Source organism: Sneathiella chungangensis, assembly GCF_009882935.1.
GTDB lineage: Bacteria > Pseudomonadota > Alphaproteobacteria > Sneathiellales > Sneathiellaceae > Sneathiella > Sneathiella chungangensis.
Map to the genome: position 1 here is coordinate 1 of NZ_WTVA01000002.1, position 115,343 is coordinate 115,343.

Sequence of the window (115,343 nt, forward strand, 5' to 3'; positions counted from 1 at the left end):
ACCGCGGGGTGGAGCAGCCCGGTAGCTCGTCAGGCTCATAACCTGAAGGTCGCAGGTTCAAATCCTGCCCCCGCAACCAATAATCCATGAATATATTCCGTAAAAGATAGCCACCGAAAGAGGAATACTTCGATGGCTAGTCGCCTGTCCAATTCAGCGGTTAATCTAATTCATCGATGACAATGCACCAGTAGATGCCGCCGTTTAGATAGTCCGCCATATCGCAATCAAACTGGTCGCGTTCTCTGGATATCACTGTCGATATCTGTCGGTCGGCGAGTAGACGGCTCCAGACGGAAAGCCCATCCTGCGTCGAGGTGGACTGAAAGTCCTGGATTGCGGGAGGGTCGTAGAACATGAGGAGCTTTACTTCGGGAAACCTGGCCAGGAATTCGATTTTTTCGGTTCGCTCGAAGAGTAGCTTGCTTTCCCGAATTGCGCCGAGACCGCTGGCCAGAATGCAGCCGATAAATGACAAGAGAGCAATGCCGACAAGTATGCGGCTAACCATCTGCATCCGACCTCTACCTTCCAGAAAAATAGCCGCGACGGATAAGAATAAGACGCCCGGCCAGGCGAAGGGGACGTATCGAGCCCACCAGGATTCTGGAAAAAACATGGAGATCGCGATCATGGCGATGCCAAATAGCGCTAAACTATCTCCCGTGCGATGCCATTTGTATTTGGATTTGTCGCGGCTGGCCAGCTTGACTATTCCATACGAGGCGATCGAAACAATAAGTGCAAGACTGAAAAACGGACCAAAGCCGCCCCGCCTCGTGTCGAACCGCATAAATTTAAATTCCGAGACATGAAAAGTCCCCGGAACTTTTATTTCAATTGGGGCGTCGATGGGCCATTCACTATGATCCGTCCGGGCAAAAATGCCATATATGAACTTCATCGGCGCAGATAGCGGTATTACATTTGACGGTTCATTGCCTTTCATAATTTGTTCGACGGGCGGATAAAGAAGGTCCCCGTGATCTGCGATATTCGTCACATAGGGTTTGTAACCAACGGCAACAACACTGAAAATGAAGGCAAAGCCATATAGGATTCCCTTGTGTTTTATCCAGACGAAAACCTCTGTGAATGGGCTGTTATTGGAACTTCTATACGCAATTTCAGCAATAAAGCCGCCGAAGACGAGCAGAGGTGCGTAATAAAGCGCAGCCGTCTTGGTGTTGACCATCAAAATTATGCAAGCCACGATGCCGAGGCGGGTCAACCAGTTGGGTGAGACGGTGTCTGACAACAGGAAAAGAACGAGGGCCGCTCCAAAAAGATAGAGCGGAGCATCAACGTAATGGGTTAGGAGTTGTCCGATCACCACCGGATTCCCGGCGATTATACCGGCAAACAACAGAGCTAAAACCTGATTACGGTACGGTAGAAGAGATTCGAACCTTTCAATGAAAAAACTGTAAGCAAGAAGAAAGACAGCTGCCGTCAGCCCGGCAATCAGGGATTGGCCCGACATCAGTAGTCCGGTGGCGCCGACGATATAGGATTGAAGAACCCAGTATCCGTTGGGATAGGAGTCCACCCAAATATTGGAATGGGAAGAGAGAAACGGGTTCCAGCCCGCCGCAATTTCCCAAATTGCACTCAAATGATACGCATAGCCGTCGAATCCGGGGTCGTAAAAGGACCTGGTCGCGAAACTCCAGACCAGGAGAATGGCAAAAAAAGACAATATGCTTGACAGGCCGATGATTACATCAGTGCGTTTGCCCATGAGGGCAACAATTCCAAGCGAAAGGACCACCGATGCCGAAATAAAAACCGCACCGGGATGCCATGTTTGAGTTGAAAGGCGGCTAAGTATGAGAAGAATTGCCAGAAATAAGAAGATCGATGACGCGCCAATACGTGCAAATCTCGTCATAAATACTTTTCCCCTAAATCCTCTAAATTATAATTCAGGATCTTTTGTTTCTCATACTCATATAAAGGTCGCGTCATTTGCGGACGCACCATAGAACATTTCCATCGAAAAAGCCAAAATGCTCGCATTCTTCTTTATTGATTTCCTGTACTATCGTCGTATTGACCCCTCTATCCTCCAGAAGCCGGGTCCAAGTCTTGTCAGAAGAGGAAATCAATGTCGATTGATGGTCTGCAATAGTGCGTGGATCTTCAATGAGAGCGAGTTCCACGACGCGGAAGGATTTCATTTGTTCAATTACGGCGGTTCGTTGGTATGTATGCCAGCTCTGTCGAAGAGCGCCGAGGGCGCCGGCCGCGATATTGACTACAAAACATATCACCACGAGGCCAAATAAGATGCGTGAAAGGGAGATGATTTTTCCATTTTCCGCCATGCGCATCGCGGAATAGGCGATGAGAAAGACACTCAGCCAAATGAACGGGATATAACGGGCCCACCAGGATTCTGGAAAAAATGCCGATGCACCGACCAGGACGAAGCCAAACAATGCGAAAGCATCTTCTTCCTTGCGCCAGATGCCGGCACCATTTTTCCGGCGAGCTAATTTCCCTATGGCATAGGCGGCCAAGGCCAGAATAAGCGATAAACTAAATAACGGACCAAATCCGCCACGCCGCGTATCGAAATCGAGATCCTTGAACTCAAACAGCTTTACTGATCCGGGTATCTTTAATTCAACAGGCGCCGTCACCGGTACGGGCCAGACACTATCTTCCGTTCGCGAGAGAATTCCATACACAAATTTCATGGGGACGGAAAGCGGCTCAAGATTGACGGGGATATTCGTATCCATAATCTTGTCTACGGAAGGATAAAGAAACTGTCCGTGATCGCTGACATTTGTGACATAGGGCTTAAAGCCGATCAGCAGAATACCGATAAAAAATGCGAGGCCGTAGGGGATGCCTTTTGATCTGATTAATACAAAAAGATTTTGAAAACGGGAAATTCTGGTGTCGCTAAATATCCACTCTATTGCCAGCGCCCCGAGCACAAACAACGGGACGTAATAGAGAGACGCCGTCTTCGTGTTGACCATCAGAATAATGCAGCTCATAGCGGCCCAGCGGGTCAGCCGGTTGCCGCTAAATGCGTCGGAGAGCAGAAATAAAATGAGGGCGGTACCAAGAAGATAGATTACGCCGTCCACATAGTGAGTCATGATCTGGGTGAGAACGACGGGATTGGCCACGACAATAGCGGAGAAAAGCGCGGCTTGGAGTAATTGCGAAAGCGAGGATCGATATGTCGAGCGATCCAGAAAAAAGCCGAAAGCCAGTAAATACACAGCGGCGATAAGACCGACTGTAAGGGCCCGTCCTGACAAAAGAATTTCCGTCATTGCGACAATATAGGATTGCAGCGCCCAATAACCGTTCGGGTAGGAATCAACCCAGATATTGTCGTGCGAGGAAAGGAATGGGTTCCATCCCTCCACAAACGCCCAAATCGCCGGAAGATGATATGAATGGCCATCGTGGCCGGCGTCATACAGGATCTGTGTCGCAAATGCCCATATTGCTATGACAGCAAGAAAGCCGGCAATACTCAGTATTGCCGGTAATGTTGCTTTTTTTGTCCCGGCCAAACGCATTATTAAAATGGTGATTAAGACCGAAAACAACAAAAGAAAGGCAGGGGGGGCCAGGTTGAAGTATGGCGGCCGACCTGCTGCGAGCAATATCGTCAGAAATAGAAAAATCGCTGCCGCCCCCATGTTGGCGGACCGGCCAATGGGAATATTGTTTGAGGTTCGTTCCATGGGCGGAAATTCTCACATTAAGTACGCAGCGACGCAACCACAAACGGCCGGATCTTAGATAGCGGGCTGACCTCTCGCCAAATAATCCGGACCGCCCAAACGGTTATATTTTTTTATTCAGCCGTTGTTCCGGATTTCTTGGTCGCCTCTTTTGGAACACACCATATAACGCCGCCAAGAAAATATCCGTCCAGCAAACATTTTTCATGATTGAAATTGGGTTGCTCGATCGTATTTACACCCCGCCGCTGTAAAATCGAGGCCCAGACGGCCACTGCGTCGGATTGGCTTTTTGACTGATAATCTTGGAACACTCGTATATCTTTTACCAAGGTAAGTTCGACGACCGAATACTCCTCCATTACGTCAATTGGAAGAGTGCGGTTGTAACTGTGATAATGCTGGCGAAGCGCGCCAAGGCCACCTGATAAAACGCATCCAATCAACGAGAGAACAGCAATGACAGACAATGTCCTTACGATTACAACGGATTTTTTAGCGCCTTTCAAATAAAAGGCAGGAAGGACAAAGAATATACAGCTAAGCCATGCAAACGGGATATACCGGGCCCACCAAGATTCAGGAAAGAACATTGACGACACTAGCAGTACTCCGCCAAGCCCCGCAATCGCGTCACCTTCCCTGCTCCAAGAATATAATTCGGTATTTCGAGCTACAATGCGGCACGCAGCATAGGAAATTAGCGACAGTATCAACGCAAGGCTGAAAAACGGACCAAATCCGCCACGGCGAATGTCAAAGTACGGGGCGATAAATTCCTTAATTTGAAATGTACCGGGGAACTTTAGATGAATTTCTTCTTCGGTTGGTACACCCCAAAGATTGTCTTCCGTTTTCGCAAAAACACCATAAAGAAACTTCATCGGCGCCGGCATCGGTCCCTTAACGTTCATCGGTGTATTCCCGTCCATAATCTCGTCACTCTGCGGATAGAGCAAAGCCCCGTGATCCAGGATATTCGTTACATATGGCTTGTAACCGATCGCGACGATAGCGAAAATGCCGGCGGCCGCATACAAAATGCCTTTAGATTTGAACCAGTCGATCACGCGCGGGAATAACCGTAAATTCGCTTTGTTTAAAATCAGCTCCATCACAAAACCGCCAAAAATGATCAACGGTCCGAAATAGAGTGCACTGGTTTTGATGTTTAAAAAAAGGATGATGCCGCCGCAAACTCCCCATTTTGCCAATCGATTAGGCTCAATAGCGTCCGTCAACATAAAAAATACAATGGCAGTTCCGACAATATAGAGTGGGGCATCGACATAATGCGTCTGAATTTGTATAAGGACGACCGGATTTGCGATGACAAGGCCGGCAATTATAAGCGCCGCGACAAAGCGAACTCGCGGGCGTTGAGACGACAGACGTCCGTTGAAAAAGGCGAATGCCTGCAATCCGACAAAAATTGCCAACCCGCCTAGTAAGGCCAGTCCGGCAAAGGGAAGCCCGGTTGTCGCAACGATATAGGACTGCAGGGCCCAGTACCCTGTGGGATAGGAGTCGATCCAGATATTATTATGCGGGGTGAAAAACGGATGCCAGCCAGCGGCTAAATCCCATATCGCGGGGAGATGATAGACGTAGCCGTCGTGACCGACCGGATATAAGGACTGGGTGCCGAAAGCCCAGATCGCGAGAACCGCAAAAAAAGCAAGAAGCGCATATAAGGCAACACGCGTAGACCTCCACCCATCGCTTGCGAAAACCAACAAAAGCGTCACGCCGGCCGAAATAGGAACTATAATCGCCGCCGATAGGACGCCCTGCACGGGAAGCCTGTTGGCAATCAGTAACAAGGCGGCGAAAGTAAAAATCGAGGCGGCAACCGTATTGGCAGTTCGTATCGAAAATTGATCGATCATTGAGTTAAGCTGTCTTTTTTAATAAGGAAACTCAGACTATTCACCGGGATCATGTCAATTTATGAATATATGTAAAGATCAAAGTTAAAATGCGTCGCAGAAATAGCGGCATTCGAAAAATATCTGATCTCCAGTTGGCATTTGGTCAACAAGCAAAATGGCTAAATGAATGCCTTATTTACCGCCTGTCTAGGCGCGCAGAATTACACCTAATTTCCGACAAAATATAACTAGCGCCGCGTCGCCGACATTGGTTTGATATTTTTTGCTGCATGGCAAAGAGTTGCAATAAAAAATTTGCTGACGTAAGTGATACTACGATATTCGTGAAAGAACGCATTTTCTTGGCACTGGTTTTTTTGGCCGTTTAATGGCAGGTTGATCGCTGTTCTTGAATGGATTTTATCGTGTATTATTAACTCACTGCGACGGAAAACAAATGCAGCGTTCCTATTTTGACGACAAAAAGCAAAATACTGTCTTAGTCTTTTTAGTGATTGTCAGTGTTCTGATAATACTTAGCCTGGCCTCAGATGTTTTGCTCTGGGTATTAAATTTAGACAGATTTTCGCTCGGCTTGGTCAGAATTTATTTTGCCTTTACGCTGGACAGTGCGGATTCATGGTGGCCCATTAATGAGGCTGTACAAGTCTACGCGGCGGATCCCGAAGCCGGCATTTATCAGACGGTATTTTTTGAAAAGAAAATCAAGTTTCAATACCCTCCCATGTCTTTGCTGCCGTTTGTTGCGTTTGAGAAAATGGGGTACGGCTTTCATGCGGTGGTCAAGCTGATGATGCTGCTGTCGTTCGTGTCGATTATTGGAATAATTCTAAGCCTTTATCGCACGGTGGTGACCAGCTGTTCGGCCATCGGGGAGGGCGAGTTCATCAAGGGAAGGTCGATGAAAGTGGCGCTTCTGGCGATGCTTATTATCGGCACATTGACCTTTTATCCGGTCGTTAATGGGTACCGGCTTGGCCAAGTTCAGGTTTTTATCAATCTGGCGATTTGCCTGATGTTCATGTGCTGGCTGGAAAACTGGAAATTGCTGGCGGGCATCATGGTCGCGCTTGCGGCAATCGTGAAACCGCAGTATGGACTTATCCTGATCTGGGCCTTGTTCCGAAAGGAGAAGGACTTTTTGATCGGGATGTTGCTTGTGCTGATCCCGACAGGGATTGCCTCGCTGATTGTATTCGGTTTTCAGGAGCATCTCGATTATCTGTCCACACTTTCGGTCATGGGGCAGCATGGCGAGGTCTATCGCTCTAATCAAAGTATGAACGGTCTGCTTAATCGCCTTCTATCTGGGATGAGTACGATTGAATTCCAATTTTATTCTTTTGCCCCCTACAACGTCATTGTCCACGCCGGTACCCTAATATCGACCATATTGCTTCTTTTATTCGGGATGTTCTATCGGCCCGGAAGCAATAAAAGTGTTTCTGCGGGTGAACTGAACCTTAACTCGGCGCTGGATTTGGCGACGATGGTTATCATCGCGACTATTGTGTCACCCATCGCGTGGTCCCATCATTACGCGACCTTTTGGCCAATTCTGATTTTGGGATTTTTGGTTGCGATCAAGATCTTCCAGAAACAACGCAATTGGCTCTCAGTTGTCAACCTAGTGCTGCTGAGCGTAAGCTATCTTTTTGTCTCGAACTATTTCTATTGGGCGTTGGATGACGCGTCGGTAATTGACCCGCCATGGAATCTCCTACAGTCCTATATATATTTCGGGGGTCTGATCCTGCTGATCTCTCTGACGGTCATGCGAAGAACGATCAAGACGGGATTCGCAAATGTTATTTCGAAATAAAGCGTTTATCGACTGTCCCGGGCCTTTGACTTGACGGATTGCCGGTTGATAACCCGCGATCGCTATTGGGCGCCGCTATTGTGCGGCATCCCTTCGCCAGAGGGAAATAACCAGTCCGGCGATAACCAGGAAGGTTCCGATGAAATCGGCAACGGCGAGCGGCTGGGCAATAAATATTGCACCAAGAATAGTTGCCGTGATCGGACTGAGGCCCAGGAACACGGTCACATTCGAGGGCGGGATATGCGCGAGTGCATAGAGCCAGCAAAAATAGCCGACAGCGCTCGCCAGGCCGACGAATAGCAGGACGAGCCAGATGTTGAGCGAGTAACTTGGAAGTGCGCCAAGCTCGCCTTCCATCAGGGCCAAACCAAACAGAAATACGACAGCGCAGCCCATCGCCATGGTGCTGATTTGAAGAGTTGGATAACGGGGCATGTAGGCCGCGTATAATACTGAGCAGAGGGCCCCTACAAAGGCGCTTGAAAAAGCGGCGCCGACCGCAACCCAGCCCATGGTGTCAATTTCCCCTGTAAACGCGGTTGCGCCGACGGCAAAGCCAACCCCGGCGATCGTGAGGACAATCCCTATCAGTTTGCGGAGAGTAAATGTCTCGCGTCCGAAGAGAATGGCGAGGGCCATCGTCTGCAGCGGGAGGCTCGCGAAAATCAGAACAGCAAGGCCGGCGGCAATGTAGATTACCGAAAAATTCAGAAGGGTAATGAGGACGGCGAACTGGAAAGTGCCAAAAAGAAAGATCGCTATAAATTCTTTAGGGGAAACCGGGTTCCATTTTATCCGAAGGGCAAGCGGCAGCAATAGGAGGACACCAATCAGATAACGGATAAAAGCAATCGTCACCGGACCGATCTCGCTGACGATCGAGCCGGTAGCGACCGTCGCCGCCCCGACAATGGCGCCGCTAATCGCAGCGGCGAGAAGTGCTGCCCACTCCCTGCTCATAGCGTGAGATCCCAGGTCTGGCCGATCAAATCCTGTCCGAAACTGTGATGCGGTTCTTCGTTGACGAGTTTAAATCCGGCATCTTCATACAAATGTATCGCGGCATGAAGAATGCTGTTCGTCCATAGGGTTAGCGTCTTGTATTTTTTTTGGCGGGCAAAGGCGATGCATTCATTGACCAGGTTGCGGCCGACACTGAGACCGCGGGCTGACGGCTCGACATAGAGTAGTCTCAATTGCGCAGTCGTCTTGTCTTTTTTCACGAGAAAGACGGAGCCCAGAATGCCGCCATTCCGCTCTGCTATCCAGCAATGTTCAAAGGCGGGATCGAATTTTTCAAGGAACTCGCCCGCGACTTTGGCGACGAGGGCTTCGAAGCTGTCATCAAAGCCATATTCACTTGCGTAAAGAGAGCCGTGCCGGTGAATGACCCATCCAATGTCGCCTGGCCGGTGAGCGCGGATAATGACAGGCGTTGCTTTTTGACGGGCCCCGTCCAAAGTCGATAATATAGCCTGCATGGCGGTGAGGAGTTTCGTCTGTTCGGCTTCCGAGAGTGCGTCAAGAACAGCCGCTACTTCATCACGCGACGCCTTGATATAGGGGGCGAAGACACGCCTCCCTTCTTCCGTAAGGGTTAGGACCCGTTGTCGTCTGTCCGTCACGCTTCGGAGGGTTTCGATAAGGCCGGCTGATTTGAACCGCTTCAATATCCGGCTCAGATAGGCGGGATCAAGGGACAGGCTCTTGGCTAGATCGGCGGCCATCAATTCGTTGGCGGTATGCAGTTCATATAGGATACGCATTTCGGTCAGGGAAAAAGGGCTCTTAAGGAGCCCTTCGTTAAGTGCACCGACATGTTTGGTATAAAAGCGATTGAATTCTCTCACCGCGTCAATTCGGTCCTCGGAAACAGCCATGATCCCCTCCTTTATTGACATATGACAATAAATTAATGGACTAAGTCAAGTAAATTAAGGCGATTTGTCGGGGAGGAGAAATGGCGCAAGGCTGTCACGGAATTGTACGATAAATTCCTGCATCAAAAGCGACCGCGGATGGTACTTCGGATAAAGAATATCGAGGCGAAACGGTAATTGCGGCTCGAACGTTCGGGTGACCAGCCCGCGGCCTATATATTCTGCCGCATCGATGGAGCTGACGATCGCGATCCCCACCTCCTGCTCCGCCAGCAGGCAGGCGGTGGCGAACTGACGAACTTCGACACGGTGATTGAGGACGGCGCCGGAGGTATCGAAGGCGGCCTTGACCGCATGGTAAAAGCGGTTCTGCCGGTCCTGGATGATCATCGGCAGGCCATCGAGATCTTTTGGCGTAATAGTCTTCTGGCTGGCAAGGGGGTGGCGGCTGGAAATCGCGCAGACGGTCCGGATATTGACCGATTCATGATTAACAGCACTATGTCCTTCGAATTCATCTGCGATGCCGATGTCATATTGCTGCGCGGCGATCCATTCGCGTACCCGGGCGGAACTTCGGGTCTGGATGGACATGGTTACGTCCGGGCGATCCGCCAGAAATTCAGCGACGACCCGCGGCAACAAAGAGGTTGCGAACCCGGGAAGGCAGGCGATCCTCAGGTGACCGGCCTTCTGATTTCGGATATCCGCGGCAAGCTGAGCGACATGATCGAGATTGGCAATTGCGCGATCGACTTCCCCATAGAGAAATTCTGCCTCCGACGTCGGATGGAGTCGCCCTTGACGCCGGTCAAAAAGCGGGATGTTCAGTGACTTCTCCAGACTTGCAATCAGACGGCTGACCGCTGGCTGGGATATATTGAGTATATGCGCCGCGGAGGTTACGCCGCCGGCGATCATAACCGCCCGAAAGGCTTCCAATTGTCTCAACCGATTCATGCCATTACCTTCCTCATCTCCCTATTTTATATAACATGATGTTATGGAGTTATTCGGCAAGATTATCATTAACGACGGAAATTGTGGAATCTTGATTTAGATTGCGGCGCTGTCATCAAACCGTAATTGAAGGTCGCACAAATACCTATACTCTGTAGGGAGGGGACGGGTTGCCTCCGACAGAAAGAAATCAGATTCGGGCATCGCCGGCGGCGATGTTTTATAAACAACCTATAGGGAAACATGATGTCTATATTCAAAAAACTAGTTCTACCGGCAGCTTTGGCTGCCTTTATGAGCGGAACCGGTGTCGCCTCGGCGGTCACCGAAATTCAGTGGTGGCACGCGATGGGTGGCACCAACGGGGAGCGCGTTAACAAGATTGCGGAAGACTTCAACGCGACACAATCCGACTTCAAGGTCGTGCCGACCTTCAAGGGTAACTACACGGAAACCATGACGGCGGCTATTGCGGCGTTCCGGGCCAAGAAGCATCCCCATATCGTGCAGGTCTTCGAAGTCGGAACCGCAACGATGATGGCGGCGAAAGGCGCCGTCTATCCGGTTGAGCAAATGATGAATGACGCCGGGGAGCCATTCGATAAATCCGTTTATCTGCCCGCCGTGATCAGTTATTACCAAACCTCTGACGGCCAACTTCTTTCGATGCCGTTCAACAGCTCCACACCTGTTCTTTGGTATAACAAGGACGCGCTGGATAAGGCGGGCGTCGCCAAGGTTCCCGAAACCTGGCCGGAAATGAAGGCAGCGTCGGAGAAACTTGTCGCGGCAGGTTATAAATGCGGCTTTTCTTTCGGCTGGCAGTCCTGGGTGATGGTCGAAAACTTCAGCGCCTGGCACAATATCCCCATGGGAACGGAAGAGAACGGCTTCAAAAGCACCAAGACTGATTTTGAGTTCAATAATGATACCGTCAAGGCCCATATGAAAAACCTGCAAGACTGGCAGAAAGGCAACCTTTTCATCTATGGTGGCCGCCGCGGCGACAGCCTGCCGATGTTTACCAATGGTGAATGCGGCATGTGGATGAATTCCTCCGCCTATTATGGATCCATCAAGAGCCAGGCGAAGTTCAACTTCGGTCAGTCCATGATGCCCTATTATCCGAACGTCATCGACAAGCCGCAGAACTCCATCATCGGCGGTGCGACGCTTTGGGTGCTGCGCGGCAAGCCGGATGAAGAATACAAGGGCGTGGCCAAGTTCATGACCTATCTGTCATCACCGGAAGTGCAGGCCTGGTGGCATCAGGAAACCGGCTACGTTCCGATCACCACGCCGGCATATGAGCTTTCCAAGAAGCAGGGGTTCTACGATTCCAACCCAGGCACGGATACAGCTATCAAGCAGCTCAGCCTGAATACGCCGACACCAAACTCCCGCGGCATTCGGTTTGGCAACTTCGTTCAAATTCGTGATATCATCAATGAAGAGATGGAAGCGATCTGGAGCGGAGCGAAGACGCCTGCGCAGGGAATGGACGACGCAGTCAAGCGTGGAGACGTCCTCCTCCGTAAGTTTGAAGAAGCGAACGGATCGTAACCGTTTGATTTTCTGATTACGGCCGCCGCAGCGCGCTTGCGCTGCGGCGGAACATTCGGAGGGGTTTCAGTTCATGTTGAAGAACGTTCACTTCGGGCCGTCTGTGCTGCCGTTTCTTCTGGTATTGCCGCAGATAGCCGTTACTCTCGTCTTCTTCATTTGGCCGGCCAGCCAGGCGCTCTATCAGTCGGTCCTGCTGGAGGATGCGTTCGGGCTTAAAACCGAATTTGTCTGGTTCAGGAATTTCGAGGAACTTTTCAGCGATCCGCATTACTGGAGCTCATTCGAGATCACGGTCGTCTTCTCCTTTCTGGTCGCCTTTCTGGCTATGTCCTTTGCCCTGGTCCTCGCCCTTCTCGCGGACCGCGTCATAAAAGGTTCCGGCACCTACAGGACGCTTCTTATCTGGCCCTATGCGGTTGCCCCGGTAACAGCGGGCGCGCTCTGGGTTTTCATGTTCAATCCGACACTCGGGATTGTCGCCTATGCGCTTTCGGCGCTGGGGTACGAATGGAATCATCAACTGAATGGCGGCGAGGCGATGGCGCTGGTTGTGATGGCCTCCGCCTGGAAGCAGGTGGCCTATAATTTTCTGTTTTTCCTGGCCGGCTTGCAGTCCATTCCGAAATCCTTGATTGAGGCGGCGGCGATCGACGGGGCGGGGCCCGGCCGCCGGACGATCGATATTATTCTGCCCCTTCTGTCGCCAACAACTTTCTTCCTGCTGGTCATCAATATCGTTTTTGCATTCTTTGAAACTTTCGGCGTCATACATGCCGTCACCGCCGGTGGACCGGCCGGCGCCACCAATATTCTTGTCTACAAGGTGTTCAATGACGGCTTCGTCGGGCTCGATCTCGGCGGATCGGCGGCGCAGTCGGTAATTCTGATGATTATCGTTATCGGCCTTACCGTCGTACAGTTCAAGTATATCGAGAAGAAGGTGTCATACTGATGGTAGAGAACAGACCCCTACTGACATTATTCTCTCATATTATGCTGATCCTTGGCGTTGCCGTTATCGCCCTGCCAATCTGGATCATGTTCGTGGCGGCCAGTCATCCGGATATCCGGATGACGCAGGTCCCGCTACCGATACTGCCAGGCGGGTATTTCTTTGAAAATCTGGATATTGCCCTGAACAGGGGCCTTTCCGGGCAGAGCGGCCAGGGCGTTGCGCATATGATGGTCAACAGTTTGATCATGGCGATGATGATCGCCGTTGGCAAAATTGCGATTTCGCTGTTGTCCGCCTTTGCGATTGTCTATTTCCGCTTTCCTTTCCGGATGTTCTTTTTCTGGATGATTTTTGTCACGCTGATGCTGCCGGTCGAAGTGCGTATCCTGCCGACTTATGAAGTCGTCGCCAATCTTGGCATGCTCGATACCTACTGGGGGCTGTCCATTCCCCTCATTGCGTCGGCCACGGCGACCTTCATGTTCCGGCAGGTTTTCCTGACGATTCCCGACGAAATGCTGGAGGCGGCGCGAATTGACGGTGCGGGCCCGATGCGGTTTTTCTGGGATATCCTGATACCGATGTCGCGCACCAACATTGCCGCGCTGTTCGTGATCCTCTTCATTTACGGCTGGAACCAGTATCTCTGGCCGCTGCTGATTACATCCGAGCCGCAGATGTATACGGTGGTGATGGGGATCAAGCAGATGCTGGAGGCGGCGGAGCAGGCGCCGGAGTGGAATGTTATCATGATGACGGCGCTGCTCGCGATGCTGCCGCCGATTTGTGTTGTTATCTTCATGCAAAGTCTCTTCGTCAAGGGGCTGACGGAAACCGAGAAATAAGCGGGGAATATCGGACGATGGCTAGGGTGGTTCTAGAAGGTCTTCGCAAGACATATCCAAACGGATTTCAGGCGATCCACGGCGTCGATGTGGAAATCGAGGAAGGGGAGTTCCTGGTGCTTGTCGGGCCTTCTGGCTGCGGTAAGTCAACGCTGCTCCGGATGATTGCCGGGCTTGAGTCAATCACGGAGGGTCAGCTCTCTATTGGTGATCGCGTCGTCAATAATCTGGAGCCCTCCGAGCGCAACATTGCCATGGTTTTTCAGAATTACGCCCTGTATCCGCACATGAGTGTCTACAAGAACATGGCTTATGGTCTCAAAATCATGGGACTGCCGAAAGCCGAGATTGAGGAGCGGGTCCGGAAAGCCGCGGCCATACTCGAACTCACCGATGAACAGCTCACCCGCAAACCCCGCCAGTTGAGCGGGGGGCAGCGCCAGCGCGTCGCCATGGGGCGGGCCATCGTCCGCGAGCCGAGCGTGTTTCTTTTCGATGAGCCCCTCTCGAATCTCGATGCGAAACTTCGCGTCCAGATGCGTCTCGAAATAAAAACGCTTCAGGCTAATCTGGGTATTACGAGTATTTACGTGACACATGACCAGGTGGAGGCTATGACGCTCGGCCATCGGCTGATGGTGCTGAACGCGGGAAATGTCGAGCAATTGGGAACACCGATTGAACTTTATCAGCGCCCGGCCTCTCTGTTTGTGGCCGGATTTATCGGCTCGCCCGCCATGAATTTTGCCGATGCCAGGATAGACGCGGCGGGCAAGAATATAACTATCTCCGGTCAGGCGGCGCTGCCGCTTGGGGATGGCGGAATGCTCGAGCATGGCGGCAGGGATGTAATCCTGGGTATCCGTCCTGAGCATCTGGAACTGGTCGCGGACGCACCCGACGCGGTGCCGATGACAGTTTCCGTCGTTGAACAACTCGGCGCCGATACGCTGGTGCACGGTCATTTCGGAGAGAGCAAATCGAACCTGACAGTCCGCCTCGACGGTATTCGCCACATCAAACGTGGTGAGACGTTGCCGATCCGCGTGACCCCTGATCATCTTCATGTCTTCGATCCGAAAACTGAAAAGCGCCTGTAACCGCGTTCCTGACCGGATCGACAGATAGCCGGGACAACGCGTCGTGATTTCGCTATGCTGTTGACGGGTAAGGGGCGGGCTCGGAATCTGCTCCTGTGCGAAACATAAAAAAGGAAAAAGAAGCAATGGCAGGGATAGCACAAAACGGAACCGGAGCGCTGCGCGACTTGAACGGCAAGGTGGCCTGGATAACGGGCGCAGGCACGGGTATCGGCCAGGCGGGAGCGGTCTGCCTCGCGCGCGCCGGAATGGATGTCGTGATTTCAGGGCGGCGGCGTGACAAGCTGGTCGAAACCGAGGCACTGATCAGGGCCGTCGGCAAGGAACCGGTCATCGAGGAGCTTGACGTAGCGGACGCGGATCAGGTGGCTGACGTTGCCGCGCGTATTGAAAAGCGCTTTTCCCAGCTTGATGTCGCGGTATTCAGCGCCGGCATCAATGTTAAGAACCGGAGCTGGGGAGAAGTTGAAACGGACGGATGGGATTCCGTTGTCGACATTGATCTCAATGGTGCATTTTATTGCTGCCGCTCCGTTCTTCCCATGATGCGCCGCCAGAAAGAAGGGCTGATCATCAATGTTGCGTCCTGGGCGGGCGTTCGTGTATCGAAGCTGACCGGTCCCGCGTACACGGCCGCGAAGCATGGGATGGTCGCCATGAGCGAGAGCCTGAATATGGAGGAGGCGATCAACGGCATTCGCGCCTGTGCCCTCTGTCCGGGAGAGGTTGCAACGCCGATCCTTGATAATCGTCCGGTTAAAGTGACGGATGAAGAGAAGGCCGTGATGCTGCAGGGTGAAGACCTTGGCGAAACGATCCTGTTCCTTGCGCAGCTCGATAAGCGTGTCTGCGTCAATCAGTTGGTGATCAGCCCGACGGCCAACCGGATGTATACAACGCCCGGAATATCCTAGGAAGCAACGCCTGCTTTCCTGGAGTCGTTGAGATCGGAAAAGGCATCTAGGGCGCGGCGGCGAGACGTTTTCAGGTCGACAATCGGCGCGGGGTAGGTCTGACCGAGAACAATACCGGCACCCTCGAGGATGTCGGTGGGCGCTTCCCAGGGATTGAACAGCCATTTATTTGGCAGCGCGGCAATTTCCGGAACGTATTTGCGCGTATAGTCGCCGTTTGGATCGAAGCGGGTTCCCTGGGTGACCGGGTTGAAAATACGGAAATAGGGCGCGGCATCGGCGCCGGTTCCACTCACCCACTGCCAGCTCGCGCTGTTGTTCGCAAGATCCGCATCGACGAGGCAATCCCAGAACCATCGCGCGCCTTCGCGCCAATCGATCATCAGGTTTTTCGAGAGGAATGAGCTTACGATCATCCGCACGCGATTGTGCATATAACCGGATTGCCAAAGTTCCCGCATGCCGGCATCAACAAACGGAATTCCGGTGCGCCCCTCCTGCCAGGCTTCAAGCGCCGCAGCATCCGACCGCCAGGGGAAACTATCGAACTTCTGCTGCAGATTGACGTTCGAAAGGCCCGGATTGAAGAAAAGCAGGCTGTAAGAGAATTCCCGCCAGGCAAGCTCTGTTTTAAAGTTGCCGATATCGTCATCAAGCTCAGGCATATGTTCCTTGAAGGAAAGCGCATGCCAGACCTGATGCGGGGATAACTCTCCGAAATGCAGATGTGGAGACAGCCGGGAGCGGTTTTCCGCCGCCGGGAAATTCCGGCGGATCTTGTAGCCATTGAGGCCATTTTCAAGAAAATACCGCACTTGCGCTTGAGCGCCGGCTTCGCCCGGATGCCAATCCGGCTCTCGTTTGAGGGTCCAGTTTGACCTCGGCAGCAAATTTAGTTCCGCGAGATCGACGGTTTCCGGATACTTGTCTGCTGGCGCAAAGCTGATGGATGCCGGTGCCGCTATCGGCTCTCTTGGCAATCGACCATTGAGACGGCCCTGACTGTAAAAGGGCGTAAATACCCGGTAGGGCGAACCGTCACTCTTTAGTATTTCCCATGGTTCCCAGAGGAGAGACCCGTTTTCGGTAATAACGGTAATGCCGTCTTCTTTAAGCATCTCCTTTATTGCCGTATCGCGCTTTATCCGCCAAGGTTCATAGCACCGGTTCCAACTCACCGTTCCGGCTCCGGTTTCAGCGGCTAATTTAGGTAGAATTCTGGTGGCGTCGCCGCGATAGAACCGCAGATTTCCCTTCAAGCTCCGGTTCAGTTCCATGAGGGAATGATGCAGCCACCAACGGCTCGCATCGCCAATTTGTGCGTCCTCGGCGTTAACCTCATCCAGGATATAGATCGGCAGCAGACGGCCGGATTTCAGAGCCGAGGAAAGCGCCGGGTTGTCCGAAAGCCGTAGATCCTGCCGGAACCAGTGAATGGCAATGGAGTTGGAAGCAGAACCCAATGGCGACCGTCCTTTGTATGATGGTTTCAATAATTACCTGATACGACATCGAACCGGCTGTGGATCACCAGATAACGGCGGCACGCAATGATCAGGAGTTTACTCTCGGCTGTTTCGCCCCCGAAATTTCCCAACGAGTGTGATGAAGATGCGGGCCTTGCGAATTCAGTAAATATTTCCTGTGATCCCGGGCCGCTCAGGCTTTTGCGGGCGACGCGAAAAGTCCAAGTTTAGCGGCGATCGAACCGTTCCACATGAATATTATCCCACTGCTTTACTGTTGCCGAGGCATATTCTTCGGCGAGTACGCTTCGGGTAACGTGGTTGGGATCGAAAAGCGCTTCTTCCCGGGTAACCAGAAAGACCCGGTCCTTGCCCTTGATCAGGGATCTGATGCTGTCGGCATCTTCCGGGCGGATGCCGGGAACAGCGGGAAATCCATCTGGATAAAAATCGGAGAATGTCTGCGCCGGATATTCGGCTGGAACACTTTCGATCTTGGCGGCGAGTTGTGTCTCGTCCACATAGAGGCGCGCCGGCAGATACAGGTCGTTCGGCAATAAGAGAATGACGTCATTTTCCCGGGCCTCCCCATCGATGCTCGCCATAATTTGATCCCATGGCTCTTTCTCGGCCGCCCGCAGCGTCGCGAACAGCCCGAGCCCGATCACCACAATATACAGTGCCTTGACGGCGTTTCGAAATGTCGACTTATCAATATATTCTATTGAAATCGACAACAGCAGAAAGTAGGGGATTAAGCCGGGCAACAACGTCCGTTCCAGAAAGATATTTGGGCCCAGAAAAGAAATAAGCGCGGAAATAACCGGAACCGCGAAGCAGCTCAATACGAAGAAACAGGCAAGCGAGACCTTTTTTTGCTGAACTAGTTTGCACAGACCCAATAGAACGAGTGCACCGGAGACCAGGCTCACCAAAATTCCCAGACCGATCCGCGCCGCCCAGACAACTGAATAGCCGCCGAACGCTACATCCATGTATTTGTCGGCATAGCCAAAACCAAAGATCCGGCGCATGATCTGCACAAAACTGGTTAGTGTGGGCTCCGCCACCCAACTCGACTCTTGCCAGTAAAGCAGCTGCTTCAATATCTGAACGATCAGCGGCGCGGAGACCGCGAGGACGATGATCGTGCAGAAAAGTATCTTTAAGAAAAACCGCTTTTCGAATTTTCGTTCCACCGTCCAATGCGCAAATAATGACAGGAACAGCACCGCGGAAAATATACCGCCCAGGTGATGTGACCAGTTGGTAAGAACCGCGCCGAACGTAAAGACGACCCACCCGCGGAGCGTATCGTCTTCACCATCCGAAAGAATTGAAATGAGGCCGAGAACGGTGAGTGAATAGGCGAAGAAGAGCAGGATGTAGGGACGTGCCTCTATCGAATACCAGACGATGACCGGGCTGAAACAAATAAGAATGCTGTTGAAGAGGGTGGCGCCGGCGTCATCAATTTGCAGATAGCGCGCAACTTTCCTTGTCGCGACATAGGTGGTGGCAATGAGGAGGAGGCTAATGAAGATCGATAGCGAACGATGCCATATCCCCGTTTCATCCGCCTCCACGATCCCCCAAAGCCTGACAAGGGAGTAATAGACTGGCGGGTGCGCTTCGATTTCGGGCAACCAGAACCATATATCGTGGAAGGACAGATTTGCGAACCATGCCGTGTATCCTTCATCCAGCCAGTAGGGAAGGGAATGTTCGTTGATAATCTTAATTAACAGGGAAGATAGAATAACGACAGCGAGGGCGAGGAAATGTCGTGCTTGAATGTTTCGGTTTTGCTGCCGCTGCATGCCCGCTATTCCGGATTGGTTGCCCACAAAAATGTCACAGTCGAGAATGCTAGATTAATATGGTTAAAGCAATCCTTATATGCTTCCTGCAAATTATAAAGTATGAAAAATAAACATAAAATTAAGTTTTTTTGGTTAACAAACGAGCAGATGTCGGAACTATCAACATTGAGGATGAAAGTCTTTTGATTGATAAAATAAAGTATGTCGTTGTTGATCTTGATGGCACGTTGGTTCGAACCGATTTGTTCGTTGAATCCCTGCTGCGTTATCTGAAGGGTAACCCATTTAAGATTGTCCGACTGCTCCTCTGGATATTGAAGGGGCGCGCCTATGCCAAGCAAAAGGTAGCGGAAAATATTGATATCGACGCGGCCTACCTCCCCTATGAAGAGTCCCTGATTGCCTATCTCAAGCAACTGAAATCACAGGGAAAAGAAATCATTCTCGCGACGGCGTCACACCGTAACTATGCCGATCGGGTTGCCGAACATCTGGGGATCTTCGATCGGGTGATGGCAACCGAGGAAAATCACAATCTGAAGGGTCGTAACAAGCTGGCGGCCATCAAGGAATTAATCGGCGACGAAGATTTCGCTTATGCGGGCGACAGTGCAGCCGACACGCCAATCTGGCGGGCGGCCGCTGCAAATATCATGGTGAATGCGCCGGCCGCGAACGTGGCGGAAGCCGAAAAAGACGGAAAATTGATATGGCAGGCGAAATCGGAGACCTCTGCCGTCAAGTCGTTTGTAAAGGAAATGCGGCCGCACCAATATGCGAAGAACGTCTTGATATTCGTTCCTCTGGTTACTTCCCATGAATATTCTGACCCTACCCATATTGTCACCACGTTGCTGGCCTTTGTGTGCTTCAGCTTTTGTGCGTCCGGCGTTTATTTCCTGAATGATCTCCTTGATCTGCAGGAAGACCGCCGTCATCGCAGCAAGAAATATCGGCCGATCGCGTCGGGAGCGCTACCGCTTGTGGTCGGTGTCGCCGGGGCAATCGGATTTCCGCTCCTTGCCTTCGCTCTTTCGATCGCGTTTCTGCCGCTCGCTTTCTGTGGCGTGCTGCTGGTTTATTTCGCTATCACCAACGCCTATTCTTTCCTTTTAAAGCGGATCACGACCGTTGACGTGATGACGTTGGCAATCCTTTACACGCTGCGGGTTGTCGCCGGCGCCGCCGCATCGGGCGTGAGCCTGTCATATTGGCTGATCGGGTTTTCGGTGTTCATCTTCGTCAGTCTCGCCTTCATGAAGCGCTATATCGAAGTCGCCGCCCTGTCGGACAAGAGCGGGCAGGTGCGCGGTCGGGGCTATTCCAGAGATGACCGCGAAACAATGTTCAGTCTCGGCATTGCAAATTTTACCGCGGCCGTCATCATTCTTACACTTTATATAAACAGCCCATTTGTTCTGACATCCTATTCCACGCCTGAATTCCTTTGGCTCCTCTGCCTGATTGTCCTGTTTTGGGGAAACCATATCTGGGTTTGTGCCCGGCGGGGCGATATACCGGATGATCCCGTCGTTTTCGCCATCAAGGACAGGGCCAGCCAGCTGGTCGGGGTCAGCTTTGTTATCGTTCTTTTTCTGGCGAAATATATCGAATTCTGACCTGCCGGATGCGCGGCGCGTGAAATATAACTTAGGAGACGATAAAAAATGTCCATGCTCGTTCTCAGCCTGATTTTGCTGACGGTCTTTTCCTCCGCTTGCGCGCAGCTCGTGTTGAAACTTGGCGTAGCGGATCAGAAAATGCAGGCGGCGATGCAGTCGGGCATTTTTGACTCCCTGATGGCCGCGGCGTTGTCGCCCTTCATCTGGCTGGGGTTGATTATTTACGCCCTCAGCGTGGCGCTCTGGCTCTGGGTGCTGTCGAAAGTCGATTTAAGCGTCGCCTATCCTTTCGTCGGAATCGGTTTTGTCGTCACGATGCTTTTCGGGATACTCCTGCTCAACGAGAATGTGACGCCGATGCGCATTATCGGGACCATTCTGATCGTCGGGGGATGCGTTCTCGTTGGTCGGTCAGCTTAGGTCGGCGGCGTTTGGGTCATAACCGCAACGGCGCCCGATTTCATAAATCAGGCGCCGCCGCGGAAAAAAGTGACATTGTCGGTGTTCAGGCTGCGGGCATATGAAAGCCCGGCGTTGACAAGGAAAGCGCTTTTTCCTCATCCGTCATGTCTTCGACGATATTCTCAAATAATGGCGATGACAGATACCGCTCCCCCGTATCGGGAAGCATGCAGAGGATGACCGATCCCGGTGCTGCCTTTTCCGCAATCTTCATCGCGACGCCGAAAGTCGATCCGCCAGAAATTCCGGTGAAAATCCCTTCCTTCTGCGCCAGCTTTTGCGACCAGTCGATGCCTTCCGCGCCGGCGATCGGGATCAGTTCGTCATAAAAGCCGTTGTCCAGGGCTTCCTGCAGAACCAGCGGAATAAAGTCCGGGGTCCAGCCCTGAATAGGATGGGGTTCGAAGGATGTATGGCCCTCGCTTGGTGAGCCGCTGGCATCCCGCTTTTGCGCAACGCCGCTGCCGACGAGCTGGGCATTGGCCGGCTCCGTCAGGATAATCTTTGTCTCCGGGCGCTCTTTTCTCAATACCCTGGAAACGCCGGTCATCGTGCCGCCGGTGCCATACCCGCTCACCCAGTAGTCCAGGCGATGGCCCTTGAAATCAGCAAGTATTTCGCGCGCCGTCGTGTTCTCGTGAATGAGCGCGTTGTCATCCGTCTCAAACTGGCGGGCTAGGAACCAGCCATTGGCGTCCGCGAGCTCCTTCGCTTTTTGATACATGCCGAAACCTTTGGCCGCTCGCGGTGTCAGGACGACCTTCGCGCCAAGAAAACGCATCAGCTTCCGGCGTTCAATCGAAAAGCTGTCGGCCATCGTGACGACGAGAGGATATCCCTTCGCCGCACAGACCATCGCAAGGCCTATTCCTGTGTTCCCGCTGGTGGCTTCAACCACGGTCTGGCCCGGTTTCAGATCGCCGCGTTTTTCCGCCTGTTCGATAATGGAAATTGCCAGCCTGTCTTTCACCGAAGCGGCCGGATTGAAAAATTCCGCTTTTACATACATCTCGACGCCATCTGGCGCGAGTCTGTTGATGCGGATACAGGGGGTATCTCCGATTGTCTCGACGACGGAATCAAAAAGACGGCCCCGACCTTTTGTGCTTCTTGAGTCACCTTGAGGATTTTGTTGCATTTTCCACTCCCAATTTCAGGTCCGTCGTGTGTGACGGTGCGTCCTGATTACATCCAAATATTAGAAAAGCAGCCTAGACGCAGCCATTTTAAAAAGCAAACGCAACAGGGGAAAACTGGGAGAAAATCTATATGTTTTGCAACTGCCATCACGCGCCGCAACATGCTTCTTACCTAATAAACACCCGGTTGTTTTTTCCGACCACTTTTAACCTTGAGTAAAAGTTTTCCCATGAGGCAATTAAAAAATAAATTCTATACTTCATTAATTCTATTGATAATTAAATAAAAAAACTAAATAATAGATTTTTATTTTAAATCTGAAAAACAGATTTTCCTTATTGCAGTTGCGAACAAAAAAACAACAGAGTTCCCGAAATGTTTTATTGACGCTCATCAAGCAGCCTGCATATACTTCCGCTTCCACCGCATGGGTCCGACACGAAATGCGGCGGGGAAAAATAACTAAAAAAAATCGGACAATAGTGGGAGGCTATCCTGTTTGAGTTTTTGCAGTTAGTCGTCGGAGGTGTGTCAATCGGGTGTATTTACGCCCTTGTCGCTCTCGGTTTCGTCTTGATCTACAAAGCGACAGAGGTCGTCAACTTTGCGCAAGGCGAGTTGATGATGCTCGGTGCTTTTCTCGCCTATACCTTTATTTCAATTCTGGGGTGGAACTACTGGGTTGGTGCCGCGGCGGCAATTATTTGCATGTTTTTCGCGGGCAATCTTGTCGATCGGGTTTTCTTGCGGCCCGTCCTCGGCCAGCCACAGTTCTCAATCGTCATGGTAACCATCGGCTTTGGCTATATGGCCCGAAGCGCCGCTGGCATGATGCCTGGCTGGGGGACCGAGACCTATGCGATCTCTACTCCCTTTTCAAGCGAGGGAATGCAGCTGATTCCGGAATCGATGGGCTCCCTGGTTATCTCGCAGACTGACCTTTCGGTGATTATCGCCACGGTCATTTTATGTGCGGTGCTCTATACCTTCTTCACTCATACGCGGCTCGGTATCGCGATGCAGGCGTCCTCGCAGAACCAGCTTGCGGCCTATTATATGGGGATCCCGGTGAAAGCCGTGTTTTCCATGATCTGGGGGATCAGCGCCGCCGTGGCCGCTGCCGCTGGCATCCTGCTCGCGCCCACCACCCTGATCGATACGAGTATGGGCTTTATCGGACTGAAAGCCTTTCCGGCAGCAGTTCTAGGGGGGTTCGGGTCGATCCCCGGGGCTGTCGTCGGCGGATTGATCATCGGCATTATTGAAACGCTTGCGGGCTTCTACCTGCCGCCCGGCTTCAAGAATGTCGCAGCCTATGTCGTGCTTCTCATCGTATTGGTCGTCCGGCCGCAAGGGCTGTTCGGACAGAAAACCGGAAAGCGAGTTTAAGAATGCGGTTTTTGTTCAAAACAGACTACGATCAGGACATCCGGATCGCGAAGCATTCAGGTTACTACTGGTCTTATGGGTTGTTGCTTCTTGTGGTCATTGCGGCGCCTTTCTTTCTCGAAAGTTATTATATCGGTCAGATGACGCAATTATATATCATCGCGATAGCTGGCGTCGGCCTGATGCTGCTCGCGGGATATACGGGACTGGTCAGCCTCGGCCATGCGGCATTTTTTGGCATAGGCGCCTATACAGAGGCGGTTATGACGGGCAACGGTATTCCGCTTCCCTTCATGGACGAACCGATGGTGTTCTCGTTCCTCGTATCGATGCCGATGGCCGCAATTTTCGCGGCTCTGGCGGGCGTCGTGATCGGCATCCCCGTGCTTCGACTGACGGGTATTTATCTTGCCATTGCGACCTTCGCCTTCGCGATCGTGATCGAGGAAGTGCTCTCGCGCTGGGAAAGTGTCACTAACGGCTATACGGGACTTCTCGTGGAATCGCTCTATGTCGGTGACCTGGAGTTATCGGACGGCCCGCCCTTTTATTTTCTCTGCCTCGGGTTATTGATTCTCGTGATCCTGATGTCGATCAATTTGCTGCGGTCACCGACAGGGCGCGCGATGATGGCCATTCGCGACTCGGAAATTTCCGCGCAAAGCATGGGTGTCAACCTCGCTCGGGTAAAAACGACGGCGTTCGCTTTGAGCGCCGGGGTCACCGGACTTGCCGGCGCGTTGTTCGCCCATAAGCTTGGCTTTCTCTCGCCTGAAAGCTTTACAGTATTTCAGTCTCTCGAGTTGCTGGTGCTTGTTGTCGTCGGTGGGATTGGTTCGCTGCACGGAGCGATTTTCGGTGCCATGTTCGTCCTTGCGTTGCCGCAAGGCCTCGCCATTCTCAAGGACTATCTGCCAACGTCGATTGCCGAAACACCGGGTATGGAGCCATTCATCTTCGGGCTTATTCTGGTGCTTGTGATCATTTTCGAGCCCTATGGCATTTATGGCCGGTGGCTGAAGATAAAACATTATTTCCAGATGTTCCCTGTCTACAAGCGAGCAACCTTTAAACGCCAGAAAGCCTATATGAAGTCGGAACGGTTGAAATGAGTTTATTCAAAGCGGAAAATCTGGCGATTAACTTTGGCGGCGTCAAAGCTGTCGACGGGGTGAATTTCGAGATCGAAAAGGGCGAATGTTTTACGATTATTGGTCCTAACGGGGCCGGCAAGACGACCATTTTCAATCTGATCAGCCGGATCTACGATTCGACAGATGGAACTATGACTTTTGATGGTCAGGACATTACGAAGGTGCCGCCTCATGCCATCGCCAGCCTTGGGATTGCGCGGACGTTCCAGAATATTGAACTGTTCGAGCATGCCACGGTCCTGCAAAATCTTCTTGTTGGCCGGCATTGTCATTCCAGGACGGGCCTATTCTCGGAACTTGCGTTTCTGCCATCCGTCCGCCGGGCGGAAGTTGCGCATCGCGAGAAGGTGGAGGAGGTCATCGATTTTCTTGATCTGCAGCATTATCGGGAAAGCCTTATCTCCAACCTTCCCTATGGCGTCCGGAAGGTTGTCGAACTGGGCCGCGCACTCTGTACCGAACCCAAGCTGATCCTGCTGGATGAACCCTCCTCCGGTCTCAATGTTGAGGAGACGCAGGATATGTCCTTCTGGATCGACGATATCAAAAAGGACCTCGGCATTACTGTCCTGATGGTTGAGCATGACATGAAGCTGGTATCCGAAGTGTCCGACCATGTGCTGGTGCTCAATTACGGTCGGATGCTCGCGCACGGATCGCCGCAGGACGTGCAGAACGACCCCGAAGTGGTCAAGGCTTATCTGGGAGAGTAGTGATGAGTGACACGATCCTGAAAGTCCGGAATATCGAGACATATTACGGCCCGATCATGGCCATTCGGGGCATTTCGCTCGACGTTCGCGATGGCCAGATTGCGACTGTTCTGGGGGCCAATGGCGCCGGTAAGACGACCATCCTGAAAACCATCAGCGGCATTATGGATCCGCAAAAGGGGGTTGTCGAATTCGACGGACGGGAAATCCAGAAACGAGACCCCGACTGGGTGATGCGTCAGGGGATCAGCCATGTTCCGGAAGGGCGGGAGGTGTTCCCCTTCCTGTCGGTTAACGATAATCTGCTGATGGGCGCCTATACACGCAGTGACCGTGACGCGATCGCCAAGGATATTGAGCTTGTCCACAGCTATTTCCCGATCCTGAAAGAGCGCGCAGATCAACCGGCCGGCCAGCTTTCCGGCGGCGAACAGCAGATGCTCTCGATCAGTCGCGCGCTTATGGCACGGCCGAAAGTGATGCTTCTCGATGAACCGAGCCTCGGCCTCAGCCCGCGTCTCGTGAAGGAAATTTTTACCATCATCAAGCGGCTCAATGTCGAACAGGGCATGACGATGCTTCTTGTTGAACAGAATGCCAATATCGCCCTGCATACGGCGGATTTCGGTTATGTTTTGGAAGTCGGCCGGATTGTGATGGAGGATACGACCGAAAACCTTCTGCAGAAAGAGGATATCCGGGAGTTTTATCTCGGGATACAGGACCATGGGGTTCGCGGCAAGCGCCGCTGGAAAAAACGGAAAACCTGGCGTTAGAACAATCTGAGGCTGGAGATAAAAATGAATGCAATGACATATCCCCCGACAGTCATCGACGGTGCCGAAACGACCTGTCAGCTTTTCTGGATTCGCGTCAAGCAGAATGATCAGAAGATCGCCATGCGCGAGAAAGATTTCGGCATCTGGCAGAGCATTACCTGGGCGGAATATGGTGAAAAGGCACGAGCCTGCGGCCTTGGCATGGTGGCGCTTGGACTGAAGCGGGGCGAGACCGTTTCGATATTGAGCGAGAATAATCCGGAATGGCTGTATCTGGATATGGGAACGCTCGGCGTCGGCGGCGTCAGCAATGGTGTTTACACGACGGACAGTTCTAAGCAGGTCGAATATCTCTGCAAGGACTCGCGGACCCGCATTTTCGTGGCGGAGAATGAAGAGCAGCTCGACAAGATCCTGGAAGTTCGTGAACGGCTTCCCGATCTTCTGAAAATCATCGTCCTCGATATGGAGGGCCTTCGTGATTTCAAGGATGACATGGTCATTAGCATCGACAATCTCTACGCAATCGGCGACGAATATCACAAGCAGCATCCGGATTTCTGGGAGGAGCAGATTGCGCTTTCGAAGCCGGAAGATCTGGCGATCCTGATCTATACGTCCGGCACAACCGGGCCGCCCAAGGGCGCCATGATTTCCCATCGCAACTTGATGTTCCAGATTTCCAATCTGACGCCTATTATCGGTTATGGTCCTGAAGACGAGCAGCTTTCCTTCCTGCCGCTTTGCCATGTCGCAGAACGCTCATTCAGCGTTTTTCTGCCGCTTTTTGCAGGGTCCGTGATCAATTTTGTCGAAGGCCCCGACACCGTTCCGGAGAATATCCGCGAAGTATCTCCAACCGTCTTTTTTGCGGTGCCGCGTATATGGGAAAAATTCTATTCCGCGATAACGCTGCAGCTCAAGGAGGCAACCAAGCTTCAGCAATGGGCCTATGGCTGGGCGATCGGCGCGGGATATAAACTGGCCGAGCACAAGTTAAACGGAACGAAGCCGTCGGCATTTGAAAAGTTAAGGTTCTGGCTGGCGGATCAACTGGTGCTGCGAAACATCAAACGGCTGCTTGGCCTGGACCGCGCGCATTATCTTGGATCCGGGGCGGCGCCCATCGCGCCTGATCTGATCAAATGGTATCTGGCGCTCGGGCTTGATATGTATGAGGTATATGGCCAGACGGAGAATACCGGCGTCGCGACAACCAATCTGCCCGACCAGTTCAAGCTGGGTTCCGTCGGCATTGCGGCCCCCAAGACAGAAGTCCGTATTTCGGACGAAGGGGAAATTCTCCTTAAGGGGCCCCATGTATTTCTCGGCTATTTGAACCAGCCGGAGAAGACGGCGGAGACAGTAACGGACGGTTGGCTTCATACCGGCGATGTGGGGTATGTCGACAACAACGGTTTCGTGAAAATCACCGACCGTATGAAGGATATTATCATCACCGCCGGCGGCAAGAACATCACACCGTCAGAGATTGAAAACCAGCTGAAATTCAGTCCCTATATCTCCGATGCCGTGGTTATTGGCGACAAGCGGAAATATCTGACCTGCCTGATCATGATCGATCATGAAAATGTCGAAAAATATGCGCAGGATCTCGATGTGCCGTTCACGAATTTCCAGAGTCTCTGCAAGGCGAAAGAAGTGCTGGACTTGATCCGCGAGGAAGTCGAAAAGGTGAACAAGAATTTTGCTCAGGTCGAAACCATCAAGGATTTTCGACTTATCGAAGAAGTTTTGACGGCGGAGGATGACGAACTGACTCCGACGATGAAATTGAAACGTTCCTTCGTCAATCAGAAATACAAGGGAATGATTGACACGATGTATCAATGACACGGAATTTCTGGAAATTCGAAAAATAGTGTATCATGTTGTTATCAGGGAATAAAATTGGGAGAATAATTATGAAACGGAGAAGTTTTCTACATCTGTCGCTTACGGCGGCGGCGACTGTGGTGGCGGCGTTTGCCGGCTCCATGAGTATCGCTTCAGCGGATCAGGGCATTTATGATGACAAGATTGTCCTGGGTTCGCATCAACCGCTTTCCGGTCCGGTCGCGCTCTGGGGTGTACCAGTGACCAACGGAATGCGTATGGCCGTTGACGAAGCCAATGAAAAAGGTGGCGTAAACGGGCGCATGATTGAACTCATCGTTGAAGATTCTGCTTATCAGCAGAACAAGGCCGCGCAGGCCGGCGACAAGCTGCTCAAAAAGGACAAAGTTTTTGCGCTTGTCGGGGCTCTCGGGACTCCCACCAATATGGTGACCATGCCCCGTGCGCTGAAAATGGGCGTCATGAATATTTTTCCGGTGACCGCCGCGAATGAAATGTATGAGCCCTATCACAAGCTGAAGTTTGGTGGTTTCACGCCGTATAGTGACCAGATGCAGGCCGCAGTCAAATATTTCGTCGAAAACAAGGGGATCAAGAAAATCGGCGTCCTTTATCAGGATGACGACTTCGGCAAGAACGTTTTGCACGGATGCGAGAACCAGGCCAAGGATATGGGCCTTCCGGAAGTCATAAAAACCAACTTCAAGCGTGGCTCAAAGGATTTTTCCTCGCAGATTGCCCAGCTGAAATCTGAAGGCGTAGAACTGGTTTGCCTCGGCACGATTATCGGCGAGACAATCGGCAGCATGGCGACCGCGAAGAAAATTGGTTACGATCCCATCTTCGTTGTCAGCTCTGCCGGTTACGTTCCGGAAAATATCTCGCTGGCCAAGGGCCTGACGGAAGGCCTTTACGGTACCAGCCAGACGCCGATCCCTTACTATGATGAGGCGACCCCGGAAGTGAAGGCCTGGATGGACGACTACAAGAAGCGGTTTGGCGACGATGCTGTTCTGCAGTCCATTGCTGGCTATGACGCGATGAATGTTTTCATCATGGCCCTCGAAAAAGCCGGCCCTGACCTGACCGCGGAGAAAGCTGCGGAAGCGATTGAAAGCATTAAGGATTATCAAAGTATCTTTGGTGGCGCACCCTACAGCTTCTCCGCTGAGGATCATTTGGGCCCGGATGCCCGCAACAGCGCGCGTCTTTCCCAGGTTGTTGGGGATCGATGGAAGCTGATTGGTCCGATCAGCTATTGATCCTGTACATAATGAACTTAGAAAACCCGGCTTTAATGCCGGGTTTTTTTATGCGAACTAACCTTGCGTATTCCTTTCAACAAGCTCTTTATAAAGCTCCCGAATTCGTGCGGTCACAGGCCCCATGCCGTCATGGTCGCCGATTTTCTTTCCGTCGATTTGCGAAACGGGCGTCTGGGCCCCAAAGGTGCCTGTGAGGAAGGCTTCGCTCGCTCCATAGGTATCGACCAACGAATAATTTTTTTCATATACCGGAATATTATTGGCGCGACATAGATCGATGACTTTTTGCCGGGTTACGCCGTTCATGCAGTAGTCTCCGGTTGAGGTCCAGACCTCACCCTTTCGGACGATAAAGAAATTACAGGCGTTTGTCGTGTTCACGAAGCCATGGGGGTCGAGCATCAGTGCCTCATCCGCGCCGGCCTGTTCCGCTTGCAGGCAGGCGATGATGCAGTTCAGTTTTGAATGGGAATTGTATTTTGCATCCTGCGACATGGGGAGACCGCGTACCTGCGGCACTGTGGCAAGTGAAATCCCCTTAGCCTGAAGATGTGTCGCGGGTTTCGAATGCTCCATGATGATAACAATCGTCGGACCCGATTGCGACAGGGCAGGGTGCTGAAACGGTTTGACCTTCACGCCGCGCGTGATCATCAGACGGCAATGCACATCGTGTGTCATGTCGTTTGCGGCGGCGGTTCTGGTCAAGGCATCCAGAATGCCGGCGCGATCCATGCCGATATCAATCGACACGGCTTTGCAGCTATCGAAAAGACGGTCCATATGTTCATCGAAGAAGGCCCATTTGCAGTTATAAAGGCGCATCCCCTCCCACATGCCGTCACCCAGCATAAAGCCTGAGTCATATACGGAAACTCTGGCTTCGTTTCGGGGAACGATCTCGCCATTTATGTAGATTTTGATGTCTTTGTTGCGCGGATCATCTTCCGCGTCGTGGGTTGTATTGCTGTTATCCTTCATCGAGATGTTACCCTTTATATTGGCGCTTCCTTGAATTTGCGAGACGAGTGCGACGGCAGATCAGGGCTTCCCTCTGCGTCTGGCGGCGCGCCAACTGCTTACAAGCAGAATGACGGCGCATCCGACAAACAACAGGGGGGCGGGCCATGCCGGATCACCAATGAGGCTCGGGATCTCTAGAATATCAATGGCGATCCAACCCAGTAGCGCGATCGAAAACCAGACATCGTCGACGAACAGGGAGAACAATTCAGCCGCGGCAGATTTCAACCAGGTCATGCGACATCTCCTGTTTTTTCCACGCTTCGGGCAATTTGAACAGCCGCCCAGGCCGCGACCGCAAAGCCGGCGATCAGTCCTATAATCGACAGGTCCTCCCCCGGCCAGGAAAGACCCGCCCCTTCGCCAATCCAGAACACGCCGAAGCCGGACAAAAGAATCCCCACAAAAAGCTTGAGAGCATTTTCCGGCACCTGCGCCAGCGGTTTATGGATCGCTATGCCGGCAACGATAACCAGAAAAAGGGCCGCCCCTGCGCCCGCCGCCGCGGGAACAAGCGCCTCGCCGGTCGCGCCGACCGCTATGACGATGAAAATAACCTCCAGCCCTTCAAGGAGTACCGCCTTGAAACTGGTTACCAGCGCAATGGGATCCCAATTCCCTGTCGCTGCCTTGTCCAATTGCATATGCTTCGTTTCATTTGCGAATATTTTTGTTTCATCGTGAAGGGGCAGAACGCCGGCGGACCGTAAAACAGCTTTGCGCAGCCACCGCATGCCGAACAGCAGCAGCAGGGTTCCCACAATGAGCTGAAGCCAGCCAAGGGGTAATCTTGCCAATAACGGGCCGGCCACGATCACCAGTATGCAGAGGAGTATCCCGCCCGCAGCGGCGCCGATCAGCGCCGGCCGCCATCCGCGAACCGTGCCGACGGCTAGAACGATTGTCAGTGCTTCGACGAATTCGACGATTGAGGCCAGAAAGGCGGCCACTGCCGCAGTTGCCGTCGACGGGTCGGTTATCCAGGAAATAATATGCATTACGGGCGCCATTCCATGAGATAAAATACGACTATACCTCATATAAAAAATTGGAGCCAACCATGGAACTTGCGAAATCACATCTGGATATCGGTCTTTTCACCAATAACCGGGAAAAGATGTTGGCTTTCTGGCAGGGAAAAGTTGGCCTCGCATTCGACCATCTTGGCAAGCTCGGCGGGGGCGTGCATCAGTTGCGGCATTTTCTTGGCGACGGACCGGCTGGCCCCATTCTTAAGATCAATGACTCCCGCAATCCCTTGCCGGCCGCCCCACCCAGCGGTTACCGCGAACTTCTTATCGCGCGGGAGGAAGTTTCCGTTCCCCAAACACTTGTCGATCCCGATGGCAACCGGCTGGCGCTGGTGCCGCCCGGATATTGCGGTGTCGGAGGAATTGGCATGCGGATGGGTGTGCGGAGCCTGGCAGCGTTTGAAGATTTCTATGGCCGTATTCTCGGGTTGCCGAAAGTTCCCGTCGCAGACGGTCCCGTCTTTGCCTGCGACGATAGCGTGATTTTGGCCTTTCACGATTCCGATGCAAGCGGCGACGCCGTCCAGTTTGCACAAGGTTACAGATACCTGACGGTACAGATATTTGACGCGGATCATGAGTATGAGACGGTGCTTCAGCGCGGTGGGAGTGGCGGCATGGCGCCGAAGACACTTGGCGCAACTGTCCGCTACGGCTTCATCCGTGACCCAGATGGAAACTGGATCGAACTTTCTCAGCGAGCGACCCTGACAGGTTCGATTGCCTCGTCAAAGGGCGCGACGGGGGAAAACGGGTGACATAACATGGCATTCCCCGGCTCTCTTGTCGCCATTACCAGCCTTCCCTTCGAATGCCGCATCAGCAGATCATAATATAATTGATATGTGTCAATTCTTTTGCCAGTTTGAATGCAACGGCGGGAATTTAAACCTTTCGCCGACTAAAAATAACAGGGAGTAAATGAGAGATGGATCACGGATTTGAACTAAGACGCATCGTCACCGGCCACAATGATAAAGGTCGATCGATTGTCACCCTGGATGGCCCGCCCAGTCGGCGTATCGGGAACCTCCGCGATATCTGGAATGAAGCCGGGCATGCTGTTAACAGTACGAATATTGAAGATCGCGGCGCGCACCCGGTTACCCTGTCACCGGTTCCGGGAGGCAGCAATTTCCGCTGGTTTATGGTTCCGCCCGCAGATCCCTCTCTTAGTGAAGAAGAATATGCGCGGGTCGTGAAAGAAAGATTCGCGGCCATGGGTGCCGCGCACGAGCAGCCGGATACATCCCGCCATCCGGCCATGCATAAAACAGAGACGATAGATTATATTATCCTCCTGTCGGGCAATGTGACCCTGTTGCTCGACGACGATGAACGGGATCTCAAACCCTATGATGTCGTTGTCCAGCGCGGCACCAACCATGCATGGGTCAACAAGGGGACTGAGCCCGCGCTCCTGTGCGCCATACTGATAGATGCCGACGTCAAGTAGAAGGGCGCGCGGAAACACCGCGTGAAACGTAGTTTCCGGTTCCTAGTACCTGCAATATTCGTTATAATGGATATTCGTTTTGTGGGGGGCGTCGTAGATGCGCCAAGAACCGTTTGACGATGTCAACGCCCTGCGAAATAAGGAAAGCTCCATGGACACTGTTGTGAATACGCAGAAACTGGCAGCCATACTTGCGGCTGACATGGTGGGCTATAGCCGCTTGATGGGAGAGGATGAGAAGGGCACGCTAGCGCGCCTTAAAACCCACCGCCTCGAACTGATCGATCCGGCATTGGAAAAGAACAATGGCCGCATTATCAAAACCACCGGCGACGGCATGCTGGTCGAATTTACGACCGTCGTCGATGCGGTGCAGGCGGCTATCGAAATCCAGCGCCGGATGGCGAAACGCAATTCGGATGTCCCGGCAAACCGGCGGATCGAATTTCGGATCGGCATCAATCTCGGTGATATTATATTCGAAGATGGCGATATTTTTGGCGATGGTGTCAATATAGCTGCTCGGCTCGAAGCTCAGTCGGATGCCGGCGGCATCTGTATCTCCCGAAGCGTCCATGATCAGCTTGGCAACAAGCTGGACGTCGCATTTGAAGACATGGGATCGCTGGATCTCAAGAATATCGGGCGGCCGATACAGGCGTTTCGTGTCCTGATAAACAGCTCGGGCGGGTCCCCTTCCGAACAAACAGCTGCTGAGCAGGAAGCCGATAAGCCCTCTATTGTCGTCCTGCCGCTTCTCAATATGAGCGGCGATCCGGAACAGGAGTTCTTCACCGATGGCCTGACGGAGGATATCCTGACGGAGCTGTCCCGCTTTCGGGACCTGATTGTGATCTCACGGACATCCTCCTTTGCCTATAAGGGAAAAAACGTCAGCGTCCAGACGGTTGCCCAGGAGCTGGGCGTGCGTTATGCGCTGGAGGGGAGCGTCCGAAAGGCGGGAAATCGTGTGCGGATCACCGTGCAGCTGGTCGATGCGATTGCGGACAAGCATATCTGGGCGGAGAAATATGATCGCGATTATGAAGATATTTTCGCCATCCAGGATGAGGTAACGTCGGCGATTGTGGCGACGCTTCCATCCCGGATGGAGGCCGCCACCCAGGAGCGGGCACAACGGAAAAGACCCGAGAATCTTGCTGCCTATGAATGCCTTTTGACGGGAAAGCGGCTTCATCACCGATCCAACCGCGAGAGCAACAAACAGGCGCTGGAAATGCTTGGGCGGGCCATCGCACTCGATCCGAATTACGCCCATGCCCATGCATGGAGGGCGTGCGTTCTGGGGCAGGGATGGGCGCAGAACTGGTATGAGGATAGCGATGCAACTATGCTTGAAATTCAGTCGGAGCTCGAAAAGGCGCGGGCGCTGGACGACGAAGACAGCGACGTGCACCGCATTCTCGCTGCCGCCAATCTCATACAGAATGAGTTTGACAAGGCGGTATATCACCAGAACCGGGCCGTATCTCTTAATCCCAATGACGACCTGATTGTCGTGCAGATGGGGGAAATGCTCTCCTGGACGGGCCAGCCGGATGAAGGCGTGAAATGGATAAAGAAGGCGATGCGGCTTAATCCGTACTTCCCGGAACGGTTTTGGAATCATCTCGGTCGGGCGCAGTTCATCGGACATCATTACGAGGACTCGCTCAATTCCTTCCGTCAGCTCTCGACGCCTGATCATACTCACCACGCCTTTATGGCGGCGAACTATGCCTATCTTGGCGATATGGTGGCGGCCAAGGGATATGCGAACGAGGTCATGCGGCTTAATCCTGATTTTACGATCACGAGCTATATGGATACCCTGCATTACAAGCATGACGCGGATGCGGATCATCATCGCGAGGCGCTTGTCAAAGCCGGTTTGCCTGAGTAAACCGCGACCCGCGGTGCCGGCCAAATCCTCCGACCGTTCATTGTCATTGATAATTTCCTCGATTGGTCCGACAATATCCGGATTGACCCCCATGATTGCGGGGTTGGTTAAGCTCAACAATAAAAGGCGGATAACGCCGGGAGGACGGAAATGAGCGTCGACTTCACACCCGAACAACAGCAAATCAAGGACAGCGTTAGTCGGCTGTGCCGCAAGTTTGACGACAACTACTGGCTGGCGAGGGATCGGGATGGTGAATTTCCCGAGGAATTCTGCAGGGCGATCGCTGATGAGGGTTGGATGGGCATTGCCATGCCCGAGGAGTATGGCGGCGGCGGGCTCGGTATCTCGGATGCCGCTGTCATGGTCCAGGCGATAACCGAATCTGGCGCCGCCAATGCCGGTTTTGCCGCCATCGCCATCGGGATTTTCGGCCTTAACCCGGTCGTGGTGTTCGGAACGGAGGAACAGAAAAAGCGATGGCTGCCGCCGATCATCAAACGGGAGGACATCGCCTGTTTTGCGGTGACGGAACCGAATACTGGGCTTGACACCACGCGCCTGAAAACACGAGCGATCCGCGACGGCGATGGCTATATCATCAAGGGCGAAAAAATCTGGACATCGACCGCGCTGCAGTCGAATAAGATGCTGCTGATTGCACGAACCAAAAGCGAGGAAGAAACCGAGCGGCCGATTGACGGATTATCCCTTTTTTATACGGATCTAAACCGCGACTATGTGGAAATCAGGCCGATTGACAAGATGGGTCGGAAATGTGTCGATTCAAACCAGCTTTTCATAGATGGCCTTCCCGTCCCGAAAGAAGATCTCATCGGGGAGGAAGGGAAGGGCTTCCGGTATCTTCTGCATGGTCTGAATGCGGAAAGGATCCTGATCTCGGCGTCGATGGTCGGTCTTGGACGTTGCGCGCTCAACCGCGCGGCCAACTATGCGCGGGAGCGCGTGGTGTTCGGTCGGCCGATCGGGATGAACCAGTCGATCCAGCATCCGTTGGCGCAATCCTGGGCGGAGCTTGAAGCGGCCAATCTCATGGCCTTCCGGGCGGCAGGCCTATATGATGCCGGCAAGGAATGTGGTCTTGAAGCCAATGGGGCAAAATATCTGGCGGCAGAGGCGGCTTTCAAGGCCTGCACCAATGCCGTTATGACTCATGGCGGCATGGGATATGCCAAGGAATTTCATGTGGAACGATATTTGCGCGAATCCCTGATCCATCGTCTGGCGCCGATCAGCCCGCAGCTTATCCTCAGCTACCTCGCGGAACGGGCGCTCGACCTGCCAAAATCCTATTAGGTACTGCGGGCGGCAAATTGTTGCGCTGTCATTTTTTACCGGACTCTCGCCGCGACAGTTCTTCTGCAAGGCGCGTGAATTCGTCGGGGATCGACAGTTTGTTCTTTTCAGAGTCAATAATCGACCGGAAAATTCTGGTTTTCAATTCGTCAATTTTATCATGGCAGGCGTTTCGGTTGTCCTTGGGAATCGCGGAACAGACAATATCTATCAGTCGCTCGGCGCCATGAAGCCGCCCCCAGAGATAATCGTTTTCCCGGATAAGGCGGCTGAAGAAACCTGCAAAGCCTTCGAAGGCAAGCCCTTTCAGCGTCACATGCTTTCCGCCGCCCCGTAGCCCCGTCGCATCCAGCGGGCTGATCCGGTCGATACGGATTTCATCGAATTCACCTATATTGCGCCAGTTGGTGATCGAGAAAGTCAGAACGTCCCAATAGGCGTAGCCGATATACGAATGTAGAAGCGCGCGCCGGATCGTTCGGTCTGCCGCGGCCCCCCGATTGCTGCACAGCAGATCCTCGACGGCGACGCAGGTTTGTCCCAAACTCATCTGGCCGTTCAACCATTCCACTATGTTGTCGAAGGCGCCAAAGCATTCTTCTTCTTCCGCCGAGAACAGAGATCTTGCGGATTCGCGAATTTTCCCCCGAAGCTCCGTATCCATAAAGCTTCCGTCGTTAAAGGGCTGCAAAGTATCGAGAATTTCGTACAGGCTCCGCTTTACGATGTTAAGGTCCGCGGCACTCACATCCTTGAAGTCGCTTTCCAGCCGGGCATATAGTTCGTTGAGGCTGCGAATAACGAAGCGGATGCGTCGGTCACGAAACCCAAGGTCAAAATGATCTAGAAATTTGAGCCAGGCGGGGCTGCTGCCTTCGGGCGCCGGTCCCTGAATTTCCCGCCGAGTTATTTTCTTGTTGTCGGCCCAGTTGCGAAACCTCTCTTTCAACTGATGCGACCGGCGGCTTTCCGCGGCGATGTCAAGCGCGCTGCAGACAAGCTCGAACACATAGTCGAGCGTCGCCTCGATCTTGAGGTCAAGATAGCCTTCGTAGAAAAGCCCCACCTCGGAGGCAACCGATCGATGGGCCCTTTTTCGCGCATGTCTTACCGCCTCGGGGCCTTCGTCGGCTGCTTCTTCGGCGATGGCGGCAATCGCGGAGTCAATGCGCGGGCGGGCAGATTCCATCATCAGCTTTACCCGCCGTATCCTTTCATTATAGCTGCCGATAAAGGCGAGATCGTCGCGGATTGGCTGATTGCGCGGTAGTGTGGAGAGGGAGCCGAGCAGTGTAATCAGGAATTTCGGCATTTCCCGGTTGGCCGGTTGCTGTTCCTCATCCGGGTTCGGGTCGATATAGATCAGGCGGCGATCGATATCGCGAAACGCTACCTGTTGCTTGATGGCGCCGATCGCCGCCGAAAACGGCTTGTTGTCGAGGACGCCGCCATCAATGAAATGGGCGGTTTCCGGATTTATGTCCTGCTGCAGATAGGCCGCGAAATTCTTCTTGATAAAGCTTGTTCTGGCGGGCCAGGAGCGATTTTTGGACGAGAGAAGGGCGTCAAGTTCGGTAAGCGTCGCCGGCGGAAATGCCCCCGGGTAGGAGGATGTGGCGCGGGCAGCGAAAATGAGACCAGGAAGATGATCCCGATCAAACTCACTGACCATGCCGGTCGACGCGCTGACGTAGTCATATTTCAGGAGAAGTCGGTGTTCGCGCTCACTGACGATGGCGGGATCATGAAGCCGCATTGCCTGCTGGTGACCATAAAAGTCCGTTACGGTCACAAATAGGTGCAGATGCTGACCTGCCGGAATCAGGCTTCGCGTGGGTGTCTTTCCGCCGTCCATTTTGTCGATCGAACGGAAAAACATGTCCGAGACAATAGGCCCGTCGAACGGTGGCTTGAACCAGCGAGAGCGCAGGAACATCGAGATTTTCCGCCGCATCTCGGGATCGGGCGCGACCTCGTCCAGTTTCAGCCGGGAGAAGGTATTGATGAAGGGTACGAGCACGGCTTTCGACCATGTGCCGGCCCTGACCTCATCGCTCATCAGAAATTCCACATCCGCCTCATCCAGCCAGGCCCGGGTGACCGGCTCGAGATCGAGGTCGTGAGCAATCGCGCGCGAGAGCGTGACGCCATTAATTCCCCCGGCGGAGGCGCCCGCCATGATATCGACGATGACCCGCAGGTCCATATGCTCCCCGATCATCTTGAACAAGTCGAAGTAGATTTCCTCACTGTCCACATCATCACCGCGTTCGGGCGCGATGTCCCCGTAGTTCTTCGTTTGTCTCTCACTGTTGGAGGGAATGGCGTGATAGGCGGCGGAGGCGCGCAGGAGCTTCAGGATTTCCTTGGTAATGCCATGCATATAGATGGCCAGAGACGCACCGCCGTAACATACAAGGGCGAGTCGTAATTCTTTTTCCTTCATTGAAGCCCCCCGAACCCCATGCGCGAAGTGTAACGGATTATCCGGTCAGCAGACACTAAATTTTCATACATTACATTACCGCTCTGCGGCTTTTCTCTTGTTGTTTTTGATCAAGTCTGCAAGGCTTGTGTTCAAGCGCTTCCAAAGAATAACACGGAGCAAATCCGGAGGGAGGATAACATGCGTGTCTTGATGATTGGCTGCGGCATAGCAGGGGCGGCTCTTTCGCTCACGTTGCAGCGGGCGGGTATTTCCCATTTGATACTGGAGCAGGCCGCAAAATTATCCGAGGTCGGCGCCGGGTTGCAACAGAGTCCGAACAGCATCCGGGTCCTTGAGTATCTTGGTTTGAAGGACGAGCTTTCGCGTATCGGCGTTCCGCCGCAGGCACATCTTTTCAAGGATTATAAAAGCGGGGAGGTATATCTCAAGACGCCGCTGATGCCAAAAGTCGAGGAATTTTTCGGCGCGCCCTACTATCATGTCCATCGGGCGGACCTTCTCGATATCATGGTGAAAGCCATGGAACCTGAAAATATCCGCCTGAACAGCAAAGTAGTTGCCGTCAAGGAAAATGCCGACGGTATTGAAGTCCACTTGAGCGACGGAACGGTTGAGAAGGGGGATGTTCTGATTGGCTCGGACGGGCTTCACTCTCTGGTTCGTGAGACCTTTTTCACTCCCGAAAAACCGCGGCCTTCCGGCTGTGTTGCCTGGCGCGGGCTCGTGCCGGTGGACGTCGCCCGCGATTTGGGGTTTGAGCAGAATTCCTATGTCTGGATGGGACCGCACCGGTCTGCGGTGCTCTACTATGTTTGTGGCGGCGATCTTTTCAACTGGGTCGGAATTGGGCCCTATAATGACAATGCAAAGGAATCCTGGTCGCAAACGGGGTCGCGGGATGCGGCACTCAAGGAATATGACGGATGGCATGAACAGATCCGGGAGCTTATTGCGGGCACGGAAAGCCTCTTCATGACGAACATGATCGATCGTGAACCGCTTGACCGATGGGTGACGGACAGGGTTGCGCTGATGGGCGACGCGGCGCATGCGATGATGCCCTATCATGCGCAGGGGGCCGGACAGAGCATCGAAGATGCCTGGGTGCTCGGCCGCTGCCTGGAGATGTCACAGAACGACATCGCCGGCGCCCTCAAGAAATATGAAGGATTACGCCTGGACCGGGCAAACCGTGTACTCCTGCAATCTCGTGCGGCGGAGCATCTCTTTCATATGACGGACCCCGATGAGATCGCGCGGCGCAACGCCCGTTTCGCCCGCCATCAAAAGGAAGATCGGGATGGCTTTCCCATCGGTCAGCGCTGGCTTTTTTCCTATGATGCGGAAAAAGCAGTACTGGGAACAGACGACGAATGGCGCCAACTGGCATGGTAGGCGTAACACTTAATTAAAACCAAAGAAGAGGTAGATTTGTAATGTCGGGTCTTTATTACGAAGAGTTTGAGGTGGGAATGGAGTTCGATCATGCTCTGAGGCGAACGGTGACGGAAATGGATAATGTCATGTACTGCGCCATGACCCATAACCCGCAGCCGCTGCATCTCGACGAAGAGTTTTCGAAACAGACGGAATACGGGCAGCGGATCGTCAACAGCCTGTTCACGCTTGGCCTCGTCATCGGCGTTACGGTTGGGGAGACGACGCTTGGCACCACGCTCGGCAATCTCGGAATGACCGACATCCGCTTCGCTAATCCGGTTTTTCATGGCGATACCATCCGGGTCGTAACCCGGATCAAGGAGATGCGCGAAAGCAAGTCCCGACCCGACGCCGGTTTGGTCGTGTTCGAGCATATCGGCTATAACCAGCGGGACCAGGAAATCGCCTATTGCGTCCGCACCGGCCTGATGAGGAAACGCCCATGAAGCTGCTGCGGTCCTGGCTGTTCGTTCCCGGAGACAGCGAAAAGAAAATGGAAAAGGCGCGCGGTAACGGCGCGGATGCCCTGCTTCTTGATCTTGAGGATTCCGTTGCTGACGACAGGCAGGAAATCGCCCGGAAAATGGTGGCGGAATTCCTTGCGGCGAACCCCGATCGCTCCGCGCAGCAACTCTGGGTGCGGATCAATCCGCTCGATACGGAACTGGCGCTTCCCGATCTTGCTGCGGTTATACCGGGCGCGCCAGACGGAATTATCCTGCCCAAAGTCTATTCGGCCGCCGAGGTGAACCGCCTATCGGATTTTCTGCTTGCGCTGGAGGCGCGGGAAGGGTTGGCGCAGGGATCGACTAAGATCCTCAGCGTCGCGACGGAGACGGCCGCTTCGCTCCTCACGTTCGACAGCTATCTCAAGGACGTATCAGACCGCCTTGTCGGCCTCACCTGGGGCGGGGAGGATTTGGCTGCCGCGCTCGGAGCATCAACCAACAGGCATCCGGTCACAGGGGATTATGACGATCCATTCCTCCTCGCCCGGTCCCTGTGCCTTGCGACGGCCCGCGCCATAGACGTTCAGGCGGTCGGGGTGGTCTATGTCGATTTCCGGGATCTGGAAGGTCTCGAAAAGGAATGTCTCCGGGATCGGCGTTCGGGGTTTATCGGTAAAGTCGCCATTCACCCGGCGCAGGTTGAGGTGATCAACCGCGCTTTTACGCCGAGTGAGGACGAAATTGCCTTTGCCAGGCGCGTGGTTGACATTTTCGAGAAAAATCCCGGCGTGGGAACGATCGGACTCGATGGGAAAATGCTGGACATGCCGCATTTGAAGCAGGCGCGGAACGTCATCGCGCTCGTGGAGCAGCTGCGTTAGGCCGGCACAATAGAATCTTGTGGGTATAAAAATGAACGAAGAAATTGCCATACATCACCTTTCTGCCGCCGAACATGCCAAATCAATGGCGGGTTATATCCGCGAAGGCGAAGCCCGGGCCTATGCGCTTGGAAATCGCGGCCCCATCCGGATGGGACCGGACGGTAAACTTGCGGACGATATTCTCGCGGCATATCGCGCGCACGGGTTTTACGTGTTCGAGAATGTGGTAAGCGGCGAGGAGTTGGAGGATCTTCGCAGCGATGTGGATTATGTTCTTTCCCGGGCTCCGGTAACCCCGGATTCCGACATCGACGCGGAGGGGCGACCTGCAATGGGGCCGGAATTTGTGCGGTCGCCTTACCGGTTCGCGAAACCGCTCAGCGATCCTCTCGGAGGGACGACAAAAAACAAAGGACGTCATCCGGTAAAAATGCTCGACCCGACGCCGGAGGGGGACGCGCCAAACTGGACGATCGAATTGCTGACTGGCAATTTGCATCTCATGGATTCCTGTCTGCGTCTTTATGGGCATCCGGGGTTGCTGGCAGTAGCGGAAGCTATTAATGGCGCTGATTTCGTCCCCTATAATGAAGTGACCTTCATCAAGGAGCCCGGTCTTGGACCGTCGGTTGCCTGGCACCAGGATGGCACCACCCATTGGGATGCGCCGGATTGGGATGAAAACGCGCATGGCTTCAATTTCATGACGCAGCTTTATCCAAGCACTCCCGCCAATTGCGTCTGGGTATTGCCCGGCAGTCACAAGACCGGCAAGGCCGATATTCCTGCGCTGGTTCACGAAAGCGGTTCCGAACAGCTCAAGGACGCTGTGCCACTCGTCTGCGGGGCGGGGGATGTCTTCGCCGTCAACCGTCAACTGGTTCACGGGTCATTCGCCAATTCCTCACCAGACAGAAGGGTGACGATAAATGCCGGATTCTTTCCGCGAAAACGCGTTCTCAATGTTGCGACGAGCCAGCTTGACGGCCGCGAAGAAGTCTATGACGCGGACCGTATCCATGCGCGCAGCCGGATCATCGCACTCGGGATCGATGCCCGTCAGCAACGCTATCCGGACGAACCGAGATACGATTATCTTCCCTTGCGAGGCGAGGAAAACGCGAACCGATGGGGCGAGGAAAACCGGGAAATGCTCCTGAAAAACTACAACCTCAAGGATATCTACATTTGACGTTAAGGATTTAGGCCGTAAACTTGCCCTCGCGCCGGTTACTGTCGTGTAAGCGCCCGCCCGAGGAGTAACGTGATATGATTGCCCTGTTAATTGTCATCGGCTTGATAGTCGCTATCGCCCTTTATGTCATCGTGACGTATAACGGCTTCGTCAGTCTGCGCGAGCGGATAAAGGAATCCTGGAGCGGGATCGAAGTGCAGATGAAGCTCCGTTATGATCTCATTCCCAATCTCGTGGAGACCGTCAAAGGGTATGCCAAGCATGAGGCCGGAACTTTCGAGGCCGTGGTTCAGGCCCGCAACAGCGCAATGGCCAATCATGGATCCCCGGCGGAACAGGCGCAGTCCGAGAATATGCTCGCCGGCGCGCTGAAATCTCTGTTTGCACTTGCCGAGAACTATCCCGAACTCAAGGCCAATGAGAATTTTATGAGCCTGCAAGGGCAACTCGCCGACGTTGAGAATAAAATCCAGTCCGCGAGGCGCTACTACAACGGCGTTGTCCGCGACAACAATATCAAGATCGATCAGTTTCCGAGCAATTTGGTCGCCAATGCCTTCAACTTCATAAAGGCGGAGTTTTTCGAACTGGCCGAAGATGAAGATGCCGCCCGTAAACCGGTCCAAGTCAGCTTCGACTGATCTCGCGGTATGTTGTCGTTGAGGAAAATTTCTGTTGCCGCCCTGCTCCTGCTCACGGGGCTTGTCTTTGCCGGGCAGGCGACGGCACAGGAAATCATCAGGAATTTCGAGAGCAACATATGGGTCAATCCGGACGCGTCGCTGACCGTGCGCGAAAAGATTACTGTCATAAGCGAGGGACGGGAGATCAGGCGCGGTATTTTCCGCGATATTCCGACCGATTACACGGACGATAACGGCAATCAGTTCCGCGTCGGCCTCAAGATCGAGAAAATTACCCGTGACGGCCAGCCGGAACCCTATCATACAGAACGTCGATCCAACGGTATTCGTATCTATATTGGCGATAAGGACGTCTTTATTCTGGACGGACAGCATACCTACGGCATTACCTATAGGACGACTCGTCAGATCGGCTTTTTTGACGGTTATGACGAAATTTACTGGAACGTCACCGGAAACGGCTGGTCATTCGAAATTGTGAAGGCAAGTGCGCGTGTGCATCTGCCGGAGGGCGCGCCGGTCCTGAAATATAGTGGTTACACCGGATTTCAGGGCGATAAAGGAACCGCATTCGCGACCCGTGATTTTACCGATGGCATGGAGTTCTTCACAACCCGGCCACTGGAACCCTATCAGGGGCTGACGATAGCGGTGGCTTTTCCAAGTGGATATATTACCCAACCTTCTGAAATGGAAGAAATCGGGTATCTGCTCGCGGATAACCAGATTCTACTCATCGGAACCGGGGGATTGGCTATCCTTGCTCTTTATTACTTTTTAGTCTGGTGGCGGGTAGGACGTGACCCGGCCGCAGGCACAATTGTCCCGTTATACGAACCACCGGAGGGATATTCACCGGCGGCGATGCGATATATCCGCGAGATGGGCTTTGACAATAAGGTCTTCTCAGCCGCGATCATCAGCATGGCCGTAAAAGGGTATTTGACGATACGCGAAGACGATTCCGGAAATTACATACTGAAACGGACAGGCAAGAAAGTTCCACTGTCGCTCGGCGAGAAAGCCGCCGCGAGCTGGCTACTGAAGGGCGCGAATGATCAAATCGAGCTCAAGCAGAAAAACCATGCGACTATCCAAAAAGCCAGAGATAATCTAAAGGAATGGCTGCGCACCGAATATGAGAAAACCTATTTTAGTACGAATAGGATCTACTTCATTCCGGGCGTTGTGATTTCGTTGATTGTGGTCGGACTGATGCTCCTCTCGGCGCGAGATCAGGCCGCAGCATTGTTTATTTCCGTCTGGCTTACCGGCTGGACCGCTGGTGTGTATTTTATGCTCCGCCGTGGTTACCGGGCCTGGATGGATTTCCTTTCAGGCCGCAATGCCTTGTCGGGTATCGGTGCAATCCTTCTTACCATCATGGCCATTCCGTTCCTTGGCGGTGAGATCGCCGGGCTGATCTTCTTTATCGATGCGGCGTCGCCGGCGGCGGCCGTGCTATTCCTGTTGTTGCAGGTGATCAATCTTGTTTTTTACCATCTGCTGAAGGCGCCGACGCTGCTTGGTCGTAAGATGATGGACAAATTTGCCGGTTTCGCGGATTTCCTGAGCGTTACCGAAAAAGACCGGATGAATTTTTTCAACTCTCCCGAACGGACACCAGAGTTGTTTGAACGGTATTTGCCGTTCGCAATTGCCCTTGATGTCGAAAATGCCTGGGCGGACCAATTCTCCAATGCGTTCGCCAATGCCCATGAAGGCCCCTGGCAGCGCGGAAGTTACCGGCCGAGCTGGTATAACGGCCGGCATTTTAATTCCTCGAACCTTGCAGGCTTTTCAACCTCTCTTGGGCGAGGCTTTACAAGCGCCATATCTTCCGCCTCGACCGCGCCGGGAAGTTCAAGCGGTTCTTCGGGCGGCGGGTCTTCCGGCGGTGGTGGCGGTGGCGGCGGTGGCGGCGGCTGGTAAAGTAAATGCGCGGCCATTGCATCTTGTCCCCTATGATGACCCATCGTAGGATAAAACCCCATTGTGATGAGGTGCGCCCATGAAACATTCACCGCAAAATCCGGCGCCCGCCGATGCGGGCCATCGCAGGTCAGTAAAGCCTGTGATCGTGTATCCGACTGAAACCCTTCCGCATGCTGAAACGCATATCTATGCGGAGGCGCGCGCCAATCTGGAGCCGGTCGAGGAGGTTGTCGTCGCCCCGCGCGACGCGGAGGCGTTTCTTGTTCCAGCCGGGCATTTTTTCCGGATCGTGAGTATGGAAGGGCCGCAGGTCGGTGATCTTAATCTCTGGAATGCCGCGGATCTGAACGAACGATTTTTCAGTGGCAAGACACGCGCGCTTCACGGCACCCATGTCGGTGTCGGTGACCGGTTGTGGAGCAATCTGCCCTATATGCGGCCAATGGCAACCATCACCCACGACACCCTGGACTGGTACGGATGGGATGACGACGGCGGGGGAATTCATGATGTGATTGGAACACGTTGCGATCCCTATACCAACAAGCTGCTAAGTGGCGATGAATACCATTATTGCTGCCATTCAAACCTTATACGGGCGCTTGCCAGGGAGCGGGGAATGTCGTTCGACGAGGCAGAACCGCTCGTGCATGATGTGCTGAATGTGTTTATGTGCACGGGCTTCACCCGGGACAGCCACCAGTATTTCATGAAGGCAAGTCCGGTGCGTCCGGGGGATTTTCTTGAATTCTTCGCCGAAATCGATCTGCTGGGGGCGCTTTCCACCTGCCCTGGTGGCGATTGCAGCTCCGGTCATTCCAGTGATGCCGCCAAATGCTATCCGTTGAAAATCAAGATCTTTCGGCCGACGAATGGCTTGGCGACGGAATGGAGGCCGGCGCAACTATCGGACTATTCACGCCAGCATATCGCTGGTGATTAGCGAATGTTGGTGAGTGAAGGGAGGATCACTTATTCATGCGTGCCCGTCCGATTTTGGTCAGACGTACGGCGTGAGCGTTGCGCGCGATATTGAGAGATTTTGTGATATCACGATAGAGAAGATCAACCTCGGGCCGTCGTGGCGCCGGCATCTTTTCCAATAGGTCCCCGAAGGAGTTCGCGCAGGATTGACATTGTTGATGAAACCCGAGCTGGAGTTCCAGTAAGAGCTGAACGTTTTCACCCGCCTCATCGGCCATGACGGCGAGGCGCGATGCAATCACGTCAAGCGCCAGCAGCTTCGTCGCAACCGCGCCAATATCCGCCGCGAGCGCTTCGGGGGCATCCGTTGCGATATCATCCAACAGACAAAACATCGATCCGACCTGGCCGCCCGCGCCGACGGCGTCCTCGATTGCCCGCATACGCAAGGAGGTTCGGGCAAACGCCTTGCCCGCGGTGCCGATCATATTCGCGACCGGAACGCGGCAGTCCTTCATTGTTATTCCACCGTGCGGGCAAGGGTGAAGGAAGTCGATTTTGACGCCCTCCGTTTTGTGAAGGCCGTCGGTCGTGGCTGGAACTAGAATTGCGCTGAATTCCTTGCGCGCCTCTTCTTCTTTGGTAATGGCAAGCACAATAAAATGATCGGCAATCGGACCATTGGTGAGATAGGCCTTCTCCCCATTAATTACGAACATGTCGCCATCACGTCTGGCCGTGGTTTTAAGAAATTTCGCATGGGCGCCGGCGCCTGGTTCGGATATGGCGACAGAGATTGTCTTGTCGCCTTTTGAAAGTTCCGGCAACAGCCGTTCTTTAATATCCGGAGGTGCATCTCCCGCGATATGCAGCCGGGTGATCAGCCAGTGGGACATGAACATCATCGCTGCGCCCGGCACTCCGCCGATGCGGTTCAGCAAGTGACCAGCCTTCGAAACATATGTGTAATCAGCGCCAAGGCCACCGAATTCGGCGGGAACGGTCAGCCCGGCGAGGCCACTTGCGGCAAACGCTGTCCAAAGATCTTTTGGAAACTTACCGGAAGATATGAGCGTTTCACGCCGCGGCCGGATTTCCGATTTGGCAAATTCCGTCAGCCTTCGCGTTATTTCGTCGGTATGGGCATTGTTGGAGGTCATGTCGTCCATTTTTTATTATTAATTCGACAGTCAGATTAGCACAGATTCTATGATTTATTCCTGATTTCGAAAAGCAGATGCAGATAATTGCGATATTCCGCGATCTGCCTTTGCAGCCAGGTGGGGTCACCCATCGCATTCGCCATGATAAACCCGCCCTCAATGATGGTTGTAATCATCCCTGCCAGTTGCTGTGCGGTCACCTGCAATACGGGCGGGCGCGCCTTCCTTCAGTTTTAAAGGTCGCGGCCCTACAGAAAAATTATGTTGTGCCGTTATCGATTTTCTGACGAAATAGATGCTTCGGCAAACCGCGGGTTCGTCATTTCATCCTTCGGCAATGCCATCTCAATTTTCTGAAGGGGAGTTATCCAATGAATATCGACTTTGCTGCGCGTGGTATTCTGACAGGTCTCGTGGTTGCCGGTTTGACGGCGATCTCGACGCCCGCTCAGGCAGAAGAAAATGATCTGGTGAATGCGACCCTATGGACGCAAACTTCCGTGGAGTTCAAGGCAACATCCCTTGCCGCCTATAAACTCGCGGAAATCATGCTTGACCGGGCACTCGAAGATAAAAACTGGACGGCGGCGACTGAGCAGGGGGAAGCCTATCAGGAAAAGCCTGTCGCTGTAATTCTCGACGTAGATGAAACAGTGCTGGATAACACCGCCTATGAAGCCTGGCTTATCAAGGCTAATGCGAGTTACAGTTCAAAAACCTGGGCGCCTTATGTCAATTCCGCGATCTCAAAGCCGATAGCCGGCTCTAAAGAATTCATTGATTATGCCCGCTCGAAGGGAGTCGAGATATTCTATGTCTCCAACCGCAAGGCCGGCGAAGAGGAAGGCACGCGAAAAAACCTGGTTGATTTGGGGTACTATGTGAACGACAAGATAGATACTATTCTTGTCCGCGGTGAAAAGGAGGAGTGGGGCTCGGATAAAACTTCGCGGCGCGCCTATGTCGCCAAGGATTACCGTGTCGCCCTGATTATCGGCGATAACCTTGGCGATTTCGTCGAAGCCAGAGATGCGACCGTCGCCGACCGGGCGGCCCTTATCGATACCTACAATGACTATTGGAGCACAAAATGGATCACCGTCGCGAATCCCATGTATGGCTCATGGGAAGCGGCGACTTTCGGCTACGACTTCAAGCTTCCGAACGATGAAAAGCGGAAAATGAAGCTGGACGCGATGGAATATTGGGAACCCAAGGAATAGGGACGAGATGATAGTCCTGAACGCCCCAGCAACGGCACCGGGGCGTTTCCTGATATATGGCTTTCTTTAATCAAGCGAGGAATCGCGTGTTTGGCGGCGGCTTTTTCGAGGAGCATGAATGCCAAGCCACCAGGTCGACACGAGGGCGAGCATAAGCAGCGCAAGGGCGACAGGGTAGTGAATGACGGCCAGCAGATCGCCATCCAGAATGACCAGGGTTTGCGAGAGGGAGAGTTCGAACTTGTCGCCGAGAAAAAAGGCGATAATGAATATGACGACCGAATAACCAAACAGGTTCATGAGATAACCCATTACAGCGAACACAAGCATGACGGCGACGCCGAAAATACCACCGGTCGATACATATACGCCCGTGATGCAAAGGATGAGTGCTGACGAAAACACCAGGGATTCCGGCGCGGAGATAATTTTGGTCCATAGCCTGAGGCTGGCCTGCCCGATCAGCAGGTTCATCAGATTGGCCATCATCATGGCGCCAAACAGCCCGTAAATCAGCCGGCCTTGCTGTTCGAACAACAACGGGCCCGGCTGGATGCCGTGAATCTTAAAGGCGGAAATGAGAAGCGCGGCGCCAATGCTCCCCGGAATTCCGAGCGCCAAAAGTGGAATAAGGTTGGCTCCCATCACAGCGCTGTTCGCCGATTCCGTCGCCGCGACACCCTGAATATTTCCCTTGCCGAAAGTTTCGGGTTCCTTTGAGGCCTGCTTGGTCGAGGCGTAGCTCATGAAAGCCGCCGCTGTTGACCCGATTCCGGGTATGGCGCCAAGTAGGGTGCCGATAACCGCACCGCGCAGCATCGTATATCGACAGGACCAGTATTCCGCCCAACTGACATTTTTATCTTTCTTTTCCTGCTTTTCCGGGATGGAAATCGTCGGCTTTATTCGACCGGCGATATTTGCGAGACGACGGAAAATCTCCGCGACCGCCAGCATACCGATGGCGACGGCGGTCAGCGGTAGTCCGTCAAAAAGTTCGAAGTAACCGAAATAAAGGCGCGGGGTCCCGTGTTCGGGGTCGAGCCCGACCATCGCGAAAAATAGTCCCAGAACAGCGGCAATCAGTCCCTTGATCAGGGAATCGCCAATCAACCCGGCAATGATCGAAAAGGCAAAAATCATCAGGGCGCAGGTTTCGACCGGTCCCATTTTAAGGGCAACAACGGCAAGCGGCGCCGAGATCGTGATCAGCACGATATCGCTGAAGGTGTCGCCGGTAACGGACGAAAAAAGTGCCATCTTCATCGCTTTCACCGGTTTTCCCTTGCGGGCGAGGGGATGACCGTCAAGCGCAGTGGCGGCGGCATCGGGCGTTCCAGGCGTATTGATCAGGATGGCCGGAATGGCGCCGCCAAACAATCCGCCCTTATTGACCCCAACGAGGAACGCAATAGCCGCCAATGGATCAAGAACGAACGTGAAAGGAATGGCAACGGCCATTGCCATCACCGGTCCGGTACCCGGCAGCGCGCCGACGAATTGCCCCATGGCAACGCCCGCGACGACGAATAGAAGGTTGGTCAAGCTGAAGGCATCGCCGAGGCCGGCCAGGATGATGCTGACATCAATCATTTTTTAGGACCCTCATGGCAAGGGGCGCCCAAGAAGCGGCACGACGATCAGCCATATGGCAAGCGGGAGAAGTATTACGCCGCCGATCAGCCAGCCCGGCCGCCGTTCGCCGACCAAAAGCATAAGGCATCCGGCGAATATCGGGACTGCCAGCAAGTATCCAAATTGTGTCATTAGCCATATAGCGATGGCCATAATCGCTGCGAAAACGCACGCCTTCAGCATTTCACGCCAGTCGATGGAAATGTTTCCACGCGGAAATGCGGCCTGCGCAATGCCTAGAAATAGCAACAAATGTGCGCAGGCATTCGGAACGGACTGCGGCCTCATCCAGCCATAATCCACTGCTTCCGTCTGCTCCGGGATGATCACGAAGTAGAGGAGCAGGCCCAAACCGGCAAAAAATATCCCGGAAAGCCGATCGAGCAGCAACAGTCCGTTCCCTTTCGTAAAACCAGAGGCCACCCCGATATCTGATGCGGCGGTCTCAGGGTCAAATTACTTCCCGAAAAGCTTCTTAACATTTCCGACGCCATCGACAAGCATCTTCTGCGTGCCGTCGGGTCCGAGATCACTGGGGTCCGTCTTCAGGGAATTGACAATGGCTTTTTTCGCGACATTGGACGTGATCGCCTTATGCAATGCCGCCGCAAGGGCCGCCTTGGCGTCGGATGGCAATCCGGCAGGCGCGGCGATAAAGAAGTACGGGTCGACATAAATCTCGTACCCCTGCTCCACGACGGTCGGTGTTTCCGCCGCATAGCCATGACGTGTTGCGTTGGCGCTTGCGATCATTTTGACATCACCGCTTTCAATATAGGGAATATGCGCGCCCGCCGCGAAGGACGCAACGACGTGACCGCCCAGCAAGTTCTGAAGGGCTTCAGCGCTGCTCTTGGTGGAGATCAGCTTGAAACCCGCTCCCGCCTCGGCATCCACATACTTCATCAAAAGCTCCTGAGGCTTTGCGTCGAAGGCCACCAGCGCGCCGCCGTTCGCCTTGGAATATTCGACAAGGCCAGCGAGGTCGTCAAAGGGCGCATCGGATTTCGCAACAATCGCCACCTGTGCCCTTGCGACGGTCGCAAGATAGTCAAAACTGTCGAGCTTGAACGGCAGCTTGTCCCCCCGAAGGACCAGATTTACGAGGATCGGCATATTGACGCCCATTCCGAGTGTCTGACCGTCCGGCTTGGCAACCGCAAGACCTGTAAACATTGCAATTCCGCCGCCCCCCGGCTTGTTTTCAACGACGATATCCCAGCCGGTCTGCTTTTCCATTTCACCGGCAATTACCCGGCCAAGCGTGTCGGTTTCTCCGCCCGCGTCAAAGCCGATCTGAAGTGTAATCGGCCCCGATGGCGCCCAGTCTGCCTGCGCGGTGAAGATCATCAATAGCGACGCTGTCACGCCTGCAAATAGTGTTTTTAATTTCATGACATCCTCCTCTTCCTGTCGTTTCTGGTTTTAATGCGGCTTTACTGTCAAGCTGTCTCTTCCTGGCGCAAGGTCCGCGAGCGACACCCCCTCTTCGAGTATCTCCGGGGGCACTGCGCGCCGACGCACAAGGTGGGCGGCGGCCTTCGCGAGTGCCGGAGCGGTTTGAATGCCGTATCCACCCTGACCGGCCAGCCAGAAAAACCCAGGCACCTCCTGATCAAATCCACATACAGGGCATTTATCGGCGACAAAGCTGCGAAGGCCGGCCCATTTATTCTCGATTCTCCGGATGGAAAGATCGAATGCTCTTTCAATCCGATCGACGCAAATCGCGATATCAATTTCGTCAGGCTGAACGTCGCTTGGCGTTGCTGCCGTTTCATCGGCGGGTGAAATCAGCAACTTGCCGGCATCTGGTTTGAGATAGAATAGTTCGTCGATGTCGATCACCATTGGCCATTCATCGGTCCGCACATCGTCCGGGGTCGCGATGATCATGGCTGTCCGGCGCTTCGGGATAAGGCCGATACTGGCTGTACCGGCGAGCGCTCCGATCCTGTCCGCCCAGGCCCCCGCCGCATTGATAACCGTCTCGGCTTCATAAACGCCGGTTTTCGTGGTGATCAGCCAATGGTCCGCGACCCTCTCAAGCGCCTGAACTTCGCTAGCCGATTTAATGTCACCTCCGTTCGATCGGAACATTCGGAGATATCCCTGATGGAGGGCATGAACATCGATGTCACGCACCCGATCATTGGCGAATCCCGCAGCGGCGTATCCCTTCCGGAGAAGCGGTAGGCGGGCCTCGATCTCCGCTGCGGTGAGCAGATCCAGTTTCCCGGTGTCGGATAGATCGACCATTAATTGGTCGAGAGACCCAAGCTGGTCTCTTCGCGCGATCATGATCACGCCGCGATCCGTGAGTAAGGGAACATCCGCGAATCCGGGCGGCGGATTATCAAAGAAGGAAGATGAGGCCCGAGTAAGCGCGCGGACCGGCGCCGGTCCATATGTATCGACAAACATCGCCGCCGAGCGTCCCGTCGAATGGTACCCGGGGTGGTTTTCCATTTCGAGCAATAGCACCGCCGTGTCATCTGATAATTCGGCTGCCGCTGACGCGCCGGCAATGCCTGCGCCGATAACGGCAACATTATATAATTTTCTTTCCGTCACTTTGCCGCCCGATCCCATTAAAAACCGGCGGAAAGACTAACATAAAAATTTCCGATCGGAAAACTATTTTTCCGATTAGAAAATATGGACTTGCCGCGCGCAATTCATTATCGTTTGATCATGACATTGCCGAACTCAGAGGAAGAACCCAATGGCGAGAACAGCCGCGCGCGCGTCGCCGAGCGGCTGCGCGACATTCGGCGGCGGAAGGGGCTCACCATACAGGAAGTCGCAACACGGTCCGGATTGGCTATCTCAACCGTCTCCAAGATTGAGCGAAACCTGATGGCGCCGACTTATGACAGGTTTAGCCGCCTGGCGGAGGGGCTCGGCGTGGACGTCTCGGAACTATTCGCGGCACAAGGCGAGCAGTTCGCGCCGGGGGAATTCTCGCTGGCGCGAGTGGGTGACCACAGCTTTCATCAAACCGAAAACTATATTTATGAAATGCTGTTCCCGCATTTGCGCGGCAAGGCCATGATTCCGATGCTTGGCACATTAAAACCCTTTGAGCAGATGCGCTTCGACAGGTTGGTCAGCCATGACGGCGAGGAATTTTTCTTTGTCCTGAAGGGGCGGGTGATTGTTCAACTGGAGGGCAAGGATCCGGTTATTCTCGAAACAGGCGAGAGTATCTACTTTGACAGCCGCCGCGGCCATCTATATGCGTCGGCCGGCGACTCTGATGCGCGCATCCTTTGTGTCTGTACGAAGATGTAGCGACACTGCCGAAGAGAATTAGTTTCGGGCCGGAGTTCCCTGATCTAAAAAAGTGTAGTGCTCTTGCTGTTTTCGCGCGTCATTCAATTGGCGGTTTTTCCTCGCTTTCAGGTTGGTTTGGCATCCTTCTGTTGCGCCATCTTAGCGGCATCCAGCACGGCTTTTGCCCACATTTCGGGTTCTTCTTGCGGCAGATTGTGGCCGGCATTGGCAAACAGGCGATAATCGAATGGGCCGGTGAATTTCTTCTTATGATGGGATGTGCCCGTGTTCACGCCGTCCCGGCCTCCGTCAATGGCAATGGTCGGCACGCTGATTTCGGGGCCATTTGCGAGCCTCGCCTCGATCGCGGCAACAGCCGGATCGCCGGCGACGAGGCCAAACCGGTGACGGTAAGAGTGAATGACGACATCGACGAAATCCGGATTGTCGAAGGCTTTGGCGGATTGATCGAAGGTCGCATCATCGAATTTCCATGTCGGCGACCACATTTCCCAGAGAAGGCGGGCAATGCCGGCGCGATTTTTTTCAAGACCGCGTATGCCCCGCTCGGAATGAAAATAATACTGGTACCAGAGCGAGGCTTCAACGGCCGGTGCGGCGGGTTCCATCGCGCTCGCAATATCCTGAATATTATAGGAGTTTCCCGTAACCAAGGCTGTTACCCGATTCGGCCAGAGGGCCGATACGATACAGGCAGCACGTCCGCCCCAGTCATAACCACCGACAATGGGTTTATCCAGATTCAGGGCATCCATAAGGGAGAGAAGGTCAAAGCCAAGCGCTGCCTGCTCGCCCGAACGAGGTGTGCTGCGTGATAGGAACCGTGTCGGGCCATATCCCCGTAAATAGGGAACAATTACTCTCGCGCCTTCTTTAGCCAATAAGGGCGCCGCCTCGCCATAGGTGTGAACATCATAGGGAAATCCGTGGTTCATGATAACCGGCCAACCGTCCGCCGGACCGAATTCCAGATAAGCAACGTCCAGAACACCGGCGCGAATTGATTTCAACTCCATTTTCGTATTCTCCCTTGATACGGGTTCGACACAGTAATTTACTTTACCGCAGGTCCGATTTTTTGACAGATGAAATGAAACGAGATTTGGTCGCCGATTTATCACATTGAAAAATAGAGATCCTTTAAATTTCTCCGACTTTAACGGAAGCCCTCCTTTTTCCATTCTGCCCTTGATACATATTTCTTTTTCATGAACGCGGCCTCCAAAACGGCTTGATGAGTTTAAGAAAAGTTGGAATGGAAAAGAAGAGAATGAGTGACAAGATGACAGTCCGACCGACGATGAAGTCGGACGCCGACCATACCGGACATCACGCCACATTATGGCCTCGCGCGTAGAAAATGGCATAAGACCGATAATCCCGATAGCTGCGAGTAGACGCTGGCCCAACAAGCCGATAATGTGGGTTACGGGAAAACCGTCATCACATTAGATGTAAGCCCTAGGAATTTGGCATGCGAGGGAATTTGCGCCAAACCTTGCCTGAGCCTGTCGATGAAGAATAAAAAGGAGTTATATTCATGAAGCTCTATGATCTGCCCGCTTCACCCAATGCCCGCCGGGTACGGATATTTGTCGCCGAGAAGGGGCTCGATATTCCGAAAATGGAAGTCGACCTGTCGACGGGATATAACAAGACGCCGGAGTATCTTGAGAAAAATATTCTCGGGCTGATGCCCGTTCTCGAACTGGATGACGGTACGACGATATCGGAGAGTCATGCGATCTGCCGCTATCTGGAGGAGATCCATCCGGAGCCGCCGTTAATGGGCGGTGACGCGCGGGAACGGGCGCATGTCGAGATGTGGAACCGCAGAATGGAACATTATCTACTGCTCCCGCTCGTGAGTGCGTTCGTTCATTCGCATCCCATGTGGAAGGGAATTCGTGAACAGGTTCCCGAATATGCGAAAGTCTGTCAGAATCAAGCAAGAGCGGCGCTGAAATGGCTGGAATCCTCGCTTGATGGCCGGGACTATATTGCGCTTGATGATTACAGCGTTGCCGACATCACCGCGCAATGTGCCGTCTTGATGGGCAAGGCCGTAGAGGTGCGTCCTGATGAAAATCACCCCAATATCAATAACTGGTGGGCCCGCGTCTCGGGACGGCCAAGCGCGCGGGTGTAACTCTTGCGCGCCCGCAAACCCTGAACAGCATCTCTCCTCGAAGGCTTGCCTTTTAAACCTCTGCATGTAATTGGATAAATGTATTCGAGGAGAGGCTATGGCGTCAGCATCGAAAGCCAAACTTTACAGGCGGACAGTTCTCATCGGTCTGATGTGCCTGTTTGCGCTGGCGGTCGTGCTGTATGTAATGCGGGTGCCCCTTCTCGAATTTGCCGGGAAAACCGGATTGTCTGTCGCCGGCTTCGAAGACGTGACTGTGACGGTCAAAGAGGTGTCAACGGACCAGATACAAATCTCCGAACTTCTGCTCGGCGATCAGATATCCCTTCAGAATGTGACGCTTCGTTATCAACCTATCGCTTTGTTGAAAGGCGAGGTGGCGGCGATTGATATCGAAAATCTCTTTGTCGAATTGTCAGATCCGGATGGCGGGGCCATTGGCAGGTTGCGTCAGATCGCCGGTGACGGCACGCTGGAAGGCGATGGGAATGCGGGTGAACGCACCTTCCCGGCGATCTCCGTCAGGGCGGGAAAAATTGTCGTAAATAACGAAAAACAATCTTTTGAGGCGGCTGTCTCCGGCGCGATCACGTCGGAAATGATGCTGAAAGGGGAGGGCAGCTTGAACGGGAGGGTCGTAACGGCTGGCGGACCGATCCTCATCGAGAAAATGGTGCTTTCGGTAGACGCCGATATCCCGGCCCGATCAGGCGAGTTTTTGCTAGGCGGTGGCCGTATCAGTCACGCCGTGGACACTCCCGATTGGGCGCCGCTATTGCTCACGGGCGCCGGAAAGCTGGAGGGGGAGCATCTGACTGGCCGGATGATCATCAAAACGACGGCGGGGCAATCTCTGATGCAGTTTGAAGGCGATTACGACATCGCCTCGAACACCGGTCGCGCGCAGCTGGCATTAGAGGATCTAATTTTTCGCAAGGACGGATTGCAGCCATCGGATATCAGTCGATATGCGAAGGATGTGCCGCCAATCGATGGCCGTCTCAACATAAACGCCGCCGCAGATGTGGACGACGCCTCGGTAACTTTCAGGGCCGATATTTCGTTTGATGAACTGACGGTTGGTCTGTCCGAAGGGCAAATGGCCGCCGCCCGGGTTCCCATTCAGGTTTCGGGGCGTTATGCGCTTGAGGATAATGAACTGAACGCGGAGGCGACCCTGACGGAGACGAATATCGATCTCGGATTTAGGGGGCGCAGCTATGCATTGGAAAATCTACGCTCGACGGCGACGTTGAGCGGTTTCGCCGATAGCCTACAACTCGTTTCACTGGAAGGCGCGCTCAGGGACAGGCCAAAATTACCCGATTTCGCTCCCTTCTTTTTTACCGCACGCGGAGAAATGGATGCCGCCCGCGCAATATCCTTCGCTGGGGAGGTGCGGGATGTCACGTCGAAGCTCGAAGTTAATTTCGACGGTACGTACAAGGTGGACGAGGGGACCGGCGCGATCTCTCTCCAATTGCCGGAGACGAGGGTCGGTAAGGACGGGATTTCACTCACGGCACTTTCCCGTCATTTAAAAGATATCGGTGAGGCTTTTTCCGGAACCGTCACCGCCAAAGCGCAGATTGACCGTCTTGCGGATGGAGCCCTCATTGCCTCCTCCGTTTCGGCGGCGGCGAAGGATGGCGGATGGACGCAGGGTGATATTGTGGCGTCGGGTCTTAGAGTTCAATTGCAGGGCATGCAACCCGGATCGTCCGAGCCGTTTGCCGGCCAGATGAACGGTCAGGTCGACAAGCTTGTTATCAACGGACAGCCGGTGTCGATTGAGGCGTTTGCCACGACATTTTCAGGCATGCTGCGTAATCTTTCGCTGCCGGAAGACGCCAGCCTTGAAATCGCAAGACTGAGAATTGCGCCTTTAAGGGGGGCGATCTTCAAGGAAACCCAGACAGCAACGGGTACGGCAACACTGAAAAAGGATGATATACTTTTTTCAATCAGGCTCGCGTCAGACTACCTGGGTTCCTTCGCACATATAACGGGGGGGCATTCACTTTCCGGTAGTAAGGGCGAGGCGGCAATTCAGATAGATCCGCTGACTTTCGATAAGGAGGGCCTTCAGCCAGGCGACCTTATCGCGATAGAGGGTGACATTATGGTGGACGGCCGGATATTGCCGTCGGCAAAGCTGCACTGGGCGCCTGGCGGGCTCAACGGATCGGCGGATATCGGGGTTCGCAATGTCACCGTTAAATCATCGGGCGGGGAAATTAGCGGGCTGAACGGCGATATCCATATAGACGAGATATTCCCGCTCTCCATTGCGACGGCACAGGAAATCTCGGCGGGACGTGCAGTTGCCGGAATTCCCATTAAAGAGCCCTTCGTTCGCTTTCGGGTTCTGACCAAAAATGGCGCTCCCGTATTATTTATTGACAGATTGACCGCCGGAATTGTGGGTGGTGCTGCGTTTATTGAACAGGCCGTTATTGATACCGGGGCAAAAATCAATCGGGTGGAGGTTCAATTGACCCATCTTGATCTTGAAGAAGTGATGGCACTCAGTAATGTTGAAGAGTTGGTCGCAACGGGAAAGGTGAGCGGCCGGATCCCGCTTGTTTTTGGCGGTGAACGGTTAGTCGTCGATGGCGGATTGCTGGCGGCTGAGGGGCCGGGTATCCTGAAAATGACCTCCGAAGCTGCCCGGCGGGCGCTTGGTGGCGGCGGCGATCAGGCAAAGCTGCTGCTGGATATTCTCGAGAATTTTCATTATTCGGAACTCTCTATTGAAGTCATGAAAACCGAAGGCGGGGACGATACCGTGAAGTTACATGCCGCAGGCGGTAACCCGGACGTCGAAAATAATCGTCCTGTCGTTTTGAACATCAATCTTTCGACGAGCTTGGACAAGATATTCAACGCCGTTCTCGATGGCTATCTCTTGTCGGAAAAGGCGCTCCGTGCTACCGTCGGCAACAGGTAAATAGGGTGAAGGAAAATCTGTGGAAAGACAACGTCTCCCGATGATCTCAACCATGGCTCTGGTCATGTTGGCGGCTGTTGCCTGCACGCCAACGGTGAAGGTTGAGGCGCCTCCCGAACCGATTACGATTAATCTCAATATCAAGCTTGATGCCGAAGTGCGCCTCAAGATCGAGGAACAGGCAAAAGATGACATTACAAACAATCCGGGAATTTTCTGATATGCCAAATGGAAAATATAATCAGAATCTGAACCGCCGGACGATCCTCCGCGGCATGTTTTTCTCGTTGGCCGTTGTCTCCAGCCTTCCGCTTCTGTCGGCGACGCCGGCGCGCGCGGATCAGCTTGACGACCTTCGAGCATCCGGAGCGGTGGGTGAAGCTTTTGACGGTTTCGCCCGCGCGCGCGACGGGTCCGCCTCTGCCTTTGTGAAAAACCTAAATGATCAGCGCCGCGCAATTTATGTCAAACGCGCGAAGTCGGAAGGTGTCAGTGTTGATCAGGTAGGGCGGGTCTATGCCGAGCAAATTATAAGAAAAGCGCCCAAAGGAACTTGGTTGCTCGGTGAAAACGGGCAGTGGACTCAGAAATAAGGACGGCGATAACTGATCGGCTACCTGGCGGTCTTCCGAAAGCGGAAGTCGCACATCCCGTCACCTTTCATACAGGTCTTTTCGCGTTTTAGCTCTAACCCGAGGCCGTCCGCGAGAGCAAAGTCACAATTGCAGATTAGCAGAGGCCCAAGATCCCGGGCATTCAACTCCTCCATCATCCGGGTGTAGGCGCAGCTATGCACGTCGACGTGAAATTCGTCTTCTGTCCGCTTGAGGACATTGAAATCAAATTCGACGCCAATCCCGAAAGAGGCGAATTCTGCCTCCAGTTTCGGAATGGTCATCGGTTCTTTCTCGGCCCGCGCTTCTGAAATCTTGCGATTCCGGCTGTCCAGCGCCTCACGGACCAATGCGTGCGCCTTCTCCCGGCCGAGTTCTTTTTCCATGGCGCGAACCAGAGGAATCTGCGCTTCGACGGTAAGTTTTATATGTTCATACGGCGTGATCTTGTCGGTCATTATTCCCTTCCCAATTATTTGCGCCTGCCCGGCGTTACTTGCCGGGCAGATGCCTGTTGTCAGGAATCGTCAATTCGCGTTTTCAAGGGCTTCCAGCTTATCCTGCGTTTTTGTCTCAAAATCGCTGGCGTCATGCCGCTCGTGAAGTTGCTCTTCCAGTGGACCTGACATGCGGTTGACCATCCGTCCCCGCTTGACCGCGGCGCGGTTGCCGATTTCTTCGGTCCAACGGTTGACGTTCTTGTAGGAGCCGGCATCGAGAAATTCCGCGGCTTCATATACGCGGTTGAGAACAAGCGCGCCATACCAAGGCCAGATCGCCATGTCGGCGATCGTATATTCTTCCCCACCTACGTATTTGTTATCGGCCAGCTGCCGATCGAGGACGTCCAGCTGACGTTTAACCTCCATTGCATAGCGGTCGATCGGATACTCGAATTTTTCCGGGGCATAGGCATAGAAATGCCCGAAACCGCCGCCGAGGTAGGGGGTCGCACCCACCTGCCAGAAAAGCCATGAAAGGCATTCCGCCCTTTTGGCTGGATCGGTCGGGATAAAGGCATCAAATTTCTCCGCGAGATGGAGCAAAATGGCGCCGGATTCGAAAACCCGGACGGGTGTCTTTCCGCTACAATCCAGCAACGCCGGGATCTTGGAATTTGGATTTATCTTGACGAATCCGCTGCTGAATTGTTCCCCTTTTCCAATCCGGATCAGCCATGCATCATATTCCGCACCTGAGATGCCTTTCGCCAGCAATTCCTCAAGCATGATGGTGACCTTGACGCCATTTGGCGTTCCAAGGGAGTACAACTGCATCGGATGCTGGCCTACCGGCAGGTCCTTGTCATGGGTGGCGCCGGCGATGGGCCGGTTGATGCTGGCGAATTGTCCGCCGCTCTCCTTAACCCATTTCCATACTTTCGGCGGCACATAGGCTGCTGTTTCATTCATTTGCGAAACTCCATTCACTTATCGCGTATCGCGACTTGTCGCTCTCTTATTTAAGCGCCCGGCAACATTCTGTACAAAATTGTTGAAAAGGTCCACCAACAGCTTTGTGAATTAAAATTTTAATTCGATTTTCCAGCAAAATTGAGACGTGACCTTCGGCGATTATCTGGCGATTTTTTTTATTTCTTCTATGTGGTCTGAAATTATTTCAAACCCGAATTCGAGCGTGAAACGGGGGTCGCCCCGGACCTTTTCCGGTCGTTCCGGGAAGCTTGCCGCAAATCATAAATCCTCGTCTGTTGTTGAAACTTTTAAGGGCGTCAATTACGCTGGCAAAAAGGGTGCGAATAATGACTAATGTAACTGTAAAAGCCCTCCTCTTCGACGTCTTTGGTACCGTGACGGACTGGTATTCTTCCGTGACAAGAGAGGGTGAGAAGATATCGGAGAAGACCGGCATCGACCTGCTTTGGGGGGAATTTGTCAGAAAGTGGCGAACTGACGGGTATCTTCAGGCGCTTGGTGAGATATCGACGGGCCGGAGGGAGATCGTTCCCACCGCGGAAATTCACAAACAGAAGTTGCTTGCTTTGCTCGATGAATATGGGGTTGGCGGTTTAAGCGACGCGGAAATCGATGATTTCAACATGGCCTGGAACCGTCTCGACGTCTGGCCCGACGTGCCGGAAGGGCTGTCGATGTTGAAGGCGGACTATTTGATCATTCCTTTTTCCAATGGCGATTTCCGATGTCTTCTGGATATCAGCCGGCGAAACAATCTACCCTGGGACGGAATCATCTCCGCCGATTTCTTCAAGAAGGTAAAGCCCGACCCGACGATCTATCATGATGCCGCCGAATTATTGCAGATGCCTCCCGACCAGATAATGATGGTGGCCTGCCATTCGCGGGATCTGCAGGGCGCAAAAAATGCCGGTTTTCATACAGCATACGTCAACCGGCCCCTCGAATACGGTCCCGGTGTGCCGCCGGAAGACAAGCCGGTCCGTTTCGATTTCGATGTCGACAGCTTCGTCGATCTTGCGAAGGCGCTAAATAGTTTGAAAGCAAAGCAGAATAAAGAACGGTAGAGGCGTTGTCGCGGTTCGCGGCCCTGCTCGTTCATTCGAATTAAAGTGTGCGAGACGTGTCTGCCGAATTCGGCTAAACTGTTCGTTCCATCAAGAATAACAAAAAAGGGAATTGAGATGGCCTTTGAGCATATAACTTTCGAGAAAAAGAATGGCATCGCCACGGTCACCCTGAACCGGCCGGACAAGTTGAATGCCTGGACGCGGATCATGGAACGCGAAGTCAGAAGCGCCATGGAGGACGCGGACAGCGACGAAGCCGTTCGCGTGATCATCCTGACCGGCGCCGGTCGCGGATTTTGTGCGGGCGCCGACATGGATATTCTGAGCGGTATTGAGGATGGATCGCAGAAACGCGAACCCGGCGCCGTGCAGGGCACGACCGCTTACAATGTCGCTATCCGCGCCGATTTTCAGACGCAATATTCCTACTTTCCATCTCTTAGCAAGCCGGTAATCGGTGCGATTAATGGGCCGGCGGCGGGCCTTGGGATGGTGATTTCGCTCTATTGCGATATCCGTTTTGCAAGCCGTGAGGCGATCTTCATGACCGCATTTGCCAAGCGGGGCCTTATTGCAGAGCATGGGATCTCCTGGATGTTGCCGCGGCTCATCGGTCATTCAGCGGCCCTTGATCTGCTGCTTTCATCGCGGAAAGTCACCGCCGAAGAGGCGCTGCGGCTGGGTCTTGTCAATCAGGTCTATGACGCAGATGCCCTGATGCCCGCCGTTAACGCCTATGCTGCCGACCTTGCGCAAAATGTCTCGCCGCGGTCGATGGCCGTCATGAAGCGCCAAGTCTATAACGCCGAGTTCCAGACGTTAAACGAGGCCGTTGCCGTCGGAAACGAGGAAATGATCAAAAGTTTCGCAAGTGAGGATTTCAAGGAAGGGGTTGCTCATTTCCTTGAAAAGCGGCCTGCCCGATTTACCGGACGATAATGGGCATAGGTCGATCCCATGAGATTTTCGAAAGAGTAGAGCCCGCCAATTTTTACGTAGACCAGTGAGACGAAACGCTCGACGCGGCATCGGAGCATTCCGCAGTGTTTAGCGGGTGTATCTATAACTTTCCAGAATTGCGTTGGGGCTGGCTGGAAAGGGATATCGGTTTCAGCCGACCGACGATATAGAGGCGGTCTTGAAGGCCGGTACCGAGTGGGGCGGAATGTGTCTTGCTATTCCAGGTCCGATAGGGATGACAGATGACATCGCCGGATACATATGCGGACGTCTGCCGGTTCTCGACATTTCCTCGGAACTCACCCCCGGGCGCCGCCCGCACAGATCTCGCGCGCGCGAAATCCTCGCCTGACCGCGCCATCGCATCCCATCTCGATGACAAGGCGGGCGTTGCCGCAGTGCTCACGGCGGGGGAGTGGAGCGCCGAATTGGCGCTCCACCCTTTGTATTAGTTGTAGCGGTAAGGGCGACCTGCCTTTTGCATGTCCGCATTATATTGCTTGAAGATATCCACCACTTTTTTCTTGGTCTCGGATTCAGCGGCGATTTCATCCCAAAAGATGGTCGCGGCTTTTTCAACCTGGTCCCACTCCGCATCCGGGATTGTCGTCAATTTCATCTTGGTGCCATTGACGCGAAGTGACGCTTCGCCGCCCCAGTACCACCACTGACGGTAATAATGCGACGAGTCAAAGGTGACCTTTACCAGTTCCTTCAAATGATCGGGTAATTCGTTCCAGCGGTCCATGTTGGCGAAGAACGATCCTGCCCAGGCACCCGAGATATTGTTGGTGAGGAAGTAATTGGTTACATCCGCCCAGCCGACGGTGTAATCCTCGGTAATACCGGACCAGGCGATGCCGTCGAGTTCACCGGTCTGCACGGCCACCTCAATATCCTCCCAGGGAAGCGTAACCGGAACGACGCCGAACTGGCTCATGAAACGACCGGCCGTCGGGAAGGTGAAGACGCGCTTGCCTTTCAGATCCTCAAGACTGTTGATCGGGTCCTTGGTCGCGAAGTGACAGGGATCCCATGCGCCAGCGGAGATATGCTTGACACCAAGCTTTGAATATTCCGAATCCCATATCTCATTGAGACCGTACTGGTTGAACAGAACCGGCACATCCAGGGAATAGCGGCTTGCAAACGGGAAATAGCCGCCGAAAACGGTAACTTCCGTAGGCGAAGCCATGGAGTCGTCATCGGACTGCACGGCGTCGATTGTCCCTTTCTGCATCGCACGAAAAAGCTCTCCCGTCGGGACCAGCGCGTCAGAGGTATAAAGCTCGATCTGCATTTCGTCGCGGGCGATCTTGTTGAAGCTATCAATCGCCGGTTTGATGACATGCTCGGCGAGGGCTGGCCCGGCATAGGTCTGCAATCGCCATTTTATCGTCGATTGCGCGTGTACGGCGGGCGCCGCGAAAGAGGAGGCCGCGGCGACACCGGCGACGCCGGCGCTTTTGATAAAACTACGTCTTGTCGTCATTTCTGTCTCCTTCTGCTTGAGTATGGCATTTAAGTAGATTGCCTTCTTTCCCGGTCAGCCGGGTTATTGTTATTTTTTATAAACATAGTCGGGCAGCCAGAGCGCGATTTCGGGAATCGCCATGACCAGAACCAGCGCCAAGATCATCACCATCACAAATGGGATGATCGATCCGTAAATATCGCGCAGCGTTATCTCGGGTGGCGCCATTGCCCGCATCAAGAATAGATTATATCCAAATGGCGGCGTCATGTAGGCGATCTGGGTGGTGATGGTGTAGAGCACGCCATACCAGATCAGGTCGAATCCGAGCGCATCTACCAACGGCACGTAGAGCGGCGCGACAATGACAAGCATGGCCGTGTCGTCGAGAAAGGTTCCCATCACCAAAAAAGATAGCTGCATAAGGATGAGAATAAGCCAGGGCGATAGACCGAGCTGTTCGGTAAACAGGTTTTCGATGGCCTTCACTGCTCCAAGACCGTCGAAAACGGCCCCGAATCCGAGGGCGGCAAGGATAATCCACATGAACATGCAGGAAATACCGAGCGTCTGCCGCAGGGAGGTTTCGAACACCTGACGTGTCATCCGACGTTTGATAATTGCCGCAAGAAAAGCAGTGAGTGCCCCGATAGCGGAACTTTCAACAAGGCTCGTCCAGCCAATGACAAATGGAACCATCATCGAAGCAAAGATACCGAGGGGAAGAAGGCCTGCACGAAGAAGACGCAGTTTTTCCGCGAGTGTGACGTCCCGGCGGGCATCTTCCTTGAGGGCCGGACCCAGATTGGGGCTGATGCGGCAGCGAACGGCAATATAAATTACAAAGAGGGCCGCCATCATGAGCCCCGGAAATATGCCGGCAAGCCAAAGCTGACCCACCGGTTGCCGGGCGATCATAGCGTAAAGAACAAGCACCACCGAAGGCGGCACCAGAATGCCGAGTGACGATCCAGCCTGGATAACGCCGGTCACCATCTTTTTATCGTACCCCCGGCGGAGGAGCTCTGGGAGGGCAATAGTGGCGCCGATAGCCATGCCAGCGACGGAGAGGCCATTCATCGCGGAGATCAGTACCATCAGGGCGATCGTTCCGATAGCAAGCCCGCCGTTGATCGGTCCCATCCAGACATGAAACATCTTGTAAAGATCGTCGGCAATCCGGGATTCAGACAGGACATAGCCCATGAATATGAACATTGGCAGGGTCAGAAGCGGATACCATTTCATCAGCTTCATCGCCGCGGAAAACGGAATATCCGCGCCGCCAGCATCGCCCCAAAGAAGAAGTGCAGATGCGGCGGCAACGGCACCAATCGCGCCGAAGACGCGCTGCCCGGTGAGAAGCATCAGCATCATGGTCGAGAACATCAACAACGCAATCATTTCATAGGGCATCAGAGCTTCTCTCCCCGCAATGTCGCGATGTCCTTGAAAAGCTCTGAGATTGCCTGCAGCAGCATCATGATTATTCCGAAACACATGGTGATTTTGATGGGCCAGATATAGGGCCGCCATGCTGTGGGGCTGCGTTCCCCGTACTCAAGCGAATAAATTGTACTTTCAAGTCCGCCGAAAAGCAGCACGCCGAGATAGAAGAGCAGCATGAATACCGTAACGGAATCGAATGCGGCTTTCCTCCGCTTCGACCAGGTTGCGTAGAACAGATCCATGCGGACGTTGGAGCCAAGCTGGATCGAGTAAGCACCGCCCAGAATATAATAGGCCACCATAATGAATTGCGCGATTTCAAGCGTCCAGAGCGAGGGCAGGAAGAAGGTTTTCGAAATCGATGACCAGAGCAGGACGGCCATCATCGCGAAGATGCCGTACATAATGAAACGTCCGACATGGTGGTTGAATTTGTCAACAATCCGGACGTATGCGCGCATAAACTCCCTCATGCGCTCCTGACTCCGGCGGTTCCGCGATCCAGCGCCGTCAGGGCGTCGGCGATCACTCTGCTCAGCATATCCGCGATCGTAGTTTGTGACGGTGCGTCGGCAATCAGATCATTGCGAATTTCGATCATGACATTGAGCTTGCCATCGGGAAGCGCATGGGCCTTCAGGGTATGGGTCACTCCGTCGGCCGGGCCGTACGGTTCATTCCGTTTAACGGTAAGATCGGTATGGTTTGCGATGATTTCGAGAAGGGCATCGGCGAGCCGGCTGTCTACGTCATGCAGGATGCCGAGTTCAACGTCGCGCTTTTTACCCTTATATACCGGCGTGAAGCTATGGATGGTCACTATCGCCGATTTGTTTTTCGCTGCTTCCTCGATCCTGGCATAGAAAGGAAAATAGAAATCCTCGGCGCGGCGCTGGCGTTCCGCTGAAGTCAGGCCATGGTTTCCGGGAATATTGATGTTGTCGCTTTCCTCGCATATCGCATCGGCGCGGTCAGGGGGGCGATTACAATCAAACAGCAACCGCGAATATTCGCACGCGATCAAGGGCGCTCCCAGATTTTCGCCAATTCTCTCGGCGACGGCACGGGCGCCGGGGTCCCAGGCAATATGGCTGTTCAGTATTTCCGGTGAGAGCCCAAGCCCCGCATATCGATCCGGGATATAATTACTGGCATGCTCGCATATGAGGAGGAGGTCGCGGCTTTCATTATTCTGGCGCCCGGACGCAAAATCCAATCCTGTAATTTTCCTATCCGACATCGATACCTCCGTTGCAAAATTAAATCTCCTTACCTCGCTTTCCTTTGTCAATATTTTTTGAAAGTTTTTCTTCACTGCGTTAGATTGTGGAAATAAAATTACAAATTGAGGGAATGAGACTTGCCGCCCAAGGACAGCATCGCGGTCAGACTGCAGGGCAAAATGGACAGCCTGACACGGGCGGAGCGCCAGCTTGCTCACAAGATTCTCGAGAATTATCCGGTTTCTGGCCTCGGTTCGATTACAACGGTATCGGAAAATGCCGGGGTGTCGACGCCGACCGCCGCACGGATGGTGCAAAAACTGGGCTATGGCGGATATGCTGAATTCCAGGCGGCGCTCCGACAGGAAATCGAGGCGCGGGTATCAAGTCCGCTCGTCAAGCATGAAAGCTGGGCGGGAAATGTCCCGGACGAGCATATCCTCAATCGCTTCGCTGATGCGGCGATGGAAAATATCCGGCGATCCCTGGCGCAGCTGGATGTCGCGACCTTTGATGCCGTATGTCAACTACTAGCGTCGGAGAAAAGCGCCGTTTTTGTGGTGGGCGGACGGATAACACGGGCGCTCGCCGATTATTTCTTCCTTCATTTGCAGGTTGTCAGGCCGCGGGTCACCCTCATTCAGTCCATATCAAATGCCTGGCCGCATTATATTCTGGAAGTTGATGAGGGAGATGTCATCGTCATTTTCGACGTTCGACGTTATGAAAACAGCACCCTGAAACTTGCCGAGATGGTGGCCGAGCGCGGCGCGCGGATCGTTCTATTTACAGATCAGTGGCGCTCCCCAGTCCATAAGTTCGCGGATTACAGTTTTAATCTGCACATAGATGTTCCTTCCTCCTGGGACTCCGCGGTCGTCATCATGCTTTTGCTTGAGACGGTTATTGCCAAGCTCCAGGAACTTACCTGGGATAAAACACGTCCGCGGATGGAAGCCCTCGAAGATATGTTCGACCGGACTCGTTTTTTTCGAAAATTTACCTGATGAGCCGTGAGAGCATCTCAGGCCGGTATCGGCTTTTGCGGCGGGTTATATAGTGCGAAAATAATCTGCGCGAGCCCGGCGAACAACCCGAGGCCAACCCCCAGCAGCAGGGCCAAGTCGTAGGAGTCCAGTCTGTCGTATAGCCAGCCGCCCCCGAAAGCGCCGAAAAAACTCCCGATCTGGTGGCTGAAAAAGGCGAACCCCTGGATCATCGCCTGCCAGCGCAGGCCGAACATTTCGACAACCGATCCCGCGACGAGCGGCGAGACGCCAAGCCAAAGAAACCCCATAACCGCGGCAAAAAGGATTGTCGTCATTGGCGTCGGGGGCAAAATGAAATAAGCGGCGAGGACAAAGGAGCGGGATACATAAATGATTCCAAGCAGTACCTGCTTCGACCATCTTCCGCCGGCCCAGCCGAAGAACAGGCTGCCGACGACATTAAAGCCGCCGATGATGCCGAGCGCGGAGGCCCCCAGCATCGGATCCAGCCCGCAAATTACGAGGTAAGACGGCAAATGCGTCGTTAGAAAAACGAGCTGCATGCCGCAGACGAAATAGGCGATGGCCATCACGACAAAAGGCGCATGCCGGAACGCGACGGCGATGGCGGCGCTTGCGGACAGTCGGTCTGAGTTATTGGCCGATAATTCGAGAGGTGCTTCCTTGTCGACACGGCCGGCGATCCAGGCCGCGGGCACGATAATCAAGGCGACAATCGTGAAACCGGCGAGGCCAATCCGCCAGTCGTAATAGGATTCAAGAAACTGACCGAGCGGTGCCGTAAACATCGCGCCGACCGAACCCGCCGCGGACATGACGCCGAGTGCCGTGCTGCGTATTGCCGGCGGAACAAGGCGCGATGTAACCGATAATGTCATGGCGAAGGATGCGCAGGCCATGGCGATGCCGACGCAAATTCCGGCGCCGATAATTACCATAATTGCGCCCTCCGCGTTGGTGAGAAGGGCCATGCCGGCGACATAGGATAGGGCGCCCGCCACCATTACGGGGCGAAAGCCCCAACGATCCGCAAATATGCCGGCCAACGGTTGGCACAAACCCCACACAAGATTTTGAAAGGCAATGGCAAAGGTGAAATCCGTTATGGTGACGGCAATGTCCTGGGTAAGCGAGGGCATAAACAGGCCGAGACTCTGCCTGAGACCGAAACTCAGACTGAGCATCACGGCTGCTGCGATCAAGATCGGGAGAACTGGCCGAATGGCCCGCAAGTTCGACATTGGCTATTCTTCGTTATTATTATTTTCCGGCAATCATAGACCCATGTCCGGACTTTAGGCAAATGACATGATCAAACAAAAAATACTTCCGAGAAATCCACGCTATTAAGGCTCAAGTTTCCCTCGCGTAAATCACAACATTAATTATCTAAAAACGAGTGCGTTGGCGGGATATTTACTATCCATTTCCTTCCCAATTGATTTCGTGATATACGCCCCATTCAAGCTGACTACTTAACAAAATTATTAGGAAATCATTGAGCTTAAGGAGCGCGTGACCGATGCGGGTTGCCATCGTGCAGTCAAATTATATCCCCTGGAAGGGGTATTTCGATATGATCGCCTCGGTGGATTACTTCATCCTGTACGACGACGTTCAATTTACGCGCCGGGACTGGCGGAACAGAAATAAAATCAAGACACGTGACGGGTTGCAATGGCTGACTGTCCCGGTCCTGTCCAAAAACAAATATTTCCAGGCCATAAAAGACACGAAAATCGACGGAACCGCCTGGGCTACAAAGCATTGGCGGTCCATAGACGCTAATTATAAAAAGGCGCCACATTTCGACGCGCTGGCGGAAATTATCCGGCCTGTGTACGAAGGAGAGACCCCTGAATATCTGACTGAACTGAACGTGCTTCTTATTCGCCGAATATGTGATTTCCTGAATATCAAGACGACGATTTCCTTGTCATCTGAATTTGACCTGGCGGAAGGGCAGAATGAGAGGCTTCTGGGAATATGCAAGCAATTGGATGCTGACGTTTATGTGTCCGGCCCGCTCGCCAAGGATTATCTCGATATCTCATTATTTGCGGCGGATGGAGTTGATGTTGAATGGTTTGATTACTCCGGTTACCCTAATTATGACCAACTGTGGGGCGATTTTGAGCATGGCGTCAGCATCGTCGACTTAATTGCGAATACTGGTCATAATGCGGCGGATTTTATGAAATATGTGAAGACATGAAACTTTCAATTGTCGCAACACTATACAAGAGCGCGCCTTTTCTCGACGAATTTTACAGAAGGTGCGTCGAGGCGGCGAACAGTCTTTTTCAGGACGATTTTGAAATTGTACTGGTTAATGACGGTTCGCCCGACGACAGTCTCGCTCGGGCTGTGTCGCTTCATGAACGGGACCCCCGTGTCAAGGTACTTGATCTTTCAAGGAATTTTGGCCATCACAAGGCGATGCTGGCGGGGCTTCGTTACGCCAAAGGTGAATTTATATTCCTAATAGATTCCGATTTGGAAGAGCAGCCGGAATGGCTGGCTAATTTTCATGGAATTTTGACGGAAGAGAGGGGCATTGATGCCGTTGATGTTGTGTATGGCGTTCAAGACAAACGAAAGGGTAGCTGGTTCGAAAAAGCCAGCGGCGCACTTTTTTTTAAAGTTTTCAGCTATTTATCCGAAGCGGCCATCCCGGAAAATTTGGTGACGGCGCGATTGATGCGGCGCAGATATCTCGACGCCCTCCTTTTACACAATGAGCGGGAGTTTTTTATTGCGGGACTTTGGGCAGTAACTGGTTTTAACCAAAAGGCGATACTGGTAAAGAAGCTGTCAAGGGGCGGTTCGAATTATGGACTAGGGAAGAAACTGGCCTTCGCACTTCATCATGTGATCTGTTTTAGTACCGTCCCTCTAAAGTTGATCTGCTTTTTCGGGCTTGGCATCGCGAGTCTCTCCGCGATTTTGGCCATCTGGGTTATCCTGCAACATATATTCGGTGGCCTTGCGGAAGGCTGGCCATCCATTGTAGTTGCTATTTGCTTTTTTGGCGGCCTTAATTTTTTTGGTATCGGCGTTCTCGGGCTTTATCTTGGGAAGGTGTTTTCCGAGGTTAAACAACGGCCAAACGCGATATATCGGCAAATATATGATTGATCGCAATTCCCAAATACATAGCAGCGTTGCGAAATATTATAGCCAAAAGCTCCGTGACCACGGGGCGACGGCGAAAGGCGTTGATTGGAAGGATCAGCAAGGACAGTATCTGCGATTTGCACAACTGGCAAAGCTGATAACAGATTCTGGTATTTCCCAGAAGCCCGTTTCGATTGCCGATTTCGGATGTGGATATGGTGCGTTTCTCGGCTATATGCGGAGAAACTTCCCCGAGGGAACCCGATATGAATTTCTCGGAATTGACTTATCTGAAGACATGATCGAAGCATGCCGGACACAGTGGAGCGAGGATACTGACGCGCGTTTTCTCGTGGGGCATGAGCCTGACATCGAGACTGATTTCGCAATTGCCAGCGGCATCTTTAATGTCAGCCTTGAAACTACTGAAGATGAGTGGTTGGCGTATATACTTAATACGCTTCAAACAATGTCTCGGTTCGCGCGGAAGGGGTTTGCGTTCAACTGTCTGACGTCATACTCGGACGAGGATAAAAAGGCGAAACATCTCTACTACGCTGATCCTTGCTATTTCTTCGACTATTGCAAAAGGAATTTTTCGCGAAACGTTACGCTGCTTCACGATTACAATTTGTATGAATTTACGATTTTGGTGCGAAAATTATGAAGAAGAACCTGATCATTTTTGGAAACAGCGAGATCGCTGAGCTCGCGAAATTTTATTTTGATCGACACACTGATTATGCGGTTACTGGATTTTGTGTAGATCCAGCCTTTTTACAGGAAGATGTTTTCTGCGGATTGCCGATTATATCATTTGAGGAAGTCCACAAGATTTACCCACCCGCAAATCACTCCTTTTTCGTCGCCTTGAGCTATACGAAACTCAATGAATTAAGGCGGGAGAAATTTGAAGCCGCCAAGGCCCTCGGTTATGAACTCGCAAGCTATGTAAGCCCTCATGCCATAATATTAAACGACGGCAGGATTGGCGAGAATTGCTTCATTCTGGAAGACAATACGGTGCAACCATTTGTGACTATCGGTGATAATGTCACCTTGTGGAGCGGCAATCATATTGGCCATCATTCGACAATCAAAAGCCACAATTTTATCTCGTCGCATGTTGTGGTTTCCGGCGGCGTTACAATCGAGGAACAATGCTTTCTGGGCGTAAATTCGACGCTGCGCGACGGTATTACGATTGGCGAGAAAAGCGTTATCGGTGCCGGCGCCGTCATTCTTGGAAATGTAGATCCGCATGGCGTATATATCACCAACAAAACTGAGCGGTCGCGTCTTCCCAGCAGCAAACTTCGTGGGATATGAATATTCCTAAGCATAGCTGGGCCAAGAAAGGACGTATATTTTCGCCTTCCGGACGGCATCCCAAATTGGCCACCCATGCGGCCAATCCGCTTCCCCTGCTTTTGTCCGGCGATGTATACAGAATCTTTTTTAGCGGACGGGATGTGAATAACCGATCTTCCGTGGGTGCGTTTGATTTTGACTTGGCAACTGGCCGCATTGTTGAAGAACATCACGAGCCATTTTTCAGCGCTGGCCCCCCTGGCAGTTTTTTTGAAGATGGCGTGAGTATCGGGAATTGTTACACCGTCGGCGACAAAACCTACATGCTTTTCATGGGATGGCAAAATCCAAAGGATGCCCACTGGCGCGGAGACATAGGGCGACTGGTCGTACATGAAGATCTCACATTATCGCTGGAGCGGGAAGCGGCTTTTATTTCTGGCGATGAGTTTAATTCGATCAGCCTTTCCTATCCCTGGGTGCAGTCGAACGACTCTGGTGGTTACGAAATGTGGTATGGAACTACGGAGGCATGGGATGCAGGAAATGGTGAAATGCTGCATGTCATTCGCCATGCTGGTTCCGCGGATGGGCATAATTGGGAGCGGACGAATAAGGCGGTTCCCTACCAGCTCGGCGCAGCTCAGGCCTTTTCCAGACCGACAATCTTGAGGCACAAGGATGGCTCCCAGGATATGTGGTTTTCTTACCGCGCGGGAGACGGCACAAGCTATAGAATTGGTCATAGCCGGTTATCAGAAGATGGGTGGTCTATGCCTCCCGGGGACCCCGGAATAGACGTGTCCGGCGAAGGTTGGGACAATGAGATGATTGAATACCCCTACGTGTTTGAACATCGCGGCACGTGCTACATGCTGTATAATGGAAACGAATACGGAAAAACGGGAATTGGTCTGGCGGAATTGAAGAAATGATTGCCGAAATCAAGGTTTTTTGGAGTAAGGCGTGGCGTTTTATTGTTACGGGTGTCGTTTCCAACGTGTTGTTCTATTTGATTTATCTTCTTTTACTTTGGCTCTCGGTTCCCTATCAGATCGCGGTGACTATTTGCTACGTACTGGGGATGCTCTGGGGATACGCCATCAATAAGATTTGGTCCTGGCAAGATGAGAGCCCAATTTTGAGGTCTGCGACAGCTTACATACTAGCCTATGGGTTCATTTACTTCTGCCACCTTGGGTTTGTCACTTTTCTGGTGGAGATACAGCAGATTTCACCGCATTGGGGAGGGCTTGCTTCGGTCGTATTTTTGACTATTCCATTGTTCATGTTGCTGGATCGTTTTGTATATCGTTCACCGAAAGCCAGAAATTAATATGCGTGAACCGAATTCTCCCAATTTGTTCGCGGATGATAAACAGGCCGCTCGCTTGCAGGCGGAGGCGGACTTCGGTTTTCGTGAAGTAGCGCCGCATGTGAATAGAATTCCTAGTGGTGCGTCGATCATGGAGGTCGGTTGCGGTACGGGGCTGCTATTAACAAGAATGGCGGAAAAATTCGGTGAATATTCCTTTACGGGTGTCGAACCGATCGGTCCCGGCTTCTCGCAATTTTCGGAAACTTTGAGCGCTTTCGAGCGGAAGTATGAAAACATCAGATTCATCCGCGAGCGCATTGAGGATGTGAGAGAGGATCAGCAATTCGATCTGATATATTCGGTGAACGTTTTTGAGCACCTGAATGATTGGCGCAAGGCCATCGACAAATGTTGTACCATGCTGAAGCCCGGTGGGCGGCTCGTCGTTCTCTGTCCGAATTACTGTGTTCCTTATGAATCGCATTTCACGCTTCCTATTATCATCAACAAACCGCTGACTTACAGGTTATTCGAGAAATCGATAATCCGGACGGAAGAAAAATTGGATGCCAGCGGGCTTTGGCAGTCCTTGAATTTTATCAAGGCGCCGCAAATTCGACGTCATTGCGAATTAAAAGGATACCGTTTTCATTTTGATAAGGCGATCATGAAACGCATGCTGGACCGCTTGGATGAAGATCCGGAATTCAGGGAGCGGCAAAGTGCTCTCGCTAAAATTGCCATTCTTGCCAACAGGCTTGGGGCTGGCAATTTATTGCGTGTCCTGCCGGCTCGCTTCAGTGCCTATATGAAAGTGATTATTGAAGCCGCCGAATGAAAATGTGGATGACATTCGATGTTACTTCGATAATGGAAAGTAGAGAATTGAAATGTGCCAACCGTTGGTGAGTAGTGATCACTATGTCGATTGAAAGGTAAACGTTAGATGCCGGACAACATTTTTTTGAACAAAGTGTTCATAACTGGTCGGGAGGCCACCTATGTCGCGCAGGCAATAGCGGATTCGCAGAAGGGCGGTATGCTGTCAGGCGATGGCTCGTTTACACACCGGGTTAGTGAGTTTCTCGAGAAAACTTTCGACACGCATCAGGTTCTCTTGACACATTCCTGTACTGCGGCGCTGGAAATGGCGGCAATCCTGGCCGACATTCAACCAGGCGACGAAGTGATTATGCCGTCATATACATTTGTATCCAGCGCAAATGCGTTTGTGCTTCGTGGCGGCGTTCCCGTTTTCGTGGATGTCAAAGCGGATACTATGAACATTGACGAGAACCTAATCGAAGCGGCAATCACCGAAAAGACGAAGGCCATTGTCCCTATCCATTATGCCGGCGCGGCCTGCGAAATGGACCGGATCATGCAGATCGCGGAAAAATATGACCTGATGGTTATTGAAGATGCTGCGCAAGCCATTTTCGGCAATTACAAGGGGCGTCCATTGGGCACGATTGGTCATCTCGGATGCTTTAGTTTTCATGAAACGAAAAATATTATCTGCGGCGAAGGCGGCGCATTGCTAGTAAACCGGCCGAATTTGGAGGCACGGGCCGAAATCGTCCGGGAAAAAGGAACCGACAGGACCGCATTTTTGAGCGGACGATCTGACAAATACACCTGGCGTGATATCGGTTCGAGTTACCTGCCATCGGATATGTTGGCGGCGTTCTTGTTGGCACAGCTTGAGCATGGGGAAGAGATAACGCGGCGACGCCAGAAGGCGTGGGAAATATATGATGAATGCCTGCGTAGTTCAGGCCTACTTGAACTGCCACAATACCCCCATGACAGCCGTCCCAACGGTCATATGTATTTTGGCCTGCTTCGTAACGCTAAGGACCGACCGGCGTTTATTGAAGAAATGCGAAATGAGGGCATACAGGTCTTGAGCCATTATGTCCCTCTGCACTCTTCTCCCGCGGGCCAGAAATTTTGCCGGGTATCCGGTTCCTTGGAAAATACGATAAGCGGTGCGTCAAGACTTGTCAGGTTTCCGATGTATTGCGGCATAGAAGACAAGGCCGAAATGATCGCGGGCCTTGCTATGGACAAGCTTAGAAAACTGAATTCCGTGATAGAGGCATAACTATATCGGCCAAGTTTAATGTGTGAATGGTGAGGTGCCGTCCTCAAGGCTGGGACAGCGCTTTATCTATATTTCTCCAACCATGCCGTTATTTGAGCATCACCGCCGCGCGCAGGGGAGGGCGGCGATGCTCATGGGTCAAATCCGCTTTTGAGCCAATTTTTCCGCCAATAGTTCGGTTGCGATCTGATCCGAGGTTACTGGAACAGGTAATTCGGTAGCCACAACGCGATGACCGGGAAAAACACGATGATCAGGAGACCGGACAACTCTACCAGAGTATAGGGCCCTACCGACCAGTATATGTCCTTCATCGTGACATCCGGCGGTGCGACAGAACGGAGGTAGAACAAATTGAACCCGAATGGGGGCGTCATGTAGCTGATCTCCATCATGATCACGAAAAGAATGCCGAACCAGACCGGGTCAAAGCCATGACTTGCAACGAGCGGCAGGAACACCGGCAGCGTAATCAGCATAATGCCGACAGGATCCAGCACCATGCCCAGCAGGAACAGGACGAACATCATGAATGCAAGGGCGCCCCATTTCCCACCCGGTATCTGTGCGGTCAGGTGCGTGATGAATTCCTCCGCCCCCATCGCGGTATATGCCATCGAATAGGCATGCGCGGCGAAGACGATCCAGGTGATAATTGTGGTCAGGCGGAAAGTCCGCAAGGAGGATTCTGATATTACCCTCCAGGTCAGCTTACGGTTAATGACACTGGCGACCAACGCGCCGAAGACGCCGACAGCGGCCGCTTCCGTTACGGTCGCAAAGCCCCCGAATATGGCACCCAAGACAATGAAGATGATGAAAATCGGCAAAAAGACGGAACGCAATGCGGCGATTTTCTCACCCCAATCCGCTCGCTCTTCCTTCGGCAGGGAGGGGCCCAGATGGGGCTGAAACCAGCAACGCACACCGATATAGATGGAGACCAGGGCGAAAAGCAGTAGGCCCGGAAAAACCCCAGCAGCGAAAAGCTTGCCCACCGACACTTCGGTAATAAGCGCGTAGAGGACCATCAGGATTGACGGAGGGATCAGGATGCCCCAGCCGCCGCCGGCATTGATGGCGCCCAATGCGAGGCGCTTGTCGTAGCCGCGGTTCAGCATTTGCGGCAGAGCGATTGTGCCCATGGTGACAACGGCGGCACCGGAAATTCCCGACATGGCCGCGAAAATCGTACAGATACCGACAGTGCCTATTGCGAGACCACCTCTCACGCCGCCCCACCATAAATGCATCATGCGGTAGAGATCATGGGCGACGCCGCTTCTTTCCAGAAGCATCGCCATAAAGACATAGAGAGGGATGGCGATGAGCGAGGATGTTTCCATCAGATCCCACATCTTTGATGCTATCAGATAGAAAGCAATCGGACCTTGCTCGAAATACAGAAAGATGATCGACAGGCCGCCGAGGACAAAGGACAGCGGCACTCCGAGCATAATGAAAAGAAACAGGAGGCCGAAGAAAAGGAGGGTCAGAACCTCAATGCTAAGAAGATCATACATCAAACAGTTTCCTTCTCGTCATGCTCATCATCGCGCAACGGACCAAAGGCGGTTTCGTCGACTTCGTAGCCAAGGACGATCATAATGTCGGCAATCAGCTTCACAATTCCCTGCAGCAGCAGCAGGAACGCAGCCACGAAGATCATCGACTTGGAGGGCCAGATCGCGGGTCGCCAGGTCGTTTCATAACTGACCTCAAGGCGTGAAATACTGTCGTAGGCCATGGAATAGGCCTCTTTCAATAAAACACCGAGAAACAGGAAAAACAGGAATGAAGTTGCGATGTCCGTTATTGCCTTCTGCCTCGGCGTGAAGTTGCCGTAAAACAGGTCGACATTGACATGGTCCCGCCGCGCCAGCAGGTAACCACCGCCAATAATCGCGTAGACACCGAAAACAATCTTTGACGCCAAAGCCGACCATGAAATCGGGCTCTGGGTCACGTAACGCATGATGACATCACTAAGCAACAGCAGGAAAAGGATGAGGACGGCATAACAGGCAATCCGGCCGATCCAGGCGTTGGTCATCGTAACTGCACGCGCAAATACGGTTAAGGCACCCATGGGATTTTCTCCAGTTCATTTTTTATCAGGCGCATTTCCCGGCGCCGGTTACGGCACGACCTAATAAAGGGTCGAGTTCGCTGGTTCCCCACCGGAACCCCTCGCAATTACTTGCGAAGGATTCTGTGGAGACATCAGGTCAGCGAATGCCGAAATGTTTGGCAGAATAAACGGGCCTTAGACGTAGCCCATTTCTTTCAGGAAGCTGGTAAGCAATTCGCTTGCTTTCGTCGCATTCCCACCCTTGGCGCTTTCCTCGGCCAGAATCGCTGCGGATGCTTCAACAAACTTTTTCTGAACATCCTCAGGGAACTGGGCAACCTTGATATTCTGTTCACCAAGGCCCTTCGAGAGCGCGAGTTTCTCTTTATACTGATACTCGGTTGTGCGCTTCCAGAACCGCATGTCGAGCAGTGTCATGAATTCCTTGCGCAGATCCGGCGGCAGATCATCAATTGCCTGCTGGTTCATGATCAACGTATCAACGGCCAAGCCGAGAGTCGGCTTCATATGGAACTTCGCTACTTCCCAAAGGCTCATCGACAGGGCGCCCTGAGCGGCACCCCAATGGGCTCCGTCAACAACGCCACTGGCAAGGCTGGAATATAGTTCCGGACCGGCAACATACTGCGTTGAGGCGCCGGCCGCTTCCAGGAATTTCTGGTAACTTCCGGAGGAGCGCAGCTTCAGCGTGGAGAAATCGTCAATCGAATTGATCGGTTTGGAGACGACCAGTTCCGTCGGATAGACCTTTTCCGCGCGGCTGACGACGCCATGCACCGCCAGGTCTTCGTTGAACAGATCTTCAAAGCCCATGTTTTTCAGGAAATGCGCAAATTCCCAAGGCTCACGAAATGTTCCCGGAACACCGAGGGCAATGCCCGCTGTCGGCGCTTCGCCGAGGATATACCCCGGAGAGATCGTGCCCATTTCCACAACGCCCTTGCGGACAATGTTGAAGATTTCGCCGCCTTTTGCGAACTCCCCCGCGCCGAAGAGCTGCAGTTCAAACTGCCCGTCCGTATTCTGCTTCAGTTCTTCCGCGATCAGCGCGAGGCTGTCACCGAAGGACGCAGATGCCTTCGGCCAGTGCGATTGCACTTTCCAGGTTACCTTGGCCGCCGCCGCTGCCTTGCCGATAAATGCCGGAGCCGCAAACACGGCTGCGCCGCCGGCCAACGCTCCACGCCGGGTGATGAGATTTTTCTGTTCTTTCATGATGTTCCTCCCTTGTGCGATTGAACTGTCCTATTATTACAGTCGTACTTATGTTTATTTACCGCATCGATTTTTCGTTGGGAATGAGCGCCGGTGCATGAGGCTTATGAATGGTTGGTTGCAAGTGCAATCCGTTGTTTTCTTTTGTGCCCAACCCGGTACATTCCAATTCGATGGTATATGAAAGGTATAGGCTTGACAAGCCTGTGAGCACGGTGAATCCGTTGGCGAGATTTGGTCTGCTTAAGTGATTGAAAAATCGATAATTCGAAAGCCGTTAGTGATTGGCGAACACGTCTGGCGTGCCGCAGGAAGCTTCTGGCTTTTCGGGATCAGGGAAAAGAAGGAACTCAATAACCTGAAATTGGATTCTTCATCAGTTTAATCGCACGAATGGCCTGCGGGCGGTCTTCTTTTAAAATCAGGATAACGGATTTGGCGCAAGATAATTTGTTATCGGAATTCGCCATTACAGCTTGCTTTCGAAAAACATTGAAGGTAACGGAGTGGGCTAATCATCGTTTGAAAAAAAATATCGCTCAGTAAAACAAGGGTAATAACAATGCTGAAAGACGTCGTAATCTGTGAACCTATAAGAACGCCTGTAGGCCGCTTTGGCGGGCAATTCAGGGATCTTCATGCCCATGAACTTGGGCGAACCGTTATTGAGGGGCTGCTTGCCCGTTGTGACGGACTGAAAGAGCGGGTGGAGGACGTCATTTTCGCGCAATGCTATCCGTCTATGGATGCGCCGGCGCTAGGTCGCATGGTCGGTCTGGATGCAGGCCTTCCCATCGGCATCGGCGGCTATCAGCTGGATCGCCGCTGCGGCTCCGGTTTGCAGGCTATTATCAATGCAGTCATGCAGGTTGCGACCGGAGGCTCCTCCGTTGTGATCGCAGGCGGCGCGGAGTCCATGTCGAATGCACCTTTCTACTCGACCGCCGGCCGCTGGGGTATCAAGGGCACGTCGCTGGAGTTCCATGACGCCCTCGCCCGAGGTCGCGTGACGGCGGGTGGAATCAATTTCCCGGTACCGGGTGGCATGCTGGAGACGGCCGAGAATCTCCGCAGGAGCCATTCAGTTCCGCGCGACGAGCAGGACCGTTTTTCCGTGGAGTCTCACCGCCGTGCGGTTGCCGCGCAGGCGGCCGGGCGCTTCGATGACGAAATCATTCCCGTTACCGTACGTGGGCGGAAAGGCGATACGGTTTTTGACAAGGATGAGCATCCGCGCCCCGAAGCCAATGAGGAAAGCCTTGGAAAGCTGAAGCCGATACGCCTGAAGCAGGATCCGGACTCGACCGTTACCGCCGGCAACGCGAGCGGCCAGAATGACGGCGCGTCGGCCTGTGTCGTGACAACCCGGGCAATTGCAACTGAGCTCGGCCTTAAACCTTACGGCAGCCTCGTGAGTTGGGCGGTTGCGGGTGTTGGGCCGGAGATCATGGGAATCGGTCCTGTGCCGGCGACCGCGAAGGCGATGGACCGTGCGGGGCTGGCGCTCAAGGATATGGATTTGGTCGAGCTCAACGAGGCCTTTGCCGCCCAGGTCCTCGCCTGTACCCGAGACTGGAAGTTCGAAAAATCGGATTTCGAGCGAATGAATGTCAACGGCTCCGGGATTTCGCTGGGGCATCCGGTTGGCGCAACGGGCGGACGGATTCTCGCGACCCTGCTCCGGGAAATGGACCGGCGGAACGTCCGTTATGGGCTCGAGACCATGTGCATCGGCGGTGGTCAGGGCCTCGCGGCGATTTTCGAACGCGCGTAAAAGCGCGGCGCATCTCAAAAGGGGCAGGAATTGCCCCTTTTTTTTCGCTATGTCACGGCTTTGGCCGGTTGCGCTCTTGTTTCACGATAGAAGATGAACAGTCCGGCAAGGACAACGAGTGCTGCTCCGGTCATTTTCATCGGTCCCGGAATGTCCCCCCAAACCATGAAGCCGATTAATGCCGACCAGACGAGGGACAGGTATTTGAGCGGGGAAACAACTGCTGCGGCGGCCATCTGCAGCGACATGACGATGAGCAGATGGGCGAAGGTCACCATAATCCCGCCGAGAATGAACAACCCCCATTGCCCGGGATCCGGCCAATGGGTTCCGAATGGAAGCGTCACGGCGCCGGCGATCAGGGAAATAATGCTGGTATAAAACATCACAGTCGCGGCGCTGTCATGGGTGCCCAGCCGCCGAGTGATGATATCGCGGGATGCGGACCCCAGCGCCGCAAGAAGCGCGAAAATTACCCAGCTGTTGAAGCCATCGGGGCCGGGCTGGATGATCAGAAGGACCCCGGCAAATCCCCCAAGAACCGCCATCCAGCGTTGCCAGCCGACTTCCTCGCGCAGCAGGAAAGGCGAAGAGGCGGTAAGCAGGAGCGGCGCGATGAAGACGAGCGCCATGGTCTCGGCAAGCGGCAACCGCATCAGCGAGACTGTGACAAATACGCTGGCGGTGAGGGCGGCCATCCCGCGCAGGATGACGCCGCTGGGCTGTTTCAGGCGCAGCGTCTTCATGCCGCCGTTGCGATGGATGAGAATGGCCAGAACCGGGAACATCCAGATTCCGCGATAGAAAAGAATTTCACCGGCGTGAAAGTCCGTCGTGAGCCATTTCGTGATCCCGTCCTGCGACGTCAGCAAAAGCGTGCCGGCAACCATGCAGAGCATGCCCTTGACGGTGGTTGTTTCAGATTTCGACGGGGACATTCTGCGTCAGATCCGTTCTTTCTTGTTGTTTTTGTAATGTAATAGTCGCGACGCGGCGAGGTCAGTATAAACTTAGAGCGGCAGGATCGCTATTGATTGTTGTCGGGACGCATTCCCGGCATTTTGATCAAAGAATTCTGCGCGTGACCATATCTAATGCCCTTAGGTATCCCCGCATGATGGGCGCTGGTCTGTCTCAGTCGATCTGGCTGCTCGATAAGGATATAGCGGTTATCCGATAGCTCTTTGCGGGCCATTCCGCACATGGAAATGATTCAATTGAATTATTTTTTATAATACTGATTCAATTGTTGCATATTCCGTTACCCATGGATAGTCTGGTCCGGAACAGAATGGCATCTGCCGTCTGTAGATCGGGGCAAACTGTTGATGGCATCTATGGCAGAAACGCAGTTGGACATACTTAAGGTCATAGAACAGGAATATGGCCAATTGAGCCCGCAACTGAGGGTGGCGGCGCGTTTCGCGCTCGACCGTCCCGACCGTATCGCCTTTCATTCCATGCGGGAAGTGGCGGCGCAGGCGGAAGTGCTGCCGCCGACAATGCTGCGTTTGGCAAAACGGCTGGGGTTCAAGAATTTCAACGAATTCCGGGACAGATTCCGCCACCGGATCGAAACGCCAGGTGGTTCCTATGCGGCGCGGGCGCGGCGTTTGCAGATGCGTGAGGTATTGCCGACTGAATCAGGCCTGCTGCAGGAGATATCGGACGTTGACAGGCGCAATATTGAACAAACCTTTGAAACTATTGATGATGCTGCTATTTTGGCGGCTGCCGATACTTTCATTCAGGCGGAAACGGTCCATATAATCGGCCTCCGGAAATGCTTCCCGATCGCATTTTATTTTCATTATGCAACCCGCATTTTCTTTCCCAATTCGCGACTGATTCAGGGGCAGGCGGGACTGTATAATGAAGAAATTTCCCGTTTTTCAAAGGATGACGCTGTCCTCGCCATTGCTTTTGACCCCTATACCAATGAGACAGTAAAGGCGACGCGGGTTGCGGCCGCTGCCGGCGCCAGGGTGGTTTCGATTACCGATAGTGTTGTCTCGCCGCTGGCGAAGGGCGCTCATCAATTTTTTCTCGCCGCCAACAGAAGCCCCTCCTTTTATCGATCGCTGGTGGGCGCGATGGCCATCGTTCAGGCGCTGGTCGCGGCCATTGTCAGCCGGCTTGGGGAAGACGCAATTGCAAAACTTCAGGCGTCTGAAGCGGACCTACGCGGCAACAATACCTACTGGATAAATGGAGACCTTCCTTGACACATGTGTTTCATCGAAATCCGCGGGCAGAGCAACCCGTCGTCGCGAGAGGAGACGGGCCGTACATTTATGATAAGGCGGGTAAGCAGTATCTCGATGCCAGCGGCGGCGCGGCAGTTTCCTGTCTTGGGCACAGCAATAAATTTGTCGCCGATGCCATGAAGGAACAGATTGACAAGATCTCCTTCGCGCATAGCGGCTTTTTCACTAACCAGCCGATGGAGGATCTGGCCGATTTCCTTGTGGCGCGGGCGCCGGGGAATCTCGACCATGTCTATTTCGTTTCCGGCGGATCTGAAGCCGTTGAGGCGGCGTTGAAGCTGGCCCGGCAGTATTTCCTGGAGAAGGGGGAGAACAGTCGGACACGCTTTATCTCGCGGCGGCAGAGCTATCACGGAAATACGATCGGGGCGCTGGCCGCGGGCGGGAACCAATGGCGGCGCGAGCCATATGCGCCCCTGCTGATGCCGGTACCGCTGATTTCGCCTTGTTATGAATACCGGGAGAAGCGAAATGACGAAACCTCAGGGGAATTTGGTCAGCGTGTTGCAGGTGAATTGGAAACGGCGCTGATAGACGCGGGGCCGGAGAATGTCTGTGCGTTCATTTGCGAGCCCGTCGTCGGCGCGACAATGGGGGCGGTGCCTGCGGTCGAGGGTTATTTCAAACGCATCAGGGAAATATGCGATCAATATGGCATCCTGTTTATTGCCGATGAAGTGATGTGCGGCATGGGCCGGACGGGCAGCCTTTTTGCCGTTGAGCAGGAGGGGGTAGCTCCCGATATTCTCGTGACGGCGAAGGGACTTGGCGCGGGCTATCAGGCGATCGGGGCGATGCTGGTATCAAACGAAATTTTACGCACCATCGTAGATGGTTCAGGATTTTTCCAGCATGGTCATACCTATATGGGCCATCCGGTGAGTTGCGCGGCGGCCCTGGCGGTACAGAATTACATCGAGGACAATGACCTGCTTTCCAATGTCCGCCGTCGCGGAGAGCAGCTGCATGATGCCCTGACGGCCCGGCTCGGCAATAATCCGTTTGTCGGAGATATTCGGGGGCGGGGACTGTTCCGCGGAATTGAACTGGTCGCCGATCGCATGACCAGGGAACCGCTTGATCCGTCCTTGAAGATTCACGCCAAAATCAAGAGCGCGGCAATGGAGGCCGGGCTGATGTGCTATCCCATGGGAGGCACCATTGACGGGCGGCGGGGTGATCATATTTTGCTGGCGCCGCCGTTCATAATTGACGAGACGCATATTGCGGAAATCGTCGAAAAACTCGGGTCGACGGTTGAAAATGTATTGGCTAAGGCAATCCAGAACTGAGAGACAATTATGTCGGTTCCGGAAAGGAATTGGAAAAAGAGGGTTTTAAAAATTGTAGAAGGGCATTAGCCTGACTGAGAGATTTCCTTTTGGTGCTTTCGTTAAGGGGTTGAAAGGAATAGCTGATTTCGGGGGATAACTCGGAATTGGCACAATCCGTTGCTAGGGGAGAAACATAAGCTAGCAACATATTCGACAGGTGAAGGAGAAACAAATGAGAAAGTTTTTTGCCGTTACAGCTGCGGCGGTCACTGCCTTGGGCGGGATCAGCCTCATGAGTGCACCGGCAAGTGCGGAAACATTTATTACCATCGGCACTGGCGGACAAACGGGCGTCTACTATCAGGTGGGCGGTGCAATTTGCAAATTGGTCAATCGGGGAACGAAGGATCATGACATCAAATGCACCCATACCACAGGCGGCTCTGTAAAAAACATCAATGGTATCCGCGCCGGCGATCTGGACATGGGCGTTGCCCAGTCTGACTGGCAGTATCATGCTTATAACGGGACGGCACCGAAGCAGTTCCCGGATGGCAAGTTCGAGGAACTGCGTGCGGTATTCTCCGTGCATCCGGAACCATTTACCGTGCTGGCACGCAAGGACTCAGGAATCAAGACCTTTGAAGACCTGAAAGGCAAGCGCGTAAATGTCGGAAATCCGGGTTCCGGACAACGGGGCACGATGGAAGTCGTTATGGAGAAAATGGGTTGGACAATGGACGATTTCGCCCTGGCGTCCGAGCTTAAATCCTCCGAACAGGCTGCCGCCCTTTGCGATAACAAGGTGGACGCAATTGTCTTCACCGTTGGACATCCGAACGGATCGATCAAGGAAGCAACGACGTCCTGTGACGCAGTTCTCGTGAACGTTAATAACGACGTGATCAAGAAGCTTGTCGAAGACAATGCCTTCTACGCAATGGCGACGATCCCGGGCGGAATGTACAACGGGACGGATGAAGATGTTGAAACATTCGGCGTTGGCGCGACATTTGTGTCCTCAACCCGGACCGATCCGGAAGTTGTGTATCAGATCGTGAAAGCGGTTTTCGATGACATCGAACGGTTCAAGAAAATGCATCCCGCGTTCGCGAATCTGGATACGAAACGGATGATTACGAACAACCTTTCTGCACCGCTGCATGAAGGGGCAGCGCGTTACTACAAAGAGAAAGGCATGATGTAATGCTCGTTAAGCAGGCGGGATTTGCGTGCCCGCCTGCTTATATTCTAAGATGCTGCAATGTTCGTGTACGATCCGGGCGCGGATCGCATAGTAGAAGAGGGGGAGACTTTCTATGAGCAGCCGCGAAGAAAACAAACCACTCAGCGCCGAAGAGCTTGAGGATCTCGTTGCCTCGACAGATGTCGGTGGGCGTAATCCGTCGAACAGGAATATTGCCTTGTTCATCGCCGCGCTGGCCCTTATCTGGTCGTTGTGGCAAGTCTGGATCGCTTCACCCATCCCCTACCTCGTCGGATGGGGCGTATTCTCGGGCAAGGAAGCCCGACCAATTCATCTGGCCTTTTCCCTTATCCTCGCATTTCTGGCCTACCCGGCGTTCAAAAAATCACCGCGGGACCACGTGCCGGCCATGGATTGGGTGCTCGGTATCCTTGGCGTTGCAACGACCATGTATCTGGTCGTTTTTGACAGTTCCATCGCGGATAGCCTCATGGGGTCGCGCCTATCCGACCGTCCGGGTAATCCGAATACCTTGGATATCGTGGTTGCCTGTGTCGGTGTGGTCGTCTTGCTGGAAGCGACGCGGCGCGCGCTCGGCCCGCCCTTGATGATCGTTGCCATGGTCTTCCTTGGCTACACCTTCCTTGGCCCCTATGCCCCCGGCATCCTCGCCTGGAAAGGAGCGAGTTTCGGTGCGGTTGCGGATCACCAGTGGCTCTCTTCCGAAGGGGTCTTCGGTATTGCCCTTGGTGTTTCTACCGGGCTCGTGTTTCTCTTCGTTTTGTTTGGCGCCTTGCTCGATAAGGCCGGCGCCGGCAATTATTTCATCAAGGTCGCCTTTTCTCTGATGGGGCATATGCGTGGCGGCCCGGCAAAGGCGGCGGTCGTTGCCTCCGGCATGACAGGGCTGATTTCCGGCTCTTCCATTGCCAATGTTGTCACCACCGGCACTTTCACAATTCCAATGATGAAACGAGTCGGGTTCAATTCCGAAAAGGCAGGCGCTGTTGAAGTCGCCTCCTCCGTCAATGGTCAGATCATGCCGCCGGTTATGGGCGCGGCTGCCTTCCTGATGGTTGAATATGTCGATATCAGCTATTTCGAGGTGGTAAAGCATGCCTTTGTGCCCGCCATTATTTCCTACATTGCCCTTGTTTACATCGTCCATCTGGAAGCGATGAAACTGGATATGCAGGGGCTACCGCGGGCCGGCGAGGTCAAGCCGGTAAAGCTTGCGTTATTGTCATTTGGTATCACGCTTGCGACCATACTTATTCTTGGCGGCGCCCTGTATTATCTATCCGAATTGTTCGGCCTCCTCGACAGTTCTATGAATCGGCTGATTGTCATACTTGTCCTGATATTACTTCAGGTCGGCATTTTGAAAGGTGCGGTCGAGAAGGCGGAAGAGGGCACGAAGGCGAAAATACTCTCGAAGGGGGCGCTGGTCCTTTGCAACGCGGTTATCGTCGGCTTTGCCGTATTCTTCGCCGTTGATCTGATCCGCCAGTTGGCAGGGCCGGTCTTGACGCCCTGGATCGCCGGGGCCGCAATTCTCGCCGTTTACATCTATCTGATTTCCATTTGCGCCAAATATCCGGATCTGGTGATCGATGATCCGAATTCTCCGATCACTGCCCTTCCCGAACCCGGCCCGACCGTTATGGCGGGGCTGCATTTCATTCTTCCGGTGGGAGTTCTCATCTGGTGCCTGATGATTGAGCGCCTGTCGCCCGAACTATCTGCTTTCTGGGCGGTGGCATTGATGATCTTCATTCTTCTCACGCAACGCCCCCTCTTTGCCCTGTTCAGGAAGAACGCTGGATCAGGATTTTTTAAACAGGGATTTGATGAGCTTATCGATGGCCTGATTTCCGGCGCCCGCAATATGATTGGTATCGGCATCGCGACCGCCGCCGCCGGGATCATTGTCGGTACGGTATCGCAAACCGGGGTCGGTCTTGTCCTGGCGGAATTGGTTGAGTTTCTGTCGCAAGGCCAGATACTGCTGATCCTGATTTTCACCGCCATCCTGAGTCTGATCCTTGGCATGGGCTTGCCGACAACCGCCAATTATATTGTTGTCTCGTCTCTATTAGCGCCGGTCATTGTCAGCCTTGGGCAACAGAATGGCTTGATCGTTCCGTTGATCGCGGTCCATCTGTTTGTGTTCTATTTCGGCATCATGGCGGATGTGACGCCGCCGGTTGGCCTCGCATCATTCGCCGCCGCGGCGGTCTCCGGCGGGGACCCGATCCGCACCGGTTTTGTTGCCTTCTTCTATTCACTTAGAACCGCAATTCTGCCTTTCCTGTTTATCTTCAACACCGACCTGCTCCTGATTGATGTGACGCCGCTTCAGGGCGTGATCGTCTTCATAATATCAACGGTGGCGATATTGCTGTTTACTGCGGGAACGCAGGGATATTTCATGGCGAAATCGAGGATTTGGGAGTCGATTTTGCTCATCCTGATCGCCTTTACCCTATTCCGGCCCGGTTTCTGGATGGATATAATCTCTCCGCCCTATGAAAAAGTTGATCCGGCGGGAATCGTTGACGCCGTGCAAAATGCGTCCCCAGAATCGGAACTGCGTCTTATTGTGCAAGGGATGGACGACGTCGGCGATGACATCGTCTTTACGGCAGTATTTCCTGTCGGTGATCAGGCAACAGGCGAGGAAAGGCTGGAAGCCTATGGTCTTGAGCTATTGATCGAGAACAACAAGGTCCTTATCGATAATGCCGCTTTTGACAGTCCCGCTCAGGCCGCCGGCCTTGATTTCGACCAGCAGATTATATCGGTTCTTGTTCCCGTCAGTCAGCCGGCAAAGGAATTGTTATATATACCGGCCATTCTGCTGGTCATCGGCATTTATATGTTGCAGCGCCGCCGTCGGCAGCCGCCTGTCGCATCATCGCCGACAGCCGGGTAATTGAGGAGAGAATAGAATGTTCAAGGATATCTTGCTTGCAGTGGATGTCGAGGACGCGGGGTCATGGAAAAAGCCTGTTGAGGTCGCCACGGAATATGCAAGGGCGTTCAATTCCAATCTGCATATTATGACCGTCGTTCCGGATTTCGGCATGAGTATCGTCAGTTCCTATTTTCCGGCGGACTATGAGAAAAAGATGGTGGAAAAAACGACGGAGATGCTCCACAAGTTTGTTAAAGAGCATGTATCGGATGATATTCACGTCCAGCATATCGTCGGGCTGGGATCGATTTACGAAGAAATCCTTCGCGTCAGTGAGGAGATTAGCTCCGACCTGATTATCATGGGCACGCATCGCCCGAAGATGCAGGATTATCTTCTGGGTCCCAACGCGGCGCGGGTGACCCGACATGCGGCCTGTTCCGTGATGGTCGTGCGGGATTGATTGTCCAACCTGCCGGCGTCGCAAAGCCGGTAACCTCCTATGCAGTGAGCCGCTAGACGTGGCTGGCGGGGTCGTGGAAAAGGTCGCCGTCTTCCCGACGCTGAACATTTCTTAAACAAATTCCATAGAATGTTGTGCTGTCGACTTACCGTGTTGACCGGAAAGGTTTGCTCGGACATTCGGCGTCGAATTGGTCGATCGTCTGGTTAGGTTCTACACTATTTTTTGGCGCGACAGTCGGGTTCATCTCGCTCAAAGTATTTCCATTGTCAATCACAGCGGTTGACAGAAAGTTGTCAACATCGCAGCATCACCGAGGTTCAACTTTTAATAATAAGGAATAACAATATGTCAGGAACCGACCAGGAGTTGTTTAATCTGGCAATGTCGGAAGAGGCACGCCCCCTTCTTGACGCCGTGAAAAAGCATATCAAGGTAAATGTTGCGCCGATCACCGAGGAATTTTACGCCCTCAATGAAGAAAAGGAAGATCGCTGGAGCTGGCATCCGCGACAGCTTGAACTTCTAGACGGGGCGAAAGCGAAGGCAAAGGAATCGGGATTGTGGAATTTCTTCCTGCCTGACGCGGAAACCGGTGAAGGCCTGAACAATCTCGACTATGCCTATATTGCCGCGGAACTTGGTAAATGCAGTCTGGCTTCCGAGACCCTCAACTGCAGCGCGCCGGACACCGGCAATATGGAGGTGTTGGAACGGGTCGGGACTCCTGAACAAAAGGAAAAATGGTTGAAACCGTTGCTGAACGGGGAAATTCGATCGGCTTACGCGATGACGGAACCGGGCGAAGCGTCGTCGGATGCGAAAAATATCAGCACCACCGCCTATCTCGAAAATGGCGAATGGGTTATCAACGGCGAAAAATACTATATTTCAGGCGCCGGGGATCCCCGCTGTAAAATCATGATCACCATGGTCAAGACAAGCCCGGACGCGCCGCCCTCAAAGCAGCAGTCGCAGATCCTTGTACCGATCGACACTCCCGGCGTGAAAATCCTCGAAGGGATGCAGGTCTTCGGTGAGGATCACGCGCCGCGCGGCCATATGCATATCAAATTCGATAACGTACGCGTGCCGGAGGAAAATATGCTTCTGGGCGAAGGTCGCGGCTTCGAAATTTCGCAGGTGAGGCTGGGACCGGGACGTATTCATCATTGCATGCGCTCCCTCGGGCAGGCGGAACTGGCGCTGGAACTGATGGTTCAGAGAGCCGGTAGTCGCGAGGCTTTTGGCAAGACGATATTGAAGCTTGGCAAAAATCTCGAAGTCATTTCCCGGGCGCGCATCGAAATGAACGCCATGCGCCTGATGGTCCTTCAGGCCGCGAAAGCCATGGATGTTCTCGGCAACAGGGAGGCGCGCGTCTATGTGAGCGCGGTCAAGGCGATGGTGCCGGAAAAAGTCTGCCAGATTATCGATCAGGCAATCCAGATGCATGGCGCAACCGGCATTTCGCAATGGTCGCCGCTTGCCAGCATGTATACGCATCAGCGGCACCTCCGCTTTGCCGACGGACCCGATGAAGTCCATCACATGGTCGTTGGCCGTGCCGAGGCGCAAAAGCATGGTGTCTGGTAAAGGCGCATTGGAAGCGCAGGGGATCATGAAGGATCTGATTGTCGAAGAATTCATGGTCCCCTCCGGCGAATCCGGGCTTCGCATATACCTTCGGAACAAGCGTCACCAGGATACGGAAGTGGGTAATCCTGCCCGGACGTTGCTGTTCGTACATGGTGCGACATATCCGTCATCGGTGACGTTCGATTTTTCCGCCAGCGGATATTCCTGGATGGATACGCTGGCGCACGCTGGTTTCGACTGCTGGCTGATGGATATCCGGGGATATGGGCGTTCCGACCGCCCGGCGGAGATGGAGCAAAAGCCCGAAGCGAACGGACCCATCGTGCATACGGACGTTGCTGTTGCCGATCTGGCTGCAATGATGGAGTTTGTCCTGAAGAAACGCGCGTTGGCGAAATTGCAATTGCTGGGATATTCCTGGGGCACGCTGATCACCGGCGCCTATACGGCCAAAAACAATGACAAGGTCGAACGGTTGGCATTATTTGGGACGAGTATGCTGAATTCCGGCGCGTCACTGATTGGAAGTGAGCGGCCGACGATGGCCTATCGCTATGTTGACGCCCAATCGGTCAGGGCCCGATGGCAGCATGGCCTCGATCCGGCGGAAATTCAGGATATCATTGAACCGGACTGGCAAAGAAAGTGGCTGGAAGAGGCCATCGCCAGCGATCCCAAATCAGGTGAGCACGACCCGCCCATGCTGCGTGCGCCGACGGGCGTGGTAGATGACAAGGTGTGCCGCTGGTCTCAGGGTATTTTCCAGTATGATCCCGCTGACATAACGGTGCCGACACTGGTCATCGTCGGGGAAAGAGATATCGAGACGACGCCCGAAGGGGCTTTGTCAGCTTATCACAAACTCACCAACACGCCGCATCGTCGATATGTGATCATCGGCAAGACAACTCACTCGGCGCTGCTGGAACGGCGTCGTGATCAGCTTTTCAGGGCAACCCGATCCTTTCTTGAAGAGGAGTTTGAAGATTAGGCGGTATTCCACTGGCGACGGTGCCTTCTATTGTAAAAAGGATCGCTTTCGCTAAACTTCCACAGGCAAATTTTCCGCGCGCATTCAAGGCGCTTCCAGAATAAGAGAAAATAATATGGATTTTGATACAGTTGTGCGTGGCAGGCGCTCCATCCGTGGCTATAAACCGGACCCAATTCCGAAAGAGGTTCTTAAGGAAATTATAGAAATCGCCACCCGTGCGCCGTCATCGATGAATACCCAGCCCTGGCATCTGCATGTGATCAGCGGCGAACCGCTGGACCGCATCCGGGCGGGCAACACGGAGCGTAACCTGGCCGGTGTTCCGCCGTCGCGGGAGTTCCGGGTCGAGGGTAAATATGAAGGAGTGCATCGCGATCGTCAGGTGAAAGTCGCCGTCCAGCTATTCGAAGCCATGGGCATCGCGCGTCATGATGCCGAACGGCGACAGGAATGGGTCTTGCGTGGGTTTCGCCAGTTCGACGCGCCCGTTTCCGTCATCATTGCCTATGACAGGGAGCTGCAGGGCGATATCCGCCATTTCGACCTTGGCGCCATCACCTACGGACTGGTTCTCGCCGCCTGGAGCCGTGGGATCGGCGCCGTCATCAACAGTCAGGGCATCATGCAGTCCCCTGTCGTGCGCGAGCACGCAGGAATTCCCGAAAATCACGTAATCCAAACCGCAGTTGCCATGGGCTATCCGGACGATGATTTTCCGGCGAATGCTGTTGTCTCGACACGCAGGCCGGTTGATGAAGTAGCGACCTTCATCGGTTTTGAGGACGAGGAAACCCTCCGCCGGGCGGGCGCCGGAGATTAACTACCCCGTCGGAAAAGAGGGGATTCCAGCCTGATTATATGCTACTATTTCGCTCTCCATAAAACGTTGACGGTGTCGATTTTCCATATTTCATCGTCAGCCAGAAAAAACGACTGGGGGCGAAATCGATGACAGAATTTGATTTAGGCTCGTACTCCCGAGACATTACCGTAGCGTCACCAGTAGCAAAAAAAGAGTTCGATCAGGGGCTGATATGGCTCTACGGATATAATCACGAAGCTGCCGTGGAATGTTTCGAAAGGGCGATCGAGGCGGATCCGAATTGCGGTTTGGCGCATTGGGGCGTCGCCTATGGGGTCGGCCCGAACTATAACAAACCATGGGAATTCTTTAACCCCGAAGAACGTGTCGCCGCCCTTAAGCGCGCGCATGAAGCCATTTCCTGCGCGCGGAACCTTCGGGACAGTCTGCGCCCTGTCGAGGTGGCGCTTATCGACGCGATTGGCGACCGGTTTCCGGACGATCCGGAAATCGAGGACTATGCCCCCTGGAATGACGCGTTTTCCGACGCGATGCGCAAAGTCCATGCCGAGCATAACCACGATCTCGACGTAGTCTGCCTGTTTGCCGAGGCGTTGATGAACCGGACGCCCTGGCTTCTGTGGGATCTCGCCACCGGGGAGCCGCGGGAGGGTGCCTCAACCCGTGAAGCTCAGGCCGCGCTTGAGGCCGCCTTCGATGGCCTGCCGGGGGCCTGGGATCACCCTGGGCTGTTGCATATGTATATCCACCTGATGGAGATGTCGCCGACGCCTGAAAAAGCGCTTCGCCATGGTGACAGGTTGGTCGACCTGGTCCCAGACAGCGGGCATCTGGTGCATATGGCGACGCATATCGACGTCCTTTGCGGTGACTATCAGAATGTGGTCTGGCGCAACCGGCGGGCTGCGGAGATCGACAGGAAATATGAAAATGTGGCAGGTGCGCAGAATTTCTACACGCTCTATCGTATCCATAATGTCCATTTCGAGGCTTATGGCGCAATGTTCCTCGGCCAGCCCGACAAGGCGCTTGCGGCATCAGAGGAGTTAATGCGGATGTTGCCGGAGTCGGTTGTCCGCTTCATGCCGGAGTTTTTCGAGGCCTTCTATGGCAAGAAAATTCATGTGATGGTGAGGTTCGGCCAGTGGAAGGAAATTCTGGAAGAACCATTCCCTGACGATCAGGAACTCTACAGCTACACGACGGCCGCCATGCGGCAGGCACGCGCGATTGCTTTCGCCAATCTTGGACGGCTGGCGGAGGCCGAAGAGGAGCGAAAACTCGCCCTCAAGGCTTTCGATGTTGTTCAGGAGGGAAGGATGGTCTTCAACAACACTAGTCAGGATGTGCTGAAGGTCGGAGAGGCGATGATGGATGGCGAAATTGCCTTTAAATCGGGGCGGACGGAAGAAGGGCTCGATCACCTGAGGCGGTCGGTCGAACTGGACGATAATCTTCTTTACGATGAGCCCTGGGGATGGATGCAGCCGACCCGGCATGCTCTCGGTGCGCTGCTGATGGAAGATGGCCGGTTCGAGGAAGCCGAAGCCGTCTACCGGGCGGATCTCGGGCTTGATGACACCCTTGCGCGCGCCTGTCAGCATCCGCGCAATGTCTGGAGTTTGCATGGCCTTCACGAATGCCTGAACCGGCGGGGTGAGTTAACGGAAGCGACGCATATCAGGCGATTGCTGGATCAGGCAGTCGCCCGGGCAACTGTTCCGATCCATGCCTCCTGCTATTGCCGGAAAAGGGCGAAAGCTGCCGCCTGATTTCATTGCTGCGTCTGGTTTTGGACCACTGGAAAGATGATTTGAAAGTTTGGCGGGTTCGCGAAGGTGCCGACGTCGCGAGCTCGTCGCCGATTCAGGATGATTTGCAAAAAAAAGCCGCTGCCGCGCTTGGTTAAAAATTTGTTAAGATTCAGATGGTTAGATATTTTTATCACATCGTAAATTAGCTTTTTTTGTTATTGTAAAAAAAACTCTTGACGATTTCGCGGATCGGAATATTTATGCGAATGTTCGGGAGTGTGGCGACAGAATCGACGATTGTCGCGCGACGGCCCCTCCTGACGCAGAGAACCATCATACGATGAACTCACCAGTAGCTGGCCAAGCGGCAATGGAGGCCGCCAAGCCTCCCAGTCGACGCTTCCTTCAAAGCGAAGATTTTAAACCACTTCCTCACATCATTGCAGATAACACCGCACATGCGGACCCGTCTGCATTTCCCATATCGGAGCGCTCCCGTGCCTTCAAGGACCAGTTTTTTCCCGCCGCAAGCGACGCGGAATGGCTCGATTGGCGGTGGCAGCTCAGAAACCGGATCAGGTCCCTTGCGGGTCTTGAACGGATCTTCAATTTGACCGCCGACGAGCGCGATGCGGTATCGCGTCATACGGGGTCGTTGCCCATGGGCATTACCCCCTATTATGCGAGTTTGATGAGCCTCGATAACCCCTCAGAGGGTCTTCGCCGTACGCATATTCCGGTGGGTAATGAATTCATCAAGATGCCAGGCGAAGCCGACGATCCGCTCGGCGAGGACCATGATGCGGCGGTGCCGGGTCTTGTTCATCGCTACCCGGACCGGGTGCTGTTTCTCGCAACCGGCTTCTGCTCCACCTATTGCCGCTATTGCACGAGATCGCGCATGGTCGGCGAGGCGGGCGGCGAGTATGAATTCTCGAAGTCCCAGTGGGAGAAGGCATTCGATTATATCGCGGCGCATCCGGAAATCCGCGACGTGCTGATCTCGGGCGGCGATCCGCTGACCTTGTCGGATGACCGGCTTGACTATCTGCTGACGCGCCTCCGGGCGATCGAGCATGTGGAATTCATCCGCATCGGCTCGAAAATACCGGTTGTGATGCCGATGCGGATCACCAAGTCGCTGACGGATATGCTGAAAAAGCACCATCCGCTGTGGATGAGCATTCATTTCACCCATCCGGATGAACTGACGCCCGAAGTAACCGAGTCGACAGCGCGGCTTGCCGACGCGGGTATTCCGCTCGGCAGCCAGACGGTGCTCTTGAAGGGGATCAATGACGATCTCTCCATCATCAAGCCGTTGATGCATGGCCTGCTGAAACGCCGGGTGAAACCCTATTACCTCTACCAATGTGACCCGATCACCGGTTCTTCGCATTTCCGGACGCCAGTGGCGAAAGGCCTCGAAATCATCGAGGGTTTGCGCGGCCACACGACGGGCTACGCGATCCCGACCTTTGTGATCGATGCTCCGGGTGGTGGCGGCAAGATCCCGTTGCTTCCTGATTATGTGGTCGGCCGCGACGGAGAGGATCTCATCCTTCGTAACTTCGAAGGCGGAACCTATCGCTATCACGATCCGGACGGCGTGATCGGGACGGAACCCTGTCATCAGCAGGCCGCGCAATGAAGCTCGGCCTCGTCTATGACCTGCGCGATGACTATCTCGCCCTCGGGTTTTCGGAGGAAGAGACGGCGGAATTCGATTCCCGCGCCACCATCGACGCGCTTGATGGCGCCCTTGGCCGACTTGGATGGGACGTCCATCGGGTTGGGCGTGGGCAGGAGCTTGCGCGTTGGTTGGTGGGCGGGGAGCGGTTCGATCTTGTCTTCTCCATTGCCGAGGGCCTGCATGGACGCTCGCGGGAAGCCCAGGTTCCGGCGCTCTGCGAGATGTTTGACCAGCCCTACGCCTTTTCCGATCCGCTGACCATGGCGGTGACGCTGGACAAGCCGGTGGCCAAACGCATCGTCCGCGACAGCGGCATTCCGACGGCGGATTTCGCGATTTTTGCAGAGGCCGTAAAGCCTTTGCCGGAGATCGCCTTTCCGGCGTTCCTGAAGCCGATCGCGGAAGGGACGGGCAAGGGTTGCGGCGGCCGTTCGAAGGTATCAAATAGAACGGAGCTCAAGCGTGAGGCCGCGCGGCTGATCGAGAAATTCCATCAGCCGGTGATTGCCGAGAGCTATCTTGCGGGCCGTGAGTTCACGGTCGGCATTGTCGGCAACGGCGCAGAGGCGCGAGTGATTGCCGTGATGGAGATCGCCGTCAAACCCGATGCGGACAGCGGGATCTACAGCTACGAAATAAAGGAAAACTGGGAACCCTTCGTGACTCTGTCGATTGCGAATGACGCGGAAGCACACCTCGCCGGAGAGCGGGCGCTTGCCGCCTATCATGCGCTCGGTTGCCGGGATGCGGCGCGCGTTGATCTTAAATCGGACGGCCATGGCTCGCCGCAATTTCTTGAAGTCAACCCGATCGCCGGATTGCATCCAACCCATTCGGATTTGCCGATCCTGACGACGAAGGCGGGCTATAGTTACGACTGGCTCATTGGAGAAATTGTAACGTCGGCGCTAAGCCGCTACGCAGCAGCCACACCGGTCACAAACGTCCGGGCGGCCTGAGACGTCAATGACGGACTATATTCCGGTCCTGCACGGAGGCACCGACCTCCGCGCGGACGAGCTCGATACCATCGAAAGCGCGAAGCACATCGCGTCGGCGCTGGAAAGGCTTGGATATCGGAGCGAGGTTATTGCGCTCGATATTGATTTCACCGTGGTCGAGACAATCGCCCAGGCGAAGTCACTTGTCGTTTTTAATCTTGTTGAGAGTATCCGTGGAGACGGTCGGCTTGGTCATCTCGCCTGCGCCTTCCTGGAGCATTTCGGACTAGCCTATACTGGGGTCGGGGAATCCGCTTTTTTCCAGAGCAATTCGAAGCGGCTCTCTAAAGCGCTACTGCGCGCCGCAAACTTGCCGACACCCCGGGAATGGACGGATGTCGCGGCGGCGGGCCAGAAAGTGATTATCAAGTCAGTTAATGAACATGCCTCATACGGAATGGACCAGAATTCGATTGTCGAGGGGTCAGAGGCTTTGAACGAGATTGCCCGCCGGGAGAAGGAGTATGGCGGTCGCTTCTTCGCCGAAGCCTATATTCCGGGGCGCGAGTTCAATATCTCGATGGTGGAGACGAAAAGGGGACCCATGGTGCTGCCGATTGCCGAAATGCGGTTTGACGGGCTGCCGGAGGGGACCTATCCGATCGTCGACTACAACGCGAAATGGAACGAGGAAAGTGATATCTATCATCATACAAGGCGCAGTTTCGGACTTGAGGCGCAAGAGCCTGATCTTGCGTCGGAGCTTGTCCGTATCTGCAACGATTGCTGGGTTGCTGCGGACCTCTCAGGCTACGCTCGGATTGATTTTCGTGTCGATCCTGCCGGTCGTATCTACATCCTCGAATATAACGCCAATCCCTGCCTTGCGCCCAATGCCGGATTTGCGGCGGCGCTCGGCGAAGCCGACATGCGCTATGAGGATGGCATCCGGATGATAGTCGACGCGGCTCTGGCGAAGGAAGCAAACTGATGTTCCGCATTCGAACCCTGACTGATGCCTCGGCACCTGCCAACCAGAAAGCAATCGCGGAGATCCAGACGATCATCCGCGATCAGTTCTCCGATATGACGGACAAAGACATCGCCAAGTTGCCGGAACAGATTTCCGACCCGATCACCCACCAGTTCGTGGCCAAGGTCTCGGTCGCCGAAGACGGGCGTGGGCGTATTCGCGGCTTCTCGCTTCTGCTTGTCGATCCGCTGCTCAATTTTGGTTATCTCGAACTGATTGCAACGGCCAAGAGCGGTTCGGGCAGCGGCGTCGGCGCGGCGCTTTATGAGCAGATCCAGCAGCGTGCGCGGGAAAAGGGCTTGCGCGGCCTCTATTTCGAATGCCTGCCCGATGATCCGGAGCTGAGCCCCAACCCGGATATCCGCAAGCAGAATGAGGACCGGCTCCGTTTCTATGAGGGGTTCAATGCCTTTCCGATCATGGGAACGGACTACGAGACGCCGGTAACGCCGGGAACCTTCGACAGCCCCTATCTGATGTTTGACGGCCTTGGCGAATTCATGCTGCCGCCCGCGGTGACCTTACGCCGGATCGTCCGTGCCATCCTGGAGCGGAAATATGCCGATCTCTGTCCGCCGGAATATGTCCAGCGCGTCGTCGAATCGATTAAGGACACTAAATTCGCGATCCGGCTGCCGCGCTATGGCAGTAAAATGCCTGACCTCAAACAACAGGCTGTCGCGGCGAAAATTCCGCTTATCGTCAATGACCGACATGATATCCACCATATCCGCGAGCGCGGCTATGTCGAGGCGCCGGTCCGCATCAAATCCATCCTCAAGGAACTGGAGCCGACGGGGCTTTTTGAGGTGACGGCGCCGAAGCATTATGGCGACCGGCATATCAAGGCCGTTCATGACACCCGGCTTGTCGATTATATCGAGCAGGCCTGTGCCGATGCGCCGGAGGGTAAATCGATCTACCCTTATGTCTTCCCGATCAGGAATGCGCAGCGAATGCCCAAGGACCGCTCTGTGCTTGCCGGTTACTGGTGCATCGATACCTTCACGCCGCTTAATCGCAACGCCTTTCCGGCGGCGCGGCGGGCCGTTGATTGTACCCTGACGGCGACAGAAGCGGTTCTCGATGGCGCAAGGGCGGCCTATGCGCTGATCCGTCCGCCCGGTCATCATGCGGAGAGCCGAGCCTTCGGTGGATTTTGCTATTTCAATAATGCTGCGATATCGGCGCAATATCTCTCCCGTTATGGGAGGGTGGCTGTGCTTGATGTCGATTACCATCATGGGAATGGCACACAGGACATTTTCTATGAACGCGACGATGTACTCACGGTTTCGATCCATGGCGACCCGTCCTTCGCCTATCCCTATTTCACCGGCTTTCGTGATGAAACCGGACGCGGGGCCGGGGCGGGATGCAATCTCAATATCCCGCTTCCCGAAACAATCGTGCCGGACGATCATCGCGAGGCGCTCAAAAAGGCGTTCGCGCGCATCCGGGATCATGCACCGGCCTATCTGGTTGTGGCGCTCGGCCTTGACGCCGCAAAGGGTGATCCGACGGGCACCTGGCCCTACCGCGCCGCCGATTTCTACAAGATGGGGGCATTGATTGCCGGAATCGGCCTTCCCATGGTGTTCGTGCAGGAGGGCGGGTATCGCGTGCGCAATCTCGGTGTCAATGCCCGGCGCTTTTTTGAAGGCGTGGCAAGTGTTGCCAAGACGCCGGACCTGACCTGGCAACTGAAACGCAAAGGCGGCACAGGCAAGAACGAGCCGATGAAATGGCGCTCGTCCGTTGCGCCTGCCGATGTCGCTGAAATCCGCCGGATCGTTATGGCCACCAACGCTTTTTCCGGAGAGGAGATCGATATCGCGGCGGAACTGGCGGAGGAACGTATCACCAAGGGCCGGGCCTCCGGCTATGAGTTCATCCTTGCGATCCAAAACGGCAGGCTCGCGGGCTACGCCTGTTATGGCAAGACCCCGGGCAGCGAGCAGGCCTATGATCTTTACTGGCTCGTCGTCGATCCGGACCGACAGCGAAGCGGGCTCGGGGGTCAAATTCTGGATTGCACCGAGGCGGCTATTCGCAACGCAGGCGGCGCCTTCATGATCGCGGAAACCTCGTCAACGGTTGCTTATGACAAGGCGCGTGCGTTTTATGAGCGTGTCGGGTTCGAGAGGCTGGTTGAAATAAACGATTTCTACCGGCCCGGAGACAATAAGGTCATTTATCGGAAAAGTTGTCCACCTCAATCCTGAATAGACGGGAATAGATTTCCATAGGACACACCTGTCTGCGACCTATTTTCGTAACGATACGATTATCAGTCTGAAGATTGTTCGAACACCCAAAAGTACGGATTGCAAGAAGTCACGGCCGGGCGGACGGTTGACTAATTGATGAAACCTTCTTCCAACTCGGGAAAATGCATGATAAATTAGTAAAATATTATATTTGATTCAATTCTGAATATGGGGACTGTCTATGGCGCAAACAGAATCCAGCGATATAGCAAACGTCCAAATCAGTTATAGTATCGGTGGTGGGGCACGACAAAAACTGGGCGCCGATTTTCTGATTGTCGCATGTGATCCGCGAGGCCTGTTCGGGATTGCAAATTATACCGCATATGAGACAAATCTGTTCAAGAGGTTGGTGAACTTCACTTTTCATACAACACTTCTAAAGGTCAAACGCGGGACTAAACCGGATCATGGCGTTCTCTTCGCGCCCAGCCGTCTTGAGGAAATGCGAGGCTGGATTTACGGCTATCGCAACGAAACAGGCAAGACTTACGGGATGGACATAGCCAACGAGATGGAGGAAAACCTTGTTACGGTTTACCAGATCGTAAAAACAGTGGAGCATCCGCCGCCGCCGTTAAAATTCCGGCAGTATCTGGAATATTATCTCGCAAAGCTTGAGTGGTGGCCCTATGGGGCGGATTATGAAGTCCTGAGCGAAGTCACGACCCCCTATTTCGACCATTTCGGCCCGGAAGATCTCGAGTTGAACATGCCGTGGAATTATCTCGATATCCAGGGTAAGAACCACACCGCCTTTGTCCATGCGTCGACCTGTTTTGAATCCGTATTGCATTGCTGGCTTTACATAAATCTGCTGTTCACGCCTGATGACCCCAGTAAGAAAAGCAGGATCGAACTGCCGGAGGATAAATCGGCTCCCATTGTGATACTGGGAGCGGGAGTTAGCGGGCTATTGGCGGGCAATCTATTGCGTGACCTTGGCTATAAATCCGTCCGGATACTTGAAAAGACGGATCGCTATGGCGGTAAAACTCATACGGTACCAGAGGGGTTTCCCCGCCCGCCAAACGAAACCAAGAATACAATTTGCGAACTGGGGACATGTTACCTGTCGCCGGCCTATGACGAGATGGTCAAGACACTGGCGAAATTCACCACGGATGTGGGAAACAAGCGAGTCGGGTTCGGCGGGCCCGGCGGTAATTTTCGCGGAATCATTACCCAAGGGCAATTTTCGGGTAAATTTCCCGTACCGCCGGTTGTGAGTTATCCTGAATATATTCTCTTGAAGGCGGCGGATGAAACGGGTATGCCGCCGCCGATGGGGCCCGATGGGCAAAAAAATGCTGCGGCGCTAAAGGCGAAGATCGCGAATGATCTTGATGCCTATTGCAGTGAGCATGCCCATATTATGGGGCAGCAAAAGCCGATGCCGCTGAAGGCGCCCGATCCGTTTCTGCATTCCAAATCGGCGCGGACTTTCCTCGATTTCCTGCGGGCCAACGGCTGGGAATCTCTGGTCGGACTCATGCAATATGGCTATTCGGTTCAAGGATATGGACCGTTGGACGAAATTCCGGCCTACTACGGGCTTGTTTGGGTTACGCCGGATGTGGCACGGCAGATCGCCAGAGAATTCCGTCATCCCAGTGACAAGGATATTGTGACCGCCTGGTCATTGGGTTGGAGTGATGTCTGGTACCACATGCAGCGGGGAATGAACATCACCTATAATGTTGAGGCTATTTCAGTTTATCGGGCGGGCGTTCTGGACGATTAAACCGTTACCCGCCAACAGCTTGAAGGAAGAAGTCTTGTGAGGCGCAGCACAATCTTCAGAAACGGACAGTCTTGAATAAGCTTTTGGAAAGACGTCTGACAACCATCGTGGCCGCGGATCTCGTGGGATACTCGCGGTTGGTCTCAAATAACGAAGAGGCCGTGATCACGAGATTTCGGGACTTGCGACGGGACCTTATCGTTCCAACAATTTCGAGCGCGCAAGGCCGGGTCATCAAAACCATGGGAGACGGGTTTCTTGTCGAGTTTCCGTCGCCGCGCGCCGCTTTGCATACGGCCGTCTTTCTCCAACACGCAATGTATGAGCGCGAAGGCGCAATCCCTTCTGAAACGCGGCTGATGTTCCGTATCGGGATCAATTACGGGGAGGTCATTGTCGATGGCGACGACGTGCTGGGAGATGTGGTCAACATTGCCGCCCGACTTGAAAGCATTGCGCCGCCGGGCGGTGTCTGCATCTCCGAGGCAGTGTATACAGAAGTCGCCGATGCCAGCGACACGCGCCTGGTGCCGTTGGGGCCGCAATATGTGAAGAACATTCCGGCGCCGGTGAATGCATGGAATGCGCTGATCAAGGGCGTTGATGCCAGCCCGACCAAACCTGCCAGACGCTCCGAGCGTCCATCCATAGCGGTCTTGGCCTTTGAGAATAACTCGGATGACGACGAACAGAGGTTCCTCGCGGACGGTATTGCCGAAGACGTTATTGTCCAGTTGTCGCGTTTTCGATCCCTTTTCGTCATCGCGCGAAATTCCGCCTTTTCATACAGAAACACACACAAGGATGTGCGTGAAATAGCCCGCGAGCTTGGGGTGCGCTACGTGGTCGAGGGATCGGTTCGCCGGGGGGGAGATCGTCTGCGAGTGAGTGCTCATCTGGTCGAGGCAAAAACCGGCAGGCATATCTGGTCCGGCCGGTGGGATCGCACGGTCTCAGATCTGTTTGACCTGCAGGATGAATTAACCCACGCGATCGTGTCGGAACTTGCGCCGGAGCTTGGTGCGAATGAGCGGTCGCTGGCAAGGCGCAAACCTACTGAAAATTTGACAGCGTGGGAACTCTGCCAAAAGGGATTGGCAGAGTTTTACAATTACAGTGAAGAGAGTTATCCCGCCGCGGCAAGGCTGTTTAAAGCGGCGATCGACGCTGACCCTGAATTTGCCTTGCCATATGCGCTTTTGGGACGATGGCATTCTGTCATGGTTACGACCGGCCGGAGTGTCGATATCCCCAATGATGTGCAGCAGGGGTTGATCAATGCGAGCAAGGCGATTGAGCTGGATGATCGATTGGAAGACGGTCATTTCGCGCTGGGATCATTGCTGACCCTGATGCGTCAGGAAACGCAGGCCAAAGACTCTCTGGATCGCGCCTATGCGCTGAATGACAATAACCCGGTGATGTATCACGCGCGCACGATGTTTTACCTGTATCAGGTTGAGCCCGATACACATGCGATGGAGAAATCGGCACAAACGGCCCTGGCGCTTAATCCGAAGGACCCGCTGGCCTGGGCATTCCATTTCATGATCGGAACAGCCCGCTGGATGCGGAACCTTGAAAATCTGCGGCCAGATGTGAAAGAGGCAATAGATGCCGCCTGTGCGTCGGTGCAGGTGGATTACTTTCCGCTCATAATTGGGGCGGTATTGTATGTGCGCCTGAATGATTTGGATCAGGCAAAATACCTGCTGGAGCGGGCCATGGGGCGTCGTCCGGCATTGACGCTGAAGATGTGGCACACGGCCTTTCCATTTCCATCATGGCCGCGCATGATCAAATCGATCGAGCCCGAGCTTGAAAAGCTGGTCGAGATCGGGCTGCCGAGGGAGTAAAGGAAGACAACCCCCATTTTGCGCTGATGAGAAACGTCAGCTTATACCTACATAACTCAGTCGCTTGAAACAGTGCCCATCTGCGGCAGGGAATTCCGGATACGCTGATATTGCTTGCCAGACGCTTTTCTAATAGCCCGTGCGGAACAGTCTTTATTTATTCGCGGAATGAATTCCTCGAGTAGACCGCAGCCAGTTATTCATTTTATAGTACTCTCAAAACAACATGATCAGTCATACGGTAAATCTCCCATGGGTCCGATTTCAAACAGCTATATTTCGCAACGCATTAAGCTTCACTATGTCGATTGGGGTAATCCGGAAGCGCCGCCTCTGCTGCTCATCCATGGGGGGCGGGACCATTGCCGGAATTGGGACTGGGTAGCGGAGGAACTGCGCCATGACTGGCATATTATCGCGCCGGATTTGCGGGGTCATGGGGACAGCGGTTGGTCGACCGACGGCAACTACAACATCCAGAGTTATGTCTACGATATCGCACAGCTGATCCATCAGAAGGAGCTGAGCCCCGTTACGATTGTCGCGCATTCCATGGGCGGGAACATCGCGCTCCGCTACACGGGCATTTACCCGGAAAATGTCCGCAAGCTTGTCGCAATCGAGGGGCTGGGATTTTCCCCCAAGATGATCAAGGAAGCGCAGGCTGTGCCAACCGCGAAACGCTGGCGCGACTGGATTGATAAAAAACGGGCGGCGAGCGCCCGCACCCATCGCCGGTATGAAACCTTTGAGGATGCCCTCGCCCGGATGAAGGCCGAAAACAAGCATTTGTCACATGAGCAGGCCCTGCATTTGACAACTCATGCGGTCAATCAGAATGAAGACGGCACGTTCAGCTGGAAGTTCGACCATTATATGCGGGTTTGGTGGCCGTTCGATATTAGCCAGTCGGAAACCCAGGAGCTCTGGGGCGAGATTACCTGCCCGACGATGCTCTGTTACGGCAATGACAGCTGGGCATCAAACCCGGTTGATGATGGCCGGATTAAATATTTCAAGAATGCGGTCGTGAAAAATTACGAAAATGCGGGTCACTGGTTACACCACGATCAATTCGACAGGTTCATTGCCGACTTGAGAGAATTTTTGTGATCGCCGAAAGAACCGGTGTGAGCGGCTGCCTGCGGCGCGCTGGCCGCTTCACATCTGGTACGAACTTCCCCGCCTAGCAGTCAACGGGGCGTATTGTTCCCGATCAGTGAGCGATCATGACATGGCGTACGGCTGTGTAATCCTCAAGCGCGTAAAGCGACATATCCTTCCCATAGCCAGACTGCTTGAGACCGCCATGCGGCATTTCATTGACCAGCATGAAATGAGTGTTGATCCAGGTGCAGCCATATTGCAGCCGCGCCGCTGTTCTCATGGCGCGGGAGACGTCCTTCGTCCAGATTGATGAGGCCAGTCCGTAATCAGAGTCATTTGCCCAGGCGACGGCTTCTTCATCGTCCTTGAACCGGGTGACGGAGACAACCGGTCCAAAAACCTCCCGGCGCACGATCTCATCTTTCTGGAGCGCTCCCGCGATAACTGTGGGTTCATAGAAAAAGCCGCCTCCCTCTGTCACGTTGCCACCGACGGTAATCTCCATATGCTTCTGTTCCGAGGCGCGCTGGACGAAGCTTGCGACACGGTCGCGCTGGCGTTGCGAAATAAGCGGACCGATTTCGTTGGCCGTATCGTCTTCCTTCGCAAAGGAAATCTTGGCAACTTCGGCGCTGAGATCAGCAACCAGACTGTCATAGATTTTTGGACCGGCGTAGATCCGGCAGGCCGCTGTGCAATCCTGTCCGGCATTATAATATCCGAACGCCCGGAGCCCCTGGACCACTGCGGAAATATCCGCATCGTCATAGACGATGACCGGCGCCTTGCCGCCGAGTTCAAGATGCGTCCGCTTGACGGATTTCGCCGCCGCCTCCAGCACCTTTTTGCCCGTGGCGACGTCGCCGGTAATCGAAATCATATCCACCTTCGGGTGGTTGATCAGCGCATTGCCGACACTCTGCCCGCGGCCGAGGATGACATTTACCACGCCCTCGGGAAGCACGTCCGCCAGAATTCCGGCCATTTTAAGAGCGGTGAGGGGAGTCTGCTCGGAGGGTTTGAAGACGACGGTATTCCCTCCCGCGATTGCCGGCGCAAGCTTCCAGGCCATCATCATCAACGGATAATTCCAGGGGGCAATCGATCCGACGACGCCAATCGGATCCCGGCGGATCATCGAGGTAAAGCCTTCCATATACTCGCCGGCGGCACTGCCGGGAATGCACCGGACCGCACCGGCAAAGTAGCGGTAGCAATCAACAATGGCAGGAATTTCATCGCCGCGCACCGCGTTGATCGGTTTGCCGCAATTGAGCGCTTCGAGCGTTGCAAAGCCCTCCGCCTCCGCCTCGATACGATCGGCGATCCGCAGAAGATAGGTCGACCGCTCCGCCGGTGTGGTTCGCGACCATTTGGTAAATGCCGCCTCGGCTGCATTGACCGCCTTGTCGATCTGGTCCTTTGATGCCTCAGGCAGCATCATGATGGTCTCGCCGGTTTTCGGGTTGAGGATCGTTTCTTCTTTTTCCCGCCCGGCTTCAAAGGCGGATCCGATCAGCATTTTGGTGTCCATCAGGGTATCTCCTAGAAAAATTATTTTCCCTGTCCGGCGACCTGATCGCCATCCCGGGTCAGATAATAGGCCAATAAAATTGGCAGGAAGGTAACAAGCACCACCACCATCGCGACAACATTGGTAACCGGCCGCTGGCGGGGCCGGACCAGTTCCTCAAGCATCCAGATTGGTAACGTCGCCTGTTGTCCGGCAGTGAAGGTCGTCACGATGACTTCGTCGAACGACAGCGCAAAGGCCAGCATGCCGCCAGCAAGCAACGCCGTCGCCAGGTTGGGTAGAATGACATGGCGGAAGGTCTGGAACCCGTTCGCGCCGAGATCCATGGATGCCTCTATCAGCGAGCGCGATGTGCGGCGGAACCGCGCCACGGCATTATTGTAGACAACAACCACGCAGAAGGTTGCGTGGCCGAGCACGATCGTCCACATGGAGAACGGGATATCTGCGAGGTTAAAGGCGGACCGCAAGGCGATGCCGGTGATGATGCCGGGCAGGGCGATCGGCAGGATCACGAGCAACGAGATGGTCTCCCGTCCGAAGAACTGGCTGCGGGATACCGCCGCCGCGCACAGGGTGCCGAGTATCATGGCGACGAGCGTCGAGATACTCGCCACCTTTACCGACAAAGCAAGCGACTCCCATACATCCGGCCGGTTCCAGGTCACACCAAACCATTTCAGTGTCAGGCCCGGCGGCGGCCATTGGTAGCTTTTGTCTTCCGTCGTGAAGGCATAGACGAAGATCAGCAGGATCGGCAGATGCATAAACAGCAATCCTGCTGCTGCGGCAACCTTCAGAGCAAACGGGGCATGCGAATTCTTGTCAGAGCGCATCGAACGCCCCCTTCTTTTTCGCCGCCCAAAGATAGAAACCCATGATTACGACCGGCACCACAGTGAAGGCCGCCGCCAGCGGTATATTCCCGGCCGTCCCTTGATGGGCATACACAGCCTGCCCGATGAAGAGGCGGGACGATCCGATGATCTGCGGAATAATGTAGTCGCCAAGCGTAAGGGAGAAGGTGAATATCGACCCGGCTATCACGCCCGGAAGCGCAAGGGGCAGGATGACATTGAAGAAGGTCTGCCGTGCGTTGGCACCCAAATCGGCGGAGGCTTCAATAAAGCTGGACGGTACCCGTTCAAGCGATGCCTGTATCGGCAGAACCATGAACGGCATCCAGACATAGAGAAAAACCAGAAATGTTCCTGTGTAACTGACCGAAAGAGAATTCCCGCCGATTATTGGCAGCGACAGCCAGGCATCCAGCAGCCATGTGAGATGCAGCTTTGCAAGAATCCAGTTGAGGATTCCCTCCTTCGCGAGGATCAGCTTCCAGGCATAGACCTTGACTAGGTAACTCGACCAAAGCGGCAGCATGACGCCGAGATAAAAGAGAGCCTTCCATTTGCCGCGCGCGTAACGCGCCGCGAAATAGGCAATCGGGAAGGCCACGATGGCGGCGCCGATGGTAACAAAAGCGGCCATCAGGACGGTCCGGATAATGATATCGAGATTCGCCGGGATCAGCAGTTCGCGATAGGTTTTGAGCGTGAACTCGTATTTGATGACCCCGGAAAATTCATCGATGGAAAAGAAGCTTTGCGCGAGCAGCGCGAAGAGGGACCCGAGATAGATAACCCCCAGCCATAGAACCGGAGGCGCGAGCAGGAGGAAAAGGAGCAGCCGTGGCCGCCGCCAAAGGGTATCGGAGAGCCGACCGCGCCAGTTGAGGGCATTCGGCGGCATTGCGGCTGCCTCAGACATGGGGAATCTCCATCAGGTGGAGGCTGCTCTTGTCCCAGTCAACACGGACGATCTCACCCACCGTGAGCGAGGCCGGTTCATTATCTGCAAGCATATGAAGCGTGACATCCTTCATCTGCAGGGTGATCTTCGTTGATGCGCCGAGGAAGCTGACGTTGAGGATTTTGGCTTCGATCCCGCCTTCCGACACCAACCGGATCGCTTCGGGGCGCAGGCTTGCCGGTTGATCACGGCCAACCAGTTTGTTTACCAATTCTCTCGGCAGAATGTTGGAAGAGCCGACGAAATCCGCCACAAATTCGGATTTCGGGCTATGGTAGATCTCTCTTGGTGATCCGACCTGCATGATCTGTCCGTGATTGAAGACGGCGATCCGATCCGCCATGGAAAGGGCCTCGCTCTGGTCATGGGTCACGAAAACAAAAGTGATGCCGAGAGAACGCTGCAGCTCTTTCAATTCTTCCTGCATCTGCTCGCGGAGTTTCAGATCAAGGGCGCCGAGTGGCTCATCGAGCAGTAGAACTTTCGGCTGGTTGACGAGGGCTCGGGCAAGAGCAACCCGTTGCCGCTGGCCGCCGGAAAGCTGGCTTGGCTTGCGGGCGCCATATCCGGGTAATCTTACAAGTTCCAGCGCGCCTTCCGCCGCCTTCAATCTGTCATTTTTTGAAACGCCCCGGATCATCAGCCCATAGGCGACATTGTCAGCGACGTTAAGATGCGGAAACAGGGCATAATCCTGAAAGACCGTGTTGACCTGCCGACGATAGGGCGGGACATCCATCATTTGCTGGTTAAATATGCTGATACTACCGGATGTTGGCTGCTCGAATCCGGCGATCAGTCGGAGGCAGGTGGTTTTGCCGGAACCTGAGGGCCCCAACATGGCGAAAAACTCTCCGCCCAGAATGTCGAGACTAACGTCATCTACCGCTTTGACGGGGCCATAGTGGCGCGAAACGTTACAGAAGCTAACCGCCGTTTGTGTCATGGTTCCTGAATATTTGTCCCGGCGGCGGTCGCTGCCGCCGGGATGAGGGAAAAAAGACGTCTCGTTTTTGGGTGGGAATTTAGCGGCCGCCGATGACGCCGATATAGTCACTGACCCAGCGATAGTACGGGACGCACTGATCCTGAGACGCGCATTTGGAAACCGGAGTCGTCCAGAACTTGATCTTCTCGAAGTCGTCCATGCCGTTCTTCGTGCAGCCTTCCGCGGTCTGCATGCCGCGACCGTCGGTGCAGGCGGCAGGTACGCTTGGGTTGGCGCCGAACCAGACCGAGAGATCGCTCATCAGGTTGGAGGAAAGCGTGTGCTCCATCCACATGTAAGAACAGTTCGGGTTTTCGGCATCAATATGCATCATGGTCGTATCCGCCCAGCCGGTCGCTCCTTCTTCCGGAATCACGGAGGCAATGGGGAGTCCTTCACCCTGCAGGAGGTTGACCTGGAAGGGCCAGGAGCCTGACGCGACAACGCCTTCATTCTTGAAGTCGTCCATCTGGATAAAGGCGTCGTGCCAATAGCGGGACACCAAAGTCCGCTGCTGGCGCAGAAGGTCGAGCGCCGCGGCATATTGTTCGGCGTTCAGTTCATATGGGCTTCTGATCCCGAGTTCCGGCTTATGCGCCATAAGATAGTTGGCGGCATCGGCAATGTGGATCGGACCGTCATACGCCTGTACCCGACCCTTGTTGGATTTGCCGTCATCGAGCGTCATTTCTTCGAAAACGACTTTCCAGCTTGTCGGGGGCGTCTTGAAGGCCTCCGTGTTGTACATCAGGACATTCGGCCCCCACATATAGGGCACACCGTAATGCTTGCCATCTGCCGTATGCCAGGGGGCACTTTTAAGCCGGTCATCGACCGTCCCCCAGCTCGGGATCAGGCTGGTATTCACCGGTTGGACCCGTTTGCCGGCAATCAGGCGAAGCGAGGCGTCGCCGGAGGCGGTTACCAGGTCGAACCCGCCTTCGTTCATCAGCGCCACCATTTCATCGGACGTATTCGCCGTTTTGATCTGGACCTTGCAACCTGTTTTCTGTTCGAACGACGTGACCCAGTCAAAATTCTTGTCCGTCTCGCCCCGCTCGATATACCCCGGCCAGGCGACAATATTTACCTGGCCTTCGCCTTTGCCGACTTCGGTCAGCATTTCGGCGGAAGCTGGGCTCACAAATACTGATGTTGTCAACGCTGCCGCGAGCAGCGTGCGAAGCATTTTTTCCATTTGCTTTACTTCCTCGATCCTTGTGAAACATCCCGTTGACGATCGAAAAATCATGCGCCCGCTTTGAACTATTGACAAATACAATATTCAGAATATCGGTATCGGTTTTTCCGATATCAGCGTTGACGCAGCAGATGCTGGGATTGCGAAACGGCGATGAAATCGCGGGACGGTTTCGAAAGCTGTAATCCCCGCCGCCAGACAATTCCGACCTGAACGACCGGCAGCGCCGCCGAGACATCCCGGGCCTCGATGCGATCCCCCTCCAGCGACCAGGGCCGATAGACAAGATCGGGTAGCAAGGTTACGCCCGCACCCGTTGCCACGAGACTCCGGACCGCTTCAACAGAGCGGGTCCTAAAGGCGATTTCGGGTTGCGCTCCAAGTGCGCCCAGCAGTTTCCCGGTCGTCCCCTCGATCTCGTCGACATTTAACATGATCAACGGTTCTTTGGAGAGGTCATCGGGATCAATGCTCTCCGCCGTCGCCAGCGGATGACCGAGCGGAAGCCAGAGCTTGTAGGGTGACACTTCCAGGATCTCGGCCTGGAGGGCGTCGCGGTCCCGGAGGTTGGAAATCAGCATGACGGCAACGTCCAGTTCACCCCCTACCAGCAGATGCTCCAGATACTCACCATTGTCTTCGATGGCGGATACATGCACGGCCGGAAAGGCCCGGCGATAACGAGACAGAATGTCAGACAATACATAGCCGGCGACGAGCGACGTCACGCCGAGGTGAAGATAACCTTCAGTCTCCTCTCCCGGTTCTTCCAGCGCCCGCCGGGCGTCTGAAACGCTGGTGAGGATTGCCGTGGCATGGCGGAGAAACTGATGCCCCTTATGAGTGATATTGAGCCCGCGCGAATGCCGCTCGAACAACGACACCCCGAGATCCGCTTCAAGATCTTTCACAGCCTCCGTTACCGATGATTGCGAGACGGAAAGCGAATGCGCCGCACCGGATACGGTGCCATATTCCGCGACCGCGACGAAATAGGCGAGTTTGCGAAGAGAGAAGCTCATTTACAGGGCATTATGGCTAGAGTCAGACCAGTTCGATTCGGGTTATCAGATATCATACTTGAGATATGGAAAAAATCCTTATCTGACGCCCGCTAGTCGAAAAGGAGGTGCAGGCTCGTAACCCACACTCTTCGCTTCGTCGCCTCCTGTCGCTCGAAAATCACCCGGTCTCCGTAATTGCTCCTGTGGGATGGATCTCGCCGTCGGGAAGATCGCCGGACATCACCTGTTTATAGGCATGCCAGGTCGCATGGCCGATGAGCGGCAGCGTAACCATCAATCCGATCCCGGCCGTGACCAGCCCGATGCCGGTAAATATCACGATGGTTGCAGCCCACAGGATCATCGCATTCCGGTTCCTGGCAACCGCGAAGGCGCTGGTGATGAGTGAGGGCAATAGAACAGATTTCCGGTCCATCATCATCGGCATGGAAAAAGCTCCGACGAAGAAGATGCAGGTGGCAAAAACGGCACCGACGAGGCCGATGGATATTCCAAAGTAAACCCCCTCCATACTAAACGAGCGCTGCAGAATGATACTCCAGTCCGGCATGATGCCCGGAAAATTCAAGGCGAAGACCGTGAAGGAAATACGAATCCAGACTTGAAAAACAAACGCGAGCGCGATACCGAAGCCAAAAATTCCCAGTTTATTATAGCGCGCAGCGGTAACCGCCGCGAAAAGGGAAACTTTCTCGCTCGCCGCGTGACGACGGCTGATCTCGTAATAGCCGATGCCAACGGCGGGACCCACAAGAAGAAAGCCAGTCAGGCCGGGCAGGATCAGGTAGGGCCAGCCCATGAAATAGAATCCGAATGATACAGCGAAGCCAATGATAATGAACAGGGCGGCATAGCTGACGCTGACGGCCGTATTGGCTTTCAGATCCGACCAGCCGGCAGCAAGCCATTTCCAGACGTCATCCGTGCCAACCTCGCGCACCAGAGCCATCTCCCGCACAAGGAATTTTCCATTCATTGGTTCGGGATACGATTGCCGGTCTTGAGTGTCGCGGGTTTGATGCCTGGTTGCGGCGGCTTTTTCTGGCGGTATGGATTTTCCGTCGGTCGTCATGCACCCCTCCCGAAGAACACATATATTACGAACCTTAAGAGCATTCCAGAATTCAGTAAAGGCATCTTGGGCACTGAGGAAATGACGAACGGGACCAGAACAATCAAAACCGGCCAAAATCGTCTCAACGGCATGAAATTTGGTGGTCCCAAAAATCTCATGCGGTCTTTCCCGCCTCTGGAGGCAGCAGTGACAGGTCAGGCCAGGTTCAAACTTCCCGACTAGTCCAGTCTGTATATCCGCTTTGCGGTATCATGGAACAGATCTGCCTTTTCCGACTTGCTATAGCCCGACGTCAGGCGCTTAAAGGAATTCCACAATACATTGTAACTGCAGCTCACCTTGTCGACCGGGAAGTTCGATTCAAACATGCAGCGGTCGGTCCCGAATTGCTCGATTGTATGTTCATAGAAACGCCGGGTCGCTTCCATCAGTTCAAGACTTGAGGGAGGGCGATCATTCAAATGCCAATCGAAGCCATTAATCTCCATAGCCAGCCCACCCAACTTTGCGACCACATTCGGGCATTTCGCCAGTTCGGATATCGCACTTTTCCAGGCCGGAAAATATTCATCCTGCTTTCCTTTATACGGTCCGATACCCAAAGGGCCGCCGAAATGATTGAGAATGATTGTTGTATCCGGAAAAGCGCGGGCAAGATCCGTCAGTTGCGGGATCTGCGGGTGGTAACACCAGCCTTCAAAGCTCAGGTTCCGCTTTGCAAGGGTTGCAAACCCCTGACGGAATCGATCGTTCAGATATAGGTTCTCTATCGTTGTTGGCTGGGCGTTCGGGACCTCATCACTTGCATCCCATGGCGCCCGATGGCGGATGCCGCGAAACCGCCCGCCGCCCGCCGCAATATGAGCATCGAGAACAGGTTCAACGGCATCGCCGAGCATCAAATCGGCCAAACCGACGATGCCGGCGGCAACACGCGCCTCTCCATAAAGCCCGGACGCGCTCATCGCGGCAATACCGTTGACAAATTCCGTTTCGCCAACCGGTTTCATCTCTTCGGGACCGGTTGACCGATACATGGCGCCACATTCAATAAAAACAGTCGAGACGACATTATGGCCGCTGTAGATATCGGAAAGTATTTCGTCGAGGAGATATTTGTGTGACGCCCTTAGAGGGCGGAATTCCCACAGATGATGGTGCGGATCGCATATTGGCAGATCGGGTTCCAATGTTTCTTCAACTGTGAGGTTAAGCCAATCATGGTTTGTCGGTAATGTTGTCATCTTGTTATTTCCCAGCACAAAAATAATTCACAATTGGTTAGGGGCAGAGAAAGTTGTCGTGCCTTCCTTTCAAAGGGTGCTATCCGGCCATTGAGGTGTGCTCTGCAAAGGACCTGGTTTTATCAAGTAGTTTGAGGTCGGGTGTTTTCCCGTACAATATGCGATACCAGGCAAGAGAAATGGCTTCTGCAACCAGTTTTTCGTCAGCGGCGAACTCGGCCATACTTGGGGATTTGTAGACAAAAGTTTCACGGAGCAAATCATCCACCATAGAAATTGTTGCGCGCACCATCAGCCTTGTTGCCGGATTTTTTAGGTCCTCTGTGGTGATGCAGTTCCTGGTATGGAGATCTCTCATGACAACACGAGCCCATCTGTCATCCATCTGGTCGCGCCGCAAATTAAGTTCGGGAGCCTCTCGCATCAGCATTTCGCGACCGGCCAGCAGTCCCGCATTTCTGACATAGACCCCTATGTAATAAAGGTTATATTTCAGAATCTTCTCGTATATTGTCGGCGCCTTGCTGTTTTTCGGACGTATTCTGCGGCGAAGGGCCTCGTATCTTCGCATGACAGCTTTTGCCGCTTCGGCACGATTTTCGAAGTATAAATAGAAGGTTCCGCGTGCCATATCGACGGTCTCGACGATACCGTCCACCGTCATATTTTCATATCCGACCCGTTCCATCTCAAGCGCAGTTGCCATCAGTATTTTTGCTCGAGTGCGATACCGCTTGCGCTTGCCCTTGAGAGTTTTCGAATGTTGAACGAGGAATTCCGTGAGGCTGAATGATTTTATGTCCGAATTATACATCGCGTTCGCAGGTCTACCTATCGTTTCGTGTAATTTTCGACAATAAAACCTGAAACTGAAAGAGTTTTTTTGTTCGAACCACAAATTCATTGTTTGCAATATTGACACCGCTTATAAATGATGTCAATGTCATAAATAGACATAGCGTCATAAATGAATTTAATGTCAATAAAAACAACCATGGGGCAAGAATGATTGAGCGCGACGTGGAATTTGGTGCTTCAGTAACTTTTGATAGTGTTTCGAAAACCTACGGCGCGGTTAAGGCCCTTTCTGACTTCAATTTATCTATTCAGAGGGGCGAGTTTGTTACATTGTTGGGGCCTAGCGGGTCCGGCAAAACAACAGCACTGAACGTTCTCGCCGGTTTTGCTGACGCGACGGAAGGTGACGTTCGTGTAAACAAAAAATCGATCCTCGGTCTGCCACCGGAGCGGCGAAACATTGGAATGGTGTTCCAGAATTATTCGCTGTTTCCGCATATGAATGTGTTCGAGAATGTGGCGTTCCCCCTTCGATTGAGGAAAATGTCGCAAGCCGAGATTAAAAAGCGGGTTGGCGATAGCTTGGCCATGGTGCAGCTCGCTGAATTTGGCGATCGCATGCCAAATCAACTTTCGGGCGGACAAAGACAACGTGTCGCATTTGCGCGAGCCATTGTCTTTGAGCCATCGGTCTTGCTGATGGATGAGCCCTTGGGCGCGCTGGATTTGAAGCTGCGCGAGGCCATGCAGCTGGAAATCAAGCGCTATCATAAACAGCTCGGATGCACGATCCTTTTCGTCACTCATGATCAGGGCGAGGCGCTGGCGCTATCGGATCGAATTGCCGTGATGGGAGAGGGGCAGATTGTTCAAATCGATACGCCCGACCGGATCTACGATGAGCCGAACTCGAAATATGTCGCCGACTTTATTGGCACAACAAATATCGTCGATTTTGAGCGCGTTTCACCATCACGGGTAAGATTTTCTGATCTCGATGTCGAATTTGAACTCGCGGACAGTAACAAGAACTGGGGCGAGGGGCGCCAATCGATCAGCCTTCGGCCTGAAAAACTTCATCGCGACATTTCGCCAAGCGATCAGATGATCATCTTTGATGGCTCTATCGAGGAATATTTGTTCCTCGGTAATATTATTCAGTAC

101 protein-coding genes and 1 tRNA gene (1 of these 102 running past the window's edge) are annotated in these 115,343 nt (G+C 53.8%); 62 read left to right on the forward strand and 40 right to left on the reverse strand.

The window, feature by feature from the left end; translation table 11 throughout:
• Positions 1-2: 2 nt before the first annotated feature.
• A tRNA-Met gene (locus GQF03_RS04965) sits at positions 3-79 on the forward strand.
• Between the two features lie 81 nt (positions 80-160).
• On the opposite strand, the gene GQF03_RS04970 is transcribed toward GQF03_RS04965, so the two are convergent.
• The 3 genes from GQF03_RS04970 to GQF03_RS04980 form a co-directional block, all read right to left on the reverse strand.
• Complete coding sequence (locus GQF03_RS04970) at positions 161-1,891, reverse strand: hypothetical protein (RefSeq protein WP_161338120.1); 1,731 nt, start codon at positions 1,889-1,891, stop codon at positions 161-163.
• A gap of 73 nt (positions 1,892-1,964) precedes the next feature.
• Positions 1,965-3,716 carry a hypothetical protein gene (locus GQF03_RS04975; protein WP_161338121.1) on the reverse strand — a complete coding sequence of 584 codons (1,752 nt, stop codon included), beginning with the start codon at positions 3,714-3,716 and terminating at the stop codon, positions 1,965-1,967.
• A 113-nt stretch (positions 3,717-3,829) separates the two neighbouring features.
• Positions 3,830-5,605, reverse strand: a complete 1,776-nt coding sequence (locus GQF03_RS04980; RefSeq protein WP_161338122.1) for a hypothetical protein — start codon at positions 5,603-5,605, stop codon at positions 3,830-3,832.
• A gap of 439 nt (positions 5,606-6,044) precedes the next feature.
• Between GQF03_RS04980 and GQF03_RS04985 the strand changes: the two genes are divergently transcribed.
• Complete coding sequence (locus GQF03_RS04985) at positions 6,045-7,430, forward strand: glycosyltransferase family 87 protein (RefSeq protein ID WP_161338123.1); 1,386 nt, start codon at positions 6,045-6,047, stop codon at positions 7,428-7,430.
• A gap of 75 nt (positions 7,431-7,505) precedes the next feature.
• Here the strand turns inward: GQF03_RS04985 and GQF03_RS04990 are convergent, their stop codons facing one another.
• The 3 genes from GQF03_RS04990 to GQF03_RS05000 are packed head-to-tail and all read right to left on the reverse strand — an operon-like array spanning position 7,506 to position 10,273.
• Positions 7,506-8,393 (reverse strand): DMT family transporter, encoded by an 888-nt coding sequence (locus GQF03_RS04990; protein ID WP_161338124.1) that lies wholly within the window; start codon positions 8,391-8,393, stop codon positions 7,506-7,508.
• Positions 8,390-9,313 (reverse strand): bifunctional helix-turn-helix transcriptional regulator/GNAT family N-acetyltransferase, encoded by a 924-nt coding sequence (locus tag GQF03_RS04995; RefSeq protein ID WP_206376456.1) that lies wholly within the window; start codon positions 9,311-9,313, stop codon positions 8,390-8,392. The genes GQF03_RS04990 and GQF03_RS04995 overlap by 4 nt, the downstream gene beginning before the upstream one ends.
• A 54-nt stretch (positions 9,314-9,367) precedes the next feature.
• Positions 9,368-10,273, reverse strand: a complete 906-nt coding sequence (locus GQF03_RS05000; RefSeq protein ID WP_161338126.1) for a LysR substrate-binding domain-containing protein — start codon at positions 10,271-10,273, stop codon at positions 9,368-9,370.
• Between the two features lie 246 nt (positions 10,274-10,519).
• Here GQF03_RS05000 and ugpB point away from each other — a divergent pair, with 246 nt between their 5' ends.
• The 5 genes from ugpB (at position 10,520) to GQF03_RS05025 (ending at position 15,653) form a co-directional block, all read left to right on the forward strand.
• Positions 10,520-11,836: a sn-glycerol-3-phosphate ABC transporter substrate-binding protein UgpB gene (gene ugpB, locus GQF03_RS05005; RefSeq protein WP_161338127.1), complete on the forward strand. Its 1,317-nt coding sequence runs from the start codon at positions 10,520-10,522 to the stop codon at positions 11,834-11,836.
• A gap of 73 nt (positions 11,837-11,909) precedes the next feature.
• On the forward strand, positions 11,910-12,791 hold the full coding sequence (ugpA, locus tag GQF03_RS05010; protein WP_161338128.1) for a sn-glycerol-3-phosphate ABC transporter permease UgpA: 882 nt from the start codon (positions 11,910-11,912) through the stop codon (positions 12,789-12,791).
• On the forward strand, positions 12,791-13,639 hold the full coding sequence (gene ugpE / locus GQF03_RS05015) for a sn-glycerol-3-phosphate ABC transporter permease UgpE (RefSeq protein ID WP_161338129.1): 849 nt from the start codon (positions 12,791-12,793) through the stop codon (positions 13,637-13,639). The genes ugpA and ugpE overlap by 1 nt, the downstream gene beginning before the upstream one ends.
• Positions 13,640-13,656: 17 nt before the next feature.
• The gene (locus GQF03_RS05020) at positions 13,657-14,739 is read left to right on the forward strand and encodes a sn-glycerol-3-phosphate import ATP-binding protein UgpC (protein WP_161338130.1); all 1,083 of its coding nucleotides are present in this window, start codon (positions 13,657-13,659) and stop codon (positions 14,737-14,739) included.
• Positions 14,740-14,864: 125 nt separating this feature from the next.
• Positions 14,865-15,653 (forward strand): SDR family oxidoreductase, encoded by a 789-nt coding sequence (locus GQF03_RS05025; RefSeq protein ID WP_161338131.1) that lies wholly within the window; start codon positions 14,865-14,867, stop codon positions 15,651-15,653.
• Here GQF03_RS05025 and GQF03_RS05030 read toward each other — a convergent pair.
• Positions 15,650-17,116, reverse strand: coding sequence for a cryptochrome/photolyase family protein (locus GQF03_RS05030; RefSeq protein WP_161338132.1), 1,467 nt, complete (start codon positions 17,114-17,116; stop codon positions 15,650-15,652). The genes GQF03_RS05025 and GQF03_RS05030 overlap by 4 nt on opposite strands.
• 230 nt (positions 17,117-17,346) lie before the next feature.
• Positions 17,347-18,939, reverse strand: coding sequence for a glycosyltransferase family 39 protein (locus GQF03_RS05035; RefSeq protein ID WP_161338133.1), 1,593 nt, complete (start codon positions 18,937-18,939; stop codon positions 17,347-17,349).
• A gap of 185 nt (positions 18,940-19,124) precedes the next feature.
• Between GQF03_RS05035 and GQF03_RS05040 the strand changes: the two genes are divergently transcribed.
• Both GQF03_RS05040 and GQF03_RS05045 read left to right on the forward strand, forming a co-directional pair.
• Positions 19,125-20,561 (forward strand): UbiA family prenyltransferase, encoded by a 1,437-nt coding sequence (locus tag GQF03_RS05040; protein ID WP_161338134.1) that lies wholly within the window; start codon positions 19,125-19,127, stop codon positions 20,559-20,561.
• Between the two features lie 48 nt (positions 20,562-20,609).
• Positions 20,610-20,984 (forward strand): DMT family transporter, encoded by a 375-nt coding sequence (locus GQF03_RS05045; protein WP_161338135.1) that lies wholly within the window; start codon positions 20,610-20,612, stop codon positions 20,982-20,984.
• A gap of 85 nt (positions 20,985-21,069) precedes the next feature.
• Here the strand turns inward: GQF03_RS05045 and GQF03_RS05050 are convergent, their stop codons facing one another.
• Positions 21,070-22,164, reverse strand: coding sequence for a PLP-dependent cysteine synthase family protein (locus GQF03_RS05050; RefSeq protein ID WP_161338136.1), 1,095 nt, complete (start codon positions 22,162-22,164; stop codon positions 21,070-21,072).
• A 497-nt stretch (positions 22,165-22,661) separates the two neighbouring features.
• On the opposite strand from GQF03_RS05050, the gene GQF03_RS05055 reads away from it, so the two are divergent.
• The 6 genes from GQF03_RS05055 (at position 22,662) to GQF03_RS05080 (ending at position 29,320) form a co-directional block, all read left to right on the forward strand.
• Entirely contained in the window at positions 22,662-23,555 is an 894-nt protein-coding gene (locus tag GQF03_RS05055) for a branched-chain amino acid ABC transporter permease (RefSeq protein ID WP_161338488.1), read from the forward strand.
• A 2-nt stretch (positions 23,556-23,557) separates the two neighbouring features.
• Positions 23,558-24,667, forward strand: a complete 1,110-nt coding sequence (locus tag GQF03_RS05060) for a branched-chain amino acid ABC transporter permease (RefSeq protein ID WP_161338137.1) — start codon at positions 23,558-23,560, stop codon at positions 24,665-24,667.
• Positions 24,664-25,422, forward strand: coding sequence for an ABC transporter ATP-binding protein (locus GQF03_RS05065; RefSeq protein WP_161338138.1), 759 nt, complete (start codon positions 24,664-24,666; stop codon positions 25,420-25,422). The genes GQF03_RS05060 and GQF03_RS05065 overlap by 4 nt, the downstream gene beginning before the upstream one ends.
• A gap of 2 nt (positions 25,423-25,424) precedes the next feature.
• The gene (locus GQF03_RS05070) at positions 25,425-26,198 is read left to right on the forward strand and encodes an ABC transporter ATP-binding protein (RefSeq protein WP_161338139.1); all 774 of its coding nucleotides are present in this window, start codon (positions 25,425-25,427) and stop codon (positions 26,196-26,198) included.
• A gap of 24 nt (positions 26,199-26,222) precedes the next feature.
• Positions 26,223-28,055, forward strand: coding sequence for an AMP-dependent synthetase/ligase (locus GQF03_RS05075; protein WP_206376444.1), 1,833 nt, complete (start codon positions 26,223-26,225; stop codon positions 28,053-28,055).
• A 71-nt stretch (positions 28,056-28,126) separates the two neighbouring features.
• On the forward strand, positions 28,127-29,320 hold the full coding sequence (locus GQF03_RS05080; protein WP_161338140.1) for an ABC transporter substrate-binding protein: 1,194 nt from the start codon (positions 28,127-28,129) through the stop codon (positions 29,318-29,320).
• Between the two features lie 57 nt (positions 29,321-29,377).
• Here GQF03_RS05080 and GQF03_RS05085 read toward each other — a convergent pair whose 3' ends face one another.
• The 3 genes from GQF03_RS05085 to GQF03_RS05095 are packed head-to-tail and all read right to left on the reverse strand — an operon-like array spanning position 29,378 to position 31,344.
• Positions 29,378-30,304 carry an aminotransferase class IV gene (locus GQF03_RS05085; protein WP_161338141.1) on the reverse strand — a complete coding sequence of 309 codons (927 nt, stop codon included), beginning with the start codon at positions 30,302-30,304 and terminating at the stop codon, positions 29,378-29,380.
• 60 nt (positions 30,305-30,364) lie between these two features.
• Positions 30,365-30,583 carry a hypothetical protein gene (locus tag GQF03_RS05090; protein WP_161338142.1) on the reverse strand — a complete coding sequence of 73 codons (219 nt, stop codon included), beginning with the start codon at positions 30,581-30,583 and terminating at the stop codon, positions 30,365-30,367.
• Positions 30,580-31,344, reverse strand: coding sequence for a COG4280 domain-containing protein (locus tag GQF03_RS05095; protein WP_206376442.1), 765 nt, complete (start codon positions 31,342-31,344; stop codon positions 30,580-30,582). The genes GQF03_RS05090 and GQF03_RS05095 overlap by 4 nt, the downstream gene beginning before the upstream one ends.
• Before the next feature lie 62 nt (positions 31,345-31,406).
• Between GQF03_RS05095 and GQF03_RS05100 the strand changes: the two genes are divergently transcribed.
• From GQF03_RS05100 to GQF03_RS05115, 4 genes are all read left to right on the forward strand, one after another.
• On the forward strand, positions 31,407-32,135 hold the full coding sequence (locus GQF03_RS05100) for a VOC family protein (protein ID WP_161338144.1): 729 nt from the start codon (positions 31,407-31,409) through the stop codon (positions 32,133-32,135).
• 170 nt (positions 32,136-32,305) lie between these two features.
• Positions 32,306-32,833 (forward strand): cupin domain-containing protein, encoded by a 528-nt coding sequence (locus tag GQF03_RS05105; RefSeq protein WP_161338145.1) that lies wholly within the window; start codon positions 32,306-32,308, stop codon positions 32,831-32,833.
• Between the two features lie 151 nt (positions 32,834-32,984).
• A complete protein-coding gene (locus GQF03_RS05110; RefSeq protein ID WP_161338490.1) occupies positions 32,985-34,736 on the forward strand; it encodes an adenylate/guanylate cyclase domain-containing protein in 1,752 nt (583 codons plus the stop codon).
• A gap of 150 nt (positions 34,737-34,886) precedes the next feature.
• Positions 34,887-36,053, forward strand: a complete 1,167-nt coding sequence (locus tag GQF03_RS05115) for an acyl-CoA dehydrogenase family protein (RefSeq protein WP_161338146.1) — start codon at positions 34,887-34,889, stop codon at positions 36,051-36,053.
• Between the two features lie 28 nt (positions 36,054-36,081).
• On the opposite strand, the gene GQF03_RS05120 is transcribed toward GQF03_RS05115, so the two are convergent.
• Entirely contained in the window at positions 36,082-38,499 is a 2,418-nt protein-coding gene (locus tag GQF03_RS05120) for a patatin-like protein (RefSeq protein WP_161338147.1), read from the reverse strand.
• A 180-nt stretch (positions 38,500-38,679) separates the two neighbouring features.
• Here GQF03_RS05120 and GQF03_RS05125 point away from each other — a divergent pair, with 180 nt between their 5' ends.
• The 7 genes from GQF03_RS05125 (at position 38,680) to GQF03_RS05155 (ending at position 45,992) form a co-directional block, all read left to right on the forward strand.
• A complete protein-coding gene (locus GQF03_RS05125) occupies positions 38,680-39,897 on the forward strand; it encodes an FAD-dependent monooxygenase (protein ID WP_161338148.1) in 1,218 nt (405 codons plus the stop codon).
• A gap of 41 nt (positions 39,898-39,938) precedes the next feature.
• Complete coding sequence (locus GQF03_RS05130) at positions 39,939-40,388, forward strand: MaoC family dehydratase (RefSeq protein WP_161338149.1); 450 nt, start codon at positions 39,939-39,941, stop codon at positions 40,386-40,388.
• Positions 40,385-41,272 carry an HpcH/HpaI aldolase/citrate lyase family protein gene (locus GQF03_RS05135; RefSeq protein WP_161338150.1) on the forward strand — a complete coding sequence of 296 codons (888 nt, stop codon included), beginning with the start codon at positions 40,385-40,387 and terminating at the stop codon, positions 41,270-41,272. Before GQF03_RS05130 ends, GQF03_RS05135 begins: the two co-directional genes overlap by 4 nt.
• A gap of 31 nt (positions 41,273-41,303) precedes the next feature.
• A complete protein-coding gene (locus tag GQF03_RS05140) occupies positions 41,304-42,467 on the forward strand; it encodes a phytanoyl-CoA dioxygenase family protein (RefSeq protein ID WP_161338151.1) in 1,164 nt (387 codons plus the stop codon).
• 77 nt (positions 42,468-42,544) lie between these two features.
• Positions 42,545-43,111, forward strand: coding sequence for a LemA family protein (locus tag GQF03_RS05145; RefSeq protein WP_161338152.1), 567 nt, complete (start codon positions 42,545-42,547; stop codon positions 43,109-43,111).
• 18 nt (positions 43,112-43,129) lie between these two features.
• Positions 43,130-45,046 (forward strand): DUF2207 domain-containing protein, encoded by a 1,917-nt coding sequence (locus GQF03_RS05150; protein ID WP_161338153.1) that lies wholly within the window; start codon positions 43,130-43,132, stop codon positions 45,044-45,046.
• A gap of 79 nt (positions 45,047-45,125) precedes the next feature.
• Positions 45,126-45,992: an urea carboxylase-associated family protein gene (locus GQF03_RS05155; RefSeq protein ID WP_161338154.1), complete on the forward strand. Its 867-nt coding sequence runs from the start codon at positions 45,126-45,128 to the stop codon at positions 45,990-45,992.
• Between the two features lie 25 nt (positions 45,993-46,017).
• Here GQF03_RS05155 and GQF03_RS05160 read toward each other — a convergent pair whose 3' ends face one another.
• Entirely contained in the window at positions 46,018-47,142 is a 1,125-nt protein-coding gene (locus GQF03_RS05160; RefSeq protein ID WP_161338155.1) for an acyl-CoA dehydrogenase family protein, read from the reverse strand.
• Positions 47,143-47,180: 38 nt separating this feature from the next.
• The gene (locus GQF03_RS19000; protein WP_277346494.1) at positions 47,181-47,312 is read right to left on the reverse strand and encodes a hypothetical protein; all 132 of its coding nucleotides are present in this window, start codon (positions 47,310-47,312) and stop codon (positions 47,181-47,183) included.
• Positions 47,313-47,507: 195 nt separating this feature from the next.
• Between GQF03_RS19000 and GQF03_RS05165 the strand changes: the two genes are divergently transcribed.
• Positions 47,508-48,359, forward strand: coding sequence for a 5'-nucleotidase, lipoprotein e(P4) family (locus GQF03_RS05165; protein WP_161338156.1), 852 nt, complete (start codon positions 47,508-47,510; stop codon positions 48,357-48,359).
• A 66-nt stretch (positions 48,360-48,425) separates the two neighbouring features.
• Here the strand turns inward: GQF03_RS05165 and GQF03_RS05170 are convergent, their stop codons facing one another.
• Genes GQF03_RS05170 through GQF03_RS05185 form a run of 4 tightly spaced genes read right to left on the reverse strand, consistent with a single transcriptional unit; the run spans position 48,426 to position 52,568 of the window.
• Positions 48,426-49,952 (reverse strand): tripartite tricarboxylate transporter permease, encoded by a 1,527-nt coding sequence (locus GQF03_RS05170; RefSeq protein WP_161338157.1) that lies wholly within the window; start codon positions 49,950-49,952, stop codon positions 48,426-48,428.
• Positions 49,953-49,964: 12 nt separating this feature from the next.
• On the reverse strand, positions 49,965-50,417 hold the full coding sequence (locus GQF03_RS05175) for a tripartite tricarboxylate transporter TctB family protein (protein ID WP_161338158.1): 453 nt from the start codon (positions 50,415-50,417) through the stop codon (positions 49,965-49,967).
• A 33-nt stretch (positions 50,418-50,450) separates the two neighbouring features.
• Positions 50,451-51,389, reverse strand: a complete 939-nt coding sequence (locus tag GQF03_RS05180) for a tripartite tricarboxylate transporter substrate binding protein (RefSeq protein ID WP_161338159.1) — start codon at positions 51,387-51,389, stop codon at positions 50,451-50,453.
• Positions 51,390-51,419: 30 nt separating this feature from the next.
• Complete coding sequence (locus GQF03_RS05185) at positions 51,420-52,568, reverse strand: FAD-dependent oxidoreductase (RefSeq protein ID WP_206376437.1); 1,149 nt, start codon at positions 52,566-52,568, stop codon at positions 51,420-51,422.
• A 90-nt stretch (positions 52,569-52,658) separates the two neighbouring features.
• Here GQF03_RS05185 and GQF03_RS05190 point away from each other — a divergent pair, with 90 nt between their 5' ends.
• Positions 52,659-53,288 carry a helix-turn-helix domain-containing protein gene (locus GQF03_RS05190; protein WP_206376436.1) on the forward strand — a complete coding sequence of 210 codons (630 nt, stop codon included), beginning with the start codon at positions 52,659-52,661 and terminating at the stop codon, positions 53,286-53,288.
• A 107-nt stretch (positions 53,289-53,395) separates the two neighbouring features.
• On the opposite strand, the gene GQF03_RS05195 is transcribed toward GQF03_RS05190, so the two are convergent.
• Complete coding sequence (locus GQF03_RS05195; protein ID WP_161338161.1) at positions 53,396-54,307, reverse strand: alpha/beta fold hydrolase; 912 nt, start codon at positions 54,305-54,307, stop codon at positions 53,396-53,398.
• 524 nt (positions 54,308-54,831) lie between these two features.
• On the opposite strand from GQF03_RS05195, the gene GQF03_RS05200 reads away from it, so the two are divergent.
• The 4 genes from GQF03_RS05200 to GQF03_RS05215 all read left to right on the forward strand — a co-directional run bounded on the left by GQF03_RS05200 (position 54,832) and on the right by GQF03_RS05215 (position 58,983).
• Positions 54,832-55,440, forward strand: a complete 609-nt coding sequence (locus GQF03_RS05200) for a glutathione S-transferase family protein (protein ID WP_161338162.1) — start codon at positions 54,832-54,834, stop codon at positions 55,438-55,440.
• Between the two features lie 97 nt (positions 55,441-55,537).
• Positions 55,538-58,390: an intermembrane phospholipid transport protein YdbH family protein gene (locus GQF03_RS05205; protein ID WP_161338163.1), complete on the forward strand. Its 2,853-nt coding sequence runs from the start codon at positions 55,538-55,540 to the stop codon at positions 58,388-58,390.
• 19 nt (positions 58,391-58,409) lie between these two features.
• A complete protein-coding gene (locus GQF03_RS05210) occupies positions 58,410-58,610 on the forward strand; it encodes a YnbE family lipoprotein (protein ID WP_206376435.1) in 201 nt (66 codons plus the stop codon).
• A 1-nt stretch (position 58,611) separates the two neighbouring features.
• Positions 58,612-58,983, forward strand: a complete 372-nt coding sequence (locus GQF03_RS05215) for a YdbL family probable chaperone protein (RefSeq protein ID WP_206376434.1) — start codon at positions 58,612-58,614, stop codon at positions 58,981-58,983.
• A gap of 20 nt (positions 58,984-59,003) precedes the next feature.
• Here GQF03_RS05215 and GQF03_RS05220 read toward each other — a convergent pair whose 3' ends face one another.
• Complete coding sequence (locus tag GQF03_RS05220; RefSeq protein WP_161338164.1) at positions 59,004-59,462, reverse strand: L-2-amino-thiazoline-4-carboxylic acid hydrolase; 459 nt, start codon at positions 59,460-59,462, stop codon at positions 59,004-59,006.
• Between the two features lie 69 nt (positions 59,463-59,531).
• Positions 59,532-60,416, reverse strand: a complete 885-nt coding sequence (gene yghU, locus GQF03_RS05225) for a glutathione-dependent disulfide-bond oxidoreductase (RefSeq protein ID WP_161338165.1) — start codon at positions 60,414-60,416, stop codon at positions 59,532-59,534.
• 350 nt (positions 60,417-60,766) lie between these two features.
• On the opposite strand from yghU, the gene GQF03_RS05230 reads away from it, so the two are divergent.
• The 3 genes from GQF03_RS05230 (at position 60,767) to GQF03_RS05240 (ending at position 62,922) form a co-directional block, all read left to right on the forward strand.
• Positions 60,767-61,507, forward strand: a complete 741-nt coding sequence (locus GQF03_RS05230; RefSeq protein ID WP_161338166.1) for a haloacid dehalogenase type II — start codon at positions 60,767-60,769, stop codon at positions 61,505-61,507.
• 117 nt (positions 61,508-61,624) lie between these two features.
• Complete coding sequence (locus GQF03_RS05235; protein ID WP_161338167.1) at positions 61,625-62,449, forward strand: enoyl-CoA hydratase; 825 nt, start codon at positions 61,625-61,627, stop codon at positions 62,447-62,449.
• Positions 62,450-62,712: 263 nt separating this feature from the next.
• Entirely contained in the window at positions 62,713-62,922 is a 210-nt protein-coding gene (locus GQF03_RS05240; protein WP_161338168.1) for a hypothetical protein, read from the forward strand.
• On the opposite strand, the gene GQF03_RS05245 is transcribed toward GQF03_RS05240, so the two are convergent.
• The 4 genes from GQF03_RS05245 to GQF03_RS05260 all read right to left on the reverse strand — a co-directional run bounded on the left by GQF03_RS05245 (position 62,919) and on the right by GQF03_RS05260 (position 66,633).
• Positions 62,919-63,962 (reverse strand): TRAP transporter substrate-binding protein, encoded by a 1,044-nt coding sequence (locus GQF03_RS05245; protein WP_161338169.1) that lies wholly within the window; start codon positions 63,960-63,962, stop codon positions 62,919-62,921. The genes GQF03_RS05240 and GQF03_RS05245 overlap by 4 nt on opposite strands.
• 69 nt (positions 63,963-64,031) lie before the next feature.
• Positions 64,032-65,360: a TRAP transporter large permease gene (locus tag GQF03_RS05250; protein WP_161338170.1), complete on the reverse strand. Its 1,329-nt coding sequence runs from the start codon at positions 65,358-65,360 to the stop codon at positions 64,032-64,034.
• Positions 65,360-65,866 carry a TRAP transporter small permease subunit gene (locus tag GQF03_RS05255; RefSeq protein WP_161338171.1) on the reverse strand — a complete coding sequence of 169 codons (507 nt, stop codon included), beginning with the start codon at positions 65,864-65,866 and terminating at the stop codon, positions 65,360-65,362. The genes GQF03_RS05250 and GQF03_RS05255 overlap by 1 nt, the downstream gene beginning before the upstream one ends.
• The gene (locus GQF03_RS05260; protein WP_161338172.1) at positions 65,863-66,633 is read right to left on the reverse strand and encodes an N-formylglutamate amidohydrolase; all 771 of its coding nucleotides are present in this window, start codon (positions 66,631-66,633) and stop codon (positions 65,863-65,865) included. The genes GQF03_RS05255 and GQF03_RS05260 overlap by 4 nt, the downstream gene beginning before the upstream one ends.
• Before the next feature lie 120 nt (positions 66,634-66,753).
• On the opposite strand from GQF03_RS05260, the gene GQF03_RS05265 reads away from it, so the two are divergent.
• Positions 66,754-67,623 carry a MurR/RpiR family transcriptional regulator gene (locus tag GQF03_RS05265; protein ID WP_161338173.1) on the forward strand — a complete coding sequence of 290 codons (870 nt, stop codon included), beginning with the start codon at positions 66,754-66,756 and terminating at the stop codon, positions 67,621-67,623.
• Between the two features lie 17 nt (positions 67,624-67,640).
• Here GQF03_RS05265 and GQF03_RS05270 read toward each other — a convergent pair whose 3' ends face one another.
• Positions 67,641-68,867, reverse strand: coding sequence for an MFS transporter (locus tag GQF03_RS05270; protein WP_161338174.1), 1,227 nt, complete (start codon positions 68,865-68,867; stop codon positions 67,641-67,643).
• A gap of 281 nt (positions 68,868-69,148) precedes the next feature.
• On the opposite strand from GQF03_RS05270, the gene GQF03_RS05275 reads away from it, so the two are divergent.
• The 8 genes from GQF03_RS05275 to rffA all read left to right on the forward strand — a co-directional run bounded on the left by GQF03_RS05275 (position 69,149) and on the right by rffA (position 75,479).
• A complete protein-coding gene (locus GQF03_RS05275; RefSeq protein WP_161338175.1) occupies positions 69,149-69,841 on the forward strand; it encodes a WbqC family protein in 693 nt (230 codons plus the stop codon).
• A complete protein-coding gene (locus GQF03_RS05280) occupies positions 69,838-70,764 on the forward strand; it encodes a glycosyltransferase family 2 protein (RefSeq protein WP_161338176.1) in 927 nt (308 codons plus the stop codon). The genes GQF03_RS05275 and GQF03_RS05280 overlap by 4 nt, the downstream gene beginning before the upstream one ends.
• On the forward strand, positions 70,757-71,410 hold the full coding sequence (locus GQF03_RS05285) for a class I SAM-dependent methyltransferase (protein WP_161338177.1): 654 nt from the start codon (positions 70,757-70,759) through the stop codon (positions 71,408-71,410). Before GQF03_RS05280 ends, GQF03_RS05285 begins: the two co-directional genes overlap by 8 nt.
• Positions 71,407-72,072, forward strand: coding sequence for an acetyltransferase (locus GQF03_RS05290; protein ID WP_161338178.1), 666 nt, complete (start codon positions 71,407-71,409; stop codon positions 72,070-72,072). The genes GQF03_RS05285 and GQF03_RS05290 overlap by 4 nt, the downstream gene beginning before the upstream one ends.
• Positions 72,069-72,989, forward strand: coding sequence for a glycoside hydrolase family protein (locus GQF03_RS05295; RefSeq protein ID WP_161338179.1), 921 nt, complete (start codon positions 72,069-72,071; stop codon positions 72,987-72,989). The genes GQF03_RS05290 and GQF03_RS05295 overlap by 4 nt, the downstream gene beginning before the upstream one ends.
• Positions 72,986-73,390 carry a GtrA family protein gene (locus tag GQF03_RS05300; RefSeq protein ID WP_161338180.1) on the forward strand — a complete coding sequence of 135 codons (405 nt, stop codon included), beginning with the start codon at positions 72,986-72,988 and terminating at the stop codon, positions 73,388-73,390. The genes GQF03_RS05295 and GQF03_RS05300 overlap by 4 nt, the downstream gene beginning before the upstream one ends.
• Before the next feature lies 1 nt (position 73,391).
• Complete coding sequence (locus GQF03_RS05305; protein ID WP_161338181.1) at positions 73,392-74,210, forward strand: class I SAM-dependent methyltransferase; 819 nt, start codon at positions 73,392-73,394, stop codon at positions 74,208-74,210.
• A 108-nt stretch (positions 74,211-74,318) separates the two neighbouring features.
• Entirely contained in the window at positions 74,319-75,479 is a 1,161-nt protein-coding gene (gene rffA / locus GQF03_RS05310) for a dTDP-4-amino-4,6-dideoxygalactose transaminase (RefSeq protein ID WP_161338182.1), read from the forward strand.
• A 197-nt stretch (positions 75,480-75,676) separates the two neighbouring features.
• On the opposite strand, the gene GQF03_RS05315 is transcribed toward rffA, so the two are convergent.
• The 3 genes from GQF03_RS05315 to dctP all read right to left on the reverse strand — a co-directional run bounded on the left by GQF03_RS05315 (position 75,677) and on the right by dctP (position 78,786).
• The gene (locus GQF03_RS05315) at positions 75,677-77,002 is read right to left on the reverse strand and encodes a TRAP transporter large permease (RefSeq protein ID WP_161338183.1); all 1,326 of its coding nucleotides are present in this window, start codon (positions 77,000-77,002) and stop codon (positions 75,677-75,679) included.
• Positions 77,002-77,568 (reverse strand): TRAP transporter small permease subunit, encoded by a 567-nt coding sequence (locus GQF03_RS05320; RefSeq protein WP_161338184.1) that lies wholly within the window; start codon positions 77,566-77,568, stop codon positions 77,002-77,004. The genes GQF03_RS05315 and GQF03_RS05320 overlap by 1 nt, the downstream gene beginning before the upstream one ends.
• Before the next feature lie 177 nt (positions 77,569-77,745).
• Positions 77,746-78,786, reverse strand: a complete 1,041-nt coding sequence (gene dctP, locus GQF03_RS05325; protein WP_161338185.1) for a TRAP transporter substrate-binding protein DctP — start codon at positions 78,784-78,786, stop codon at positions 77,746-77,748.
• A gap of 565 nt (positions 78,787-79,351) precedes the next feature.
• On the opposite strand from dctP, the gene GQF03_RS05330 reads away from it, so the two are divergent.
• Positions 79,352-80,560 carry an acetyl-CoA C-acetyltransferase gene (locus GQF03_RS05330; RefSeq protein WP_161338494.1) on the forward strand — a complete coding sequence of 403 codons (1,209 nt, stop codon included), beginning with the start codon at positions 79,352-79,354 and terminating at the stop codon, positions 80,558-80,560.
• A gap of 47 nt (positions 80,561-80,607) precedes the next feature.
• Here the strand turns inward: GQF03_RS05330 and GQF03_RS05335 are convergent, their stop codons facing one another.
• Positions 80,608-81,498 carry a DMT family transporter gene (locus tag GQF03_RS05335; RefSeq protein ID WP_161338186.1) on the reverse strand — a complete coding sequence of 297 codons (891 nt, stop codon included), beginning with the start codon at positions 81,496-81,498 and terminating at the stop codon, positions 80,608-80,610.
• Between the two features lie 390 nt (positions 81,499-81,888).
• Here GQF03_RS05335 and GQF03_RS05340 point away from each other — a divergent pair, with 390 nt between their 5' ends.
• The 16 genes from GQF03_RS05340 to GQF03_RS05415 all read left to right on the forward strand — a co-directional run bounded on the left by GQF03_RS05340 (position 81,889) and on the right by GQF03_RS05415 (position 104,508).
• The gene (locus GQF03_RS05340; RefSeq protein ID WP_161338187.1) at positions 81,889-82,785 is read left to right on the forward strand and encodes a MurR/RpiR family transcriptional regulator; all 897 of its coding nucleotides are present in this window, start codon (positions 81,889-81,891) and stop codon (positions 82,783-82,785) included.
• Positions 82,782-84,119, forward strand: coding sequence for an aspartate aminotransferase family protein (locus GQF03_RS05345; protein WP_161338188.1), 1,338 nt, complete (start codon positions 82,782-82,784; stop codon positions 84,117-84,119). The genes GQF03_RS05340 and GQF03_RS05345 overlap by 4 nt, the downstream gene beginning before the upstream one ends.
• A gap of 214 nt (positions 84,120-84,333) precedes the next feature.
• Positions 84,334-85,308: a TAXI family TRAP transporter solute-binding subunit gene (locus GQF03_RS05350; RefSeq protein ID WP_161338189.1), complete on the forward strand. Its 975-nt coding sequence runs from the start codon at positions 84,334-84,336 to the stop codon at positions 85,306-85,308.
• Between the two features lie 112 nt (positions 85,309-85,420).
• Positions 85,421-88,243, forward strand: a complete 2,823-nt coding sequence (locus tag GQF03_RS05355) for a TRAP transporter permease (protein ID WP_161338190.1) — start codon at positions 85,421-85,423, stop codon at positions 88,241-88,243.
• 16 nt (positions 88,244-88,259) lie between these two features.
• Entirely contained in the window at positions 88,260-88,688 is a 429-nt protein-coding gene (locus GQF03_RS05360) for a universal stress protein (RefSeq protein WP_161338191.1), read from the forward strand.
• Between the two features lie 348 nt (positions 88,689-89,036).
• Positions 89,037-90,284 (forward strand): acyl-CoA dehydrogenase family protein, encoded by a 1,248-nt coding sequence (locus tag GQF03_RS05365; RefSeq protein WP_174238722.1) that lies wholly within the window; start codon positions 89,037-89,039, stop codon positions 90,282-90,284.
• On the forward strand, positions 90,271-91,278 hold the full coding sequence (locus tag GQF03_RS05370; protein WP_161338192.1) for an alpha/beta hydrolase: 1,008 nt from the start codon (positions 90,271-90,273) through the stop codon (positions 91,276-91,278). Before GQF03_RS05365 ends, GQF03_RS05370 begins: the two co-directional genes overlap by 14 nt.
• Before the next feature lie 115 nt (positions 91,279-91,393).
• Complete coding sequence (locus GQF03_RS05375; protein ID WP_161338193.1) at positions 91,394-92,101, forward strand: nitroreductase; 708 nt, start codon at positions 91,394-91,396, stop codon at positions 92,099-92,101.
• Positions 92,102-92,229: 128 nt separating this feature from the next.
• On the forward strand, positions 92,230-93,876 hold the full coding sequence (locus GQF03_RS05380) for a tetratricopeptide repeat protein (protein ID WP_161338194.1): 1,647 nt from the start codon (positions 92,230-92,232) through the stop codon (positions 93,874-93,876).
• 322 nt (positions 93,877-94,198) lie between these two features.
• Positions 94,199-95,509, forward strand: coding sequence for a KamA family radical SAM protein (locus tag GQF03_RS05385; protein ID WP_162858431.1), 1,311 nt, complete (start codon positions 94,199-94,201; stop codon positions 95,507-95,509).
• Positions 95,506-96,510: a D-alanine--D-alanine ligase family protein gene (locus GQF03_RS05390; protein WP_161338195.1), complete on the forward strand. Its 1,005-nt coding sequence runs from the start codon at positions 95,506-95,508 to the stop codon at positions 96,508-96,510. Before GQF03_RS05385 ends, GQF03_RS05390 begins: the two co-directional genes overlap by 4 nt.
• A 7-nt stretch (positions 96,511-96,517) precedes the next feature.
• The gene (locus GQF03_RS05395; protein WP_161338196.1) at positions 96,518-97,483 is read left to right on the forward strand and encodes a D-alanine--D-alanine ligase family protein; all 966 of its coding nucleotides are present in this window, start codon (positions 96,518-96,520) and stop codon (positions 97,481-97,483) included.
• Entirely contained in the window at positions 97,483-99,750 is a 2,268-nt protein-coding gene (locus GQF03_RS05400; RefSeq protein WP_161338197.1) for a GNAT family N-acetyltransferase, read from the forward strand. The genes GQF03_RS05395 and GQF03_RS05400 overlap by 1 nt, the downstream gene beginning before the upstream one ends.
• Before the next feature lie 397 nt (positions 99,751-100,147).
• A complete protein-coding gene (locus GQF03_RS05405) occupies positions 100,148-101,539 on the forward strand; it encodes an NAD(P)-binding protein (RefSeq protein ID WP_161338198.1) in 1,392 nt (463 codons plus the stop codon).
• Between the two features lie 107 nt (positions 101,540-101,646).
• Positions 101,647-103,395 carry an adenylate/guanylate cyclase domain-containing protein gene (locus GQF03_RS05410; RefSeq protein WP_338401310.1) on the forward strand — a complete coding sequence of 583 codons (1,749 nt, stop codon included), beginning with the start codon at positions 101,647-101,649 and terminating at the stop codon, positions 103,393-103,395.
• A 252-nt stretch (positions 103,396-103,647) separates the two neighbouring features.
• On the forward strand, positions 103,648-104,508 hold the full coding sequence (locus tag GQF03_RS05415; RefSeq protein WP_161338200.1) for an alpha/beta fold hydrolase: 861 nt from the start codon (positions 103,648-103,650) through the stop codon (positions 104,506-104,508).
• A 103-nt stretch (positions 104,509-104,611) separates the two neighbouring features.
• On the opposite strand, the gene GQF03_RS05420 is transcribed toward GQF03_RS05415, so the two are convergent.
• From GQF03_RS05420 to GQF03_RS05460, 9 genes are all read right to left on the reverse strand, one after another.
• A complete protein-coding gene (locus GQF03_RS05420; RefSeq protein ID WP_161338201.1) occupies positions 104,612-106,036 on the reverse strand; it encodes a gamma-aminobutyraldehyde dehydrogenase in 1,425 nt (474 codons plus the stop codon).
• Between the two features lie 20 nt (positions 106,037-106,056).
• A complete protein-coding gene (locus tag GQF03_RS05425; RefSeq protein ID WP_161338202.1) occupies positions 106,057-106,872 on the reverse strand; it encodes an ABC transporter permease in 816 nt (271 codons plus the stop codon).
• Positions 106,862-107,806, reverse strand: a complete 945-nt coding sequence (locus GQF03_RS05430) for an ABC transporter permease (RefSeq protein ID WP_161338203.1) — start codon at positions 107,804-107,806, stop codon at positions 106,862-106,864. The genes GQF03_RS05425 and GQF03_RS05430 overlap by 11 nt, the downstream gene beginning before the upstream one ends.
• Positions 107,799-108,794 carry an ABC transporter ATP-binding protein gene (locus GQF03_RS05435; RefSeq protein ID WP_161338204.1) on the reverse strand — a complete coding sequence of 332 codons (996 nt, stop codon included), beginning with the start codon at positions 108,792-108,794 and terminating at the stop codon, positions 107,799-107,801. Before GQF03_RS05435 ends, GQF03_RS05430 begins: the two co-directional genes overlap by 8 nt.
• Positions 108,795-108,873: 79 nt before the next feature.
• Positions 108,874-109,959, reverse strand: a complete 1,086-nt coding sequence (locus GQF03_RS05440) for an ABC transporter substrate-binding protein (protein WP_380741905.1) — start codon at positions 109,957-109,959, stop codon at positions 108,874-108,876.
• 191 nt (positions 109,960-110,150) lie between these two features.
• Entirely contained in the window at positions 110,151-111,059 is a 909-nt protein-coding gene (locus tag GQF03_RS05445; protein ID WP_161338206.1) for a LysR family transcriptional regulator, read from the reverse strand.
• A gap of 160 nt (positions 111,060-111,219) precedes the next feature.
• Positions 111,220-112,134, reverse strand: coding sequence for a DUF2189 domain-containing protein (locus GQF03_RS05450; RefSeq protein ID WP_161338207.1), 915 nt, complete (start codon positions 112,132-112,134; stop codon positions 111,220-111,222).
• Positions 112,135-112,355: 221 nt separating this feature from the next.
• Positions 112,356-113,381 carry an amidohydrolase family protein gene (locus GQF03_RS05455; protein WP_161338208.1) on the reverse strand — a complete coding sequence of 342 codons (1,026 nt, stop codon included), beginning with the start codon at positions 113,379-113,381 and terminating at the stop codon, positions 112,356-112,358.
• Between the two features lie 79 nt (positions 113,382-113,460).
• The gene (locus GQF03_RS05460; RefSeq protein ID WP_161338209.1) at positions 113,461-114,087 is read right to left on the reverse strand and encodes a TetR/AcrR family transcriptional regulator; all 627 of its coding nucleotides are present in this window, start codon (positions 114,085-114,087) and stop codon (positions 113,461-113,463) included.
• A 299-nt stretch (positions 114,088-114,386) separates the two neighbouring features.
• On the opposite strand from GQF03_RS05460, the gene GQF03_RS05465 reads away from it, so the two are divergent.
• On the forward strand, positions 114,387-115,343 hold the 5' portion of the coding sequence (locus tag GQF03_RS05465; RefSeq protein ID WP_162858432.1) for an ABC transporter ATP-binding protein. 156 nt of this gene lie beyond the right edge of the window; only the first 957 of its 1,113 coding nucleotides appear in the window; its start codon is at positions 114,387-114,389; its stop codon lies off the right edge, out of view.

Excerpts from the sequence above, each read along its gene's own strand:
- dctP (WP_161338185.1), bottom strand. The coding sequence starts at position 78,786 with ATGAAAGAACAGAAAAATCTCATCACCCGGCGTGGAGCGTTGGCCGGC.
- GQF03_RS05390 (WP_161338195.1), top strand. The coding sequence starts at position 95,506 with ATGAAGCTCGGCCTCGTCTATGACCTGCGCGATGACTATCTCGCCCTC.
- GQF03_RS05065 (WP_161338138.1), top strand. The coding sequence starts at position 24,664 with ATGAGTTTATTCAAAGCGGAAAATCTGGCGATTAACTTTGGCGGCGTC.
- GQF03_RS05335 (WP_161338186.1), bottom strand. The coding sequence starts at position 81,498 with ATGTCCCCGTCGAAATCTGAAACAACCACCGTCAAGGGCATGCTCTGC.
- GQF03_RS05215 (WP_206376434.1), top strand. The coding sequence starts at position 58,612 with ATGCCAAATGGAAAATATAATCAGAATCTGAACCGCCGGACGATCCTC.
- GQF03_RS05195 (WP_161338161.1), bottom strand. The coding sequence starts at position 54,307 with ATGGAGTTGAAATCAATTCGCGCCGGTGTTCTGGACGTTGCTTATCTG.
- GQF03_RS05035 (WP_161338133.1), bottom strand. The coding sequence starts at position 18,939 with ATGCAGCGGCAGCAAAACCGAAACATTCAAGCACGACATTTCCTCGCC.
- GQF03_RS05445 (WP_161338206.1), bottom strand. The coding sequence starts at position 111,059 with ATGAGCTTCTCTCTTCGCAAACTCGCCTATTTCGTCGCGGTCGCGGAA.
- GQF03_RS05460 (WP_161338209.1), bottom strand. The coding sequence starts at position 114,087 with ATGGCAACTGCGCTTGAGATGGAACGGGTCGGATATGAAAATATGACG.
- yghU (WP_161338165.1), bottom strand. The coding sequence starts at position 60,416 with ATGAATGAAACAGCAGCCTATGTGCCGCCGAAAGTATGGAAATGGGTT.
- GQF03_RS05430 (WP_161338203.1), bottom strand. The coding sequence starts at position 107,806 with ATGTCTGAGGCAGCCGCAATGCCGCCGAATGCCCTCAACTGGCGCGGT.
- GQF03_RS04985 (WP_161338123.1), top strand. The coding sequence starts at position 6,045 with ATGCAGCGTTCCTATTTTGACGACAAAAAGCAAAATACTGTCTTAGTC.
- GQF03_RS05280 (WP_161338176.1), top strand. The coding sequence starts at position 69,838 with ATGAAACTTTCAATTGTCGCAACACTATACAAGAGCGCGCCTTTTCTC.
- GQF03_RS05050 (WP_161338136.1), bottom strand. The coding sequence starts at position 22,164 with ATGCAACAAAATCCTCAAGGTGACTCAAGAAGCACAAAAGGTCGGGGC.
- GQF03_RS05140 (WP_161338151.1), top strand. The coding sequence starts at position 41,304 with ATGAACGAAGAAATTGCCATACATCACCTTTCTGCCGCCGAACATGCC.
- GQF03_RS19000 (WP_277346494.1), bottom strand. The coding sequence starts at position 47,312 with ATGATTACAACCATCATTGAGGGCGGGTTTATCATGGCGAATGCGATG.
- GQF03_RS05420 (WP_161338201.1), bottom strand. The coding sequence starts at position 106,036 with ATGGACACCAAAATGCTGATCGGATCCGCCTTTGAAGCCGGGCGGGAA.
- GQF03_RS05270 (WP_161338174.1), bottom strand. The coding sequence starts at position 68,867 with ATGTCGAACTTGCGGGCCATTCGGCCAGTTCTCCCGATCTTGATCGCA.
- GQF03_RS05135 (WP_161338150.1), top strand. The coding sequence starts at position 40,385 with ATGAAGCTGCTGCGGTCCTGGCTGTTCGTTCCCGGAGACAGCGAAAAG.
- GQF03_RS05425 (WP_161338202.1), bottom strand. The coding sequence starts at position 106,872 with ATGCGCTCTGACAAGAATTCGCATGCCCCGTTTGCTCTGAAGGTTGCC.
- GQF03_RS05235 (WP_161338167.1), top strand. The coding sequence starts at position 61,625 with ATGGCCTTTGAGCATATAACTTTCGAGAAAAAGAATGGCATCGCCACG.
- GQF03_RS05155 (WP_161338154.1), top strand. The coding sequence starts at position 45,126 with ATGAAACATTCACCGCAAAATCCGGCGCCCGCCGATGCGGGCCATCGC.
- GQF03_RS04990 (WP_161338124.1), bottom strand. The coding sequence starts at position 8,393 with ATGAGCAGGGAGTGGGCAGCACTTCTCGCCGCTGCGATTAGCGGCGCC.
- GQF03_RS04995 (WP_206376456.1), bottom strand. The coding sequence starts at position 9,313 with ATGGCTGTTTCCGAGGACCGAATTGACGCGGTGAGAGAATTCAATCGC.
- GQF03_RS05145 (WP_161338152.1), top strand. The coding sequence starts at position 42,545 with ATGATTGCCCTGTTAATTGTCATCGGCTTGATAGTCGCTATCGCCCTT.
- GQF03_RS05240 (WP_161338168.1), top strand. The coding sequence starts at position 62,713 with ATGACATCGCCGGATACATATGCGGACGTCTGCCGGTTCTCGACATTT.
- GQF03_RS05435 (WP_161338204.1), bottom strand. The coding sequence starts at position 108,794 with ATGACACAAACGGCGGTTAGCTTCTGTAACGTTTCGCGCCACTATGGC.
- GQF03_RS05200 (WP_161338162.1), top strand. The coding sequence starts at position 54,832 with ATGAAGCTCTATGATCTGCCCGCTTCACCCAATGCCCGCCGGGTACGG.
- GQF03_RS05340 (WP_161338187.1), top strand. The coding sequence starts at position 81,889 with ATGGCATCTATGGCAGAAACGCAGTTGGACATACTTAAGGTCATAGAA.
- GQF03_RS05360 (WP_161338191.1), top strand. The coding sequence starts at position 88,260 with ATGTTCAAGGATATCTTGCTTGCAGTGGATGTCGAGGACGCGGGGTCA.
- GQF03_RS05070 (WP_161338139.1), top strand. The coding sequence starts at position 25,425 with ATGAGTGACACGATCCTGAAAGTCCGGAATATCGAGACATATTACGGC.
- GQF03_RS05080 (WP_161338140.1), top strand. The coding sequence starts at position 28,127 with ATGAAACGGAGAAGTTTTCTACATCTGTCGCTTACGGCGGCGGCGACT.
- GQF03_RS05165 (WP_161338156.1), top strand. The coding sequence starts at position 47,508 with ATGAATATCGACTTTGCTGCGCGTGGTATTCTGACAGGTCTCGTGGTT.
- GQF03_RS05375 (WP_161338193.1), top strand. The coding sequence starts at position 91,394 with ATGGATTTTGATACAGTTGTGCGTGGCAGGCGCTCCATCCGTGGCTAT.
- GQF03_RS05300 (WP_161338180.1), top strand. The coding sequence starts at position 72,986 with ATGATTGCCGAAATCAAGGTTTTTTGGAGTAAGGCGTGGCGTTTTATT.
- GQF03_RS05295 (WP_161338179.1), top strand. The coding sequence starts at position 72,069 with ATGAATATTCCTAAGCATAGCTGGGCCAAGAAAGGACGTATATTTTCG.
- ugpA (WP_161338128.1), top strand. The coding sequence starts at position 11,910 with ATGTTGAAGAACGTTCACTTCGGGCCGTCTGTGCTGCCGTTTCTTCTG.
- GQF03_RS05455 (WP_161338208.1), bottom strand. The coding sequence starts at position 113,381 with ATGACAACATTACCGACAAACCATGATTGGCTTAACCTCACAGTTGAA.
- GQF03_RS05245 (WP_161338169.1), bottom strand. The coding sequence starts at position 63,962 with ATGACGACAAGACGTAGTTTTATCAAAAGCGCCGGCGTCGCCGGTGTC.
- GQF03_RS05105 (WP_161338145.1), top strand. The coding sequence starts at position 32,306 with ATGGATCACGGATTTGAACTAAGACGCATCGTCACCGGCCACAATGAT.
- GQF03_RS05220 (WP_161338164.1), bottom strand. The coding sequence starts at position 59,462 with ATGACCGACAAGATCACGCCGTATGAACATATAAAACTTACCGTCGAA.
- rffA (WP_161338182.1), top strand. The coding sequence starts at position 74,319 with ATGCCGGACAACATTTTTTTGAACAAAGTGTTCATAACTGGTCGGGAG.
- GQF03_RS05315 (WP_161338183.1), bottom strand. The coding sequence starts at position 77,002 with ATGTATGATCTTCTTAGCATTGAGGTTCTGACCCTCCTTTTCTTCGGC.
- GQF03_RS05090 (WP_161338142.1), bottom strand. The coding sequence starts at position 30,583 with ATGACCTGGTTGAAATCTGCCGCGGCTGAATTGTTCTCCCTGTTCGTC.
- GQF03_RS05350 (WP_161338189.1), top strand. The coding sequence starts at position 84,334 with ATGAGAAAGTTTTTTGCCGTTACAGCTGCGGCGGTCACTGCCTTGGGC.
- GQF03_RS05160 (WP_161338155.1), bottom strand. The coding sequence starts at position 47,142 with ATGGACGACATGACCTCCAACAATGCCCATACCGACGAAATAACGCGA.
- ugpB (WP_161338127.1), top strand. The coding sequence starts at position 10,520 with ATGTCTATATTCAAAAAACTAGTTCTACCGGCAGCTTTGGCTGCCTTT.
- GQF03_RS05110 (WP_161338490.1), top strand. The coding sequence starts at position 32,985 with ATGGACACTGTTGTGAATACGCAGAAACTGGCAGCCATACTTGCGGCT.
- GQF03_RS05415 (WP_161338200.1), top strand. The coding sequence starts at position 103,648 with ATGGGTCCGATTTCAAACAGCTATATTTCGCAACGCATTAAGCTTCAC.
- GQF03_RS05370 (WP_161338192.1), top strand. The coding sequence starts at position 90,271 with ATGGTGTCTGGTAAAGGCGCATTGGAAGCGCAGGGGATCATGAAGGAT.
- GQF03_RS05130 (WP_161338149.1), top strand. The coding sequence starts at position 39,939 with ATGTCGGGTCTTTATTACGAAGAGTTTGAGGTGGGAATGGAGTTCGAT.
- GQF03_RS05355 (WP_161338190.1), top strand. The coding sequence starts at position 85,421 with ATGAGCAGCCGCGAAGAAAACAAACCACTCAGCGCCGAAGAGCTTGAG.
- ugpE (WP_161338129.1), top strand. The coding sequence starts at position 12,791 with ATGGTAGAGAACAGACCCCTACTGACATTATTCTCTCATATTATGCTG.
- GQF03_RS05095 (WP_206376442.1), bottom strand. The coding sequence starts at position 31,344 with ATGCATATTATTTCCTGGATAACCGACCCGTCGACGGCAACTGCGGCA.
- GQF03_RS05075 (WP_206376444.1), top strand. The coding sequence starts at position 26,223 with ATGAATGCAATGACATATCCCCCGACAGTCATCGACGGTGCCGAAACG.
- GQF03_RS05060 (WP_161338137.1), top strand. The coding sequence starts at position 23,558 with ATGCGGTTTTTGTTCAAAACAGACTACGATCAGGACATCCGGATCGCG.
- GQF03_RS05125 (WP_161338148.1), top strand. The coding sequence starts at position 38,680 with ATGCGTGTCTTGATGATTGGCTGCGGCATAGCAGGGGCGGCTCTTTCG.
- GQF03_RS05380 (WP_161338194.1), top strand. The coding sequence starts at position 92,230 with ATGACAGAATTTGATTTAGGCTCGTACTCCCGAGACATTACCGTAGCG.
- GQF03_RS05085 (WP_161338141.1), bottom strand. The coding sequence starts at position 30,304 with ATGAAGGATAACAGCAATACAACCCACGACGCGGAAGATGATCCGCGC.
- GQF03_RS05115 (WP_161338146.1), top strand. The coding sequence starts at position 34,887 with ATGAGCGTCGACTTCACACCCGAACAACAGCAAATCAAGGACAGCGTT.
- GQF03_RS04975 (WP_161338121.1), bottom strand. The coding sequence starts at position 3,716 with ATGGAACGAACCTCAAACAATATTCCCATTGGCCGGTCCGCCAACATG.
- GQF03_RS05255 (WP_161338171.1), bottom strand. The coding sequence starts at position 65,866 with ATGAGGGAGTTTATGCGCGCATACGTCCGGATTGTTGACAAATTCAAC.
- GQF03_RS05000 (WP_161338126.1), bottom strand. The coding sequence starts at position 10,273 with ATGAATCGGTTGAGACAATTGGAAGCCTTTCGGGCGGTTATGATCGCC.
- GQF03_RS05120 (WP_161338147.1), bottom strand. The coding sequence starts at position 38,499 with ATGAAGGAAAAAGAATTACGACTCGCCCTTGTATGTTACGGCGGTGCG.
- GQF03_RS05100 (WP_161338144.1), top strand. The coding sequence starts at position 31,407 with ATGGAACTTGCGAAATCACATCTGGATATCGGTCTTTTCACCAATAAC.
- GQF03_RS05440 (WP_380741905.1), bottom strand. The coding sequence starts at position 109,959 with ATGCTGACCGAAGTCGGCAAAGGCGAAGGCCAGGTAAATATTGTCGCC.
- GQF03_RS05365 (WP_174238722.1), top strand. The coding sequence starts at position 89,037 with ATGTCAGGAACCGACCAGGAGTTGTTTAATCTGGCAATGTCGGAAGAG.
- GQF03_RS05320 (WP_161338184.1), bottom strand. The coding sequence starts at position 77,568 with ATGGGTGCCTTAACCGTATTTGCGCGTGCAGTTACGATGACCAACGCC.
- GQF03_RS05275 (WP_161338175.1), top strand. The coding sequence starts at position 69,149 with ATGCGGGTTGCCATCGTGCAGTCAAATTATATCCCCTGGAAGGGGTAT.
- GQF03_RS05290 (WP_161338178.1), top strand. The coding sequence starts at position 71,407 with ATGAAGAAGAACCTGATCATTTTTGGAAACAGCGAGATCGCTGAGCTC.
- GQF03_RS05450 (WP_161338207.1), bottom strand. The coding sequence starts at position 112,134 with ATGACGACCGACGGAAAATCCATACCGCCAGAAAAAGCCGCCGCAACC.
- GQF03_RS04980 (WP_161338122.1), bottom strand. The coding sequence starts at position 5,605 with ATGATCGATCAATTTTCGATACGAACTGCCAATACGGTTGCCGCCTCG.
- GQF03_RS05205 (WP_161338163.1), top strand. The coding sequence starts at position 55,538 with ATGGCGTCAGCATCGAAAGCCAAACTTTACAGGCGGACAGTTCTCATC.
- GQF03_RS05230 (WP_161338166.1), top strand. The coding sequence starts at position 60,767 with ATGACTAATGTAACTGTAAAAGCCCTCCTCTTCGACGTCTTTGGTACC.
- GQF03_RS05045 (WP_161338135.1), top strand. The coding sequence starts at position 20,610 with ATGTCCATGCTCGTTCTCAGCCTGATTTTGCTGACGGTCTTTTCCTCC.
- GQF03_RS05305 (WP_161338181.1), top strand. The coding sequence starts at position 73,392 with ATGCGTGAACCGAATTCTCCCAATTTGTTCGCGGATGATAAACAGGCC.
- GQF03_RS05170 (WP_161338157.1), bottom strand. The coding sequence starts at position 49,952 with ATGATTGATGTCAGCATCATCCTGGCCGGCCTCGGCGATGCCTTCAGC.
- GQF03_RS05395 (WP_161338196.1), top strand. The coding sequence starts at position 96,518 with ATGACGGACTATATTCCGGTCCTGCACGGAGGCACCGACCTCCGCGCG.
- GQF03_RS04970 (WP_161338120.1), bottom strand. The coding sequence starts at position 1,891 with ATGACGAGATTTGCACGTATTGGCGCGTCATCGATCTTCTTATTTCTG.
- GQF03_RS05025 (WP_161338131.1), top strand. The coding sequence starts at position 14,865 with ATGGCAGGGATAGCACAAAACGGAACCGGAGCGCTGCGCGACTTGAAC.
- GQF03_RS05020 (WP_161338130.1), top strand. The coding sequence starts at position 13,657 with ATGGCTAGGGTGGTTCTAGAAGGTCTTCGCAAGACATATCCAAACGGA.
- GQF03_RS05400 (WP_161338197.1), top strand. The coding sequence starts at position 97,483 with ATGTTCCGCATTCGAACCCTGACTGATGCCTCGGCACCTGCCAACCAG.
- GQF03_RS05180 (WP_161338159.1), bottom strand. The coding sequence starts at position 51,389 with ATGAAATTAAAAACACTATTTGCAGGCGTGACAGCGTCGCTATTGATG.
- GQF03_RS05285 (WP_161338177.1), top strand. The coding sequence starts at position 70,757 with ATGATTGATCGCAATTCCCAAATACATAGCAGCGTTGCGAAATATTAT.
- GQF03_RS05250 (WP_161338170.1), bottom strand. The coding sequence starts at position 65,360 with ATGCCCTATGAAATGATTGCGTTGTTGATGTTCTCGACCATGATGCTG.
- GQF03_RS05260 (WP_161338172.1), bottom strand. The coding sequence starts at position 66,633 with ATGTCGGATAGGAAAATTACAGGATTGGATTTTGCGTCCGGGCGCCAG.
- GQF03_RS05385 (WP_162858431.1), top strand. The coding sequence starts at position 94,199 with ATGAACTCACCAGTAGCTGGCCAAGCGGCAATGGAGGCCGCCAAGCCT.